The sequence below is a fragment of the Paraburkholderia sp. J8-2 genome, from assembly GCF_905220195.1.
GTDB lineage: Bacteria > Pseudomonadota > Gammaproteobacteria > Burkholderiales > Burkholderiaceae > Paraburkholderia.
In genome coordinates, this window is sequence record NZ_CAJMZA010000002.1 from 285614 (window position 1) to 400956 (window position 115343).

At 65.1% G+C, this 115343-nt stretch carries 102 protein-coding genes and 1 tRNA gene (1 of these 103 cut by a window edge); 35 read left to right on the forward strand and 68 right to left on the reverse strand.

The features are described from left to right. The 15 genes from U5A52_RS06550 to U5A52_RS06620 all read right to left on the reverse strand — a co-directional run. Positions 1–870, reverse strand: the 5' portion of a protein-coding gene (locus U5A52_RS06550; protein ID WP_321934296.1) for an OmpA family protein. 60 nt of this gene lie to the left of the window's left edge; the window shows 870 of its 930 coding nt (coding positions 1–870); it begins with the start codon at positions 868–870; its stop codon lies beyond the left edge, outside the window. A gap of 53 nt (positions 871–923) precedes the next feature. Next, the gene (locus U5A52_RS06555; protein ID WP_321934297.1) at positions 924–1949 is read right to left on the reverse strand and encodes a YadA family autotransporter adhesin; all 1026 of its coding nucleotides are present in this window, start codon (positions 1947–1949) and stop codon (positions 924–926) included. Then, positions 1904–2434 carry an ESPR domain-containing protein gene (locus tag U5A52_RS43275; RefSeq protein ID WP_415773592.1) on the reverse strand — a complete coding sequence of 177 codons (531 nt, stop codon included), beginning with the start codon at positions 2432–2434 and terminating at the stop codon, positions 1904–1906. The genes U5A52_RS06555 and U5A52_RS43275 overlap by 46 nt, the downstream gene beginning before the upstream one ends. A gap of 815 nt (positions 2435–3249) precedes the next feature. Continuing rightward, positions 3250–3678, reverse strand: coding sequence for a nuclear transport factor 2 family protein (locus U5A52_RS06565; protein WP_321934299.1), 429 nt, complete (start codon positions 3676–3678; stop codon positions 3250–3252). 183 nt (positions 3679–3861) lie between these two features. After that, the gene (pyrF, locus tag U5A52_RS06570) at positions 3862–4677 is read right to left on the reverse strand and encodes an orotidine-5'-phosphate decarboxylase (RefSeq protein ID WP_321934300.1); all 816 of its coding nucleotides are present in this window, start codon (positions 4675–4677) and stop codon (positions 3862–3864) included. A 140-nt stretch (positions 4678–4817) separates the two neighbouring features. After that, on the reverse strand, positions 4818–5984 hold the full coding sequence (locus U5A52_RS06575) for an aldose 1-epimerase (RefSeq protein WP_321907776.1): 1167 nt from the start codon (positions 5982–5984) through the stop codon (positions 4818–4820). Between the two features lie 319 nt (positions 5985–6303). Then, positions 6304–7218, reverse strand: a complete 915-nt coding sequence (locus U5A52_RS06580; RefSeq protein WP_321934301.1) for an SMP-30/gluconolactonase/LRE family protein — start codon at positions 7216–7218, stop codon at positions 6304–6306. Next, complete coding sequence (locus U5A52_RS06585; protein WP_321934302.1) at positions 7215–8015, reverse strand: SDR family oxidoreductase; 801 nt, start codon at positions 8013–8015, stop codon at positions 7215–7217. Before U5A52_RS06585 ends, U5A52_RS06580 begins: the two co-directional genes overlap by 4 nt. 49 nt (positions 8016–8064) lie before the next feature. Next, positions 8065–9081 carry an L-arabinose ABC transporter permease AraH gene (araH, locus tag U5A52_RS06590; protein WP_321907770.1) on the reverse strand — a complete coding sequence of 339 codons (1017 nt, stop codon included), beginning with the start codon at positions 9079–9081 and terminating at the stop codon, positions 8065–8067. Positions 9082–9102: 21 nt separating this feature from the next. Next, on the reverse strand, positions 9103–10614 hold the full coding sequence (gene araG / locus U5A52_RS06595) for an L-arabinose ABC transporter ATP-binding protein AraG (protein ID WP_321934303.1): 1512 nt from the start codon (positions 10612–10614) through the stop codon (positions 9103–9105). Positions 10615–10691: 77 nt separating this feature from the next. Then, positions 10692–11699, reverse strand: a complete 1008-nt coding sequence (locus U5A52_RS06600; protein ID WP_321934304.1) for an arabinose ABC transporter substrate-binding protein — start codon at positions 11697–11699, stop codon at positions 10692–10694. Between the two features lie 144 nt (positions 11700–11843). Then, positions 11844–12623 (reverse strand): SDR family oxidoreductase, encoded by a 780-nt coding sequence (locus U5A52_RS06605; protein WP_321934305.1) that lies wholly within the window; start codon positions 12621–12623, stop codon positions 11844–11846. Continuing rightward, complete coding sequence (locus tag U5A52_RS06610; RefSeq protein ID WP_321934306.1) at positions 12620–13309, reverse strand: 2-dehydro-3-deoxy-6-phosphogalactonate aldolase; 690 nt, start codon at positions 13307–13309, stop codon at positions 12620–12622. Before U5A52_RS06610 ends, U5A52_RS06605 begins: the two co-directional genes overlap by 4 nt. A 66-nt stretch (positions 13310–13375) precedes the next feature. Continuing rightward, on the reverse strand, positions 13376–14401 hold the full coding sequence (locus tag U5A52_RS06615; RefSeq protein WP_321907760.1) for a 2-dehydro-3-deoxygalactonokinase: 1026 nt from the start codon (positions 14399–14401) through the stop codon (positions 13376–13378). Then, positions 14398–15357 carry an IclR family transcriptional regulator gene (locus U5A52_RS06620; RefSeq protein ID WP_415773596.1) on the reverse strand — a complete coding sequence of 320 codons (960 nt, stop codon included), beginning with the start codon at positions 15355–15357 and terminating at the stop codon, positions 14398–14400. Before U5A52_RS06620 ends, U5A52_RS06615 begins: the two co-directional genes overlap by 4 nt. Before the next feature lie 472 nt (positions 15358–15829). On the opposite strand from U5A52_RS06620, the gene U5A52_RS06625 reads away from it, so the two are divergent. Then, positions 15830–16204, forward strand: coding sequence for a type II toxin-antitoxin system RelE/ParE family toxin (locus U5A52_RS06625; protein WP_321934308.1), 375 nt, complete (start codon positions 15830–15832; stop codon positions 16202–16204). Continuing rightward, complete coding sequence (locus U5A52_RS06630; RefSeq protein ID WP_321934309.1) at positions 16201–16545, forward strand: helix-turn-helix domain-containing protein; 345 nt, start codon at positions 16201–16203, stop codon at positions 16543–16545. Before U5A52_RS06625 ends, U5A52_RS06630 begins: the two co-directional genes overlap by 4 nt. A gap of 46 nt (positions 16546–16591) precedes the next feature. Here U5A52_RS06630 and U5A52_RS06635 read toward each other — a convergent pair whose 3' ends face one another. From U5A52_RS06635 to U5A52_RS06645, 3 genes are all read right to left on the reverse strand, one after another. Then, positions 16592–16981 carry a RidA family protein gene (locus tag U5A52_RS06635; RefSeq protein ID WP_028201897.1) on the reverse strand — a complete coding sequence of 130 codons (390 nt, stop codon included), beginning with the start codon at positions 16979–16981 and terminating at the stop codon, positions 16592–16594. Positions 16982–17065: 84 nt separating this feature from the next. Then, a complete protein-coding gene (locus U5A52_RS06640) occupies positions 17066–18547 on the reverse strand; it encodes a D-aminoacylase (RefSeq protein WP_321934310.1) in 1482 nt (493 codons plus the stop codon). A 34-nt stretch (positions 18548–18581) separates the two neighbouring features. Further along, a complete protein-coding gene (locus tag U5A52_RS06645; RefSeq protein ID WP_321907750.1) occupies positions 18582–19508 on the reverse strand; it encodes a MurR/RpiR family transcriptional regulator in 927 nt (308 codons plus the stop codon). A 127-nt stretch (positions 19509–19635) separates the two neighbouring features. On the opposite strand from U5A52_RS06645, the gene U5A52_RS06650 reads away from it, so the two are divergent. Beyond that, complete coding sequence (locus U5A52_RS06650; protein ID WP_321934311.1) at positions 19636–20916, forward strand: amino acid deaminase; 1281 nt, start codon at positions 19636–19638, stop codon at positions 20914–20916. Positions 20917–20951: 35 nt separating this feature from the next. On the opposite strand, the gene U5A52_RS06655 is transcribed toward U5A52_RS06650, so the two are convergent. Together U5A52_RS06655 and U5A52_RS06660 are read right to left on the reverse strand one after the other, a co-directional pair. Beyond that, on the reverse strand, positions 20952–21428 hold the full coding sequence (locus U5A52_RS06655) for a MarR family transcriptional regulator (protein WP_321907746.1): 477 nt from the start codon (positions 21426–21428) through the stop codon (positions 20952–20954). Positions 21429–21513: 85 nt separating this feature from the next. Next, positions 21514–23109 (reverse strand): MDR family MFS transporter, encoded by a 1596-nt coding sequence (locus U5A52_RS06660; RefSeq protein ID WP_321934312.1) that lies wholly within the window; start codon positions 23107–23109, stop codon positions 21514–21516. A gap of 122 nt (positions 23110–23231) precedes the next feature. Here U5A52_RS06660 and U5A52_RS06665 point away from each other — a divergent pair, with 122 nt between their 5' ends. Then, the gene (locus U5A52_RS06665; protein ID WP_321934313.1) at positions 23232–24119 is read left to right on the forward strand and encodes an EcsC family protein; all 888 of its coding nucleotides are present in this window, start codon (positions 23232–23234) and stop codon (positions 24117–24119) included. Here the strand turns inward: U5A52_RS06665 and U5A52_RS06670 are convergent. The 3 genes from U5A52_RS06670 to U5A52_RS06680 all read right to left on the reverse strand — a co-directional run bounded on the left by U5A52_RS06670 (position 24089) and on the right by U5A52_RS06680 (position 27025). Then, the gene (locus U5A52_RS06670; RefSeq protein ID WP_321934314.1) at positions 24089–25057 is read right to left on the reverse strand and encodes an alpha/beta hydrolase; all 969 of its coding nucleotides are present in this window, start codon (positions 25055–25057) and stop codon (positions 24089–24091) included. The two genes, U5A52_RS06665 and U5A52_RS06670, sit on opposite strands and share 31 nt — an antisense overlap. 155 nt (positions 25058–25212) lie before the next feature. After that, the gene (locus U5A52_RS06675; protein ID WP_321934315.1) at positions 25213–25647 is read right to left on the reverse strand and encodes a CHRD domain-containing protein; all 435 of its coding nucleotides are present in this window, start codon (positions 25645–25647) and stop codon (positions 25213–25215) included. A 247-nt stretch (positions 25648–25894) separates the two neighbouring features. Next, positions 25895–27025: a porin gene (locus tag U5A52_RS06680; protein ID WP_321934316.1), complete on the reverse strand. Its 1131-nt coding sequence runs from the start codon at positions 27023–27025 to the stop codon at positions 25895–25897. A gap of 454 nt (positions 27026–27479) precedes the next feature. Between U5A52_RS06680 and U5A52_RS06685 the strand changes: the two genes are divergently transcribed. Beyond that, entirely contained in the window at positions 27480–28424 is a 945-nt protein-coding gene (locus tag U5A52_RS06685; RefSeq protein WP_321934317.1) for a LysR family transcriptional regulator, read from the forward strand. A 190-nt stretch (positions 28425–28614) separates the two neighbouring features. Here the strand turns inward: U5A52_RS06685 and U5A52_RS06690 are convergent, their stop codons facing one another. The 6 genes from U5A52_RS06690 to U5A52_RS06715 all read right to left on the reverse strand — a co-directional run bounded on the left by U5A52_RS06690 (position 28615) and on the right by U5A52_RS06715 (position 37899). After that, the gene (locus tag U5A52_RS06690; protein ID WP_321934318.1) at positions 28615–33099 is read right to left on the reverse strand and encodes an ATP-binding protein; all 4485 of its coding nucleotides are present in this window, start codon (positions 33097–33099) and stop codon (positions 28615–28617) included. Between the two features lie 132 nt (positions 33100–33231). Next, a complete protein-coding gene (locus U5A52_RS06695; RefSeq protein ID WP_321907736.1) occupies positions 33232–33960 on the reverse strand; it encodes an aquaporin in 729 nt (242 codons plus the stop codon). A gap of 237 nt (positions 33961–34197) precedes the next feature. Continuing rightward, a complete protein-coding gene (locus U5A52_RS06700) occupies positions 34198–34881 on the reverse strand; it encodes a response regulator transcription factor (protein WP_321934319.1) in 684 nt (227 codons plus the stop codon). 26 nt (positions 34882–34907) lie between these two features. Next, positions 34908–35696, reverse strand: a complete 789-nt coding sequence (locus tag U5A52_RS06705; protein WP_321934320.1) for a response regulator transcription factor — start codon at positions 35694–35696, stop codon at positions 34908–34910. Continuing rightward, positions 35693–36334, reverse strand: a complete 642-nt coding sequence (locus tag U5A52_RS06710) for a response regulator transcription factor (protein WP_321934321.1) — start codon at positions 36332–36334, stop codon at positions 35693–35695. The genes U5A52_RS06705 and U5A52_RS06710 overlap by 4 nt, the downstream gene beginning before the upstream one ends. 245 nt (positions 36335–36579) lie before the next feature. Further along, complete coding sequence (locus U5A52_RS06715) at positions 36580–37899, reverse strand: MFS transporter (protein ID WP_321934322.1); 1320 nt, start codon at positions 37897–37899, stop codon at positions 36580–36582. 136 nt (positions 37900–38035) lie between these two features. Between U5A52_RS06715 and U5A52_RS06720 the strand changes: the two genes are divergently transcribed. Then, positions 38036–38911 carry a LysR family transcriptional regulator gene (locus U5A52_RS06720; protein WP_321907728.1) on the forward strand — a complete coding sequence of 292 codons (876 nt, stop codon included), beginning with the start codon at positions 38036–38038 and terminating at the stop codon, positions 38909–38911. A gap of 34 nt (positions 38912–38945) precedes the next feature. Here U5A52_RS06720 and U5A52_RS06725 read toward each other — a convergent pair whose 3' ends face one another. From U5A52_RS06725 to U5A52_RS06750, 6 genes are all read right to left on the reverse strand, one after another. After that, positions 38946–39917, reverse strand: a complete 972-nt coding sequence (locus U5A52_RS06725) for a threo-3-hydroxy-L-aspartate ammonia-lyase (protein WP_321907726.1) — start codon at positions 39915–39917, stop codon at positions 38946–38948. Next, positions 39914–40582: a transcriptional regulator gene (locus U5A52_RS06730; protein WP_321907724.1), complete on the reverse strand. Its 669-nt coding sequence runs from the start codon at positions 40580–40582 to the stop codon at positions 39914–39916. The genes U5A52_RS06725 and U5A52_RS06730 overlap by 4 nt, the downstream gene beginning before the upstream one ends. Before the next feature lie 154 nt (positions 40583–40736). Continuing rightward, a complete protein-coding gene (locus U5A52_RS06735; RefSeq protein WP_321907722.1) occupies positions 40737–41759 on the reverse strand; it encodes a 2Fe-2S iron-sulfur cluster binding domain-containing protein in 1023 nt (340 codons plus the stop codon). 17 nt (positions 41760–41776) lie between these two features. Next, a complete protein-coding gene (gene hcp / locus U5A52_RS06740) occupies positions 41777–43444 on the reverse strand; it encodes a hydroxylamine reductase (RefSeq protein ID WP_321934323.1) in 1668 nt (555 codons plus the stop codon). A 258-nt stretch (positions 43445–43702) separates the two neighbouring features. After that, complete coding sequence (locus U5A52_RS06745) at positions 43703–44245, reverse strand: single-stranded DNA-binding protein (RefSeq protein WP_321934324.1); 543 nt, start codon at positions 44243–44245, stop codon at positions 43703–43705. A gap of 152 nt (positions 44246–44397) precedes the next feature. Next, on the reverse strand, positions 44398–45606 hold the full coding sequence (locus U5A52_RS06750) for an MFS transporter (protein ID WP_415765044.1): 1209 nt from the start codon (positions 45604–45606) through the stop codon (positions 44398–44400). Positions 45607–45793: 187 nt separating this feature from the next. On the opposite strand from U5A52_RS06750, the gene uvrA reads away from it, so the two are divergent. Both uvrA and U5A52_RS06760 read left to right on the forward strand, forming a co-directional pair. Then, entirely contained in the window at positions 45794–48685 is a 2892-nt protein-coding gene (gene uvrA / locus U5A52_RS06755) for an excinuclease ABC subunit UvrA (protein WP_321934325.1), read from the forward strand. Positions 48686–48785: 100 nt separating this feature from the next. Then, positions 48786–49871 carry an AI-2E family transporter gene (locus tag U5A52_RS06760; RefSeq protein WP_158756884.1) on the forward strand — a complete coding sequence of 362 codons (1086 nt, stop codon included), beginning with the start codon at positions 48786–48788 and terminating at the stop codon, positions 49869–49871. Between the two features lie 30 nt (positions 49872–49901). Here U5A52_RS06760 and U5A52_RS06765 read toward each other — a convergent pair whose 3' ends face one another. From U5A52_RS06765 to U5A52_RS06825, 13 genes are all read right to left on the reverse strand, one after another. Further along, positions 49902–50606 carry a response regulator transcription factor gene (locus tag U5A52_RS06765; RefSeq protein WP_321934326.1) on the reverse strand — a complete coding sequence of 235 codons (705 nt, stop codon included), beginning with the start codon at positions 50604–50606 and terminating at the stop codon, positions 49902–49904. Between the two features lie 36 nt (positions 50607–50642). Continuing rightward, positions 50643–52652: a type IV pili methyl-accepting chemotaxis transducer N-terminal domain-containing protein gene (locus tag U5A52_RS06770; RefSeq protein ID WP_321934327.1), complete on the reverse strand. Its 2010-nt coding sequence runs from the start codon at positions 52650–52652 to the stop codon at positions 50643–50645. A gap of 286 nt (positions 52653–52938) precedes the next feature. Next, the gene (gene narI, locus U5A52_RS06775) at positions 52939–53622 is read right to left on the reverse strand and encodes a respiratory nitrate reductase subunit gamma (RefSeq protein ID WP_321934328.1); all 684 of its coding nucleotides are present in this window, start codon (positions 53620–53622) and stop codon (positions 52939–52941) included. Beyond that, entirely contained in the window at positions 53619–54344 is a 726-nt protein-coding gene (narJ, locus tag U5A52_RS06780; protein WP_321934329.1) for a nitrate reductase molybdenum cofactor assembly chaperone, read from the reverse strand. The genes narI and narJ overlap by 4 nt, the downstream gene beginning before the upstream one ends. Before the next feature lie 16 nt (positions 54345–54360). Then, positions 54361–55914 (reverse strand): nitrate reductase subunit beta, encoded by a 1554-nt coding sequence (narH, locus tag U5A52_RS06785; RefSeq protein ID WP_321934330.1) that lies wholly within the window; start codon positions 55912–55914, stop codon positions 54361–54363. Next, the gene (locus tag U5A52_RS06790; RefSeq protein ID WP_321934331.1) at positions 55911–59645 is read right to left on the reverse strand and encodes a nitrate reductase subunit alpha; all 3735 of its coding nucleotides are present in this window, start codon (positions 59643–59645) and stop codon (positions 55911–55913) included. Before U5A52_RS06790 ends, narH begins: the two co-directional genes overlap by 4 nt. Before the next feature lie 208 nt (positions 59646–59853). Beyond that, the gene (locus U5A52_RS06795) at positions 59854–61248 is read right to left on the reverse strand and encodes a NarK family nitrate/nitrite MFS transporter (protein ID WP_321934332.1); all 1395 of its coding nucleotides are present in this window, start codon (positions 61246–61248) and stop codon (positions 59854–59856) included. 45 nt (positions 61249–61293) lie between these two features. Then, positions 61294–62619, reverse strand: coding sequence for a nitrate/nitrite transporter (locus U5A52_RS06800; RefSeq protein ID WP_321934333.1), 1326 nt, complete (start codon positions 62617–62619; stop codon positions 61294–61296). Between the two features lie 248 nt (positions 62620–62867). Continuing rightward, the gene (gene purU, locus U5A52_RS06805; protein WP_321907700.1) at positions 62868–63737 is read right to left on the reverse strand and encodes a formyltetrahydrofolate deformylase; all 870 of its coding nucleotides are present in this window, start codon (positions 63735–63737) and stop codon (positions 62868–62870) included. 71 nt (positions 63738–63808) lie between these two features. Then, on the reverse strand, positions 63809–64678 hold the full coding sequence (locus U5A52_RS06810; RefSeq protein ID WP_321934334.1) for an NUDIX hydrolase: 870 nt from the start codon (positions 64676–64678) through the stop codon (positions 63809–63811). Between the two features lie 18 nt (positions 64679–64696). Next, positions 64697–65311 carry a LysE family translocator gene (locus U5A52_RS06815; RefSeq protein WP_321934335.1) on the reverse strand — a complete coding sequence of 205 codons (615 nt, stop codon included), beginning with the start codon at positions 65309–65311 and terminating at the stop codon, positions 64697–64699. 32 nt (positions 65312–65343) lie between these two features. Then, complete coding sequence (locus U5A52_RS06820) at positions 65344–65910, reverse strand: adenine phosphoribosyltransferase (RefSeq protein WP_321907697.1); 567 nt, start codon at positions 65908–65910, stop codon at positions 65344–65346. 111 nt (positions 65911–66021) lie between these two features. Beyond that, positions 66022–68037, reverse strand: coding sequence for a cation:proton antiporter (locus U5A52_RS06825; RefSeq protein WP_321934336.1), 2016 nt, complete (start codon positions 68035–68037; stop codon positions 66022–66024). Positions 68038–68245: 208 nt separating this feature from the next. Between U5A52_RS06825 and kdsD the strand changes: the two genes are divergently transcribed. From kdsD to U5A52_RS06880, 11 genes are all read left to right on the forward strand, one after another. Beyond that, complete coding sequence (gene kdsD / locus U5A52_RS06830) at positions 68246–69232, forward strand: arabinose 5-phosphate isomerase KdsD (protein WP_321934337.1); 987 nt, start codon at positions 68246–68248, stop codon at positions 69230–69232. Next, the gene (locus U5A52_RS06835) at positions 69232–69786 is read left to right on the forward strand and encodes an HAD family hydrolase (protein ID WP_321907691.1); all 555 of its coding nucleotides are present in this window, start codon (positions 69232–69234) and stop codon (positions 69784–69786) included. The genes kdsD and U5A52_RS06835 overlap by 1 nt, the downstream gene beginning before the upstream one ends. Next, entirely contained in the window at positions 69783–70382 is a 600-nt protein-coding gene (gene lptC / locus U5A52_RS06840) for an LPS export ABC transporter periplasmic protein LptC (RefSeq protein ID WP_321934338.1), read from the forward strand. The genes U5A52_RS06835 and lptC overlap by 4 nt, the downstream gene beginning before the upstream one ends. A gap of 31 nt (positions 70383–70413) precedes the next feature. Further along, positions 70414–71103 carry a lipopolysaccharide transport periplasmic protein LptA gene (gene lptA, locus U5A52_RS06845; protein WP_321907687.1) on the forward strand — a complete coding sequence of 230 codons (690 nt, stop codon included), beginning with the start codon at positions 70414–70416 and terminating at the stop codon, positions 71101–71103. Further along, entirely contained in the window at positions 71100–71891 is a 792-nt protein-coding gene (lptB, locus tag U5A52_RS06850; protein WP_321907686.1) for an LPS export ABC transporter ATP-binding protein, read from the forward strand. Before lptA ends, lptB begins: the two co-directional genes overlap by 4 nt. Positions 71892–72169: 278 nt before the next feature. Then, positions 72170–73687, forward strand: coding sequence for an RNA polymerase factor sigma-54 (locus U5A52_RS06855; protein WP_321934339.1), 1518 nt, complete (start codon positions 72170–72172; stop codon positions 73685–73687). Positions 73688–73860: 173 nt separating this feature from the next. Next, positions 73861–74217, forward strand: coding sequence for a ribosome hibernation-promoting factor, HPF/YfiA family (gene hpf / locus U5A52_RS06860; RefSeq protein WP_028201861.1), 357 nt, complete (start codon positions 73861–73863; stop codon positions 74215–74217). A 363-nt stretch (positions 74218–74580) separates the two neighbouring features. After that, entirely contained in the window at positions 74581–75036 is a 456-nt protein-coding gene (ptsN, locus tag U5A52_RS06865; RefSeq protein WP_028201860.1) for a PTS IIA-like nitrogen regulatory protein PtsN, read from the forward strand. A gap of 171 nt (positions 75037–75207) precedes the next feature. Further along, positions 75208–76176 carry an HPr(Ser) kinase/phosphatase gene (gene hprK, locus U5A52_RS06870; protein ID WP_028201859.1) on the forward strand — a complete coding sequence of 323 codons (969 nt, stop codon included), beginning with the start codon at positions 75208–75210 and terminating at the stop codon, positions 76174–76176. Positions 76177–76326: 150 nt separating this feature from the next. Continuing rightward, the gene (gene rapZ / locus U5A52_RS06875) at positions 76327–77220 is read left to right on the forward strand and encodes an RNase adapter RapZ (protein WP_321907682.1); all 894 of its coding nucleotides are present in this window, start codon (positions 76327–76329) and stop codon (positions 77218–77220) included. A gap of 42 nt (positions 77221–77262) precedes the next feature. Continuing rightward, positions 77263–77898 (forward strand): LON peptidase substrate-binding domain-containing protein, encoded by a 636-nt coding sequence (locus U5A52_RS06880; protein ID WP_321907680.1) that lies wholly within the window; start codon positions 77263–77265, stop codon positions 77896–77898. 29 nt (positions 77899–77927) lie between these two features. Here the strand turns inward: U5A52_RS06880 and mutY are convergent, their stop codons facing one another. Continuing rightward, the gene (mutY, locus tag U5A52_RS06885; RefSeq protein WP_321934340.1) at positions 77928–79061 is read right to left on the reverse strand and encodes an A/G-specific adenine glycosylase; all 1134 of its coding nucleotides are present in this window, start codon (positions 79059–79061) and stop codon (positions 77928–77930) included. 15 nt (positions 79062–79076) lie between these two features. Further along, positions 79077–79907, reverse strand: coding sequence for a bifunctional DNA-formamidopyrimidine glycosylase/DNA-(apurinic or apyrimidinic site) lyase (gene mutM / locus U5A52_RS06890; RefSeq protein ID WP_321907677.1), 831 nt, complete (start codon positions 79905–79907; stop codon positions 79077–79079). Between the two features lie 122 nt (positions 79908–80029). Here mutM and U5A52_RS06895 point away from each other — a divergent pair, with 122 nt between their 5' ends. The 8 genes from U5A52_RS06895 to hisC all read left to right on the forward strand — a co-directional run bounded on the left by U5A52_RS06895 (position 80030) and on the right by hisC (position 87300). Beyond that, on the forward strand, positions 80030–81865 hold the full coding sequence (locus tag U5A52_RS06895; protein WP_321907675.1) for a tetratricopeptide repeat protein: 1836 nt from the start codon (positions 80030–80032) through the stop codon (positions 81863–81865). Next, on the forward strand, positions 81865–82527 hold the full coding sequence (gene lolB / locus U5A52_RS06900) for a lipoprotein insertase outer membrane protein LolB (protein WP_321907673.1): 663 nt from the start codon (positions 81865–81867) through the stop codon (positions 82525–82527). The genes U5A52_RS06895 and lolB overlap by 1 nt, the downstream gene beginning before the upstream one ends. A gap of 87 nt (positions 82528–82614) precedes the next feature. Next, the gene (gene ispE / locus U5A52_RS06905; protein WP_321934341.1) at positions 82615–83517 is read left to right on the forward strand and encodes a 4-(cytidine 5'-diphospho)-2-C-methyl-D-erythritol kinase; all 903 of its coding nucleotides are present in this window, start codon (positions 82615–82617) and stop codon (positions 83515–83517) included. A gap of 50 nt (positions 83518–83567) precedes the next feature. Continuing rightward, positions 83568–83644 (forward strand) — tRNA-Gln (locus U5A52_RS06910). 89 nt (positions 83645–83733) lie between these two features. Next, a complete protein-coding gene (locus U5A52_RS06915) occupies positions 83734–84690 on the forward strand; it encodes a ribose-phosphate pyrophosphokinase (RefSeq protein ID WP_321907823.1) in 957 nt (318 codons plus the stop codon). Between the two features lie 166 nt (positions 84691–84856). Further along, positions 84857–85465 (forward strand): 50S ribosomal protein L25/general stress protein Ctc, encoded by a 609-nt coding sequence (locus tag U5A52_RS06920; protein WP_321907671.1) that lies wholly within the window; start codon positions 84857–84859, stop codon positions 85463–85465. 149 nt (positions 85466–85614) lie between these two features. Continuing rightward, positions 85615–86217 carry an aminoacyl-tRNA hydrolase gene (gene pth / locus U5A52_RS06925; protein WP_321934342.1) on the forward strand — a complete coding sequence of 201 codons (603 nt, stop codon included), beginning with the start codon at positions 85615–85617 and terminating at the stop codon, positions 86215–86217. Between the two features lie 15 nt (positions 86218–86232). After that, positions 86233–87300 carry a histidinol-phosphate transaminase gene (gene hisC / locus U5A52_RS06930; protein ID WP_321934343.1) on the forward strand — a complete coding sequence of 356 codons (1068 nt, stop codon included), beginning with the start codon at positions 86233–86235 and terminating at the stop codon, positions 87298–87300. Between the two features lie 70 nt (positions 87301–87370). Here hisC and U5A52_RS06935 read toward each other — a convergent pair whose 3' ends face one another. The 3 genes from U5A52_RS06935 to rsmD all read right to left on the reverse strand — a co-directional run bounded on the left by U5A52_RS06935 (position 87371) and on the right by rsmD (position 88965). After that, positions 87371–87631 (reverse strand): YfhL family 4Fe-4S dicluster ferredoxin, encoded by a 261-nt coding sequence (locus U5A52_RS06935; protein WP_321907664.1) that lies wholly within the window; start codon positions 87629–87631, stop codon positions 87371–87373. Positions 87632–87711: 80 nt separating this feature from the next. Beyond that, entirely contained in the window at positions 87712–88215 is a 504-nt protein-coding gene (gene coaD / locus U5A52_RS06940; RefSeq protein ID WP_321907661.1) for a pantetheine-phosphate adenylyltransferase, read from the reverse strand. A 108-nt stretch (positions 88216–88323) separates the two neighbouring features. Next, complete coding sequence (gene rsmD, locus U5A52_RS06945) at positions 88324–88965, reverse strand: 16S rRNA (guanine(966)-N(2))-methyltransferase RsmD (RefSeq protein ID WP_321934344.1); 642 nt, start codon at positions 88963–88965, stop codon at positions 88324–88326. 290 nt (positions 88966–89255) lie between these two features. Between rsmD and ftsY the strand changes: the two genes are divergently transcribed. Next, a complete protein-coding gene (gene ftsY / locus U5A52_RS06950; protein WP_321934345.1) occupies positions 89256–90425 on the forward strand; it encodes a signal recognition particle-docking protein FtsY in 1170 nt (389 codons plus the stop codon). Between the two features lie 97 nt (positions 90426–90522). Here the strand turns inward: ftsY and maiA are convergent, their stop codons facing one another. Together maiA and U5A52_RS06960 are read right to left on the reverse strand one after the other, a co-directional pair. Next, positions 90523–91170, reverse strand: a complete 648-nt coding sequence (gene maiA / locus U5A52_RS06955) for a maleylacetoacetate isomerase (RefSeq protein WP_321907656.1) — start codon at positions 91168–91170, stop codon at positions 90523–90525. Positions 91171–91214: 44 nt separating this feature from the next. After that, on the reverse strand, positions 91215–91913 hold the full coding sequence (locus U5A52_RS06960) for a fumarylacetoacetate hydrolase family protein (protein WP_321934346.1): 699 nt from the start codon (positions 91911–91913) through the stop codon (positions 91215–91217). Between the two features lie 288 nt (positions 91914–92201). On the opposite strand from U5A52_RS06960, the gene ybiB reads away from it, so the two are divergent. Both ybiB and leuA read left to right on the forward strand, forming a co-directional pair. After that, a complete protein-coding gene (gene ybiB / locus U5A52_RS06965; protein WP_321934347.1) occupies positions 92202–93164 on the forward strand; it encodes a DNA-binding protein YbiB in 963 nt (320 codons plus the stop codon). Between the two features lie 583 nt (positions 93165–93747). Then, a complete protein-coding gene (gene leuA, locus U5A52_RS06970) occupies positions 93748–95394 on the forward strand; it encodes a 2-isopropylmalate synthase (RefSeq protein WP_321934348.1) in 1647 nt (548 codons plus the stop codon). Positions 95395–95534: 140 nt separating this feature from the next. Here the strand turns inward: leuA and U5A52_RS06975 are convergent, their stop codons facing one another. Then, positions 95535–95918: a nuclear transport factor 2 family protein gene (locus tag U5A52_RS06975; protein ID WP_233879491.1), complete on the reverse strand. Its 384-nt coding sequence runs from the start codon at positions 95916–95918 to the stop codon at positions 95535–95537. A 578-nt stretch (positions 95919–96496) separates the two neighbouring features. Here U5A52_RS06975 and rpoH point away from each other — a divergent pair. The 4 genes from rpoH to cydB all read left to right on the forward strand — a co-directional run bounded on the left by rpoH (position 96497) and on the right by cydB (position 100670). Further along, the gene (gene rpoH, locus U5A52_RS06980) at positions 96497–97432 is read left to right on the forward strand and encodes an RNA polymerase sigma factor RpoH (protein WP_321907645.1); all 936 of its coding nucleotides are present in this window, start codon (positions 96497–96499) and stop codon (positions 97430–97432) included. A gap of 188 nt (positions 97433–97620) precedes the next feature. After that, positions 97621–97923, forward strand: a complete 303-nt coding sequence (gene cydP / locus U5A52_RS06985; protein WP_321907643.1) for a cytochrome oxidase putative small subunit CydP — start codon at positions 97621–97623, stop codon at positions 97921–97923. Beyond that, positions 97910–99496, forward strand: coding sequence for a cytochrome ubiquinol oxidase subunit I (locus U5A52_RS06990; protein ID WP_321934349.1), 1587 nt, complete (start codon positions 97910–97912; stop codon positions 99494–99496). The genes cydP and U5A52_RS06990 overlap by 14 nt, the downstream gene beginning before the upstream one ends. Before the next feature lie 37 nt (positions 99497–99533). Beyond that, entirely contained in the window at positions 99534–100670 is a 1137-nt protein-coding gene (cydB, locus tag U5A52_RS06995; RefSeq protein WP_321934350.1) for a cytochrome d ubiquinol oxidase subunit II, read from the forward strand. 83 nt (positions 100671–100753) lie between these two features. Here the strand turns inward: cydB and nagE are convergent, their stop codons facing one another. The 11 genes from nagE to U5A52_RS07050 all read right to left on the reverse strand — a co-directional run bounded on the left by nagE (position 100754) and on the right by U5A52_RS07050 (position 113970). Continuing rightward, positions 100754–102514, reverse strand: coding sequence for an N-acetylglucosamine-specific PTS transporter subunit IIBC (gene nagE / locus U5A52_RS07000; RefSeq protein WP_321934351.1), 1761 nt, complete (start codon positions 102512–102514; stop codon positions 100754–100756). 120 nt (positions 102515–102634) lie between these two features. Continuing rightward, on the reverse strand, positions 102635–105226 hold the full coding sequence (ptsP, locus tag U5A52_RS07005) for a phosphoenolpyruvate--protein phosphotransferase (protein ID WP_321934352.1): 2592 nt from the start codon (positions 105224–105226) through the stop codon (positions 102635–102637). Positions 105227–105238: 12 nt separating this feature from the next. Then, positions 105239–106246: an SIS domain-containing protein gene (locus U5A52_RS07010; RefSeq protein ID WP_321934512.1), complete on the reverse strand. Its 1008-nt coding sequence runs from the start codon at positions 106244–106246 to the stop codon at positions 105239–105241. After that, a complete protein-coding gene (gene nagA / locus U5A52_RS07015; RefSeq protein WP_321907631.1) occupies positions 106239–107342 on the reverse strand; it encodes an N-acetylglucosamine-6-phosphate deacetylase in 1104 nt (367 codons plus the stop codon). Before nagA ends, U5A52_RS07010 begins: the two co-directional genes overlap by 8 nt. Before the next feature lie 94 nt (positions 107343–107436). Beyond that, the gene (locus tag U5A52_RS07020; protein ID WP_321934353.1) at positions 107437–108171 is read right to left on the reverse strand and encodes a GntR family transcriptional regulator; all 735 of its coding nucleotides are present in this window, start codon (positions 108169–108171) and stop codon (positions 107437–107439) included. Between the two features lie 524 nt (positions 108172–108695). After that, positions 108696–109508 (reverse strand): MetQ/NlpA family ABC transporter substrate-binding protein, encoded by an 813-nt coding sequence (locus tag U5A52_RS07025; RefSeq protein ID WP_321907627.1) that lies wholly within the window; start codon positions 109506–109508, stop codon positions 108696–108698. 185 nt (positions 109509–109693) lie between these two features. Then, positions 109694–110335 carry an SCO family protein gene (locus U5A52_RS07030; protein ID WP_321934354.1) on the reverse strand — a complete coding sequence of 214 codons (642 nt, stop codon included), beginning with the start codon at positions 110333–110335 and terminating at the stop codon, positions 109694–109696. Between the two features lie 4 nt (positions 110336–110339). Then, positions 110340–111245 (reverse strand): heme o synthase, encoded by a 906-nt coding sequence (cyoE, locus tag U5A52_RS07035; protein ID WP_321907624.1) that lies wholly within the window; start codon positions 111243–111245, stop codon positions 110340–110342. Between the two features lie 9 nt (positions 111246–111254). Next, positions 111255–112364: a COX15/CtaA family protein gene (locus U5A52_RS07040; protein WP_321907623.1), complete on the reverse strand. Its 1110-nt coding sequence runs from the start codon at positions 112362–112364 to the stop codon at positions 111255–111257. A gap of 38 nt (positions 112365–112402) precedes the next feature. Continuing rightward, entirely contained in the window at positions 112403–113059 is a 657-nt protein-coding gene (locus U5A52_RS07045; RefSeq protein WP_321934355.1) for a cytochrome C oxidase subunit I, read from the reverse strand. A 104-nt stretch (positions 113060–113163) separates the two neighbouring features. Continuing rightward, positions 113164–113970 (reverse strand): SURF1 family protein, encoded by an 807-nt coding sequence (locus U5A52_RS07050; RefSeq protein WP_321934356.1) that lies wholly within the window; start codon positions 113968–113970, stop codon positions 113164–113166. Positions 113971–114075: 105 nt separating this feature from the next. On the opposite strand from U5A52_RS07050, the gene U5A52_RS07055 reads away from it, so the two are divergent. Next, complete coding sequence (locus tag U5A52_RS07055; RefSeq protein ID WP_028201826.1) at positions 114076–114285, forward strand: twin transmembrane helix small protein; 210 nt, start codon at positions 114076–114078, stop codon at positions 114283–114285. A gap of 143 nt (positions 114286–114428) precedes the next feature. Here U5A52_RS07055 and U5A52_RS07060 read toward each other — a convergent pair whose 3' ends face one another. Then, positions 114429–115286 (reverse strand): cytochrome c oxidase subunit 3, encoded by an 858-nt coding sequence (locus U5A52_RS07060; RefSeq protein WP_321907617.1) that lies wholly within the window; start codon positions 115284–115286, stop codon positions 114429–114431. Positions 115287–115343: the final 57 nt, after the last annotated feature.

The following is a 115343-nucleotide window of genomic DNA, read 5'->3' on the forward strand; positions in this document are numbered from 1 at the left end:
CGCCTTCTTGCCCGGGCAGGAATTCACCGGGTCGGCTGCGCCGCGGCCATTCACTTCGAAGCGCTCCGCCATCACGCCTCGGGCCTGGAGCGCGCTCATCACCGCTTGCGCCCGTTGCAGCGACAACTTCTCGTTATGCGCCGCCGAACCGAACCGGTCGGTGTAGCCATCGATCCTCAGCAAGCGAAGCTTCACGTGCGAATCGCGAACGCGCTGCGCGAGCTCGTCGACCATCTGCTTGCCTTCCGGCTTCAGCACGGCGCTGTCGAAGTCGAACAGCGCGTCAGCCGATAGCGAAACCGGCTTCGCCAGCTCGGGCGGCGGAGGAGGAGGCGCTGGCGGCACGCACTTGTCGAGCTCGCCGTTCACCTGCTGCGCGAGCTTCTGCGCGCGCTCGATCGAGTCCCAACCGTGCACCCAGCGCGTGCCGTGCGTTTCGTCCTGCTCTTTCCAGGCTTCGTCGGTCAGGGCAGACAAACGCCCCGCATCCTCGCCGCGGCATGGCGACTGCGACGCGCGCTCGTTCGTGCGCTCGATTTCCTGCAGCGCATTCACCCATTTCTCGCGCGTTTCGACCGGCGGCCAGTTCTTCTGGCCGTAGATCTGCTGGAACGGCACACTGCCGTCGATAAAGTGACGGCCGTTGTTCAGCGCACCCGCCGCGGCGTCGTTGTACACCTTCGAAACGAGCACGTGGCTGTCCTGGCGCTGCGCAATTTCGAGCCATCCTTCGGCCAACCCGCGCTGATACGGGTCGGTGATTTTCTGCGCGGCGGGCATCAGCGCCTCGGCATCGCTGCCCACGCTGGCGAACGCTTGCGCGCTCATCAGCGCGGCCAGCAGTGCGCCGCATATCAAAGTTTTCTTCATGGAATTCTCCGTGCCCGCCACGGTTTCCCGTGGCGGGCCTGGGTCACGGTCGATCAGAACCCGAACGTCGCGCCAACCGAGGCGCCGACGCTACCGCCGCCCGTCGACTTCGACACGTGCGCGTTCAGGAGCAGGCGATCGGACACGTACCAGTTCGCACCGAGTGCCAGCGCGGTTTCGCCACCGTACGTACCCGCCGCCGCCGCCATCTGGAAGTTGCCTTCCGCCCGTGCGTTCGGGATCAGCGACGAAGCCGCCATCGCTGCTGCGCCCAGCGAGTTCATCTGCTTGCGCACGACGCTGATCTGCTGGTTCGTGTAGGCGTTGGACTGCTGCGTGGCCTGCTGAACCGCGTTGCCCGTTGCGTTGTTGACCGCGTCGTTCAACTGGTTCACGTTGACCGCATCCGTGCCCGCCGTGCCAGCCGCGACGTTGGTGATCTGGCGTTCGTTGCCCGCCGAACCCACCGACACCGTGTTGTCACGATCGGCCACCGAACCGGCGCCCAGTGCGACCGCGTTGTTCGCACTGGCAGTCGAGCCCGCGCCAAGCGCCGTGGACTGGTTGCCGCTCGCCAACGCGTTCGCGCCAGCCGCCGTAGCATGCGTACCGCTAGCGGTCGCTGCTTCGGTATTGCGGTCCCCTTGCGCCGTGAACATCGGGTCGGACGCGTTCGCTGCCGCGTTGTTCACCACGCTCATCAACTGTGCGTAGTTCACCGCGTCATCGTCCGACGTACCGGCCGCCACGTTGTGGATCTGAACAGCGGTGGTCGAACCCGCGCCGCCCAGTGTGATCGAGTCGTGCGCCGACGAGTCGTACGTCACCGCGTTCGCGACCTGGCCTGCAATGCTCGTGACGCTCTGCTGCACCGCGTACAGTTGCGAACCGTTCACCGCATCCACGCTCGAGGCGTTCACTGCACCGTTCGATACACCCGTCAGCACACGTGTACCCGCCGTGCCCGTGAAGTCCACGGTCGTACCACCGGTCACATCACCCGAGAGCGTCGAGATGTTGCCCTGGATGGTCGTCACGTCACCGGCGAGGTTCGTGACGTTGCCCGCGAGGTTCGACACGTTCGTGTTGGTCGCGTACCCACAGCCGCGCTCGTGGTCGCTCCGTTGCCCAGTGCAACGGAGTTCGCAACCGAAGCGTTCGCAGCATTGCCAATCGCGATCGCGTTGGCCGCCGAGGCCGCCGCCTGCGGACCGATTGCCGTGCTGTTCGTGCCCGTTGCGTTAATACCCATTGCAATGGAATTGCCGCCCGAGGCAACCGTGTGGTAGGTATTGCTGCCGGCACCTATTGAGATATCGCCGCTAGAAGTCGCACTGCTTCCAGTACCGATGGAAAGTGCAGCACTAGTGCCGTTACCGCCAATGTTGCCGCCATCGAGGGCAGACGCGGCCGCGCTCAGCGACACAGCGGCAAGCCCGACAGCCGCAGAGCATCTCAACACCAACGCAGACGACGCCTTCTTCTTGCGGCCGGTGGCCAATTCCGAAGCGGCGACCCACGTCCCTGTCGCTTCATTCCAAACTGAACGATATGTCCTGTTCATTTAGCAATCCCAATTAATCTATAAAGATATTCAAAAAAGATTTGTGTGTCCGTTCCCAGCTGAAGCCTCGTTCAGACCGGCTCGAATTGCTTCGCTTCGCGACGAATCCCGGCGAAGCGCGAATCATTGATTTGTTTATGCAGTTCAGTCTGACGTGCCGCTCGACTCCATGTACGTAGTTTCTGCTCCGACAGCATCGGAACCAATCGGAGGAATTCGATTACGCGAAATGCAGCGCCACATGCAGCGGGCGGATAAAGACGAATCACGGACGGCGCTGCCAGACGGCGAATGCCACGTCGCCGTCGCAACTGAACATTCCCGTCTATCGGGTGCTCCCCAATGGGCGGCGAGCAGGCGTGCGATCCATGTCGGATGTGCGCACACTCTTCCCGCTATGAAGCATGCGATGTTACGGAGGAGAAGAGGCGAGACGTATCAGAGAACTCTTAATTTCTCTGCATCGCACCGGGGAATAGAGCTAATGCAAAACGAAATATTAAGAATGTTTTAAATGCACGATGTCGCAATGCGCGGCGCTGCGCCGGTCAATGCTGTCCGTGAAGCAAGTCCAAGGTGAACGACTGCCGGAAAACCGTTCGCCGCACCAACCGCGACGTGCAGTGGAGAACGAACCATCGCAACGGCGCGGCCGGCCGGCGCAAGCACCGCAAGGGGGAAGTTGACTGGTGAAGCTAGTGGAAGGACACGTCGAGAGACGTGCCTGACAGAGATAGATGCGAGCGCCGCCGCGACGAGTGGCGCACGAATGCAAGAATTGGCCGAGCTGGCAAGGACTCGCCTTGCCGTCTGGTTTAGTAGCGGGACGACTGCGAAGCGATAGCTCGCCACGTACCATCGTGCCGGACGAATACGTCGGTGAAGGTGTAGTTCTGCGGCTCATCGGTCGCAACGTGGCGGTACTGATTGACCCCCGTCACCACGGCCGTATCGCCATTGAATCGCACCTCGACGTCGGCCAGAGTTTGCGACGAACCAGGTGCGGGCGGCGGGGCGACCAACACATCCGACTTCGAACGGCGTTGACCATTGGCAGTCGTTTCGACGTACGAATTGTCGAGCAGACGGTCCAATACCGCCTTGTCGCCCTTCGCGGTGGCGCGCACCCAGGTTTGCTCCACCTGCTGAATCGCCGCTTCATCTGTCACCGGCTCCCTGGATTGGGCACCCGCACTGGCAAGCACGAGCCCCGCTGCAGCAGCCAGGAGTAGGCGTTTCATCATCTTGGATTCCTCTCTCTACATGACCATTCGGATCGCGAGCCTAACAAACGCAAGCGAGCGCAACCAGTTACGCAGCCCGAACTGTGTTCGAATCGGCTAACAAGATTGATCTTAGTTAAGCGGTTCGTCCGATCACATAGGAGGAATTCGAAAGGCAAATCGGTTCTCGATCTGCCTTTCGATTCAGCGAAACGCGTTGATGCGGTCCCGCGTGTCCCTGGCAGCCGTTGCAGCTGCCTGCGCGTAGTCTTCGCCCTTGCTCGCATAAATGATCGCGCGCGACGAGTTGATGAGCATGCCCGTGCCGTTTGCAGTGCGGCCCGCCTTCACGGTCGACTCGACATCGCCGCCTTGCGCGCCGATGCCCGGAATCAGCAGCGGCATGTCGCCTACGATCGCACGCACGGTCTCGATCTCCTTCGGGAACGTCGCGCCCACCACGAGGCCAAGCTCGCCGCTGGCGTTCCACTTTTGCGCCGCGAGCGAGGCCACGACCTGATAAAGCGGCTTGCCGTCAACCGTCAGGAACTGCAGATCGGAACCGCCAGGGTTCGACGTGCGGCACAGCACGATCACGCCCTTGCCCTTATGCGCGAGCCACGGCTCGATCGAGTCGAAGCCCATATACGGATTGACCGTCACCGCGTCCGCTTTGAAGCGTTCGAACGCTTCGCGCGCGTACTGCTCGGCGGTGCTGCCGATGTCGCCGCGCTTGGCGTCGAGAATGACGGGCAGGCCCGGATGCTTTTCGTGGATGTGCGCAATCAGCGCTTCGAGCTGATCTTCGGCGCGGTGCGCGGCGAAGTACGCGATCTGCGGCTTGAACGAGCTCGCATAAGGCGCCGTGGCGTCGACGATATCGCGGCAGAACTCGAAAATCGCGTCGCTGCGGCCGGCCAGCGCGGCCGGGAATTTCGTCGGCTCGGGGTCGAGGCCCACGCACAGCAGAGAGCCAGTGCGCTGCCAGGCGGCGCCGAGGGTCTGGGTGAAGGAGGTCATGATAGAAAGCTCGCAGCGAGCCGAATAAGGAAAACGGCGCGTATTTTACCCGGCTGAGGATCTCCGGCCGCGCCACGCCACCTCCGGCGCGGCCGCGAGACGAATCATCGGACGAAATGGGCGCGTAGCGCCGCCATGCGTCAGGCTCGCGAGCGTGCGCCCTTGCCGCCGCGCGTCCCCGCCCGGCCGCGCGCTCCGGCGCGATGCGGGCTCGCCGCCGCGCGCATGTCCATGCGCTCGACAGTGAACGAAAAACGCCGCACGAGCCGCTCCCCATGCGCGAGCACGGTCATGCCGTTCGCGTCGCCACCGCCGCGCAGATTCATCGCATTGATCGGATGATCGACGGGCTCGAAGCAGAAGAAGTCCGCGCCGGGCGGCGTATAGAGCACGTAATAGTCGGTGTTGGCGCAGATCGAAAGCGAGAGCCGGCGGCGCTCCCACACCACGGCGGCACGTCCGCTCCAGCCGCTGAACGCATGGTTCACGAGCTGCGCCGGCAGCGGATAGGCAATACCGAATTGCCAGGCAGGCGGCGCGGGCACGTGGCGCACCGGCAGCCAGTCCTGGCCCGAGAGCCACAGGCCGCTTGCGGGTGCGGAGAGTTCGGTGCTGGCGTCACGCGCGAGGAAAGGATGCACGCCGAGGCCGAACGGCAGCGCGTCGCGGCCCGTGTTCTCCACTTCAAGGGCGATCGTGAGCGTGGCGCCGTCGAGCGCGTAGGTGAGCGCCGAGCGGTACGAATAAGGTTCGCCGTCGCTGCGGTCGAGCACGAGCCGCACATTTTCTCGATCAGCGCTTTCGACGCTCCACGGTGCGAGCCAGCCGTCACCGTGAATCGGCAGCGGTTCGCTCGCGCGATTGCGCGGCACTTCGATATCGCGTCCGCCAAAGTGAAAGCGCCCCTCGCCAATGCGATTCGAATACGGCAGCAACGGATAGCATGCAAGCTCGTTCGGGTCCATGCGCGCGCTCACGCGCTCGCAGCGGCGAAACACGGGTTCGAGCGCACCTTCGCTGCGCCAGTCGAAGCGTGTGATTCCGCCGCCCAGTTGGGGCGCGACGTCGAGCCTCAGATACGCGTTCGCGAGCGTCACGCAGGCCACGTCGCTCGAGCCGGCCGCGCCGATGGCCACCGCCGAAGTGCTTGGCCCCGGCATGACAGGATGGGTGGCGGCTTCGAGCCGCGCGCGGCGCGCGGCGGCGGCAGGCGAGACAACGGGCGCGGAAGACGGTGCGCTTGCGGCAGCGCCTGCGTGAGTGGTGGAACGGGGGGATCGACGCACAGCGGAATTCGCGACGCTCATAAGATGCTCCTCGAGAGGCATGTTTGATTGCCGCCGCAAAAGGCGGCTCACTGGTGGCCTTCCGGCGCCGTGCGCTTGCTCGTCTGCTCGCATTTGCACAGGCCTGCGGCCGCTTCTTGTGTTCGCCCTTCTAGTGGTACTGGCAAAGCCAACTGCACACTATCGATCGACTGCATCTGTTGCTGAACTGCAACGGCTATCCGTCTATTTGGGCTGCTCGCTACGCGCGGCGGTTCGCGCACTCACCCGCGGTCAGTGCGCACCTATCGTCAGACATAAGCGCGCGCATGCATTGCGGGTGACACGCGATACAACGAATTCAAACGCGCCGACGCCCTTGAAACCGCGGTTCTTCAAGGCCCTGGCGGCCAATCCGGACCGCGAACACGCCGCCTGCATGCGGCTCGCGCGCGAGGGCCTCCTCGTCCATTTCCTCGCGCGCGCTCGTGACATAAAGCGTGTCCAGAAGCGCACCGCCGAGCGTAACGCAGCTTGGCTGCGCTGTGGGAATCTTTACTCGCTCGGTTTCCACGCCATCGGCGCCGTAACGCACCACGCGCTCGCCGCCCCACTGCGCGTTCCAGAGGCCGCCTTCGGCGTCGACGGTCGAGCCGTCGGGCACACCGGTGTCATCGGTGAGCGCGACAAACGTGCGCGGGTTTGCAATCGTTCCATCGGCGCCGTAGTCGCACGCGCGAATCTCGCGCGAGAGCGTGTCGCAGTAGTACATCGTCGCGCCGTCCGGGCTGAACGCGATGCTGTTCGAGATCGCCGGAGCGGGCAGCGACAGGCGTTCGAGCGTGAGGTCGCGATTGAGCCGGTAAAAGCCGCCAATGGCTTGCCTCGGCGTGCCCTCGTACTTTGTGCCGAACACGAAGCGGCCCTGGCGGTCGCAGCGCCCGTCGTTCAGGCGCGTGGGCACGCCGGGCTCCACCTCGACGATGGTCTCGATCGCGCCCGTTTCCAGGTCGAAGAACGCGAGGCGCGACTCAAGACCCAGCAACAGCGTGCGTTCGTCCTCGCAAAGCGCGAAACACGCCAGGCGCTCGGGCATCGCCCAGGTCAGGTGCTTGCCATCGCGCGGGTCGTAACGCGCGAGATGCTTGCCGGTGATGTCGACCCAGTAGAGCCGGCCGCGGCGTGCGCACCAGGTCGCGCCCTCGCCCAGTTCGCACTTCGCGTGCACGAGCAGTTCGGCCACCGCTTCGCTCGAAGCGCCATCGCTTGCGCTCATGCCCAGCCTCCGTCCACGATGATGTCCTGCGACGTGATCATGCGGCTGTCGTCGGCGGCGAGAAAGAGCGCCATGCGCGCGAGGTCTTCGGGCAGCAGTTCGGCGTCGATGCACTGGCCGCGCTTGATGTCCTCACGCCCCTCGTCGGTGAGCCAGAGGCGGCGTTGCTTCTCCGTCATCACCCAGCCCGGCACGAGCGAATTCACGCGGATGCCATAGCGTCCGAGATCCTTCGCGAGCCCGCGTGTGAGCCCCTGCACCGCCGACTTGCTCAGCGTGTACACGGGCATGCCCCACTGCTTGAGCATCCAGCTGATCGAGCCCAGGTTGATGATCGAGCCCGCACGTGCGGCTTTCATGTCCTCCGCCACCGCCTGAGCGGCAAACAGCTGGTGCCGCACGTTCACAGCGACGCACTCGTCGAAGGATTCCGGCGTGACTTCGGCCAGCGTATGGCGGCGGTCGTTGGCGGCATTGTTCACCAGCACCTGAATCGGCCCGAGCGCCGCCTTCACGTCGGCAATGGCGGCGCGCAGCGCGTCGATGTCGGTGAGGTCGCAGGCCGCGAAAAGCGGCTTGTGGCGCGAGTCACCAAGTTCGTCGGCAAGCGCCTGGCCTGCGCTCGCGTCGATATCGAAGAACGCGACGCGCGCGCCCTGCGCCGCGAAGTGTTCGACGAACGACGCACCGATGCCGGTCGCGCCGCCCGTGATCAGCACCACGCGGTCGGCCAGGCTCGGATAGCGCGCGTAGTGTTCATGCGCGTGGCGCGCGAGCGCGTTAGCGGGAGACGACATCGTGTTGGGCTCCTGATGAATGGCTCAGTCCGGGGTTTAATCGCCGGATTTAATCTCGTGTTCCACGGTTCTTCAACTGATCGAGCAGCACTGCCGCGAGCAGGATCGCGCCGCGCACGAGGTACTGGTAGAACGCGTCGATGTTAAGCAAATTCATGACGTTTTCGACGGTGCCCATAATCAGCACGCCGATCACCACACCCGAGATCGTTGCGCGGCCGCCCAGCAGCGAGACGCCGCCCAGCACGCACGCCGAGATCACGTTCAGCTCGAAGCCTTCGGCCGCGTTCGGCTGGCCCGACGTGATACGCGAGGCGAGAATCACGCCCGCGAGCGCGGTGACTGCGCCCTGAATCAGGAAGATCCACACGCGCGTGCGCTCGACCTTGATGCCGGCGAGGCGCGACGCCTCCGGATTGCCGCCGATGGCGAGCGTATTGCGCCCGTACACGGTTTGATTGAGCATCACGCCGAACACGATGAAGCAGACGAGCGTGACCCAGATCGGCAGTTGCACGCCGAAGAGCGAGGCCGTGCCCATGGCGATGAACGTATCCGACGACACGCCCACGGCCTGGCCGTGCGAGGCGATGAAGCCGAGGCCGCGCACGATTTCCATCGTGGCGAGCGTGGTGATCAGCGCGTTGATGCGCAGATACGCGATCACCGCGCCGTTCACGAAGCCAATCGCGGCGCCCGCCGCCACCGCCGCAACGATGGCGATGAACGTGTTGTTCGTGGCGTTGAGCACCATCGCGCAAAGCACGCCCGCGAACGCGACCGTCGAACCCACGGAAAGGTCGAAGTCGCGCGAGGCGAGACAGAACATCATCGTGCAGGCCACCATGCCGATCTGCGAGACCGACAGCGCGAGGCCGAGCATGTTCTCGATCGAGAAGAAGTGATCGACAGTCAGCGACATCACGATGAACATGACCGCGAAAATCACGATCAGGCTGTACTCGGTGATCTGCTGCCACCACTTCTGCTTGTCGGTGGGACTCGGAATCAGCGCGTCGGCGACGCTCTTGGCGGTTTCAGCCGCCAGGTTTTCTCTTGCTTGCATTTCAGTTTCCTCCCCGTCCACTCATGCAGCCTTGGCCTGCACGCGCTTGGGCAGCGCGAGGTCAAGCACCGCGTGTTCGCTCGCCGCGCTGCGCGGCAACTCGCCCGAAATACGGCCTTCGCGCATCACCACGATGCGATCCGACACGCCGAGCACTTCCGGCAATTCCGACGACACCATCACGATCGCGCAGCCGCGCGCGGCAAGCTGGTAGATCACGTTGTAGATTTCATGCTTCGCGCCGACGTCGATACCGCGCGTCGGTTCGTCCAGAATCACGACTTTCAGGTCCGGTTCGGCGAGCCAGCGCGAAAGAATCGCTTTCTGCTGGTTGCCGCCCGAGAGAAAGCGGATTTTCTGGCGGCGGCTCGGCGTCTTGATCTTCAGCAGCTTGATGAAGCGATCCGCCGTTTCCGCTTCCTTCTTGCGGTCGAGGAACATGCCCGCGCGCAGGAAATGCCGGCGGCAGCTGATGTTGATGTTCTCCGAGACCGTTGCCATCGCAACGATGCCCTGCTCCTTGCGGTCTTCCGGGCACAGCACGATGCCATGGCGAATCGCGTCGCTCGCGCTTTTCACGCGAATGGTCTTGCCATCGAGTTCGATTTCGCCCGCGCGCCGCTTGTGCGTGCCGTAGATGAGCTGCATCAGTTCGCTGCGCCCCGCACCGACGAGCCCGAAGAACCCGACGATCTCGCCCGCCTTCACCTCGAAGCTGGCCGCTTCGTTCAGCGGATGGCCTTCAATGCCGCGCACGGCGAAGCGCACATTGCCATGCTCGCGCGGCGTGTAGTTGTAGATGTCGCTGATCTCGCGGCCCACCATTTCGTGCACGAGCGTTTCGCGCTTCACCTCTTCGAGCTTCTCGTGCGAGGCGACCTTGCGGCCGTCGCGGAAGATCGTGCACGCATTGCACAGCTCGTAGATCTCGTCCATGCGGTGCGAGATGTAGATAAGCGCGCGATTGTCGGCGCGCAGTTCGCGCACGAGCTTGAACAGCACCTCAGTCTCGCGGTGCGAGAGCGAGCTGGTGGGCTCGTCGAGCGCGATCACGCGCGCATTGCGCAAGAGCGCCTTGCAGATTTCCACCATCTGGCGTTGCGCGATGGAAAGCTTGCGCAGCTTGGCAGCCGGATCGAGATCCACGCCCATGGCGGCGAGGCGCTCACGCACGAACTTGCGCGCCTCGCCACGCTTCACCCAGCCAAGCGCATTGGGCAACGCGCCGAGCAGCAGGTTTTCCGCCACGGTGAGGTCGGGCACGTACTGCAGCTCCTGGTGAATCACCGCGATGCCCGCGCCGATCGAAGCCGCCGCATCGGAAAAGTGCACCTCGTTGCCATCCATCAGGATGCGGCCGGAATCGGGCTGATACTCGCCGCCGAGGATCTTCAGGAGCGTGGACTTGCCCGCCCCGTTCTCGCCCATGAGGCCATGCACTTCGCCTGCGTTCACCTCGAACGACACGCCGTCGAGCGCGCGCACGCCTGGGAACACCTTGCCGATATTGTCAAAACGCAGTGTCGCTGACACTTCGGTTTCCTCTCATTCGATGCGTTGCGGGGCATGCGCCCCGCAACGGGAAACACCTCAAACCACGTCTCTCAAACTTACTTCGAAGCGAGACCCATCTGCTGACGCACGCTTTCCACGTTGTCGCGCGTGGCCAGCATGCCGCTCGTCAGCGTGAGCAGCGGCGGCTCCTTGCCTTGCGTGATCCACGTGTACATCAGGTCCGAGGTTTCCTCGCCATGGCGCTTCGGGCTGATGATGACGGTGCCGTAGAAGCCCGTCGGCTGCGGCTTCTTGAACTCGTTCAACGCCGAGTCCGAACCGCCGATGCCGATGCCGATCATGTTGTCGGCCTTGAAGCCGCGGCCTTCCGCTGCGCGCACGGCGCCGAGCACGCCTTCGTCGTTCAGCGCGTAAGCGACCCAGTGCTTGTACTGCGGGTTCTTCGTGAGCGCGATGTTGGCGGCGTTGAAGGCGTTTTCCGTGTCGGTCTTCGCTTGCGGCGCCATCACGATGTTCGCCTTCGGGAAGCCTGCGGCCACGAGTGCATCGGTCGCGCCCGTCGTGCGGTCATGCGCCGTCGGCAGCTGCTCGTAAGTCACGTCGATCGCGCCGACGTCCTTCATGTCCCAGCCGCGCTTCTTGATTTCAGCGGCAATGCCATCACCCACTTGCTTGCCGATGTTGTACGCCGAGATGCCCATGTGCGGCACCGACTCGATCGGCTTGCCCGCGCCGTCCACGAGACGGTCGTCCACCGTCATCATCTTGAGGTTGTCGGCCTTGGCCTTGGCAACGATGCCCGGTCCGAGCTTCACGTCAGGCGTGCAGATGATGAAGCCCTGCGCCTTTTGCGCGGCCAGGTTGTCGATCGCGCTCATCACCTTCTCGCCCGAGGGCGCGCCGATCTTCACCAGCGTGAAGCCCTTTTCCTTCGCGGCCATTTCCGCGAACTTCCATTCGTCCTGGAACCACGGCTCTTCGGGCTGCTTCACGAGAAAGCCGATCTTCACCTGGTCGGCGGCCTGTGCAATGGGCGCTTGCGCGAGCGTCACGCTTGCGGTGACCGCGGCGGCTATCAGCGTCAGAAAGATGCGTCGTTGCATGTTGTCAGTCTCCTTGTCTTCTTCAGTCACGGGAAGGGTATCGGCCGCCTCTTCTTTTACCCACCGAAAACGCGCGGCCAGCGCTTCGGCGGATTGCTGCGTGTTCGTTATTCCTTCGTGCTGCGAATTACTTGTTCACATCTTTCATTCGTGATGCAGTGCCGTGCGGCCGCCATCGATCGTGATGCAGCTCGCGTTGATGAACGGCGCTTCGTCCGAAGCGAGAAACACCGCCGTCATCGCGACTTCCTCCGGGCGGCCAATGCGCTTCATCGGCGGCAGCTCCAGCGTGGCCTTGCGCGCGGCTTGCGGGTCGGGCTGCGCGTTCCACCAGTCGTGCGTGAGCTGCGTTTCGATGTAGCCCGGCGCGATCGCGTTCACGCGCACGTTCTTCGGCGCGTACTCGATACCGAGCGCACGCGTGAGCCCGATCACACCGTGCTTCGCCACTGGGTACGGGAAGCAGCCCGGAATGATCTGGAACGCGTGCGTCGAGGCGATATTGATGATGCTGCCCGCGCGCCGCTCGACCATGCCCGGCAACACCGCGCGGCAGCCGTTCCACACGCCGTCCAGATCGACGGCGAAGCAGCGGCGCCAGTCGTCGTCGGTCATCGTGAGCGGGTCGGCGAACACGTTGATGCCGGCGTTGTTCACGAGCACGTCGACCGGGCCGAACGCGCGTTGCGCTTCTTCCACGGCGGCGCGCACCGAAGCGCTCTGCGTCACGTCGGTTTTGACCGCGAGCGTTCGCGCGCCTTCGCAGGCGTTTGCAATCTCGCGCGCTGTGGCTGCGGCCGTCGCGCCATCGAGTTCCGCGAGCACGACGGCGGCGCCCTCGGCCGCGAACGCCCGCGCGATCGCCGCACCGATGCCGCGTCCGGCGCCCGTCACGAGTGCGACCTTGCCCGTGAGGCGATTCACTTTTGCGCTCCGTGCGCGCCCAGTTGCGTCACCCGCCAGCCTTCGATGAAAGCCAGCGCGTTCGCGCGCGTAGCCGCCGGGTCCTGGCCCGGCTTGTAGAGCGCCGAACCCAGGCCGAAACCGCTCGCGCCTGCCGCCAGCTGCGGCCCCATGTTGTCGGGCTTCACGCCACCCACGGGGAGCAGCGGCACCACCGGCGGAATCACGGCGCGCCACGCCTTCGTCACGGCCGGCCCGAGTTGCTCGGCGGGGAACATCTTGAGCGCGTCGGCGCCATGCTTGAGCGCCGCGAACGCTTCGGTCGGCGTGGCGACGCCGGGCACGCACGCGAGGCCCTGGAGCTTCGCGGCGAGAATCACATCGGTATCGGCGTGCGGCATCACGATCAGCTCGCCGCCCGCTTCGCGCACGTCGCGCACGCGCTCGGTCGTGAGCACGGTGCCCGCGCCGATCATCGCGTCCTCGGGCAGCGCCTCGCGCAATGCCGCGATGCTGTCGAGCGGCTGCGGCGAATTGAGCGGCACCTCGATGATCCGGAAGCCCGCTTCGTAAAGCGCGCGGCCATGCTCGGCGGCTTCGGCGGGCTTGATGCCGCGCACGATCGCGACCATGCCGCACGCGCCGAACGCAGCGACGAAGCCGGCGTGTGGCGTGTACGGGGCGGGCAGATTCAGTTCGGGTTCCATGTCGGCTTCCTGTTGCTTGGCTTCGTGTCTGGTTCGATTCCGCAGGCTCGATTCGTCGGTGCGCGTTTAGCGCGGCGCGACGAGTCCGGCCTGTACCGCAATGCGCCAGAGTCCGTGTTCGGTCGCATGACGCACGAGATGCGCGCCGCTGCATCCGAATGCGGCAAGCGCCATGCGGTAGCGCTCGCACAGCGACTCGGCGCCGATGAGCTGCGGCGCGCAACCGGCAAGCGCCACGTCGCGCCGCGCCAGCGCCGCTTCGAGGCCTGCCAGTTCGTGCCCGATCACGAGCCCCGAGAGATAGTCGGGCTGCTCGTCGGCGGCGAGCTGGGCCGTGAGGCCGAGCGTGCGGGTGCTGAACGCCGTGGCAAGCAGGCCCACGCAGCCCTGCTCGCGCGCCACGCTCACGCCGCGCAGGAACGCGGCCGTATCGGGCTCGACGGGATGCTTCATCGTGCGACCCAGGATCGTATGCGCGCATAGCGCCGCGTAGACCTCGCCCGTCATGAAGGTGTAGAAGCGCGCAATGCGCTCGCCCTCCACGACCACCCATTTCGCGTGCGTGCCGGGCAGGCCGACGAGCGACGGTTGCGCCGCATTCTCGTCGCTTGATCCGCTCAACGCGCCGAAAATCTGCGTTTCCTCGCCGCGCATCACGTTGGGCAGCGCCCCCGGCTCCAGGACGCCCGGCACCACGGCGACTTCGGCGCCGCACGCAGCGCGCACGCGCACAATGCCGGCCACCAACGCCTGGGCGCTCGCCGGCGTCTCGACATAAGGCGCCTGCACCCAGCCCTGGGCGCTGCCGACCATGCCCGCCGCCAGCACCGGCAGCGCGGGCGCTTGCGCGAGCCACACGCCGCACGCTTCGTCGAAGGCGGCGTCGAAGCCGCCTTCTTCGGCTGGCACAGGCAGATTCATGATCCCCGCCGTCGAAACGCGCGTGGCGATCACCTTGCCTGCCGCATCGAACAAATACGCACGCAGCGAGGTCGTGCCCCAGTCGAGCGCGATGAGCGCGGCTTCGCGGGCGAGCGCGTCGTCGCTAGCTTCGGTCGCCGCGCCGCTTGCAGGCTTCTCACGCGCTTTCATCGGCGAATCCTGCGCGTGGTGGGCTGCGGCGCGCGCCAGCCCAGTTCCTGCGAAATCGCGCGCGCTTCGCGCTGCACGACCGCAATCAGTTCGTCCATACGTTCGAGCGGCATATAGGGAATCGTGCTCGCCACCGAAAGCGCCGCCACGATCGCGCCAGACGCGTCGCGCACCGGCGCCGCCACGCAGCGGATCGAAATTTCGTTCTCCTCCAGATCGAACGTGTACCCGCCCGCCGAGTAAGTGGCCATGCGCTTGAGGAAGGTTTCCGGTTCGAGACTGTGATCGGGGCGGAAGCTCACGCCCGCGAGCGTGCGGCGCGACGCGTCGAACAGGTCGCGCCACGTTTGCGGCGTGAGGTCGAGCATCATCGCCTTGCCGATGCCCGTGGACGCGAGCGGCATGCGGTGCCCCACGCGCGAGCGCATCTCGAGCCCACGCTGGCCGGGAATCTTGTCGATGTACAGCACGTCGTCGCCGTCTCGCACGCCGAGGTGGATCGTGTCGAGCGTTTCGTCGGCGAGCGCCTGCAGATGCGGGCGGGCAACGGCCGTGAGCGGCATCTGCTCGAGCGCGATGGTGCCGAGTTCGATGAGCTTCGGCCCGAGCAGATAGCCGCCCTGCACCTGGCGCAGGTAGCGCGCTTGCACGAGGCTCGAAACCAGGCGGTGCGTGGTGCTGCGCGTCGTGCCGAGCACTGCGCCGAACGAGCGCAGGTCGCGCACGCCGGCCGCGGCGGCTTCGAGAATGGCGAGGCCGCGCAGGAGCGTCTGGGTGCCGGCCTGCTGCATCGAGCCGTCGAGCAGCGCGCTCGCGACGCCGATTTCATCGGCGGCGGGGCGGGCTTTTGGCTGCGCTGCGGATTGCACTGCGGCGGCGCTGGGCGCGGCGTTTTGCACGGGCGCGGCCTCTTCGGGGAGGTTCGCGGCGAGTGTGGAAGACATCGCTTTGTTCATGGCGAGGGCGATGAAGGCTGACGGTCGAAAAGGCGCGCGCCGTCAGGCGGCGCGCGAACCCTGCTTCGGGAGACGGCGCGGCGCATGGGCGGCCGGGGCACATCGGGCATGTAGCGGCGGGCGGCGCGTGGCCGCGCAAAGCGCTGGCTGAAGCATGGCGGACGTCTCCTTTGCTGTCCGGTTCGCTGCGCGCCTTGCGCGTGCGCCGGATTTATCTGGGTCTGCCGACGGTGTTTGCCGCGCACGAGGTCATCGCGGCATGTCGGATGGCTGGATTGTAGGCAGGTTTTTTCGAGTTCTCCAATATGTGATTGGGTCGCTCATATATTGGGAAATCAACAAAACGACGGCCCTCAGCCGAACGGCTAACGCGGGACGGAAACCGCGGGATCGTTGACGCAAGCGAGGGCGCGCCCGTGCAAGCCTGCAGAGACTTGAGCGAAGTCATACCCGGTGCATACCGGGCCGCTCAATGCACTGGAATCTATATAAAATTTTGTATAATCCTGCTCATGCCAAGCCATTGGAGTTTTGCGGCAGCGCGCTCGCGGATCTGCGGAAGTTTCCGGAACAGGTACGTCAGGAAGCCGGGCGGCAATTGCGGCGCGTGCAACGCGGCCTCGACCCAAACGACTGGAAGCCCGTGAATCCGGTAGGCCGCGGTGCGCGTGAAATACGCATTCGCGATTCGAACGGCGCGTTTCGCGTGATTTACGTCGCGCACATCCGCGATGCCATTCATGTGCTGCATTGTTTTCAGAAGAAGTCCGAGAAAACGGCCTTCGTCGATCTTTCGCTTGCCGCGCGCCGCTATCGCGACGCCTTAAACAAGGAGTCCAAACCATGAGCCGCCAGAGTCACGGGAACCACGAACGCCAACGCTTCGACAGCGTCTGGGACGCGCTCGAAAACACGCCCGAAGCCGCGCAGAACATGACGCTGCGCAGCGACCTCATGATCACCCTCGAAGAGCACATCAAGCGCAACAAGCTGACCCAAACGCAGGCCGCCGCGCTCTTCGGGGTGACGCAGCCGCGCGTGTCCGACCTCATGCGCGGCAAGATCGATCAGTTCTCGCTCGATTCGCTCATCAACATGGCCGTAGCCGCGGGCATGAAGGTCGAAATGCGCATCACCGTGCCCTCCCCGCGCGACGGCGACACGCAAGAAAAAACGGCTGCCGGATAACTCCGGCAGCCGCTTCCTGTCACGCTACGCGCAATGCGCTGCGCCCTTACTTCCCGGCCGGTGCCTTGTAAGCCACGCAGTCCACTTCGACCTTGCAGTCCACCACCATGCTCGACTGCACGCAAGCGCGTGCCGGCGGATGCTCGCCGAAGTACTCGCGGAACACCTTGTTGAACGACGTGAAGTCGCGCGCGTCGTCGAGCCACACACCGCAGCGCACGACGTGCTCCGCGCCGTAGCCCGCTTCCTTGAGGATGGCGAAAAGATTCTGGATGGCCTTGTGCGACTGCTCGACGATACCGCCGTTGATCACCTCGCCGCCTTCCATCGGCGTCTGGCCCGAGACATACAGCCAGCCGTCGGCTTCCACGGCGCGCGCGAACGGCAGATGTTGTCCGCCCTGGCCCTTGCCGCCTTCCGCTCCAATTCGTTTCATCGTTTGCTCCTTTGAGATCGTGCGGCGCGCGCGGCTTTTTGGGCCACGCGCGCCGAGGGTCGAAATTCGATAGATAAAGCTTGCTTAAAAGGCGTTCGCCTCTGCCTGTTCATCGCGCTTGCCACGCGCGACGAAGTGGCCCGCGCGCTCGCCCGTGGGCTGGCCATCGCGGTACGAGAGCACGCCATTGACCCACACCGCGTCGATGCCTTCCGCCACCTGCTGCGGCTGCTCGAAGGTCGCCGCGTCGCGCACGCGGGCGGGGTCGAACAGCACGAGGTCGGCGTGCCAGCCCACATGCACCTCGCCGCGTTGCGAAAGGCCGAAGCGCCGCGCAGAAAGACCCGTCATTTTGCGCACCGCTTCTTCGAGCGGCAGCAAGGCCGCGTCGCGCGCGTAGTGACCGAGCACGCGCGGAAACGCACCCCACAGGCGCGGGTGCGGCAACGGGTCGTTCGGCAAGCCGTCCGAGCCGACCATCGTGGCCGGATGAGAAAGAATGCGGCGCACGTCGTCTTCGGACATGTTGTGGTACACCGCGCCCGCCGGCTGCAGGCGCTTGCCCGCTTCCTGCTGCGACACGCCCCACTCGGCCGCAATGTCCTTGATCAGCTTGCCGGCCTGCTCGGGGTGCGGCGTGGACCACGTGATCGTGATGTCGATGTCGCCTGTCACCTGCTTGAGGTCCAGCGTGGAAGAACTGCGGCTATACGGATAACAGTCGCACCCCACCGGCTGATACTTGCGCGCGCTTTCGAGCGACGCGAGCACCTCCGTGCTGCGCCCCCAGTTGGAAGGGCCCGCGCACTTCAGATGCGAGATCACAACCGGTACGCGCGCATGCTTGCCGATGTGGTACGCCTCGTTCATCGCCTCGAGAATCGCGTCGAACTCGGTGCGCATGTGCGTCGTGTAGACCGCGCCGGCGAACGCGAGCGGCTCCGCCAGCGAGGCAACCTCTTCGGTCGACGCCTCGAACGCGGAACCATACGCGAGGCCCGTGGAAAGGCCGAGCGCGCCGTGCGTGAGCGCGTCTTCGAGCTGCGCGCGCATGGCCGCGATCTCGTCGCCGGTGGCGGCGCGCTGCAGATCGTTCATGTGATTGTTGCGCAGCGCCGTATGGCCGATCAGCGCGCCCACGTTCACGGCGGGCCGCGCCGCGTTCACCGCATCGACGTAAGCGGAGAACGTCGGATAGGCGAACGCATCGCGCTCGCCGAGCAGGTTCATCGGATCGGGCGGATCACCCTTGAGCGTGACCGGCGACGCGCTGATGCCGCAGTTGCCCACCACCACCGTCGTCACGCCCTGGCTGATCTTGGGCAGCATTTGCGGCGAGCGGATCACATGCGTGTCGTCGTGCGTATGGACGTCGATGAAACCCGGCGCGAGCGCGCGCCCATTGGCCTCGATCACCTCTTCCGCGAGCCAGTTGGACAGGTTGCCGATCGCGACGATGCGTCCGTCGCGCAGCGCCACGTCGCGCTCGACGGGCGGTGCGCCGGTGCCGTCGTAAAGCATGGCGCCGACGATCAACGTGTCGGCGGCTTCGGGGTGCGAATGCATACGCGTCTCCTCAGGATGGCTCTCAGTTCGACGCTCAGTCACCGAGCGGCTGGCGTTCGCCGCCGCCGCGATGCGCGTCCAGCGTGTGTTTCATACGGCGCAGCAGCTCGCGGCTGGCCTCCGGTTGCGCAAGCGCCAGTTCGGTCACGAGCACGTCGAGTGCCATCATCATCGCGTAACGTGACGACGACGGCTTGTAGATGAAATCGGTCTCGCTCGCGACGATCGGCACGAGCCAGTCAGCGAGCGCGGCGAGCGGCGAAGCCGGGGCGGTGAGCGCGACGAGCTTCGCGCCGTAGTCGCGCGCGATCCGGCACGCATCGACGAGTTCGGGCACGCGCCCTGTTACGGAAAGCGCGACGACCACGTCTTCGGACGAAAGCGTGCTCGCCACCATGCGCTGCAGCAAGCTGTCCTGGTACGACGCCACAGGACGGCCCAGGCGCACGAGGCGAAAGCGCATTTCGTCGGCGAGCGCGCTCGAGCCGCCGCCCATGCCGAACACGTAGATCATGCGGGCGCGCGCCAGCGCTGCGGCGGCCTGCGCAAACGGCGCCTGGCGCAGCAGTTCGTGATTGCGCGCAAGCGCCGTGTGAATTTCGTCGTAAACACGGGTGGCGAGCGGTTCGGCTTCAGCATCGGCGGCGCGCGGCTTGTCCGCGCCTGCGGAGTCGCCAGCGTGGCCGCCGCGCAGGAAGCGGTCGCCCACGGCGGCCGCCTGCGCGAGCCGCAGCTTGAGTTCGCGCACGTCGTGGCAGCCCACCGCCTTCGCAAAGCGCGTGACCGAGGCAATGCTCACGCCCGCGCGCTGCGCCAGTTCGCCGATGCTCGCGCGCGCGGCGCTGGCAAGATCGTCGAGGATCAGCGCGGCCACGTCGCGCTCGGCCGGACGCAGTTCGGGCACGCATTGCGCAATACGCGCGACGATGTCGAAGCGAGCCGGATCGGCAGCGGTGTTCATTGCAGGGAGTCTGTTAATAAATAACAATTCACGAAGCGATGTTACTTTGTGTACTATCTCCGAGTCAACGCCGGTCCATGAGACGCCGGTGTAGATAAGACGCATGGAGCATATGGAGCGAAGGCAAATGAAAGTTACAAACTATCAGAGTGCAGCAATCGACCCGAACAGCAAGGGCCTTGGCAACGTACCGGGCGCAAGCGTGCCGCTCGGGGACGCGGGGCGCCTCGAATGGAATCTACTCGAAGAGGACGTGAGCCTGCCGGCAGCTGTGCTCTATGCCGACCGCGTCGAGCACAACCTCAAGTGGATGCAGGACTTTGTCACGCGTTATGGCGTGAAGCTCGCCCCGCACGGCAAAACGACGATGGCGCCGCAGCTCTTTCGCCGTCAGATCGACACGGGTGCGTGGGGCATCACGCTCGCCACGGCGCACCAGACGCGCGCCGCCTACCGCGGCGGTATCTCTCGCGTCCTGATGGCGAACCAGCTTGTGGGCCGTCACAACATGGCGATCATCGCCGAGCTGCTGAGCGACGCGAGCTTCGAATTCTTTTGCCTCGTCGATTCGGTCGAGGGCGTGGAGCACCTGGGCGAGTTCTTCCGCGCAACGGGCCGCACGCTGCAGGTGCTGCTCGAACTGGGCGTGCCGCGCGGCCGCACGGGCGTGCGCGACACCGACACGCGCAACGCCGTGCTCGCCGCCATCGCGCGCTATCCCGACTCGCTCAAGCTGGCAGGCGTGGAAATCTACGAGGGCATCCTCAAGGAAGAAAGCGAAGTGCGCACCTTCCTGCGCGACGCGCTAAATGTCACCCAGGAACTGGCCGCCGCCGGCCGCTTCGCGCGCGCGCCCGCGCTGCTCTCGGGCGCGGGCTCGGCCTGGTACGACATCGTCGCGGAAGAATTTGCGCCGGCCACGCAAGCCGGCACGATCGACGTGGTGCTGCGTCCGGGCTGCTACGTCACGCACGATGTGGGCGTCTACAAGCAGGCTCAATCGCAAATCCTCACGCGCAACCCCGTGGCGCGCGAGATGGGCGTGGCGCTCCTGCCCGCGTTGCAGCTTTGGGCCTACGTGCAGTCGATTCCGGAGCCGGGCCGCGCCATCATCGGCTTCGGCAAGCGCGACGCCGCGTTCGACGCCGGCTTTCCGGAACCGTCGCGTCACTATCGCCCGGCGAGTGGCGGCGCACCGCGCGAAGTGGCGACAAGCGAAGGCTGGGAAGTGTTCCAGATGATGGATCAGCACGCCTACCTGAAGATTCCGGCGGGCGCGGACCTGAAGGTCGGCGACATGATTGCGTTCGACATCTCGCACCCCTGCCTCACGTTCGACAAGTGGCGCCAGGTGCTGATGGTCGATGCGAAATATCGCGTGACGGAAGTGATCGAAACGTTCTTCTGAGTGCGCCATGCCTCGTTGAAAACTGGGAGGCCGGCTCAGCGCGCGTCGGAGCCGGCCTCACGAGCCTGCGCGAGCGCGGCCGCCGCCGTGGCCGCCTCGCCGATGCGCGCCTCCATCATCCCCAGCGCGCCCGACAGCGCCGCGAGCGCATCGTCGGGCAGCGACATCGTTACGTTCAGGAACGCGTTGCGGCGCGGCAGGCCCTCTTCGATCACGGCACGGCCCGCGTCGGTCAGCGTGACGTTGGTGATGCGGTTGTCGCGCTCGTCGGCGCGGCGCGCGATCCAGCCGAGCGACTCCAGCGCCTTCAACTGCCGCGTGAGCGCGCCCGGGTCCACGCGCAGCCGCTCGACGAGCCGCTTTTGCGACGACACGCCGTCCTGATCGTAAAGCGCGAGCAAAATGCGCCAGCGCGGCAGCGGATGCCCGACCTGCGCCTCGAACGCCGACATGAACGCGCGGTAGGTCCGTCCAAACTGCTGCACGATGGCGATGCGATCCTGAATTTCCATGCTTTGTTTTCCTGCCGGCTTTCTTGCCGGCTTCTGCCGGTACCCGCTGCTGGCCCAGTGCGGGCCGGCTGCGGGCCGAGGCAATTCAATCCGCGTGAATGACGGGCTCCACCTTGCGCTGCAGTTTGACCGGCGGCACGCGCCGGGTTTGCCAGATCGACACCACTGCGATCACCGCCGCCAAGGCAATGCCCAGGTGAATCGCGCCCACGAGCGCTTCGCGCGCGGCTTCGAGCAGCGGCGCGCCATTATGCCCGGCGTGCGTGAGATCGGCGATCAGCGTTGCCTGCGCGTCGCGGTTGATGAGGATCTGCGGGTCGGCGAGCTGCGGCAGCCAGTGCGTGGCGTGATCGGCATCCAGCGCGCGCTGCACACCGCGCGAATAGAGCTGCGTGACCATCGTGCCGGTGAGCGCCGTGCCGATCATGCCGCCGATCATCCGCAGCGACTGCAGCAGCGCCGTGGCGATGCCCAGATGCTCGCGCCCGGCGGTCTGCTGCGCGAACACGGTGAGGTTCGGCATGACGAAGCCAAGGCCGACGCCCGCCATGATCATGAACGCCATGAGCAGGCCGCGCGGCGTGCCGCGCGTGGCGAGCGCCACCGCGAAGCAAGCCGCCGCAATCATCGTGAAGCCGATGTAGAGCATCAGGTTCGGATTGCGGATGCGCGAGACAACGCGCCCGTTCGCGATACTGCCGATCGTGATGAACACCACGAGCGGCGTGATGACGACGCCCGCTTCCTTCGGCGTCATGCCAAAGCCGCCCTGGAACAGGAGCGGGGCATAGAACAGCAGCGAAAACATCGTGAAGCCGCCCAGCACGGCCAGCGTAAAGAGCGCATTCAGGCTCGCGTTGCGGAACATGTCGACGGGCAGAATGGCCTGCGGGCAACGGCGCTCCCATTGCCAGAGCGCCCAGCCGGCCGCCAGCGCGAGGGCGAGCAGGCCGATGGCCGAAGCGCTGAGACCGTGCCCCGGCAGACGCTCCACGAAAAGCTGCAGGCTGCCGAGTGCGATCGCAATGAGAAGCGCACCCGGCCAGTCGAGGCGCATTCGCGCCTCGTGCGCGACATGACGCAGATGCGGCAGATACTTCCACACGAAAAACAGCGAAAGCAGGCCCACGGGCAGATTCACGTAGAACACGGAACGCCAGCCGTAGTACTGCGTGAGAAAGCCGCCGAGCGACGGCCCGACCGCGTTGGCGATACCGAACGCAGAGCTCATGAGCACCTGCCAGCGCAGGCGCACGACGGAATCGGGAAAGAGATCGGGAATGCAGGCGAACGCGGTGCCGACCAGCATGCCGCCGCCGATGCCTTGCAACCCGCGCGCGATCACGAGGAACAGCATGCTGTTGGCGGCGCCGCACAGCACCGAAGCGGCGGTGAAGACGACGATCGACGCGATCACGAACGGCTTGCGCCCGTAATAGTCGCCGAGGCGCCCAAAAATGGGGACGGTGATAACCGAAGTGAGCAGATAGGACGTCGCGACCCACGCGTAAAGCTCGAAGCCGCGCAGTTCGGAGACGATGGTCGGCAGCGCGGTGCCCACGACGGTCTGGTCGAGCGCGACGAGCATCGTCACGAACGAGACGCCGAGCATCGCGAGCAGCGACTCCCGGAACGGCAGAACCTGCCCGCTCGAATGGTGGGCAGCAGTATGAACGGCCATTTTTTGATCCAGCAACGGTTGACGCGTCAAAGGTTGTTCATCATAGCATGGCGCGATCCACTACACTGGGGCGTCGAACGGTGGCGATGCCCCGCCGTCGTCGCTGAAAATCCGGGAGCGCAATGGAACCCATAATCGAACCCACGAGCGAACCCACCGCCGCCGAAGCGGCCCGCGCGGGTGCTGCCGCGGCCTTCACCGCGTTCGATCTCGACGCGCTGCGGCGCGCCAAACATCAGCTCGAAACGCCGCCGCTCGGCATGAAGCTCGCGGCCATCGTGGGTGCGCCGGTGGAAAAGTTGCTGGCGCGGCTGCCCGGCGTCGCGAACGACAAGGTGGCCGACGCGACGCAAGCCGCGCTGCGCAAGTGTCTGCAACTCGCACTGAAAACGCTCGGCAAACAAAGCGCCCTCTCCACCGCCGAACCTCGCACGAGCACAAAGCGGAGCAACCTGCTGCACAAGTTCGCCGTAGCGACCACGGGCGCGGCGGGCGGCGCATTCGGCCTTTTCGCGCTGCCGGTCGAGTTGCCCGTCACGACCACGCTGATGTTTCGGTCGATTTGCGACATCGCGCGCAGCGAAGGCGAAGATCTGGCCAGCACCGAGACGCAGCTGCAGTGCCTGACCGTGTTCGGCATGGGCGGCCGCTCGCCTGCCGACGACGAAGCCGACTTCGGCTATTTCATCGTGCGCGGCGCGCTTGCGAAGGCGGTATCGGCGGCATCGTCGGAAATGGCCACGAAGGGCTTTGCCGCGCACGGTTCGACCGCGCTCCTCAAGCTCATGCAGACCGTGGCGGCGCGTTTCTCCGTGCAGGTGAGCGAGCAGGTCGCGGCGAAATCGATACCGGCCATCGGCGCGGTGCTCGGCGCCATGGTCAATACCGTGTTCATCGACCATTTCCAGCAGGTGGCGCATGGTCACTTCACCGTGCGCCGGCTCGAGCGCCGCTACGGCGAAGCCGCCGTGCACGCGGCCTATGACGCGATCGACGTCTCGCTCGATTGAGGCGGCTGCGGCTTCTCGTCGCCTCGCGCCGGCGCACCGGTCACGCGGCGCACGAAGCTCGCGGCAACGTCGAGCGTGCGGCGCGCCTCAGGCATGAACGGCGCATAGATCGGCCAGATATGCGGCATGCCGCTGGCAATCTCGCACTCCACCGGCACGCCGGCGGCGCGCGCGCGTTCGACGACGCGGCGCGTGTCGTCGAGCAGCGTTTCGGAGCTTCCCACGAAGAGGCTTAGCGGCGGCAAGCCGCGAAAGTCCGCATAGAGCGGCGATGCGTAGGGATCGGTCGCACTTGCCGAGCCGAGGTAGAACGGCGCAATGCGCGCGAATACCTCACCGCTGAACATGGGATCGCGCCCGTCGTTCTCGCGTATCGAAGCGCCCGTGGCCGCGAGATCGGTCCAGGGGGAAAAGAGCACGGCGCCAGCGGGGAGCGGATCGCCCGCGTCGCGCAAGGCAACGAGTGCGGCTAGCGCAAGCCCGCCGCCCGCCGAATCGCCGCTAATCACAATCGAACCCGGCCGCGTTCCGTTTGCCAGCAAATGGCGATACGCGGCCAATGCGTCCTCGAGCGCTGCCGGAAACGGATGCTCGGGCGCAAGACGATAGTCGAGCGAGAAAACGTCGGCGTCAGCGCGCTTGCCGAGACCAAACGAAATCGCGCGCTGCGAGCGCGGCGAGCAGAAGTAGTACCCACCGCCATGCAGATAAAGGAGTGTGCGCTGCGCGGGCGAGCGCTCGCGGATGAGCCACTCGCCGCGCAACGGGACATCGGAGGCGTCGTACTGTTCGCGCAAGCGCCAGCCGTTCGGCACGCCTGGCGTCCAGATGCGTCTCGCCGTCAGCATGCGCACACGTGCGACGTTGATCGACTTGCGTGTTTGCGGCAGAAAGCTGCGGCGCAAGAACCTGCAGATCAGCCTGCTTTGCCAGCTCATCGGTTCAGCCCTCCGCGGCATTCAAACTGGGCTCAACCTGCACTCGGTGGCGGTTAATGTCGACGGGCAATTGACAGAGTCCCGCAATCAGACTTCGATTGCGGGAACCAGCGGCGCGCGCAATGCGGTGAGTGAGGCGAACGATCGCGCGCCGATCAATTGGCGGGCAGCACCTGGCCGCGAATCTCGCCTGACGGGTTCTGCGCGGTATGAACGTTGAAATACCACTGGCCACCCATTAGCTGGGTCACCTGCTGCTCGTTGAGCGTGGCGGAGCCCTTGATCGGGCTTGCCGTTTCGCCCTTCGGAATCGGGACCTGCACCCCGGCGTTCTGTCCAACCGGCGCGGGACCGTGGAAGTGCGCAGCCGTCGCCGGGCCGGAGAGGCCTTCGTAGGTGACCGTCCAGTTCAGCGATTTCGTGGACGTGTCGAACGTGGCGTTGACCATGCCGTGGCCCTGGCTCACACGCGGCGGCACTTCGCTGGACGGTTCGAGATCGGCTTTCAGCGCGACGGTGTCGGCGTACGCGGCACTGGAAGCGAGGACACATAGAGCGAGAGCGAACTGCAGCGGACGAAGCAAATTCATGGAATTTCTCCTGTTTTTGTGGCGCGCTGCACCAGAAGGCGCAAACCGCGCTCCCACATGCTAGAGCATATCCGCCGGGCGCGTTCGCTGCGCCGATGTCGGCCCTGCGTAAGCCGCGTGCAATAAAAAAAGGCGCCGCAAGCGGCGCCTTTCAACCCAAGTACTACCTTCTTGCCATCCGGCGCTACGCGCTCCCTTCTGCGATGCTTGCAACAACCCCAACCGGGAACGCGACGCCTCCGAATGCTTAGAAGCGGTGACGGATACCCGTCGTGATGATCCCCTGGTTCTTCGACGACGAGAAGTTGTCGTTGCCCTGGAAGCCCACTTGCGTGATACCCACTGCGTTCTGGCCAGCACCCCACATGCCGACGCCTTCGAGGTACACGTCGGTGCGCTTCGAGAGCGAGTAGTCGGCTTGCAGAGCGAACTGGTGCCAGTGCGCCGAGTTGCTGCCGTTCGCGTCGAGCACCGAGCCGTTCGCGTTCGTGTACGTGTACATCGCGCCGATGCCGAGAGCCGGCGTCAGGTTGTAGCGTGCGTTGGCTTCGATGTTGTTGAAGCGCAGCGAATTGCCCAGCGTGTCGTTGACGCGCGACTGCGTGAACACGACGCCGCCGACCATCGGACCGTAGGTGTAGCTTGCGCCTGCACCCCAGTTGCGCTGGCGCTCATTCCCGCCGAGCGCGCTCAGTGCGCCGAGCGTGTTCGCCATCGGCGAACCCTGGACCGCCCCGCCACCGTTGGCATTCACGCCATTGATCTGCGTGTAGGCCGCGCCAAGACGCAGGCCTTGGTATGCATAGCTCATACCGGCGCTGTATGCGCGGTTGACCGCGAAGCCGCCAGCCTGGTTCGAGAACGCGTAGAGGCCGCCGAACTGGAAGCCCGAGAAGTTCGGGCTGGCGTACTTGATCGAGTTGTTGAGCGAGAACGTGCCGTTCAGGTCATCGTTGTCGATGAGGTGCGCCGTGTAGTTGCCGCCCCAGGTGCCCACAGCGGTGAGCGGGCTCACGTAGTCGATCATCGAGTCGAACTGGCGACCGAACGTGACCGTGCCGTACTGGTCTTGCGTCAGACCGACGTACGCCTGACGATTGAACAGGCCGCCGTTCTGCTGGCCGTTCGCAATGTTGAAGCCGCTTTCGAGGGTGAAGATCGTCTTCAGGCCACCACCAAGATCCTCAACGCCGCGCAGGCCCCAGCGGCTCGCCGAGAGGTTACCGCTCGTCAGGGCGAAATTCCGGTTGCCATCGACATTGGTCGTGTAGGTAATGCCGGCATCGACAATACCGTAGAGCGTGACGCTGCTTTGCGCGTACGACGCCGATGCAAAAGTCGCAGCGACTGCCGCCGCGATAGCCAGTTTCTTTTTCATATGCTTCCTTCGATGCAAGGCCTTTCGGCAAAAATGGATGCCGTCGCCGACCTCACGCCGGCATAGCGATTCCGTATTGCGGTTCATGCAGCACCGCGTTGATTTGCATGGCGAAGTTTATGGGCGTCGCATTTCGACGGACCACCCGATATCTCGGCAAAAGCCTTTTCGAATTAATTGAATCCTGCTGCGGTAAACCCTCAAACGCTTGTGACTCAATGCTCACGACTTATCTTGTTTTTCTCTCTCGCGGCCATTTCATTCGGTATCCCGATAAAGCGTTGCAGTCCGACAACACTGGCAATTCGGGATAAAGCGTCGATTCGGACGAATCCCATTCCGCTCGCCCAACGCGCATCGGTACTATCGCTCTCGGCGAACACCCACGCGCGCCCTCCGACTTCATTTCTTCATCGCAGCCCCCATCCACCTCGTGTCCACGCCCCCCAAAAACATGAATCAGCTTCAGGCCATGCGCGTGTTCGTCAGCGTTGCCGAGCACGGCTCGTTCGGCCGCGCGGCGACGAGTCTGAACATATCGAACGCGGTGGTCACCCGCTATGTAGCGTTGCTCGAAGCCCATCTGGAAACGCGGCTCATCAACCGCAACACGCGCAGCGCATCGCTCACCGAGGCAGGGGCCGCCTATGCGCAGGGCTGCCGCCAGGTGCTTGACGATCTGGCGCGCATAGAAACGCATATCGCGCATGGCGTATCGGTGCCGTCCGGCACGTTGCGCGTCGTTACCCACGCATCGTTTTCGCTGCACGACCTCACGCCGATGCTCAAGCGTTACCTCGACGCGTTCCCGAAAGTCCGCCTCTCGCTCACGTTGCTGCACCGTCCGGTCGACCTGATCGAGGAGGGGTTCGACGCGGGCATTGTGGCGCCGCGCCAGGTGAGCGGCGGCACGCTGATCCGCCGTCCGCTTTTGAGCGTCGCGCCGGTTGCCGTCGCATCGCCCGCCTACCTCGCAAGCCATGCTGCGCCGCAATGCCCCGCCGATCTCGCCCGACACACGCTGCTTGCGCCTTCCGCCGATATTCACGGCAACGAATGGCATTTCGAGGGCCCGGGCGGCGTGCGCAAACCCGTGCTGATCGAGCCGGCGTACGCTGTGAACAATTCCGTGATGCTGCGTCAGGCCGCGATCGCGGGTATGGGCATCACGATCCTGCCGGCAAACCACGTGGACACCGATCTCGCATCCGGCCAGCTCGTGCGCGTGCTTGCCGGATGGGACATTCGCGACGCAGACAAGGAACTCTCGCTCGTCTACCCCGGCCGCCGGAACGTTCCGGCAAAAACACGTTCGTTCGTTGACTTCACAGTCGAATGGTTTCGCCGGCACGACACCGCAGCGGCAAGCGCGATTACCAGCATTCCCTGTAATAGTTAATTGATCGAAATTGTCTCGATTTCTTTCCGCCTGCCGACTAAGCTAGGAACTGCGAGAAGTGACTCTTCATCGAAGGGTCTCCAAGCTTGAACGCGGCTTCGGCCGCGTTTTTTTTCGCCTGCGCGAAACACCGCTTTTGCCGCTTTTTGCTCTATTCGCTCGCGCCGGTCCATTTCCTCATTCGCATCATTCACGCGAGCAGAGCGGCCTGTTGCTCGATTCCGCCAAGCATCGCCTGGCACGTGCGGATGAGCGCATAGCCTTCCTCACGCAATTGCCCGGCAGTGTGACTGTTCATGTGACGGCGAAACGTCTCAAGCTCGGCAAGCAGCGCAGGGTATTGCAGCACGCCCACCGCACCGGCGAGCCGGTGATGCCATTCGCGCAAGCGTGCGACATCGGCTTGCTCAAGAAGCGGCGGCAACGCGTCAAGATCGTCGCGCATTGCCGAAACGAACGAGCTGAGCAACGTCTTCACGGTCGCCTCCCCGCCCCAGACCTGGATCATGTGCGCGAGATCCAGCGGCTCGAACGTCCGTGCGTGAGCGGGTTTTTCCGCGAGCGTTCCATCAGCACCGCCGCCCCAAGCGACAGGCGACTCCGAGATCCCCGGGGCATTCGGAGCCCTTGAAGCCCGCGACGCTGCCTGCCCCGCTGTTGTCCTCTGTCCGCCTGCCTCGCGCGTGGCTTCGGCCTGCACGGTGCGCCGCATGCTCTCCACGCCGAACCAGCGCGCGAGATGCTCGCGCAACGTGGCCACACGGGTCGGCTTGATGAGGCAATCGTCCATGCCCGCTTCGCTGCACCGGCTCATATTCTCGGGCGCCGTATTGGCCGTGATGCCGAGTATCGGCAAGCGCCGCCTGCCGTGCGCCTTCTGCTCCATTTGGCGCACGCGCCGCGCGAGGTCGTAGCCCGATACGTTCGGCATATGACAGTCGGTTATCAGGCAGCCGTATTCACATTCCGCCAGCGCTTCGAGCGCCTTCGCACCGTCGTCGACGACATCGCATGCGAACCCGATCAGTGCCAGTTGATGGCGGATCAACTCCTGATTGACGGGATGGTCTTCCGCCACGAGGATGAGGCGCCCGCCAGCGCGTTCCTGCTCGCGATCGGGCGCTGGGAGCGTCGTCTCGACATCGGTGGCCGGACGTGGCGGGCTGGCCGCCTTGACCGGCAGCCCCGCCAGCGCCATCGCGCAAGCGGCGCTCAAGCCACGCCACGACAACGGGTTGACGCTCACGCGCACGCCGCTCTCGGCCACGCGGTATCCGCTCGGCTTAGGGTTCTCCGTCAGGCAAAGCACAGGTGCACCGAACTTGCCCAACCGGTCGACCAGCGCTTCCGAGACGAACAGGAGATCGGCATTGTCCGCGCCCGCGGCGCGGGCGAGGTCCGCCGGCGCGACGCGGCGCATTTGCATGCCGAGCGCCGCGCCGAAATGCATCAATGCGGCCTCGACGCTCACGTCCTCGCAGGTCACGAGCGCGCGCTTGCCGCGCAGCCCGGCCGCCGAGCCGCTTCGAGCCTCCACGGGCAATTCGATGCGCAGTGTGAGGCACGTCCCGCGATCCACTTCGCTCTCTAGCTCGAGCGCGCCGCCCATCAGCGCAGCGAGCTTGCGGCAAATCGTGAGGCCGAGCCCCGTGCCGCCGAAGCGTCGCGTAGTCGAGGTCTCGGCCTGCACGAACGGCTCGAAGAGCTGCGCCTGCGCTGCGGGCGCAATGCCGATTCCCGTGTCGCTCACCGAGATCGATAGCCGCTGATGAGAGCGGAGCGCGCCGACATCGCGTGCGCGAACATGCACGCTCACCTCGCCCGCCAGCGTGAACTTGATCGCATTACTGAGCAGATTGAAGAGGATCTGCCGTAGGCGCACGCTGTCGCCGCGCAAGAGCGCCGCGACCTCCGGCTCCACATCCACGCGCACCTTCAGTCCCTTCTCGTGTGCACGCGCGGCCAGCAGTCCGACGGCGTTGTCGACAAGCTCGCGCATGTCGAACGGCTGCGAATCGATCACGAGGTGGCCGGCCTGGATCTTCGAGTAGTCGAGCAGATCGTCGAGTATCTGCAGCAGCGCCCCCGCCGACTCGTGCACCATGCCGACCATTTGCGCTTGATCCGGGTTAAGCGGCGTGCGCTCGAGCACCTCGACAAGACCGAGCACGCCGTTCATCGGCGTGCGGATCTCGTGGCTCATCATGGCGAGAAAGTCGTCCTTCGCGCGAGAGGCCGCCTCTGCAGTGTCGCGCGCCTGCTCGAGTTCGTCTGCGCGAGCGTGCTCGTCGTTCGCATCCAGCGCATAGCCGCTCCAGACGATCGCGCCGTCTTCTGCGCGGCGCGGCGCGAACTCCGCACGCACCCACACGAACCCGGCCGCGCCTTGAAAGCGGAACTCGGCGTGCACGGGAATGAACCGGCGCGCTGAGCGTTCGAGCTGCGAGGCGAGGCGCGCGCGATCGTGACGCCCCACCCGCGAGAGATCGACCGAATCCGCGCGGCGCAGAGCGTCGACGGTGTTGCCGAGGAGCCGCTGCGTGTCGCCGCCAATGTACGGAAACGAGTAGCGGCCATCGGGCGCGCGGCGCAACTGGAACACGATCGCGGGCAGCGAACCCGTCACCTCCGCGAGGAGCCGCTCCGATTCGCGTTCGCGCAGCTCGGCGCGCCGAATGTCGGTGACATCGATCATCGTGCCAAGTACGCAGAACGGCGCGCCCTGCGGGTCGCGGCACAGGCGCGTCCAGAAAATGCCATGACGTGCCTCCCCAAGCGTGTTCTCGAAGATCAGCTCGACACGCTGGCTCTCCCCTTCGACGATCGTGAGCCGGTAGAGATCGTCCATGCGGCGGCTGTTCTCGGGTCCCCATGCCATCACGGCCGAACCCGCGCGCCCGAGGACGCGGGCGCGCGTGAGGCCGGTCGATTCCTCGTAGGCGCGATTGACCGCGAGATAGCGGTTTTCGAGGTCCCGTGCCCCGAGGGGATACGGGATCATCTCCATCATCGTGTCTTGCAGTTCCACCTGCCGCGCGAGCACCTGCTCCGCGCGCCGCCGCCTGTGCATCTCGCGCTGAAGCAGCACGTAGGCGCGCAGCGTGACGAGAAGCAGCACGCCGAAGACGATCAGGAGCGGCAGGAGCCGCAGCGCGTTCACGCTCCAGCCGCCGGCCCGGGTGGAAACGACTGCGGTCCAGCGATTGCGGATCCGCTGCTGTTCGGCGGGCGACATCGCACCGAGCGCGCGATTGATGAGGCCCGCGAGCGGGGCGAGGTCGCAGCGCACGGCAAACGCGGTCGAATCATCGACACCTACCGCGCCCAGCACTTTCAGCGTCTCGAGATACGTGCCGCTGAGCGGCCCGTCGAGCGCGGCCGTGTTGCCGACCAGCACATCGGCCTCGTGGCGATCGACCATCGCGAGCCCGGCCGCGAGGCTTGCGACGCGCTCGACCTGCGTACCTGGCAGCACCGGCATTTCCGGTACATGCGGCGCCAGCACGATCCGCCGGCCCGCAAAGTCGCCAAGCGAGCGCGCCATCGGCTCGTCGCGACGCCCCACCATGACGAGCGGATAGTGCTCGAACGCGTCCGTGTAGGCCACGCCGGAGTCGAACACGCCGTCCCTCACAGCGGTCGCGGCGAGCGCGATCTCGCCACGTTGCAACGCGCCCCCCGCGCTCGTCCAGGGGGAAACAGGCACGCGCTCGAAGGTAATGCCGAGGGTGCGCCCCAGATAGTCGAGATAGTCGTTGGCCATGCCCGACGGCTCGCCGGCCTTGTTCGTGAAGCTGAACGGCAGCCAGCTGCTGTCGTAGCCCACTTTCAGCGGCGGCAAGGCGCGCAGCCACGCGCGCTCGTCGGCGCTCAGGCTGAACGCGGACGGCCGCACCTCTCCCGGCGCGCCGCCGTCGAACCAGCGCGCGCGCACGGCCGCTGCCGCGGCAGGCCGCACACCGCCCAGAAGAAGATCGAGCCGGTCGCGCAGTACCGACCTGGAGACCGGTACGCCATAACGCAACTCGCGCATGCGGTCGCGCTCCTCGAAGGCGACACGCAGATCGGCGAATTCTTCGAGCGTAAGCTGATAGCGCGCCACAGGCGAAAAGCCCGCATACACGTCGGCCTTACCCTGCGCGACGGCGCGCAGCGCGGCCTGTGTAGTCGCGAACGTTTCGATGCGCGCCTGCGCGAAGCGCTCGCGCAATGCGGATTCGAGTGCGTAGCCGCGCTCGACGGCGAAGGTCGCGCGCGCGAGGCGCGCTGGCTGGGTCGCGAGCGCGGTATTCCCGGCACGCGTGACGAATGCCGTGGTGCCGGTCAGGTACGGCACCGTGAAAGCAAGACAGCGCTCGCGCGACGGCGTGCGCGCGAGGCTCATTACGATGTCGATATCGCCCGCGCAGGCCGCCGCGAGCAACGCTGGCATGTCCGCAAAGGCGCGTGGCTGAAGCTTGACGCCAGCGCCGGCAAGAAGGCGCAGGTAGTCGGCGCTGAAACCGGTGAGCGTGGCGCCGTCGAGCACTTCGAGCGGCGCCCAGCCCCCCGCTACCACACCGACGACGAGCTGCGGCGGCAACGACGTGGCGACCGGCCGCGTGCGCGCGATGCCCTCGCCGGTTGGCTCACACGGCGTAGCGGCACTCGCCGCCGCCACGGAAAATACGAGCATCCATGCCGCGGCGAGCGCGCTAAGGCAGGCAAATCCGCACGCGTGCCCGCCCCCCCGCCTCGATGCAGCCGGGAGCGCACGAAGACGGAAGATGCGGAGAATCGACCTCATCGGCACGCGCCATACCGGATTTCAAACGCCGTCACGAGAAGGCGTGGGGACACTGCGCGGGCGGCGCATGAGGCGGTACGTCACGCCAGCAGCGGCTCCCCCCAGCAACGGGGCCGCCCAGAAGAGCCAGAGCTGATCGAGCGCCCACTCGCCGACGAACAGCGCGGGACCGGTCGAGCGCGCCGGATTCGCGCCGCCGTTGCTCACGGGGATCGCGACGAGATAGATGGCGGCAAGGCATGCGCCAATGGCGAGCGCCGCAGTCTTGCGGCGCGCGAGCGTGCTCGACATCAGGAGATGGAAGAAGACGAACACGAACGAGACCGACAGTTCCAGCAGGAACACGGCGCAGAGGGCGTATTCGCTCGGCGAATGCTCGTCGTAGCCGTTGCTGCCGAGGTCGGACACCGCGACGGAAAAACCCGGGCGCCCGCTTGCCACGCGTACGAGCAACGCCGCGCCGAAAATGGCTCCGATGGTCTGCGCAGCGAGGTAGGGCCCGGTATCGCGCACGGGAAAGCGCCCGGAGACCGCGTAGCCGATCGTGACTGCGGGATTGAAGTGGGCGCTCGCCGCGCGGGCGGCGGCATAGTTCGCCACGGTGAGCGCGAACCCGAAGGTCGCGGCGATCTCGAGAACGTTGAAGCCCTGGGAGGGCGGGCTCGCATTGAGCGCCGTGGCTGCGCAACCGGCGAACACGAGCCACGCGGTTCCCGCGCCCTCGACCGCCAAACGCCTACCGAGCTTCATTGTTTCGTCTCCGTTTCCGGACTGCTTCCCGGCCCTGTTCCGACTAGGCCGTCGTTTGATCGCATTGCCGGAACGGCAATATCTGACGAGCCACGCATTGAGCTTGGGATTATGGGGAGACGAGCCCCGCATTCAGATAGGAGAACTCTTAAAACGCTGTGCGCAATGCGCGATACACGGCGAGAGAAATTCCTACAGACGCTGGAATGAATCTGGGACGCGTCGCGCCGGGCTGAATCAGGTCAACCCCGCGTGCGTCGCGAAGTCGCTCAGATCGCGCTCCGTGACGAGCCCGAGCTTGCGCATGGTGCTGCGTTTTTGCGCGCTGATGGTTTTGCGGCTGCGCTGAAACCGCTGTGCAATCTGACCGACCGACATACCCTGCGTGTAAAGCTGAAAGACCTCCCATTCGCGAGCGCTCGGCATGCCCGAGCAGGGCGCACACGTGGCGTCGGCCCGCGCAAGCGTTTCGCGTGCGCGGCGCGAGAGAAACGGCATGCGGGCGCGAGCGGCGGCAACGGCAACGAGGAGATCGTGCGCGACGTCGCGCTTGTCGACAATGACGTTCAGGCCCTGATGCACCAGCCCCGTCAGAACCTGCGGCGTCGACACCATGCTCAGGACGACGATCGCAGGCGCGCATCGCGTTTGCGCGAGGCGCCGTAGCAGCGTAAGGGAGCCATATCCGCCGTCAAGGCCCGGCATGCAGAGATCGGAAATGACGACGTCACAAGCGGTCATATCGAGCTGCAGGGCGAGCGCATGCGTGTTGCTGGCTTCGCCAACGACGAGGGCTCGCGCCGTTGCATGCAGCAGGTTCGCTACGCCCAGCCGGATGCACGCGTGGTCATCGGCCACGATCGCGCGCAGCGGCTCGCCCAGGCGAAGCGCGTCTTCTCGAGCGGCCCGGGTAGTCTGCATCGGGGGCCTTGCGTGCACAGGATCGATCAGGTTGGGTCGCCCTGCGACACGCCGCATTCGACCGCGAAGCGATAGAGCTCGATATCGTTGCCGAGCGCGAGCTTCTTCATCGCCGCGCACTTTTGCGCGCTGATCGTCTTGACGCTGCGCCCGAGCAGACCAGCGATTTCCGTGACGCCGAGCCCCTTTGCATAATGCGTGATGACCTCGAATTCGCGCCGCGTGAGAAGACGAGACACTTCTTCGCGCCGCTCGGCGCGTGCTGCTTCCGTCAGCAGGTCACGCACGACTGGCCCGACATAGTGTTCGCGCGCCATCGCGGACATGATCGCAACCGGGATCAGGTCGATGCGGTCGCGCTTGCTCAGTACGGCGTTCACCTCGAGATCGATCGCCTTGCGCAGCACCGAGGCCTCGCTTTCCATGGTGAGCACGACCACCGCCTTTTGCGGGAAACCGGCGCGAAAGGCGCGGATAGCCTCGGGTCCGTCCAGCTCGCCGGGCAACGCCATGTACAGGTCCATCAGAACGAGATCAAAGGCGTGCTGCTCCGCCACGTCGAACAGTTCGGGCACGCTGCGCGCACGCGCGACGATCTGCACGTTGGGATAGTTGACGAGCATGCTTTCCAGCGCATACACCACGAGCGGATGATCGTCGGCGATGATGACGCGCACCGGTGCCGCGAGGTCGGCGGTATCGGTCATGTTGCGCGCCGCGAGGGCCGCGTGCCGATTGTCGCGCTCACGCACGGTGCGGCGGGTAGCGGCAGCCACGTCGGCATCGTCCGCCAGCGGCAAGGAAAGCAGGTTCATAAGAGTCCGTGAGCCCTGACAAAAGCGAAGAGTCCCGCGTCGTTGCTCACGCCGAGCTTCGCCATGGCGTCCCGCTTCTGGCTGCTCACCGTGCGCACGTCGCGGCCGAGGGCGCGCGCAATTTCCGTGATCGAACTGCCGCTTGCGAATTTGCGGATCACCTCCGATTCGCGCGGCGTCAAACGCGGCACACACATGTCGGGCAGGCAGGCGGCCGCCGCGAGTTCGCGCTCGACGGCCGGGCTGAGATAGGCAAGCCCCTGTGCGGCTGCGCGCACGATGGCGGCGAGTTCGTCCATGGGTTCGGTCTTACGCAACATGGCGATCACGCCCGCGTGCGCCACGGCGCGCAGGATGCCGGCGTTCGCAACGCTGGTCAGCACGACCACGGGCACATGAGGCCAGTCGCGGCGCAAACGCCGCACGAGGCGCAGGCCGTCTTCGGCTTCGCCGGAAGCAGGCGGCATGTTGAGGTCGGTGACGACGACGTCGCACGGGACGGTTTCGAGCGTCTGCAACAACTCTGGCGCGCCGCACGCTTCACCCACCACCTCGATATCGTCTCCGGCGAGGAGCGCGGAGCGAACGCCAAGCAGAACGAATGGATGATCGTCGGCGAGGACGACACGTAGCTTCACACTGAATCTCCTTCGAGGTGGATTTGTGTGGGTGCGGTGCGCCGCGTGGGCGCACCGGCAGCCAACAACATCGGCAAGGTCGTTCATCTGACCATTGAAATCCTGCCGTCGAAATCGGAGATTTCCGAAACGTTAAATGATCCTTAATTCGAGCTTCGTCATGCGTTATGCCTAACAGATGCGATTTTGTAGAATTATTTGTCGCATCGGTCGATATCCCGAGACAAATCCTACACACGGCATCATCAAGCCGTGGCACGCTCACGAGCGCGTTGTCGACTTTCGCCATTGCGCCCGGCGCCGCGCTCGCGCGGTGCGGCGAATGCAGGCCATGCCAGCGCGGCGCAAAGCGCAGCCGCCACCCAGACCGCGGGCCACCCAAACGACGACAACAGCAACGGGATGGCTGAAGGCGCGACGAAGAACGCGAGGAATGCGCCAGTGTTGCCCATGGCGAGCGCGGTTCCCACACGGCCGCTGCCTGCGAGCGTCGCGAGCTCGGTGAAAGCAACGCCGTGCCAAGCAGAAGCGGCTATGCCGCCCAACACGATCACTGCGGCAAGCAGCACGACGAACGCGCCGTTTGCGCGATGCGTATGCGACGCGAAGGCCGTCAGTGCGGCCAGCACAACGAAAAGCGCGACGGTGAGTGCGGCGCTGCCGCGCAACCAGGTCCGCCGCTCGCCGTGCCGATCGGTCCAGCGCCCGCCGTACACACGCATGAACGCCGCGCCGCCCTGCACCGCCGCAAGCGTCGCACTGACTGCCGCTGTGCCGGCATGGCCGACGTCGTGCAGAAAAATGCTCGCGAACGAGAGCACGGCCACCTGCGGAATGCACAGCACCCCAATGCCGGTCACCATGCGCCACACGGTTGCGCTGCGCAGCGGCGAGACCGACCGTTGCACGGACGCAGCCGGCGCGTGTGAGGCGAGCGGCGCATTCGCGCGGTCCTGCGTATGCGCGGGCTCGTGCAGCCAGGCGATCGTGAGTACGGCGGATACCGCACACAGGAGGGCGAGCGCGCCATACACCGCCGCGAATCCCACATGCTCGGCGAGCGCTGGCAGCATGAGCGCGCCAAGCCCGCCGCCGGCTGGCACAGCGGTTTGCCGGATGCTCATCGCAAGGCCGCGCTCGTGGGTGGCGAACCACGCCATCACCGCGCGCCCGCTCGAACCGTTCACGCTGCCGCCGAGCAGACCGAGTGCGAGCAGGCCCAGCGCGAGCGCCGTCGCGCTGGGCGCATGTGCGCCCACCGGTGCGCCCCAGAGCGCCATCGCAACGAGTGCGAGCGCGGTGGCGGTCAGCCCCGTGAGCAGTACGCGCCGATCGCCCCAGCGATCCGTCAGGAGTCCCCAGGGAAGTTCGCTCAGCACGATGCCAAGGCCCAGCATGCCAAGCACGACACCCAGTTCGCCCGTGCCGATGTGATAACCCGAGCGGATCAATACGCCCGTTGCGGGAATGCCGCCGAGCGCTGCCGCAAAACTGGCGTTCGCCGCCACGCCCACCGCGAGCACTTTCCAGCGGTGTGCCGCGCCCCGCGTTGTACTTCGTTCCATGATGACCTCGAGAAAACGGTTGACCGAGGGCATCGTAGAGGCGCAACATTCATCGGAAAAGCGGGAATTTCCAATCTATAAATTCGGAATTTCCGAATCGTGAATTGGCAAAAAGCACACTGGATCAAGCTGAACCATGAACGCACGCGGTTTCGACCTCGCGCAGTTGCGCACATTCATCGCGGTGACCGAGGCGGGCAGCGTTTCCGCCGGGGCGGAGCGGGTGTTCCTGTCGCAGTCGTCGGTGAGCGAGCAGCTCAAGAAGCTCGAGGAGCGCGTAGGCCAGCCGCTTTTCGTGCGCAGCAAGCAGGGCATGTCCGCCACGCCCGCGGGCGCGAAGCTGCTCGACCACGCGCGCCGCATCGTCGCGCTGTGCGACGCCGCCTTCGACGACATGCTCGGCCGCACGCTCGACGGCGAGGTGCGCATTGCGATCACGGACTATTACCGGCCGCACGACATCGCCGAGATCCTGCGGCGCTTCGCCAGCCAGCATCCGCGCCTGCGCCTGCATGTGACCGTGCAGCCGAGCGCCGTGATCGACAGCACCGCCGACGAGAACGCCTACGACATCGGGCTGTCGCTGCGGCTCGTGGAGGAAGGCCGCGGCACGCACAAGAGCACGTCGATACGGCGCGAGAAACTGGTGTGGGTGGGCGCGGCGCAAGCGCTGCGCGAGCGGCCCGCGCTTACGCCGCCCTGGCCGCTCGTGCTGCTGCCGGCAACCTGCCAGCTGCAGCGCCGCGTCGTGAGATTGCTCGACGAAGCGCGCATGCCCTACCTGATTTCGCATTCGGCTTCGGGCGTGGCCGGGCTGCAGCTCGCGCTCAAGGCGGGGCTGGGAATCTCGTGTCTGAACGAGTCGGCGATCGGCGAAGGACTGATGGCGTGCCCGGCTTCATTCGGCTTGCCCGCACTGCCTGCGGCCGAATTTCATCTGTTGCCGGGCCGCCCCGGCGAGTCCGCGCACGTGACGAACGCACGCGCGGCGCTCGCGCAATTGCTCGGCTGAGGCGCCCCGTGCTAAAGGCGCCGCGGCAGGGCGCTTAGCCGGCTGCCTGTACCAGCTCCGCAAAACGCAGCAGATCGACGTTGCCGCCGGAGATCAGCACACCCACGCGCTTGCCGCGCACGTCCACCTTGCCGTGCAGCACCGCTGCCGCCGCGAGGCAACCCGTGGGTTCGACCACGAGCTTCATGCGGCTAGCGAAGAACTTCATCGTATCGACGAGTTCCGCGTCGCTCACCGTGACGATCTCGCTCACGCGCTCGCGAATCACCGCGAAAGTCAGGTTGCCGAGGTGCTGGGTTTGCGCGCCGTCGGCGAGCGTCTTCGGCGTGTCGATGTGAACGATTTCCCCCGTCTGCAAGCTGCGCTGACCGTCGTTGCCCGCCTCAGGCTCGACGCCGATCACCGTGCACGCAGGCGAGAGCGCATGCGCCGCGGTCGCACAGCCCGATAGCAGTCCGCCGCCGCCAAGCGGCGTGATCAGCAGATCGAGTTCGCCCGTTTCCTCGAAGAGTTCCTTCGCGGCCGTGCCCTGCCCGGCCATCACGTGCGCGTGGTCGTAGGGCGGAATCAGCGTGAGGCCGCGCTCGGCGGCGAGCCGTTTGCCGAGCGCCTCGCGGTCCTCGGTATAGCGGTCGTAGAACACCACCTCGCCGCCGTAGCCGCGCGTGGCCTCCACCTTCACGGCGGGCGCGTCGTGCGGCATCACGATCACGGCCTTCACGCCGAGCAGACGCGCCGACAGTGCGATCGCCTGCGCATGGTTGCCCGAAGAGAACGTGATCACGCCGCCCGCCTTCTGCTCCGGCGTGAACTGCGCGATCGCGTTATACGCGCCGCGAAACTTGAACGCGCCCATGCGCTGCAAGTTCTCGCATTTGAAGAAAAGCTGCGCGCCCGTGCGTTCGTTCGCGGTGCGCGAAGTCAGAACCGGCGTGCGATGCGCGACGCCACGCAGGCGTTCGTGGGCGGCGGCGACGTCTTCGAAGGTAATAGGCAGAGTGCTCATGGTCGGTCTTCGGCTGGCAGGTAGGTGTAGACGGTCGAGCGCGCTACGCCGAGCGTGGTGGCCACGTCGGCGAGCGCATGACGCAGGTTCAGAAGTCCGTTCGCCGCGAGTTCGCGCACGGCCTCGCGGCGCTGCGCGAGCGTCATGCCGATGGGCGTGGTGTTGCGCGTGGCGGCGAAGCGTTCGAGCGCCTCGCGCACGCTGCCCGCGGCGCGCGGCGCGAGTGTTTCGGCCACGGGCGCGGCCGTGCCGGTCTGGATCAGCTGGCCGAGGCCCGCCGTCACCGCGCCGATCAGCGACACATCCATGTTCAGGCAGAGCGCCGCGACATATTCGCCCGCGCTGTTCTTCAGGCCGATGGACGTGCTTTTGGCCGGACGCCCGTCGGGAAAGCGGTTCGGATAGTTGGCCACAACTTCGGGAAAGCCGGAGTCGGTGATGCGCGCGAGACCCATTTCGGTGGCGGCGTCGCCGACCTGTCGTCCTGACAGATTGTTCGCGATCGCCACGACGGAATGCTCGGGCCGCGTGAGGTCGTGCAACACCACTTCGACGAGCGGCGCGAGCGTCTGACCGAGCGCGGCGACAATCTTCCCGCCTTCGCGCAGGAGCAGCGCGTTTTCGTCAGTGGAAGGGCCGGAACAGGGTTTGCGGGTTGGCATCATGATGTTGGACATTTTGACAGTTAATGACTGAATGTCAATTATTTGAATGGATCGCTGGCGTGGCTGCGCGTGGCCCTCCGACGCGCGAAAAAAAACCCCGCCCGAAGGCGAGGTCAAAACAGACACGGAGATAAACCCCACACGGCATTGCCACTCAGGCCGTGAAGCGCTCGCTGACGAACTGTGCAGACGGCACGCGCGAGCGCGCCGCGACCGCCTGTGCGGCGCTCACCATTGCAGGCGGACCGCAAACATAGAGATCGGGCGCCGCGCTGGCGCCTGCGAGCGCGGCGGCGAGCGCGTCGACGGGCGTGCTGTGCGCGCCATGCCTGCCATCGGCCGCTTCGCGCACGCAAAGCTCAACGTGCAGTTGCGGCAGCGCCGCCCGAAGCGCGTCGAACTCGTCGAGCATGAAAAGCTCGCTCTCGCGATTCACGCCGAAAAAGAGGCGCGCGTCGTTCATCTCGCCGTATTCGGCCATGCGGCGCAGCATCGAGAGCACGGGAGCGAGGCCCGTGCCGCCCGCCACGAACCAGCGCGGACGCAAACTATCGGCGATCAAACCGAAACCGCCTTGCGGGCCGTGCACGGTGAGCACATCGCCGGGCTGCGCCCGATCGCGCAGATACGCCGAAAACTCGCCTTGCGGCCGCAGCCGGATCAGAAACTCGAGGCGCCCTTCCCAGTTGCTCGTGTTGGCAAGCGAGAACGGACGTTTCACGCTTCCACCGGGCAACGCCAGCTCCGCGAACTGGCCCGCCTCGAACTCGGCGGCGCTGCCGCTGGTGTCGTCGGGTTCGAGAACCAGTTCGAGACGGCGCGTGTCGTCGGCAATCGTTTCCAGCGCGGCGATGCGCGCCGTACGCGTGGCGACCGGCTGCAGCAACACCTTCGTGTGATCGTACGGCGCGGCGACGCGCAAGTCGGCCGAAGGCTTCGTGCGGCACAGCAAAACCGCGTTCGGGTTGGCCGAAGCAAGTGCGTCCGCACTGTGATCGCCGAGCGTGTACGCGCCTTCGGTCACGGTCGCATGGCACGCGCCGCAGCTGCCGCGCCGGCATTGCGACGGCAGCGTGATGTCTGCCGCCGCCGCCGCGCTCAGCACGTCCTGCCCCGGCTCGCACGCGAAGCCGAACGCCTGGCCGTCGCGCGTGGTGAGCTCGATTTGATAACTCATGACGTTTTCACCCGCGCTCAAGCGGCCTTGCGCGCGAGCGCCGCGTTCAGGTCGGCTTGCGCGTCGCCGATCGGCGAGATGCCGAACTGCTTGACGAGAATGTCGAGAACGTTCGGCGTGAGGAAGGCGGGCAGCGTCGGTCCGAGATGGATGTTGCGCAGGCCGAGCGCGAGCAGCGTGAGCAGCACCGCGGCCGCCTTCTGCTCGAACCACGACACCACGAGCGTGAGCGGCAGATCGTTCACGCCGCAGTCGAAGGCCTTCGAGAGCGCGATGGCGATCTGGATCGCCGAGTAGCTGTCGTTGCACTGGCCCAGATCGAGCAGGCGCGGAATGCCGCCAATGTCGCCGAACTCGTGACGGTTGAAGCGGTACTTGTTGCAGCCGAGCGTCATGACGACGGTGTCGCTCGGCGCACCCTGCGCGAACTCCGTGTAGTAGTTGCGGCCAGGCGCGGCGCCGTCGCAGCCGCCGATCAGGAAGAAGTGGCGGATCTGGCCGGCCTTCACGGCGTCGATCACCTTGTCGGCCACGCCGAGCACCGTGTTGCGCGCAAAGCCGATGGTGATGGTTTCCTGCGGCGCCGTTTCGCGGAAGCCCGGCAGCGCGAGCGCGGCCTGCACGACCGGCGCGAACGCGTGGTGCTCGAGATGGCGCACTCCAGCCCAGCCCACCGGGCCCGTCGTGAAGATGCGCTGACGGTACTGCGGCAGCGGCTCGATCAGACAGTTGGACGTCATCAGGATCGGGCCGGGGAAGTTCGCGAAGTCGGCTTGCTGATCCTGCCAGGCGCCGCCGTAATTACCTGCGAGATGCGCATACGCCTTGAGCCTCGGGTAAGCGTGCGCGGGCAGCATTTCGCCGTGCGTGTAGATCTGCACACCGGTGCCCTGCGTCGCTTCGAGCAGCGCCTCCAGATCGCCGAGATCGTGGCCCGAAACCAGGATGGCTTTGCCCGCGGCCGGCGTCACGCGCACGGCGGTGGGTTCTGGCATGCCGAAGCGGCCCGTGTTCGCCGCGTCGAGCAGTTCCATCACCTTCAGGTTCAGGTTGCCGAGCGCGAGCGCGTGTTCGAGCAGGTCGCCGGCCTGCGTCGGTTCGCTCGCGAGAAACACGAGCGCGGCTTCGACGCCTGCGTAGACTTCCTCGCTTTCGTAACCGAGCACGCGCGCATGGTGAGCGTAGGCACACACGCCCTTGAGGCCGTAGAGCACGAGCGCGCGCAAGCCCACGACATCCTCGCCCGCCTTCGGGAGCCCGGCCTTGATGCCGACGAGCGCAGCCTGTGCCTGCAGTTCGGCAAGATCGTTGCCCGGTTGCCAGAGCGCTGCGCCGCCCGGCTGCGCAACGGCAACGCCTTGTGCGAGCGCGTGCGCCTCGTAGGTCGACTTCACACGATCGCGGTGTTGCGCGGCTTCGCGCAGCATCGCCACGAAACGGCTGGCGTTGAAGTTGACGTTGGTGAGCGTCGTGAACAGCGCGTAGAGCATAAAGCGGTCGGCTTCGCGATCGGGGCTGCCGAGGCCGCGCGCGAGCGCTCCATACTGGGCGATGCCCTTGGCTGCGTAGATCAGCAGGTCCTGCAGATCCGCAGTCGTAGCGTCCTTGCCGCAGTTGCCCTTGGCCGAGGCGCACCCCGGGGTGGCCTGGGTGCGGTCGGTCTGTTCACATTGATAGCAAAACACGGCTTTCTCCTTTTCCTTGTGGGGTGACGGCGCGAGCAGTCTTGTAAGATGCAAATTTCATGCATCTTTTAAATGGTGACGCGCCGGCGGGAGTTCTGCCGTGACAAAAATCAGAAAACGTGTCGCTTCAGGCGAGGAAGTGGCTGCGTGTGCGAAAACGTCGCAGGTCGGCGCCCGGTTCGTACAAGCCAATGAAAAGCCCCGGCCGACCTTGCGGTCGAGCCGGGGCTTCAGGCCCAGCAGATACGCCTGGACGCTTTAGAACGGAATATCGTCGTCCATTTCGTCGAAGCCGCCGCCAGCCGGCGCGCTCGAACGGCCACCGCCTGCGCCGCCGCCCGCACCACCACCGCTCGAACGCGGCGCGCCGCCGCCACCGCCCGACGCACGGCCACCGCCGCGCGGAGCCGACTGCTGGCTGTAGCCGCCGTCGTCGCCCATGTCACTGCCCGCCGAGGCGCCGCCGCTGCGGCCGCCCAGCATCTGCATCTGGTCGGCGACGATTTCCGTCGAGTAACGGTCGGTGCCGTCCTGCGCTTGCCACTTGCGCGTGCGGATACGGCCTTCGATATACACCGACGAGCCCTTCTTCAGGTACTCCGATACGATCTCGGCCAGACGCCCGAAGAACGACACGCGGTGCCATTCGGTCATTTCCTTGAACTCGCCGGACGCCTTGTCCTTGTAGCGGTCGGTGGTCGCGAGGCGGATGTTCGCCACGGCGTCGCCGCTAGGCAGATAGCGCACTTCCGGTTCGGCGCCGAGGTTGCCGACGAGGATCACCTTGTTCACGGATGCCATGAATTTCTCCTGTTTGATTCCGTTGCGAGGAGCGGCCGCGCGGTTCGCGCCGGCGAGCGCCCGATGTGTTTCGAGCGCCTACCCCGGTCGCGGACCGCCTCCGCGAATTGCGTTGCTGTGAACCGTTGGTTCTAACTCAGGCCCGCCTGGCTTTAAGCGCGTTTGGCTTCAGCCCGCCTGGGCGGCGCCTTCATATTGGCCGCGATTATAAGCCAGCACAAGACGAGCCCCGAGCACGCGTAGAACACGGCGCTCGCGCCGTCGTGCTTGAGGAGCCATCCGCCCGCCACGCCGCCGAGCGCGAGCCCGATCGACTGCGTGGTGTTGTACACGCCCGTGGCCGCGCCCTTGCGGTTGCCCGGCGCCAGCTTCGAGACGAGCGAAGGCTGCGAAGCCTCCAGAATGTTGAAACCGAGGAAGTACACGAACAGCACGGCCGACACGATGACAAGTGTATGCGCAAGCGAGCCGAGCAGAAGCTGGCCGATCAGGATAAGACCGATCGCAGAAACGAGCACGGCCTTCATCTTGCCCCGCTTCTCCGCGACGATGATGGCCGGCACCATCAAGACGAACGCGAGGCCCATGACCGGCAGATAGATCTTCCAGTGCGACGCGACCGGCAGGCCCGCGTCGACGAGCAGGCGCGGCACGACGAGAAAAAGCGCCGTTTGCGTGGCGTGCAGCACCAGCACGCCGAAGTTCAGGCGCAGCAGTTCCACGTTGTGCAGCACCTCGGCAAACGGCGCGCGCACGTGCACGGGCTTGCTGGGCGCGTCGGGCACGACCCAGATCACCACGCCCACCGCCAGAATCGAGAACACGCCAACCAGCGCGAACAGGCCGCTCATGCCGACCCAGTGAAACACGATCGGCGCGCCCACGATCGCCACGGCGAACGACATGCCGATCGAGCCACCCACCATCGCCATGGCCTTGGTGCGGTGCTCCTCGGCGGTCAGGTCGGCGATGAACGCCAGCACCGCCGAAGAAACGGCGCCCATGCCCTGAATCACGCGGCCGACGATAATCCACACCATGTCGTGCGCGCCCGCCGCGACGAAGCTGCCGATCGCGAAAATGACGAGGCCGGCGGCGATGACGGGCTTTCTGCCCACCATGTCCGACACCCAGCCGTAGAAAATATAGAGAAGCGACTGCGTGACGCCGTACGCGCCGAGCGCGATGCCGACCAGCAGAAGGTTGTCGCCGCCGGGAACGGTTTTCGCGTAGACGGAAAACACCGGCATGATCATGAAAAGACCGAGCATGCGCAGCGCGAAAATCGCCGCGAGCGATACGGTCGCGCGCAACTCGGGCGCGCTCATGCGTGAGGATGTAGCGGGTGAATTGGAGGACATCGGAGCGTTATGTGTTTGGACCGCAAGTGCCCGCACGTTTGTTGACCGGGACGCTCCCTGACGCGCCTCTTTCGAGGCCCTTGCACTTGCCGCTCCGGGCCCTTTCGAAGACCGTCAGCAAGCCGTAACGGCGGTCTGGAAAAGTCGTTATAGTAGCAGGTTTGGTTTCCCTTTCTCCCGCAGGTTCATGGAACAGATCCGTATCCGTGGGGCCCGAACCCACAACCTGAAGAACGTCAATCTGGACCTGCCGCGCCACAAGCTCGTGGTGATCACCGGGCTGTCGGGCTCGGGCAAGTCCTCACTGGCCTTCGACACGCTCTACGCGGAAGGCCAGCGCCGCTACGTGGAAAGCCTTTCGGCCTACGCACGCCAGTTCCTGCAGCTCATGGAAAAGCCCGACGTCGACCTGATCGAGGGTCTGTCACCGGCTATCTCCATCGAGCAGAAGGCGACGTCGCACAATCCGCGCTCCACGGTCGGCACCGTCACCGAGATCCACGACTATCTGCGGCTGCTGTACGCCCGCATCGGCACGCCCTACTGCCCGGACCACGAGATTCCGCTGGAGTCGCAAAGCGTCTCGCAGATGGTGGACGCCGCGCTCGCCCTGCCCGAAGAAACGAAGCTGATGATCCTCGCGCCCGTGATCGTGGACCGCAAGGGTGAGCATGCCGAGCTCTTCGACGACATGCAGGCGCAAGGTTTTGTGCGCTTTCGGGTGCGCTCGGGCGGCGGCACGGCCAACGAAGGGGAAGCGAAGATCTACGAGGTGGAGTCGCTGCCCAAGCTCAAGAAGAGCGAGCGTCACACAATCGACGTCGTGGTGGACCGCCTGAAGGTGCGCCCCGACATGAAGCAGCGCCTCGCGGAGTCGTTCGAAACCGCGCTGCGCTTAGCCGACGGCCGCGCCATCGCGCTCGAAATGGACACGAACAAGGAGCACCTGTTCAGCTCGAAGTTCGCCTGCCCGATCTGCTCGTATTCGCTGCCGGAGCTGGAGCCGCGCCTTTTCTCGTTCAACAACCCGATGGGCGCGTGCCCCGAGTGCGACGGCCTGGGCCAGATCACGTTCTTCGATCCGAAGCGCGTGGTGGCGCACCCGTCCCTTTCGCTCGCGGCGGGCGCGGTGAAGGGCTGGGACCGGCGCAACCAGTTCTACTTCCAGATGCTGCAGAGTCTCGCCGCGTTCTACGACTTCGACATCGACACCGCGTTCGAGGAGCTGCCGGAGAAAGTGCGCAAGATCCTGCTCTACGGCTCGGGCAAGCAGGAGATTCCGTTCTCGTACATCAACGAGCGCGGCCGCACGTCGGTGCGCGAGCACGTATTCGAAGGGATCATCCCGAACCTCGAGCGCCGCTACCGCGAGACCGACTCGGCCGCCGTGCGCGAGGAGCTGTCGAAGTACCAGAACAACCAGGCCTGCCCGCACTGCGAAGGCACACGCCTGCGCCGTGAAGCGCGCTTCGTGCGCATCGGCTCGGGTGATGAGGCACGCGCCATTTACGAAGTGAGCGGCTGGCCGCTGCGCGACACGCTCGGCTACTTCCAGACGCTGCGCCTCGAAGGCGCCAAGCGCGAGATCGCCGACAAGGTGGTCAAGGAAATCGTCGCGCGCCTCATGTTCCTGAACAACGTCGGGCTCGACTATCTCTCGCTCGAACGCAGCGCCGAGACGCTTTCGGGCGGCGAGGCGCAGCGCATCCGCCTCGCCTCGCAAATCGGCTCGGGCCTGACGGGCGTAATGTACGTGCTCGACGAGCCGTCCATCGGCCTGCATCAGCGCGACAACGACCGCCTGATCTCCACGCTCAAGCATCTGCGCGATCTCGGCAATTCCGTGATCGTGGTCGAGCACGACGAGGACATGATCCGCATGGCCGACTACGTGGTCGACATGGGCCCGGGCGCGGGCGAGCACGGCGGCATGGTGATTTCGCAAGGCACGCCCGGCGAAGTCGAGCACGATCCGGCCTCGATGACGGGCCAGTACCTCTCGGGCGCGCGCCGCATCGACTATCCCGACGAGCGCATCGAGCCCGGCGAGCGCCAGTTGCGCATCGTCGAGGCCTACGGCAACAACCTCAAGCACGTCACGCTCGACCTGCCGGTCGGCCTGCTCACCTGCGTGACGGGCGTTTCGGGCTCGGGCAAGTCCACGCTCATCAACGACACGCTTTATCACGCCGTCTCGCAGCATCTGTATGGATCGTCGGCGGAGCCGGCGCCGTTCGAGGCGATCGAGGGCATGGAGCACTTCGACAAGGTCATCAACGTCGACCAATCGCCGATCGGCCGCACGCCGCGCTCGAACCCGGCCACCTACACGGGCCTCTTCACGCCCATCCGCGAGTTGTTCGCGGGCGTGCCGGCCGCCAAGGAACGCGGCTACGAGTCGGGCCGCTTCTCGTTCAACGTGAAGGGCGGACGCTGCGAAAGCTGCCAGGGCGACGGCGTGCTGAAGGTGGAAATGCACTTCCTGCCCGACGTGTACGTGCCCTGCGACGTCTGCCACGGCAAGCGCTACAACCGCGAAACGCTGGAGATTCAATACAAGGGCCGGAACATCAGCGAAGTGCTCGACATGACGGTCGAAGCCGCCTACGAGTTCTTCAAGGCGGTCCCGGTGGTGGCGCGCAAGCTCAAGACGCTGCTGGACGTGGGCCTGGGCTATATCCGCCTTGGCCAGTCGGCCACCACGCTTTCGGGCGGCGAGGCGCAGCGCGTGAAGCTCTCGCTCGAACTTTCCAAGCGGGACACGGGCCGCACGCTGTATATACTCGACGAGCCGACCACCGGCCTGCACTTCCACGACATCGCGCTTTTGCTCGAAGTGATTCATCGGCTTCGCGATCAGGGCAACACGGTGGTCATCATCGAGCATAATCTCGATGTAATCAAAACCGCCGACTGGGTCGTGGACATGGGACCGGAAGGCGGCGCGGGCGGTGGGCAGATCGTGGCCCAGGGGACGCCCGAACAGGTGGCGAAATCGAAGGCAAGCTTCACGGGCCGCTATCTCGCGCCGCTGCTCAAGCGCCAGATTGCCGCGCTGGACACGGCGTCGGGGCAATGACCCGCTAAGCGGACCGGAAATTTAGCAGTAGAAATAGCTGCAGCAACAACGGGTCGGGGGCGCGTGCGCCCCCGAAGTTTGGAGACGGAATACACCCAACATGGTCAAGCGCAACGAAGCGACAGAAGATAAACAGGTGCGCGACCTGCGGCCAAGGCCGGTCAGGCTCACGAGCGACATGAGCCTGCCGAAACTTTCGGCAGTGGAGATCGGCAGCTATGTGGCCGCGCTCGCCGGCATGCTGGCGGTGCTGCACCTGAACCTGCTCGGCGCGCTGCTAGCGGGCATGCTCGTCTTCCAGCTCGTCCATACCATTTCGCCGCTCATCGAGCGGCGCATGTCGAGCAGCCGCGCACGCTGGCTCTCGGTGGTGCTGGTTTCCATCGTGATCGTCGGCATCCTCACGGGGCTCACCGTGGGCGTGATCGAGCAGTTCGAAAGCGACGTGCCGAGCGTGCAGAAGGTCATGGCGCAGATGATGACGTTCGTCGACCAGGCGCGCGGACGCATTCCCGAATCCATTGCCGCCTATCTGCCCGTGGACGTCGCGCAGATGAAGCTCAAGGCCCTTGCGCTCATGCACGAGCACGCCACCCAGCTCGGCCAGGGCGGCAAGAATGCCGCGCGTATCTTCGGGCATATCGTGATCGGCATGATCATCGGCGCGATCATCGCCATTGGCGCGCAAAAGAACGCCACGCGGCTGCCGCTTTCCACGGCGTTCGTTACACGCGTGGCGCGTTTCGCCGACGCCTTCCGCCGCATCGTGTTCGCGCAGGTGAAAATTTCGGCCATCAACACGGTGTTCACCGGCCTTTTCCTCCTGCTCGCGCTGCCGGTGTTTCACGCGCCGCTGCCGCTCGCGAAGATGCTGGTCGTGGTGACCTTCGTGGTCGGCCTCCTGCCCGTAATCGGCAACCTGATCTCGAACACGCTGATCGTCGCCATCGCGCTCACCGTGAGCCTGCCCGCGGCGGTCACGGCGCTCGTGTTCCTCATCCTGATCCACAAGCTCGAGTACTTCCTGAATGCGCGCATCGTGGGCGGCCAGATCGAGGCGCGCACGTGGGAACTGCTCGTCGCGATGCTCGTGATGGAAGCCGCGTTCGGCATTCAGGGCGTGATTGCCGCGCCTATTTTTTACGCGTATATCAAGCGCGAACTCATCTATCTGCGGCTCGTCTGAGCCGCCTTGTCCCAAGCCCGCGCGCGGCCTTCAGCGCCCGCGCGGCTCGGCGGGCACGTCGGTCATGCCGTCGTGCTCGATTGCGTAGATCGCCACTTGCACGCGGCTCGTGAGACCCAGCTTGCGCAGAATGTTGCGCACGTGAATCTTCACCGTGCTCTCCGCCAGGTCGAGCGTGCGCGCAATCTCCTTGTTGCTCGCCCCGCGCGCCAGCTCGCGCACGATGTCGCGCTCGCGCGCCGTGAGTGTCTCCGCACTTGCGCGCGCGCCGCCGGGTGAACCCTGTGCGCCAGTCGCGCCGGCCGATTGTGCCGGCTTGCGCATCTGCTCCACGAGCTTCGCCGTCATGTGCTCGGTAATGACCGGCTGGCCGCTCGCGGCCTTGCGGATCGCCGCCACCAGTGCGTCGGCGTCGATGCTCTTGAGCAGGAAGCCGCGCGCGCCCGCGCGCATCGCCGCCGTGAGTTCGTCGGCTTCCTCGGAGACGGTGAGCATGACGACCGCCGTGTCCGGCAGGTCTTCCACGAGCAGTTGCAGCGTTTCGAGCCCCGAGAGGCCCGGCATGTTCAGGTCGAGCAGGACGACGTCGGGCAAGTGCTGCTTCGCGCGCTTGACGCCCTCCACGCCGTCCGACGCCTCGCCCACCACTTCCAGGTCCGGCTGGCGCTGCAGGAGCGCGCTCACGCCCGAGCGAAAGAGCGTGTGATCGTCGATGAGCAGGATACGTATGGTCATGGGTTCGTTGTCGTGTCGCGATGTCTTCGGCCACCTTCACGCGGCCATGCGGCTTGCGGCGGGCAGGACCAGTTCGACGCGCGTGCCGCGCCCCGGCGCGCTTTCCAGCGCGAGCACGGCGGCAAGACGCCTCGCGCGCTCACGCATGATGTGAAAGCCCACGTGCGATTCGCCGCGCGAGGCGATTTCGGCGGGATCATAGCCCACACCGTCGTCCTCGATCGTGAGGCGGAAGTCGCGAGCGTTCACGACGCTCACCTGCACGTGCAGCGCCTCTGAGTGCTTGCGCGCATTCGAGAGCGCCTCCTGCAGCACGAACAGCACCTGCAATTGCTGGTCGGGCGGCAGCGGCGGGCCGTCTTCGTCGCGATAGTCGAGCGTCAGTTCGGCGTCCGACTGGCGGCGAAAGCGCGCTACGGTGTCCTCCACCGCGAGGCGCAGCTTGCCTGGCGCGAGTTTCGTGCGGAAATTCAGCAGCAACTCGCGCACGTCGTCGTAGCTTTCTTCCACGCCGCCCGCAAGCAGCGGCACGATCTCGCGAATCTCGCCGAGGTCGCCCCGCTGCGCCGCGCCGTCGAGCAGATGCACCTGCATCTTCAGGAAGCTCAGGCCTTGCGCGATGCTGTCGTGCAGCCCTTGGGCGACGAGATTGCGCTCCTCGGATACGGCGAGCTGACGCCCGAGCGCCACGAGCCGCCGGTTCATGAGCGCGACGCCGAGGTGACGGCCGAGCGTCTGAAGCAACTGGACGCCCGACGGCGGAATCTCCCGCTCGCGCCGGAAGTGCAGCGAGAACGTGCCGAGCGTCTCGTTCTGCGCGACGATGGCCGACACCGCGACGCTCACGAAGCCCGCCTTCAGGCAGCGCTGCGTGAAGGCGCTGCTTGCGCCGCTCTCGCCGCTTTCTTTGCTGCCCGCCGGCGCGCCAGGCTGCCCCATCAGGCCGAATACGACCGGCACCTCGGCCGTCGCGCCGCCGCACGTGCAGTCCGCCGCCGGCATGCACTGCTCCGCACGTGTAATCGATTCGGGCATGCCCTCCGAAACAAGCAGATGCAGATTGCCGTCGTCAGGCGAAACGACGCGCACCGTGCCGCCGTCGGCGTCGAATTCGCGCATCACGCGCGTAAGGAAATCGTGGCATACGCTTTCCGCCGCGCCCGGCGTGTTGAGGAACGCCGCCATCTCGTAGAGCGTGGCCAGTTCGCGGTTTTGCGCCGCCAGTTGCGCGGTCTTGGCGTCCACGCGCGCGGCAAGGTCCCGGTACAGCGCTTGCAGCTCCGCAACCATGCGGTTGAAGCCTTGCGCGAGATGGCCGAACTCGTCGTACGTTTCGACCGGCAACCGTGTGTCGAACTCGCGCGCCTCGATGCGCGCGAGCCCGTCCTGCAAGCGCTGCACGGGCGCCACGAACCACTGGTAGAGCAGATAGACGATCGCCAGCGTGCCCACGCAAGAAAGCGCCGCGAGCACGACCTGCGAAATGCGCAGCCACGCGGTCTTGCGCGCGTTCTCGCGCTCGATCAGGCTGACGAGCCGGTTCGCCTCGTCGACGAAGCCGGGCAGCAGGCCGATGTACGTCGAGGGCTCGCCTCCGCTGGCCGAGAGCTCGCGCAGCGCAGCGGGTTTGAGCGCCTCGTCCCACGCTGTCGCGACGCGTTCGAACTGCGCGTGGATGCCCGCATCCGCGGGAAGAAAGAGCGGCCGCGCCGGATCGCCGTCGCGCAGTTCACGCAGCGTCTCGTCGAGCTGATGCAACTGGGCGTCGACTTGCGCAGGCTTGCCCGTGCGGGCTTCCCACAGCGCGATCGCCACGGCGTTCGCGCGCATGCGCAGGCTGCCCGCATCGTTGATGGCCGCGCCGCCGCCTTCGAGCTGCCAGGACAGCCAGAGCGTGCCGCTGATCATCGCGAGCACGAGCGCGAGCGCAACCGTGGAAAGCACGACGATGCGCGTCGAGAGCCGCTTCGGGAACGGCGCGGCCTGCGGACCGGAAAAGCTGGCAGACGAGACGGAAGCGGTGGCGGAATCGGAAGACGGAGTCATGGCCGGTACCGGGGATCGGCCGCGCCGAAACGGCGGTGCCTATACCCTGCATTATCTGACGGAGCGAGGCCGATCTTGCGCTAAGTCGCGGTCCAGGCGGGCAACTGCGACACTATGCGTCAGATCGTCGGCCTTCCCGGGCGAGTCCCGGCCTCGCGAGATGCGCCGTCCCCGGGCCTGCCCGTATCGGGAAAAAAGCGGGGAATGCGAGTGTGGCTCGCTCCCCGCGAAGAACGACCGATCCCCACGGCCGTCCAGAGGCAAACGCCGGCCGCTAGCGTCGGCGCTAGCGGCTGCGCACGAGTTGCCACGCGCGCGAGAGATAGGTGATGGAGGCGAAGCCGCTCCACACGTGCACGAGCCGCGTGAACGGAAAGATCACGAACAGCGTCATGCCCATGAACAGGTGCAGGCGGAAGATGAGCGGCGCGCTGGCTATGTAGCTCGCGGCGTCGCCGCGGAATGTGACGATGTGCTGCGCCCAGGTCATGAGCCGCACCATCATCGCGCCGTCCATATGACTCGCCGATTCGCCGATGGTGGAGAGCCCGAGCAGCAGCGTGACGAGCAGCCACAACAGCAGCACCTTGTCGCCCACGCGAGTGACGGCCGAAACGCGCGCGTTCGAAAGCCGCCTGTGCAGCAGGATCGAGAGGCCCACCAGACACATCGAGCCCATCACGCCGCCCGCGACCATCGCCACGAGCTGCTTGACTGCATGCGGCACGCCGAGCCAGTCCCACACCGCAACAGGCGTGAGCAGACCGAACAGATGCCCGAAGAAGAGCCCAAGCACGCCGACGTGAAAGAGAATGTTGCCGAGGCGCAGATGCCCGCGATAGAGCATTTGCGAGCTGTCCGCCTTCCACGTGTACTGCTCGCGCTCGAAGCGCGCGAGGCTGCCGAACAGGAAGATGGCGGCGGCAATATACGGATAGATGCCGAACAAAAACTGATTGAACGTGTTCATGGCGATTCCTTTGCGCAGTCAGGCGCGCAAGCCGCCGCGCAGTCAGTCGAAGTGCTCGCGGTGGCCGCTGCGTACTCCGCTCGCGGGTGGAATTGAACGACCTGCGGCGAATGGCTCGCGCCGAACGCGTGCATCAGCGGCTCGACGCCGTCCGCGCCGGTGCCGAAGCGTTCGAGCGCCTCGTCCATGTCGCGCACGGGCGCGCCCACGAGCGGCAGCGGCTCGACATCGCTCAGCTCGCACAGCACCGCAAAAATGCCCGCATAGGGGCTTGCGCGCGTTTCGAGCTGATTGCCGAGCGCCGCGAGCACATGGATCGCCTCGCCAAGCAGCGCGCTCGCCTCGTCCTCGTCGATCAGGCCGAGCACTTCGAGAAAGAGCGGCACGTAGTCGGGCAGTTCGTTCGTCGCGACGTCCAGGCCGTGGCTACGGTATTCGTCGAGCAGATCGACCATCGCCTGGCCGCGCGCGCGGCTCTCGCCGTGCACGTGCTCGAACAGATGCAGCGAGTGGCGAGGATTGCGATCGAACGTGGCCACGTACGCTTCCTGCGACTCGACCAGCGAGCGCTCACGCAGCGCCGCAATGAGCGGCGCGAGTTCGTGCGTCGCGCAGCCGCCCTTCGGCACGGCCTCGAGTGCGGCCTCGATCTCGTCGAGTGCGTCGATCAAGGGCTGCTCGGGATAATCGAGCAGCGCGGAGAGAACCGGATAAATCGACATGACAATGTCCTCCCGCTCAAGCTTGCGAAGGCGTCTTGCGACGCGACTTCGGCATATCGACGTACACCACGCTGCCTTCGACCTTCGAGCCGAACAGCGAGCCCTCCGAAACGCCGCCCGAGCACCCATTGCCGAACGAGAAGCCGCAACTGCCCTTCTCGTTGAACGAGTCCTCGACCATTTCCTTGTGCGACGACGGCACGACGAAGCGGTCCTCGTAGTTCGCAATCGCCATGGTGCGATACATGTCCTCGACCTGCACGGGCGTGAGGCCCGTGCGCTCGAGGACCGCGTTGTCGTTCACGCCGTCCACGGTCTGTGTGCGCTTGTACGCGCGCATCGCCAGCATGCGCTCGAGCGCTGAAATCACGGGCTTCTCGTCGCCGGCGGTGAGCAGGTTGGCGAGATAGCGCACGGGAATGCGCAGGCTCGCCACGTCGGGAATCACGCCGTCCATGCCGATATGGCCCGCGTCCGCAGCAGACTGGATCGGCGAGAGTGGCGGCACGTACCAGACCATCGGCAGCGTGCGGTACTCGGGATGCAGCGGAAACGCGATCTTCCACTCGAGCGCCATGCGGTACACGGGCGAGCGCACAGCCGCGTCGAGCCAGCTTTGCGGCACGCCCTGGCGGCGCGCCTCGGCCTGGATGGCGGGATCGTGCGGATCGAGGAACACATCGAGCTGCGCCTGATACAGATCCTGTGTCGATTGAACCGATGCTGCATCGCTGATGCGGTCCGCGTCGTAGAGCATTACGCCCAGATAACGGATGCGGCCCACGCACGTTTCCGAGCACACCGTAGGCTGCCCCGCCTCGATGCGCGGATAGCAGAAGATGCACTTCTCGGCCTTGCCGCTCTTCCAGTTGAAGTACATCTTCTTGTACGGGCAACCCGAGATGCACATGCGCCAGCCGCGGCACTTGTCCTGATCGACCAGCACGATGCCATCGTCTTCGCGCTTGTACACCGATCCCGAGGGGCACGACGCCACGCACGCCGGGTTCAGGCAGTGCTCGCACAAGCGCGGCAGATACATCATGAAGGTGTTCTCAAAGCTCGAGTACATCTCCTTCTGCACGTTCTCGAACAGCTTGTCGCGACTGCGCGACGAGAACTCGCCGCCCAGATCGTCTTCCCAGTTAGGACCCCAATGGATCTTGTCCATCTTCTTGCCGGTAATGACCGACACGGGGCGTGCGGTGGGCGGCGTTTGCGAGAGACGCGCCTTCTGCAGATGTTCGTAGTCGTACGTGAACGGCTCGTAATAGTCGTCGATGCCGGGCAGGTTCGGGTTCGCGAACAGGTTCGCCAGCACCTTGAGCTTCGGGCCCTGGCGCGGTTCGATCTTGCCGCTCGCGTGGCGCACCCAGCCGCCGTTCCACTTCTCCTGGTTCTCCCACTCCTTCGGATAGCCGATGCCGGGCTTCGTCTCGACGTTGTTGAACCACGCGTACTCGACGCCGTCGCGCGAGGTCCACACGTTCTTGCACGTGACGGAGCACGTATGGCAGCCAATGCACTTGTCGAGGTTCAGGACCATCGCCACCTGGGCGCGGATTTTCATGATGCTGCTCCTTCCTTCATCGGGCCTTCCAGCCACTCGACCTTCTTCATCTTGCGCACGATCACGTACTCGTCGCGATTGCTGCCAACGGTGCCGTAGTAGTTGAAGCCGTACGCAAGCTGCGAGTAGCCGCCGATCATGTGCGTGGGCTTGAGCACCGTACGCGTGACCGAGTTGTGAATGCCGCCGCGCATGCCGCTCGTTTCCGCGCCCGGAACGTTGATGATCTTTTCCTGCGCGTGATACATGAGGCACATGCCGCGCGGCACGCGCTGGCTCACCACGACGCGCGCCGTGAGCGTGCCGTTCACGTTGAACACTTCGACCCAGTCGTTGTCGACGAGACCCGCCTCCTTCGCCTCGGCCTCCGAGACCCACACGTGCGGCCCGCCGCGCGACAGCGTGAGCATGCGCAGGTTGTCCGAGTAGGTCGAGTGGATGCCCCACTTCTGGTGCGGCGTGATCCAGTTCAGCACGAGTTCGTGCTCGCCGTTGGGCTTCGCGCCGAGCATCGGCGCGGTCGTCTTCGTGTCGATGGCCGGCTTGTAGTTGCACAGGCCCTCGCCGAAGTCGAGCATCCAGCGGTGATCCTGATAGAACTGCTGACGGCCCGTGAGCGTGCGCCATGGAATCAGCTCGTGCACGTTCGTATAGCCGGCGTTGTAGCTCACCTCTTCCGATTCGAGCCCCGACCACGTCGGCGCGGAAATGATCTTGCGCGGCTGTGCCTGCACGTCGCGAAAGCGGATCTTGTCGTGCTCGCGGCCTTCGGCCAGGTGCGTGTGATCGCGGCCAGTGATCTTCGAGAGCGCGTCCCACGCCTTCACCGCCACATGGCCGTTGGTTTCTGGCGCGAAGGTGAGGATCATCTCGGCAGCGTCGATGGCCGTTTCCAGACGCGGGCGTCCCTCGGCCGCGCCAGTGTTGTGCTGAATGCCCGTGAGCTGCGCGAACTCGCCTACCTCGTGCACCGTATTCCAGTTGATGCCCTTGCCGCCATTGCCGAGCTTTTCGAGCAGCGGCCCGACCGAGGTGAACTTGTTGTAGATCTCGCGATAGTCGCGCTCCACGAGCGTCATCGAAGGCGCGGTCTTGCCCGGGATCAGATCGCATTCGCCAAGACGCCAGTCTTTCGGCTCGAACGCCTGGCCAAGCTCGCCCGGCGTGTCGTGCATGAGCGGCGTGCACACGAGGTCCGTGCGCTTGCCCAGATGTTCGCCGCCGATCTCCGAAAATTTCTTCGCGATAGCCTTGTAGATTTCCCAGTCGGTCTTGCTCTCCCACAGCGGCTGCACCGCCTCCGAAAGCGGATGGATGAACGGGTGCATGTCCGACGTGTTGAGATCGTCCTTCTCGTACCACGTAGCCGAGGGCAGCACGATATCGCCGTAAAGGCACGTCGTGCTCATGCGGAAGTCGAGCACGGTGAGCAGGTCGAGTTTGCCTTCGGCCGCTTCGCGCACGTTCACTTCGGAGGGCTTGATCGCGTCGGCCTCGTCGCCGAACAGCGCGTTCTGCGTGCCGAGCAGGTACTTGAGAAAGTACTCGTGGCCCTTGCCCGAACTGCCCATGATGTTCGAGCGCCAGACGAACATGTTGCGCGGGAAGTTCGCGGGGTTGTCGGGGTCGTCGCAGGCGAAGTTCAACGCGCCGGACTTCAACTGGTCCACCGTGTACTGCACCGGCGGCACGCCCGCGCGCTGCGCGGCGTCCACCACGTCGAGCGGATTCGCGCCAAGCTGCGGCGCTGAAGGCAGCCACCCCATGCGCTCGGACTTCGCGTTGAGGTCGAGCATCGAGAGATTCTTGTAGCGCGCGCGGTCGGCGCCCGGGCCGAGGATCTCGTCGACGCTCACCTTCTCGTGACGCCATTGGCTCGTGTGGTTGTAGAAGAACGAGGTGCCGTTCATCTGGCGCGGCGGGCGCGACCAGTCGAGCGCGAACGCGAGCGGCGCCCAGCCGAATTGCGGACGCAGCTTTTCCTGGCCCACGTAATGCGCCCAGCCGCCGCCGCTCTGGCCGATACAGCCGCACATCATCAGCAGGTTGATGATGCCGCGGTAGATCATGTCGTTGTGATACCAGTGATTGAGCGCCGCGCCCACGATCACCATGCTCTTGCCGCGCGTGCGGTTGGCGTTGTCGGCGAACTCGCGCGCCACCTGGATCACGAGCTTGCGCGGCACCGTGGTGTGCTTCTCCTGCCACGCGGGCGTGCAAGGCACGTCGTCGTCATAGGAGGCCGCGACGTTCGGGCCGCCCAGACCCTGATCGACGCCGTAGTTGGCCATCTGCAGGTCGTAGACGGTGGCCACGAGCACGTTCGTGCCGTCGGCGAGCGTCACGCGCTTCACGGGCACGCGCCGCGCGAGCAACGCGGCGCCTTGGTTCTCCTCGCCGCCGAAGTACGGGAAACCTACCTCGACCACTTCGTCATGCTGATCGATGAGCGAGAGGCGTGGATCGATCTCGCGGCCGCTGCCGCCGTCCTTCATTTCGAGGTTCCAGCGGCCCACCTTCTTGCCGCCATCGTGCTCGCCTTCGCCCCAGCGAAATCCGATCGAGCCATTCGGCGCGACGATGTCGCCCGTCGCCGCATCGATGGCAAGCGTCTTCCATTGCGGGTTGTTCGCTTCGTCGAGATTCGCGGCGAGTTGCGACGCCCGCAGAAACTGGTCCGGCACGAGCGCGCCGTCGCGTCGGCTAAGCGTGACGAGCATCGGCATGTCGGTGTACTGCTTCACGTAATCGCGGAAGTACGCGGACTTACCCGTGGCGTGAAACTCCTTGAGCACCACATGGCCCATCGCGAGCGCCAGCGCCGCGTCGGTGCCCTGCTTCGGCGCGAGCCAGATGTCGCCGAACTTCACCATCTCGCCGAAGTCGGACGACACGGCCACCGTCTTCGTACCCTTGTAGCGGACCTCGGTGTAGAAGTGCGCGTCGGGCGTGCGCGTTTGCGGCACGTTCGAGCCCCACACCATGAGATACGTGGAGTTGTACCAGTCGGCCGATTCCGGCACGTCGGTCTGCTCGCCCCACACCTGCGGCGAGGAAGGCGGCAAGTCGCAATACCAGTCGTAGAACGAGAGGCACGCCCCGCCGATCAGGCTCAGGTAACGCGCACCCGCTGCGTACGAGACCATCGACATGGCCGGAATGGGCGAGAAGCCGATCACGCGATCGGGACCGTACTTGCCGATGGTGTAGGCGTTGGCCGCCGCGATCATCTCGGTGGCCGTGTCCCAGCCCGCACGCACGAAACCGCCCTGGCCGCGCGCACGCTTGTAGTGCGCGGCCTTCTTCGGGTCCTCGACGATCGAGGCCCACGCCTGAACCGGCCCGAGCGTCTTGCGCGCCTCGCGCCACATCTCGACCAGGCGGCCGCGAATCATCGGGTACTTCACGCGCTGCGCCGAGTACACGTACCAGCTATACGATGCGCCACGCGGGCAGCCGCGCGGCTCGTGGTTGGGCAGGTCCGCGCGCGTGCGCGGATAGTCGGTCTGCTGCGTTTCCCATGTGATCAGGCCGTTCTTCACGTAGACCTTCCACGAGCACGAGCCCGTGCAGTTCACGCCGTGGGTCGAGCGCACGATCTTGTCGTGCTGCCAGCGGCTGCGATAGCCGTCTTCCCATTTGCGGTCCTCGTTCACCACCGCGCCGTGGCCCTTCGAAAACGTCGACTTCACGCGCGACATGAACTTCAACCGGTCCAGAAAATAACTCATCAGGTTCTCCGACTGCTGCTGGAATCGATCGATCGCCTGTCGCCGTTCGCGTGCGTCGCACGCGTGGCGCCTCGCGCTCGTATCGTTTCCGAGTATGGCGAGCAGGCGCTGGCCTGCCCATTCATCAAGGGGAGAGTGCGCGCAGCGCTTTGGGATGAGTCCCCGTGCGCCGCGCTACTCCCAAAGGACTAGTCCGAACCAGTCCGGATCAGCAAGGCATGGACGCGTTGCGGCGTGCGTAGAACAACCACGTCACCGCCGCGCACACCACATAGAAGCCGATGAAGCAAACGAGCGCGCCAACGGGTGAGCCAGTCATGTCGAGCGAGGTGCCGAAGCTCTTCGGAATGAAGAAGCCGCCGTATGCGCCCATCGCACCCGCGAAGCCGAGCACCGCCGCCGACTCCTTGCCCGCTTCGGCGAGCGCGCCGTGCTGCGCCGCATCGCCCTTGCCCTTCGCGGCGCGTTGATGCTGCGTCAGGAAGATCACGGGAATCATGCGGAAGGTCGAGCCGTTGCCAATGCCGGTGAGCGCGAACAGCACGACGAACATCGCGAGAAAGCCCCAGAAGCTGCCCTGTGCGCCGCCCAGCGCGCCGCCCGGCAGGAACACGATCACGCCGATGACCGCGACGATCATCGCGAGGAAGCTCCAGAGCGTGACGCGCGCGCCGCCGAGCTTGTCCGAGATCCAGCCGCCGACGGGGCGCGTGAGCGCGCCGGCGAGCGGCCCGAGGAAGGCCCATGCGGTTGGGTTGATGGCGGGAAACTCCGCCTTCGTGAGCAGCGCGAGGCCGGCCGAGAAGCCGATGAACGAGCCGAATGTGCCGACATACAGGAAGCACATGATCCAGTTGTGCGCGCGGCGGAAGATCACGGCCTGCTCGCTGAACGAGGCCTTCGCATCGGCGATGTCGTTCATGCCGAACCATGCTGCAATCGAGGAGACGACGATGAGCGGAATCCACACGAAGCCCGCGTTCTGCAACCAGATGCTGTGCTCGACGCCATCCTTCATCCAGGTCTGGCCGCCGCCGAGCAGGCCCGCGAACACAGCCGTCGAGATCACGATCGGCGTGACGAACTGCACGAGGGAGACGCCCAGGTTGCCGATACCGGCATTGAGCCCGGTGGCGAAACCTTTACGCGCCTTCGGAAAGAAGAAGCTGATGTTCGCCATCGACGAGCTGAAGTTCGCACCGCCAAGACCGCACAGCAGGGCGAGCACGAGCAGCGTCGAATACGAGGTGGACGGATCGCGCAGCGCGAAGCCCATGCCGACGGCGGGGATCAGGAGGCTCGCCGTGGAGATCGCCGTGAAGCGGCGGCCGCCGAAAATCGGCACGAGAAACGAATAGAAGATGCGCAGCGTGGCGCCCGAGAGCGCGGGCAGCGCCGTGAGCCAGAAGAGTTCGTTCTTCGTGAAGTGGAAGCCGCCCTTGTCGAGATTGACGACCGTGACGCTCCACAGCGACCACACCACGAACGCCAGCATCAGCGCCGGAATCGAAATCCAGAGGTTACGGGTGGCGATCTGCTCGCCGGAAGCCTGCCAGAACCGGGTGTTCTCGGGTTCCCATTGGGTCAGGAGATATTTGGACATGATTGTGCTCGTACAGTAGGCGCCGCACGCGCGGCGCAAGTGGAATCATTCGGAGTACGTGGTTTCCTTGAACGCAGGCGTTGCAGTCCGAACCTTGCGCGCGAGCTTCGCGCTGCCATGCGCGAGCGCTTCGGGGCGAAACGAGAAATGCATGAACAGCAGGCTCACCACGGTCGCGCCGAACATCAGCATGAAGCAGGTGGTGCGCACGCCCGTCAGGTCGACGAGCAGGCCGAACAGGATCGGCAGCACGAAGCCCGCGAGACCGCCCGCCAGCCCCACGACGCCGGACACGGCGCCGATGTTCTCGGAGTACTCGTCGCCGATGAACTTGAAGACCGAGGCCTTGCCCACCGCCATCGCAATGCCGACGACGAACATCAGCACCGTGTAGAACACCGGGCCCGTGCTGATATGCAGACCGATCGGACCATGCGCGCCGTGGATCGTGAAATCGGTCGGCGGGTAGCTGAGCAAAAAGAAGCACGCGAGCGCGACCCACATCACGGCCCACGTCGTGCGATAGGCGCCGTAGCGGTCGGAGAGCCAGCCGCCGAGCGCGCGCAGCACGCCGCCGGGCAGCGAGAAACAGGCGGCAAGAAACGCGGCCTGCTCGATGCCGAAGCCGTACTGGTTCACGTAGTACTGCGGCATCCACAGCGACAGGCCGACATAGCCGCCGAACACGACCGAGTAGTACTGCGCGTAGCGCAGCACGCGCGCATCGGCGAGCACGCGCATCTGGCTCGCCACGGTGGCCGTGCCGGACACGCGATGCGCCGGGTTGCTCGCGGAGAACATCCAGAACAGCAGCGCGGTCAGGAGCATCGCGACGGCGTACACCTTCGGCACGATGGTCCACGTGCCGGCCGCGACGATCAGCACCGGCGCCACGAACTTGTTGAGCGCGGCGCCCGAGTTGCCCGCGCCGAAAATGCCCATGGCAAGCCCCTGGCGCGACTTCGGGAACCAGCGTGCGACATAAGGCGTGCCGACCGAAAACGACGCGCCGGCGAACCCCACGAACAGGCCGAGCACGAGGAATTGCCACAACTGCGTCGCGTACGAGACGAGCCAGATCGGCACGATCGTCGCGAGCATGGTGATGAAGAAGACCATGCGCCCGCCCACGCGATCGGTCCAGATGCCAAGCGGCACGCGAGCAAGCGAACCGGTGAGCACGGGCATCGCGGCAATCAGGCCGAATTCAGTGTCGGTGAGGTGAAGCTGCTTCTTGAGCGGGATGCCGAGGATCGCGAACATCATCCAGACGGCAAAACAGATCGTGAAAGCGAACGTGCTCGAACCGAGCACGCGCCAGGCGCGGCTATCGGCTACGGGTTCCGCCTGCGGAGATAGGGCGGCTCTCATGTTTTTCCCTCTTGTCGTTTAGTTGACGTGACAAGCGTAGGAAAGACGAAAGGCGCGGCCTATTCTCCGCAGGGAGTGCGCGACGATGCGCCGCTAGATCTTAAGGAGTAGTACCGGGGGGAATAAGTTGGCGCGGAAGGAAAATCGCATGCGTGCGAATGCGCCGGTGAGCAACAAGAATAATTCGAAAAGCCGTAGCGCGTCATAAAACACGCTACGGCATGATGTCGCGCTTAATCGGCGAAAGATCAGCGGAACACGACCGTCTTGTGCCCGTTCAGCACGATGCGATGCTCGACGTGCCACTTCACCGCGCGCGCGAGCGTCACGCACTCCACGTCGCGGCCAATCGCGGTGAGCTGGTCCGGCGTCATGTTGTGGTCCACGCGCTCCACTTCCTGCTCGATGATCGGACCTTCGTCGAGATCGGACGTCACATAGTGCGCCGTCGCGCCGATGAGCTTCACGCCGCGGTCGAACGCCTGGTAGTACGGCTTCGCGCCCTTGAAGCTCGGCAGGAACGAATGGTGGATGTTGATCGCACGGCCTTCGAGCGCCCGGCAAAGCTGCGGCGAGAGGATCTGCATGTAACGCGCGAGCACCACGAGATCGACGCTTTCGCGGTTCACCACCTCGAGCACGCGCGCTTCCTGCGCAGCCTTGTCGGCTTCCGTGCCGCCGAGCAGCGGGAAGTGGTGGAACGGAATGTTGTAGCTCGCGGCGAGCTGGTAGAAGTCCTTGTGATTCGAAATGATCGCCGGAATTTCGATAGGCAGCTGGCCGGTGCGATAGCGGAACAGCAGGTCGTTCAGGCAATGGCCGATCTTCGAGACCATGATGACGACGCGCGGCTTCACGTTCGCGTCATGCAGTTCCCAACGCATGCCGAACTCTTGCGCGAGCGGCTCGAACGCGCTGCGCAGGCCGTCGAGGCCCGGGTCGCCGCCCACCTGCTGGAAGTGCACGCGCATGAAGAACTCGCCCGTGTGGCTGTCGCCGAACTGGGCCGAGTCGAGAATATTGCTGCCGCGATCGAACAAAAAGCCCGACACGGCATGCACGATGCCCGGCCGGTCGGCGCACGACAGTTTGAGAATGAAGCTGTGATCGGTCGACATGACCTGGGTAACTCCCGTCAATACTTTGGTGTTGCTAAAAGGGCTTTGGGCTTAAAAGAACCGGCGCCCTTTCACAGCGTCGGCGGTTCGAAGATCGCGGCAATGCCCTCGCACGCGTCTTCGTCTATCCATTGGCGGCGCAGCAGGCAGTCGAGCGTTGCAAGGCTCGCGTCCACCGTCATCGCACCTTCTTCGATCCAGCGCGCGGCTTCGTCGATACGCGCGAGGCGATGCTCGCCTACCTCGCCGTCCTGGTTGTGCGGCACGAAGTCGGCCGGGAGCACGAGATCGTAGATGAAGATCTGCTCGGCCTGCGTGCCTTCCGGCAGCGACTGCAGCACGTGCACGGTGCGTCCCGCGCGCGCCTCGCGCGCGAGGTCTTCGGCGATGCCCGCTTCTTCCCAGCACTCCTTCACGAGCGTGGCCTCGATGCCGAAGCCCCAGCCGATGCCGCCCGCCACGACGTTGTCCAGCATGCCGGGATCGGTCGCCTTGGTGTCGCTGCGCCGCGCGATCCACAATTGCGGCGCGCCGGGCGACACGGCATCTGCGTATTCTACGATGCCGTTCAGATGCACCGCGTACGTCATCGTGCCGAAAAAGCGCGAGGCCGCGCGTTCGATAAAGGCGAGCGGCGGCGCGTCGAAGGCGTTGCGGATCGCGTAGGTTTCGTTGCGCCAGCCCGGAATGTGCCCTTGCCCCGCGAGTGCGCCGATCACCGAGGCAAGCGCTGCGCTGCGTGCATCGACGCTATCGAAGTGCGGGGCGAGCGTCACGCGCGCGCTGCCCGCATCGCCGTCGATCTCGAACACGTCGGGCCAGCGTGCGAGCAGCGCCACGTCGTTCTGGCGTATCCAGCCCACGCGCTCGTCACCGATATGAAACGGCAGATGCGTGCCGGCGTCGAAACGACGCGCGTCGAGAATGCAAGGCAAGGTCATCGATCAGGACTCCGTAGATCAGTCGCGCAGGGCGATGCGAATGCCGATGGCGATGAAGGTGAGGCCAGCGAGACGATCGAGCCACACGCCCGCGCGCGGGCGGCGCTTGAGCCAGCCGCCGATCGTGCCCGCGCACAGCCCGAAGAGCGAGAACACCACGACCGTTTGCGCCATGAACACGAGGCCGAGTTCGAGCATCTGCAGCGTGACGCTTTGCGCGCCATGCGAGTCGACGAACTGCGGCAGGAACACGACGAAGAACAGCGTCACTTTCGGATTCATCATGTTGCCGATCACGCTCTGCCGAAAGATCGCGGCAAGCGGCTGGCGCGGCCGGTCGCCGGCGGCGGCGAGGCCCTGGCTGCGCAGCGCCTTCACGCCGATCCACACGAGATAGGCGGCGCCCGCGAGCTTGAGGATCTGGAACGCGAGCGGCGACGAGCGCAGCACGGCGGCCACGCCGAGCGCGGCGAGCGTAATGTGGAACGTCACACCCGTGGCGAAGCCGAGCGCGGCCACGAGACCGGCGGCGCGGCCCTGCGAAATGCCGCGCGCGAGCACCTGAAGGTTGTCGGGGCCCGGCGCGAACGTGATGGCGATGGACGTGGCGAGAAAGAGCGCGAAATTCGGCATGAGATCGACTCGTGGCGTGATGCGTTCGGGTTTCAGTGGCCGCCGAAGGCGGTCACGGTGAAGAGCGACAGGCCGGCATCGGTGAGCAGCTTCGAGCCGCCCAGATCCGGCAGGTCGATGATCGCGGCGCCCTCCACCACGCTCGCGCCGAGGCGTTCGAGTAGCAGCTTGCCGGCCATCATGGTGCCGCCGGTGGCGATCAGGTCGTCGACGATCACGACGCGGTCGTCCTTGCCGCAGGCGTCCTCGTGAATTTCGACCGTCGCTTCGCCGTATTCGAGCTGGTAGGTTTCGGAGACGGTCTTGTACGGCAGCTTGCCGATCTTGCGGATCGGAATGAAACCGACGTTCAGCTCGTAAGCGACGATCGGCCCGATGATGAAGCCGCGCGCATCGAGCCCCGCCACGTAGTCGAGCTTCGCGTCGACATAGCGCTCGACGAACAGGTCGATCAACACGCGCAGGCCCTTCGGATGGCCGATGAGCGGCGTGATGTCGCGGAACTGCACTCCCGGCTGAGGCCAGTCGGGCACCGTGCGGATCAGGCTCTTCACGAACTGGGCGGCTTCGGCGCTCGGGTTCGCAGGTGCGTTGGACATGATTTCTCCGGGTAATGACTAGTAAAGAACAGCGGTTGGACGGTTTAAACGGGGCAGGACCCCGAAGGCGCGATGTCGAGACGGGACGGCGATCGTAGCAGCGGCGGCGTATCAGGCCGCCGCCGCGCCCGCGCCGGCCGCGCCCGGCTTGCGATGGCGCGAAAGCCGCTCCTCGGCCTGCGCGAGCTGCTCGGGCAAACCGCGCAGCACGACGATGTCGGCCTCGCGCAACCTGGTCGACGGGTCCGGCTCCACGCCGCGAATGCCGTGGCGGCGAATCGCCGTCACCTCGACGCCGAGTTCGTACAGGCCCAGTTCCGCGAGCGTACGGCCCACGGCATCGGCGCGCTCGTCGACCGGTACGGATTGTAGCCGCACCTGCTCGTGACCGTCCTCGCCCACATCGTCGGTACCGTGGAAGTAGCCGCGCAGGAGGCTGTAGCGCTCGTCGCGCAGTTCCTCCACGCGGCGCACCACGCGCCGCATCGGCACGCCCATCAGCACCAGCATGTGCGAGGCGAGCATGAGGCTCCCCTCCACGATCTCCGGGATCACCTCGGTCGCGCCCGCGGCGAGCAGGCGTTCGAGATCGGCGTCGTCCACCGTGCGCACGATCACGGGCAAGGTGGGCTCCAGTTCGTGGATGTGATGGAGTACGCGAAACGCCGATTGCGTGTTCGCATACGTGATCGCCACGGCTGCCGCACGATGGATGCCCGCCGCGACGAGCGACTCGCGGCGCGCCGCGTCGCCGAACACCACCGACTCGCCCGCGGCCGCGGCAGCCGCCACGCGGTCCGGGTCGAGGTCGAGCGCCACGTACGAGAGGCCTTCGTATTCGAGCATGCGCGCGAGGTTCTGCCCCGCGCGGCCATAGCCGCACACGATCACGTGGCCGCTTTGCTTGATGCTTTGCGTGGCGATGCGCGTCATCATCAGCGACTGCTGCATCCATTCCGTCGAGGAGAGGCGCAGCACGATGCGGTCCGCGTTCTGGATCAGGAACGGCGCGGCGAGCATCGACAGCAGCATGGCCGCGAGGATCGCCTGGAGCAGCGTGGCATCGACGAGATGCTTGTCGAGAATGAGGTTCAGCAGCACGAAGCCGAATTCGCCGGCCTGCGCGAGGCCGAGGCCCGTGCGCATGGCCACGCCCGGCGAAGCGCCGAAAATCCGCGTGAGAGCGGTGATGAGCACGGCCTTGAGCACGAGCGGCCCAAGGAAGAATGCCGCCACCATGATGGGGTGCTGCCAGATCACGTGCGGGTTGAGCAGCATGCCCGTGGTCACGAAGAAGAGGCCGAGCAGCACGTCGCGAAACGGCTTGATGTCCTCTTCCACCTGGTGCTTGTACGGCGTTTCCGCGATCAGCATGCCCGCGATGAAGGCGCCGAGCGCGAGCGAGAGGCCGAACTTGTCGGTGATGAACGCCGCGCCCAGCGTGACGAGCAGCACGTTGAGCACGAACAGCTCCTGCGAGCGGCGCCGCGCGACCACGTTGAACCAGCGCGTCATGAACTTCTGCCCGACGATGAGCAGAATGCCGAGCGCGAGCACGATCTTCACGGCCGCCGTGCCGAGCGACTCGACGAGCGAAGCCGACGAGCCACCGAACGCCGCAATCACGATGAGCAGCGGCACCACAGCCAGATCCTGGAACAGCAGCACGCCCAGAATGTTGCGGCCGTGTTCCGATTCGATTTCGAGCCGCTCGGAAAGCATCTTGCTGACAATGGCCGTGGACGACATGGCGAGCGCGCCGCCCAGCGCCACGCACGCCTGCCACGTGATATGGACCCACGGCTCCAGCACGAGCCCGAGCACGAGCGCCACCACGATCGTGCCGAGCACCTGCGAGAGCCCGAGGCCGAACACGGCGTGGCGCATGGCACGCAGCTTCGAGAGCGAGAACTCGAGGCCGATGGAGAACATCAGGAACACGACGCCGAACTCGGCCAGGTTCTGCGCGCCGTGCGTGTCCGGCACGATGCCGAGCGAGCGCGGGCCCACGAGAATGCCGACCGTGAGATAGCCGAGCATCGGCGGCAGATTCAGATAACGAAAGAGCACGACGCCAACCACCGAGGCGAGCAGCAGGAACAGCGTCATTTCCAGCGGGGAGATCATCGTGTGAAGCGTCCTCGTTCGTCGGCCGCGGTTTGCGTGAGCGGCAATGCAAATTCTGCCCGGCGCCGGGTCAATGATCGACGCAAAGGCGGCTACATGGGAAGGGCTCAGAGAAACTGCTTGCTGGATAAGCCAGGCGGCTCGCGCACGGGGTTTGGGCGCTGGGGGCGCTGGCGCGGCGCGCAGACGCCTTTGCTATACTCCGCGGATGATAGCGAAAATCAATGGCGACCGGGCACTGAAGCTCGCTCGCGACGTGCTCGACATCGAAGCGGACGCCGTGCGCGGGCTTCGCGACCGGCTCGACGACAACTTCGTCGGCGCGGTCGACCTCATCCTCAGCTGCCGCGGACGCGTGGTCGTTTCCGGCATCGGCAAATCGGGTCACATTGCCCGCAAGCTCGCGGCCACGCTGGCCTCCACGGGCACTCCGGCGTTCTTCGTGCATCCGGCGGAAGCGAGCCACGGCGACCTCGGCATGGTCACCGCGGACGACGTCTTCATCGGCCTGTCGAATTCCGGCGAATCCGAAGAACTCGTGGCGATCCTGCCGCTCGTCAAGCGCATCGGCGCGAAGCTCATCGGCATGACGGGCAATCGCCCGCAGTCGACGCTCGGCCAGCTCTCCGACGTCCATCTGGACGCCGGCGTGGAGAAGGAAGCCTGCCCGCTGAACCTCGCGCCCACGGCCAGCACGACAGCGGCGCTCGCGCTCTCGGACGCGCTTGCGGTGGCGGTGCTCGACGCGCGCGGCTTCGGCGCCGACGACTTCGCGCGCTCGCATCCGGGCGGCGCGCTCGGCCGGCGCCTCCTGACCTACGTGCGCGACGTGATGCGCACCGGCGACGAAATCCCGAAGGTGGGCGACGACGTATCCGTGCGCGACGCCCTCTTCCAGCTCACGGCCAAGCGCATGGGCATGACGGCGGTCGTCAACGCCGACGGCCACGTAGCTGGCATTTTCACCGACGGCGACCTGCGCCGCGTGCTCGAACGCGTGGGCGATTTCCGCGACCTGCCGATCGCGCAGGTCATGACGAAAGGCCCGCGCACCATCGGGCCGGATCAACTTGCTGTCGAAGCCGTGGAACTGATGGAGCGCCATCGCATCAATCAGATGCTGGTCGTCGATGCCGAGGGCACGCTGATCGGCGCGCTCAACATGCACGACCTGTTTTCCAAGAAGGTGATCTGATGGCTACCCCACTCGACGCAACCGCGCGCGCCGCGCGTGTGCGCCTCATGATTTTCGACATCGACGGCGTACTGACCGACGGCGGCCTGCTCTTCACCGGCGCCGGCGACACGATGAAGGCGTTCAACTCGCTCGACGGCCACGGCGCGAAACTCCTGCGCGAAGCCGGCATCGACACGGCCATCATCACCGGGCGCCGCTCGGAAATCGTCGCCGTGCGCGCGAAGGAGCTGAAGATCACGCACCTGTGGCAGGGCGTGGAAGACAAGCGCGTGGCATTCGCCGAACTGCTCTCGCAAACGGGCATTGCCCCCGAAGCGTGCGGCTACATGGGCGACGACTGGCCCGACCTCGGCGTGATGCTCCAGTGCGGCTTCGCCGCCGCCCCCGCCAACGCCCATCCGGACGTGCTGTCGCGCGCCCACTGGGTGTCCGACAAGGTAGGCGGCCACGGCGCCGTGCGCGAAGTCACCGACCTGATCCTGCGCGCGCAGAACCATTACGACGCGTTGCTCGCCGAGGCCTGCGCGCCGCTGGCCGGGATGCCGCGATGAACCAGAAGTTCCGCCTCACCTCGCTCGTGCCGCTCGTGTGCGTCGCCGCGCTCGCCGGTTTCACATGGTGGCTGCTGCAGGCCGTCCAGCCGCGCGAAAAAGAGGCGGCGCCGCGTGCGCTCACGCATACGCCCGACTATTTCGCCGACAACTTCTCGGTGTCCGAACTCGACCAGTCGGGCTCCACGCAGTACCGGCTCACCGCCACGCACATGGTTCATTACGAGGACGACGAGAACAGCGACCTCACGAACCCGGCCGTGCGCGCATTCCAGCCCGGCAAGCCGATCGTCACGGCCACCGGGCTGCGCGGCACGGTCAACGCCGACGCCTCGATCGTCAATCTGTACGACGACGCGCGCATTTTGCGCGCCGCGGGCGCGGGCGACCCGGAAATGCGGGCTGATTCCGAGCATTTCAAAGTGCTCGTGAACGACGATGTGATCCTGACCGAAAAGCCGGTTAAACTTCGACGCGGCCAGTCGGTCATGACGGCCACCAGCGGCATGAACTACAACAATGTCACCCGGGTCATCCAGCTCTTCGGCAACGTCCGTGGAGCCATCGCCCCGGCTGACTCCGGCGGCTCGTCCTGAACGCCGGGCCGTCCACGCAAGGCACGATTGCATGAACGATTCGCTTCCCCGTCCACTGAACGGCCGTTCGCCTGACGCGCGCCGCGCACGCTTCGCTGCGCTGATGGCGCTCGCCAGCGCGCTGCTGTTCGCCGGCTTCGCGCCCGCGGCCCACGCCGAGCGCGCCGACAAGGACAAGCCGCTCAATATCGAAGCGGACAACATGACGTACGACGATCTGAAGCAGCAGACCGTCTTCACCGGCCACGTGGTCGCCACCAAGGGCACGATCCTCATCAAGGCCGACAAGCTCGTCGTGACGCAGGACCCGCAGGGCTACCAGTACGCAACCGGCACCGTCGCGCCGGGCACGCCCGCCGAAAAGCTCGCCTACTTCCGCCAGAAGCGCGAAGGCCTCGACGAATACGTCGACGGCACGGCTGAGCGCATCGACTACGACGGCAGGCAGGACCTGACCACGCTCACGACGCGCGCCACCGTGCGCCGCCTGCAGGGCCTCTCCACCGTGATGGATCAGGTCCACGGCAGCGTCGTCACGTACGACGGCCAGAACGACTTCTACACGGCGAAGTCGGGCAAGGACGTCGCAGGTCCCGGCAACCCGGGCGGCCGCGTTCGCGCCATGCTCTCGCCGCGCAACACCACCGGCGCACAGCCGACCGCCGGCGCCCCGGCAGCGCTCACGCCGTCCACCAAGCTGCAGGAAGCGCCGCCACAGTGAATACCGTCACCGCCCCCCAAAGCTACGGCCGCCAGCTGGCCGGCAAGACGAGCACGCTCGTCGTGCGCAACCTGAAGAAGCGCTACGGCTCGCGCACCGTCGTCAAGGACGTTTCGCTCGACGTGAAAAGCGGCGAAGTGGTCGGTCTGCTCGGCCCCAACGGCGCCGGCAAGACCACGTCGTTCTACATGATCGTGGGCCTCGTGCCGCTCGACGCCGGCGAGATCGACCTCGACGGCCAGTCCATCAGCCTGTTGCCCATTCACAAGCGCGCGGCGCTCGGTCTTTCGTATCTGCCGCAGGAAGCTTCGGTGTTCCGCAAGCTCACCGTCGAGGAGAACATCCGCGCGGTGCTCGAACTGCAGGTGGACGGCAACGGCAAACGTCTGTCGAAAGACGTCATCACCGAGCGTGCCGAAGCGCTGCTCGACGAACTGCAGATCGCGCATCTGCGCGAGAACGCAGCGCTGTCGCTCTCGGGCGGCGAACGCCGGCGCGTTGAAATTGCGCGCGCGCTCGCAACCGATCCGAGCTTCATCCTGCTCGACGAGCCGTTCGCGGGCGTGGACCCGATCGCCGTGCTGGAAATCCAGAAGATCGTGAAGTTCCTCAAGCAGCGCAACATCGGCGTGCTGATCACGGACCACAACGTGCGCGAGACGCTTGGCATCTGCGACCACGCGTACATCATCAGCGACGGCACCGTGCTCGCGGCCGGCGCGCCCGGCGAGATCATCGAGAACGAAAGCGTGCGCCGCGTTTATCTCGGCGAACACTTCCGCATGTAAGCTCCAGGGCGCGCCTCGCGCGCCCACTCACCGCAGTACCGCAGCGCCCGCTCGCGCGCGCGATCCGCATTCGCGTTTTTCCGGCCTTATCTTTCGCGTTTCCCCGTGTAACTCCGCTGTATCGACCTTGCCCCCAAAACGGTGCACGGCAGGGCGAGCGGCGACCCTGTTTGCGCACCAAATTCCGGGCACACGGCAGCGCGGCACACGCTCGTTTTTGCGAATGTCCCGTGGTTTCGTCCGCGTGGCAAACTCTTTACAATGGTTCGCACACCGCCATGAAAGCCAGCCTCCAACTCCGCCTCTCGCAGCATCTTGCGCTCACGCCACAACTGCAACAGTCCATCCGGCTGCTGCAGCTGTCGACGCTCGAACTGCAGCAGGAGGTCGCAACGGCGATCGCGCAGAACCCGCTGCTCGAGAACGAGGACGACTGGATCGCGAGCCCGCTGCGCGTGGCCGCAGACGGCTCGGTCATCGCGCAGCCGCCCACGCCTTCGGGCGCGGAGCCGATGCAGGGCGCGACCGGGTCGACCACGGCATCCAACGGCAGCGGCGAAAACAGCGAGAGCGAGCCGCGCGGCGTGGATGAGTATGACGGCCTCGGCGGCGACTCGAACGGCGAAGCGAGCCAGTGGAACCTGGACGACTACGGCCGCTCCGGCAACGCCTCCGACGACGACGACCTGCCGCCGCTGCAAATCCACGAATCGACCACCACGCTGCGCGACCATCTAATGGCGCAGCTGCGCGAAACGAACGCGAGCCAGCGCGACCGCGCGCTCATCACGTTCCTCATCGAATCGCTCGACGAAGACGGCTACCTCAGCGCGACTTGTGAGGAAATTCTTGCCGACATCCCTGAAGAGCTCGAAGTCGACGTCGATGAATTCAATGCGGCGCTAGCGCTGCTGCATAGCTTCGACCCCGCGGGCGTGGGTGCGCGCTCGGCCTCCGAGTGCCTCAAGTTGCAGTTGCTGCGCGTCAATTCGTCGCCCACGCGCACGCTCGCGCTCGAGATCGTGTCGAACCATCTGGAACTGCTCGCCGCGCGCGATTTCACGCGGTTGCGCAAGCAACTGAAGACGGGCGACGACGAGCTGCGCGATGCGCATGCGATGATCCGCTCGCTCGAGCCGTTCCCGGGCGCGTCGTATGGCAAGGCCGAAGCCGATTACGTGGTGCCGGACATCATCGTGAAGAAGGCCGGCCAGAACTGGCATGCCGAACTGAACCCGGAGGTGGTGCCGAAGCTGCGCATCAACCATCTGTACGCGAATATTCTGCGCAATAACCGCGGCGACCCGGGCAGCGGTTCGCTGCGCCAACAGCTGCAGGAAGCGCGCTGGCTGATCAAGAATATCCAGCAGCGCTTTGAGACAATCCTGCGTGTCGCGCAGGCTATCGTCGAGCGTCAGAAGAACTTTTTCGTGCACGGCGAAATCGCCATGCGCCCCTTGGTTTTGAGGGAGATTGCTGATACGCTGGGCCTACACGAATCAACTGTCTCGCGTGTGACAACCGGTAAATACATGCTGACTCCATTCGGGACACTTGAATTTAAGTACTTCTTCGGATCGCATGTTTCAACGGACACCGGAGGCGCTGCATCGTCCACCGCCATCCGCGCCCTCATCAAGCAACTCATAGGAGCCGAGAACACCAAATCCCCTCTTTCAGACAGCCGCATCGCCGAACTGCTGGCGGAACAGGGCTTCGTGGTCGCGCGACGCACAGTCGCGAAGTATCGTGAGGCGTTGAAGATTCCAGCGGTCAATCTGCGCAAGTCTCTTTAGCTTGTTCCGGCTTTCACGGAGCAAGCGTTTTCCGGTCGCTACGCCCGTTGGCGGACATGGCCGGCCGAGTTAGCCCGCCGTCGCAGGCCTTTCGGGGAGCCGCGCACTGGCAGACAGTCGACCGGCATTGCCGCACTTCACGCGTCACGCGGCCATTAGCCTGGAGAAGCACTATGAATCTGAAGATCAGTGGACACCATCTCGAAGTAACGCCAGCGTTGCGAGAATACGTGATCACCAAACTGGACAGGGTGCTAAGACATTTCGATCAGGTAATCGATGGCAATGTGGTCCTCTCGGTCGACAACCATAAGGAAAAGGATAAGAGACAGAAGGTAGAAGTGAACCTTCATCTGAAAGGCAAGGACATATTTGTGGAGAGCGCGAACGGCGACATGTACGCCGCCATCGATCTCGTGGTCGACAAGCTCGATCGCCAGGTCGTACGTCACAAAGACCGCGTGCAGGGACATCAACATGAGGCGATCAAGCACCAGCCTGCGCCCATCATCGAAATCCCGCCGCAGTGATCCCACAGTGTTCCTTGTGGCAATCTGCGCCATGAACCGGGGCTGGAGTCGATAGTTGATCCTCCGCCCCACGAAGCCAAGCCGCCCGAACCGGGCGGCTTTTTCGTGAGTGGGTGCAGTGCAGGGTTTTACCGCTGGGTGCAACCGGAGCACGAGGGTTGCGCTCATGCGTGGCGCATCGCACCATCGGCGTGAGCGCTTGTTCTATAATGATCCAGTCGTATTACGGGGTCTAACGGGGCAATTCGCACCAACAGGTCCCCACGGTCCCGGCACCGGGCTTCGTCGCCAGATCCAAAGCTGCCGCCAAAGCGTGCAGCGGTCGGGGTGTGGAGCATTCAGGCCACGTTTTCGCCTGCCAACATGAATCGTTTAGCCAAAATACTTCCCATCGAGAACGTCGTCGTCGGCCTGTCCGTTACCAGCAAGAAACGCGTCTTCGAACAGGCTGGCCTGATCTTCGAAAACCAGAACGGCATCGCCCGCAGCACGGTTACCGACAATCTTTTCGCACGCGAGCGACTCGGCTCCACGGGCCTCGGCGAAGGCGTCGCGATCCCGCACGGCCGCATCAAGGGCCTGAAGCAGCCGCAGGCCGCCTTCGTGCGCCTCGCCGAGCCGATCGCCTTCGAAGCGCCAGACGGTCAGCCCGTCTCGCTCCTCATCTTCCTGCTCGTGCCGGAACAGGCCACGCAGCAGCACCTTGAAATCCTGTCCGAGATCGCACAACTGTTGTCGGATCGCGAAACCCGTGAGCGGCTCCATACGGAAGAAGACCGCGAAACGTTGCATCGCCTGCTCACCCAGTGGCAACCTTGATGTAATGCGCGGCGGCGTCTCGCGGGGCGCGCGAGCGGGTACGCGCGGCCGAAGAGCGCGCGCGCGAAGCTCGTTGCAGGGGTGCAGCGCAAGGCGCAAGCAGCCGCGAGCCAACCGGGTCACACAATCTAGTCAGCCGTTAAGCGAGTCATCTCGCGGAGTCACCGACTCATGGACACTTCCAGCATCAACGCCCAAAGCATCTTCGACGACAACGCCACCACGCTGAAACTCAGCTGGCTGACGGGGCACGAAGGCTGGGAACGCGGCTTTTCGACCGAAACGGTGGCCACGGCCACGGCGAGCGCGGACCTCGTCGGCCACTTGAACCTCATCCACCCGAACCGCATCCAGGTGCTCGGCGACGCCGAAATCCATTACTACCAGCGCCAAACCGACGAAGACCGCTCGCGTCACATGGCCGAGCTGATCGCACTCGAGCCGCCGTTCCTCGTGGTCGCCGACGGCATGACCGCGCCGCCCGAGCTGGTGCTGCGTTGTACGCGTTCGTCCACGCCGCTCTTCACCACGCCGATGTCGGCGGCCACCGTCATCGACAGCCTGCGCCTTTACATGTCGCGCATCCTCGCGCCGCGCGCGACGCTGCACGGCGTGTTTCTCGACATTCTGGGCATGGGCGTGCTGCTCACGGGCGACTCCGGTCTCGGCAAGAGCGAACTGGGTCTGGAACTGATCAGCCGCGGCCATGGCCTCGTGGCCGATGACGCAGTGGATTTCGTGCGCCTCGGCCCCGATTTCGTCGAAGGCCGCTGTCCGCCGCTCTTGCAGAATCTGCTCGAAGTGCGCGGCCTGGGTCTGCTCGACATCAAGACGATCTTCGGTGAAACGGCCGTGCGCCGGAAGATGAAGCTCAAGCTCATCGTGCAACTCGTGCGCCGCCCGGACGGCGAGTTCCAGCGTCTGCCGCTGGAAAGCCAGACCGTGGACGTCCTTGGCCTGCCGATCAGCAAGGTCACGATCCAGGTGGCCGCGGGCCGCAACCTCGCCGTGCTGGTCGAGGCCGCCGTGCGCAACACGATCCTGCAATTGCGCGGCATCGACACGCTGCGCGACTTCATGGACCGCCAGCGTCTTGCCATGCAGGACCCCGACAGCCAGTTTCCCGGCAAGCTGATCTGACGCACGAAGACGCGTGGCCGGCGAGGTGCGGCCGGCGAGGCGCGCGATTCACGCCGCGCGCCCTCGAAACAAGCCTCTGCGGCCCGGAGAGCCAATACAGGCGCGCGGATCGGATGCTATGATGACCCAATCGGGTTCATCGACTCTCCCATGCGTATCATCCTGATCACCGGCATTTCGGGTTCCGGCAAGTCAGTGGCGCTCAATGCGCTCGAAGACGTCGGCTATTACTGCGTCGACAATCTGCCGCCGCGCTTTCTTCCGCAACTCGCGCAATATCTCAGCGACGACGGCTACGAACGCCTCGCCGTTGCTATCGATGCGCGCTCGAGTTCGTCGTTCGACGACATGCCGGAGATGATCCGCGACCTGGCGCTTCGCCACGACGTGCGCGTGCTGTTCCTCAATGCGAGCACGCAGTCGCTCATCCAGCGCTTCTCGGAAACACGTCGCCGCCACCCGCTTTCAGGCTCCGCCGCACACGATGCGAACGTGGGCATGCTCAAGTCGCTCGAAGAAGCCATCGAGCACGAGCGCGAACTCGTCTCGAACCTTGCCGAATTCGGCCATCAGGTCGACACGAGCAACTTGAGTTCCAACGCGCTGCGCCAGTGGGTGAAGGTGTTCGTCGAAGGCGAGCGCGGCTCGCTCATGCTGACGTTCGAATCGTTCGGCTTCAAGCGCGGTGTGCCGCTCGACGCGGATCTCGTGTTCGATGTTCGCACGCTGCCGAACCCGCATTACGACGCTCGTCTGCGGCCGCTCACCGGGCTCGATCAGCCCGTGATCGACTTTCTGAATGCGCAGCCGGCCGTCCACGAAATGATCGACGATGTTTATGCGTTCGTCGCGAAGTGGCTGCCGCATTTTCGCGCCGACAACCGCAGCTATCTCACCGTTGCGATTGGCTGCACGGGCGGACAGCATCGTTCGGTGTTCATCGCCCAGACGCTCGCCACGCGCTTTGCCGGCGAGTCGAACGTTATCGTGCGTCACCGCGACGCGCCTCTCGATGTCGGAGAGTCGTCACGGCTGATCGCCTAACCGGCTGCGCATCGCGCGGCCCTTAACCGAAAGCGTTGCGCCATGTCCTCGTCTCCTGCCGTGCTTGCCGATTTGCCGCTGTTCCCGCTGCATACGGTGCTCTTCCCTGGCGGCCTGCTGCCGCTCAAGATCTTCGAAGCGCGATACCTGGACATGGCAAGCGAGTGCCTGCGCGAGCGCACGCCGTTCGGCGTGTGTCTGCTCAAAAGCGGCGCCGAAGTCGCACAGCCCGACGAGACCGCCGTGCCGGAGTCCGTTGGCTGCCTCGCGCTCATCGAGCAATGCGATGTCGAAACCGTCGGCATGCTGCACATCAAGGCACATGGCACGCAGCGCTTTCATCTGCTCTCGCATCGCGTGGAAGCCGACGGCCTGCTAGTCGGCATGGCCGAACTGATTCCCGAAGACATACCGCTAGAAGGCGGCAAGCAGCTCGCGCAGTTCGGCGCGTGCGCGGAAGTGCTCGAACGCATCATCGCGACGATTCGCGAGCGCGATCCCGCGAGCCTGCCGTTTGCTGAGCCGTTTCGCTTCGGAGATCCCTCGTGGGTATCGAACCGTCTCGCCGAGGTGCTGCCAATCGCACTGCGCGCGCGTCAGAAGCTCATGGAGCTGAACGACGCGGGCGCGCGTATCGAAATCGTGCATCACTACATGCAGCAGCATCAGCTGCTTTGATGCGACGTTGACGCTGCTTTCTCGCTGACTCAGATCAGCGGTCCACGCAATCCGTCGAGCAGCTTGCGCACAGGCGCAGGCACCCCATACGCGTCGATATTGGAAAGCGACACCCATGTGCTCTGTCCATCGTTCACTTCGAGCGGCCCGACGTTGCGCTTCAGTTCGATCACGCGCGGCTCGATGTCGAGCTTGAAGTGCGTGAACGTGTGCGTAAGCGGCGCGAGCGTGGAGCTTGAGGCCGCACGCTCAGGCGTCACGCCGAACTCACGCGCGCGCTCGGCGAGCGCGGGTTCGTCGGCCGCTTCGGGCAGGCTCCACAAACCGCCCCAGATACCCGATGGGGGGCGCTTCTCCAGCATCACCGCGTCGCCGTCGAGCAGCACGAGCATCCACGTGCGCCGCGTGGGCACGGTCTTCTTCGGGCGCGCGGCGGGTAGTTCGCGCTGACGCCCCGTCGTATTCGCCACGCAGTCGTCGGCAAACGGGCAACGCGCACAGTCGGGCTTGCCACGCCCACACAGCGTCGCGCCGAGATCCATCAAGCCTTGCGTGTACGCGCTTACATCGGCGTCGCTCGCTTTGGGACCCGGCACGAGCGTTTCGGCGAGCGTCCACATCGCGTTCTCTACGCGCTTTTCGCCAGGAAAGCCTTCCACGCCGAACACGCGAGCAAGCACGCGCTTCACGTTGCCGTCGAGAATCGTCTCGCGCGCGCCGAACGCGAACGATGCGATCGCCGCCGCCGTCGAGCGGCCAATGCCGGGCAGTTCTGCGAGTGCCTCGACCGTCGACGGAAATTTGCCGCCGTGGGTTTGCGCGACCACCTGCGCGCAGCGGTGCAGATTGCGCGCGCGCGAGTAGTAGCCAAGGCCGGCCCAGAGCACCATCACGTCGTCGTCGGGCGCGGCGGCGAGCGATTCGACCGTGGGAAAGCGCTCGAGAAAACGCGCGTAGTACGGAATCACGGTCGAGACCTGGGTCTGCTGCAGCATGATTTCCGAAAGCCAGATGCGATACGGGTCGCGCGTGTTCTGCCACGGCAGATCGTGACGGCCGTGCTCGCGCTGCCAGGCAATCAGGCGCGGCGCAAAGCCGGTGAGCAGTTCAGCGGGATAGGCGCCAGCCGGCAGCGGCGCGGAGGTGGACGAAGTTCGGTACATGTCAAAGCTTGGTGCTTACCGCTGGCAGCGCGGACAGAAATAAGTGGAACGCTGGCCCTGCACGATCTGCTTGATCGGCGTGCCGCACACGCGGCAGGGTTGGCCCGCGCGGTCATAAACGAAGTATTCGAGCTGGAAATAGCCGCTTTGGCCGTTGCTGCCGACGAAGTCGCGCAGCGTGCTGCCGCCCTTCTCGATGGCCGAGGCGAGCACGGCGCGCACGGCGTCCGCGAGCAGTTCGTAGCGCGCGAGCGAAACGCGGCCGGCTGGGGTCGTCGGCCGGATACCGGCGCGGAACAGACTCTCCGACGCATAGATATTTCCAACGCCCACCACAATGTCGCCCGCGAGGAGCGCCTGCTTGACGGCGACCTTGCGCCCGCGTGTCTCGCGAAAGAGCAGCGCGCCGTCAAAGGCCGGCGTGAACGGCTCGATGCCGAGCCCCGCCAGCAGCGGATGCCCGAGCACGTCGCCCGCTTCGCGCGGGTGCCAGAGCACGGCGCCGAAACGGCGCGGGTCGCGAAAGCGCAGCGTGAAATCGTCGAAGAACCAGTCGACGTGGTCGTGCTTCTCAGCGGCCGGAGGCTTGGGCAGATTGCGCAGCACGCGCAGTGTGCCGGTCATGCCCAGGTGCACGATGAACCAGCCTTCGTCGACCTCGAACAGCAAATATTTGCCGCGCCGGCCAACGGAACGGATCGTGCGGCCGCGCAGCGTACGGGCGAGCGTGGCCGGCACAGGCCAGCGCAATGAGGGGTTGCGCACCTCCACACGCTCAACGCGGCGGCCCGCGACCCACGGTTCGATCCCCCTTCGGGTAACCTCAACTTCTGGCAACTCTGGCATGTCTGGCGGCCTGATTCCGATGCTGGTCCGGGTTGGTCTGCAACTTGCGTAAACGTGTGTGCGCGTTGTGCGCGTATTGTAGCCAGCGCGTTACAATCGACCGAAACATTCGACGGAATTCCATGGAACTGTCTTTCGTTAAGCTGTTCGCGAAGCGTCCCACGACGCCCAGCATGCCTGCCGCCTTCGCGCGTCGCCTCGTAGGGGCCGCTGTTCTCGCGGCCTGGGCGTTGACCACGTCGAGCGCGTATGCGCAGGATCCGTCCCCCGACACGGACGACACTTCCGTCACCATGCCGGACGCTTTCGGTCCCGCCTCGCCCGACGAGAAGAAGGATCTGCCGAGCGTACCGCTGTCGAGCCAGATCGTCTTCCAGGTGCTCGCCGCGGAAATCGCATTGCAACGCGACCAGCCTGCGCCCGCCTTTCAAACGTATCTCGCGCTCGCGCGCGACACGCACGACCCGCGCATGGCGCAGCGCGCGACCGAAATCGCGCTCGCGGCGCAAAGCCCTTCTGACGCACTGACCGCGGTCCAGCTTTGGCAGCAGTACGCGCCCGACTCCGAGCGCGCCGCGCAACTCGACGCCTCGCTGCTCGTGCTCGCCGGCAAGCCCGACGACGCCCAGCCGCTGCTCGCGCGCGAACTGGCGAAAGTCCCGGCTGACAGCCGCGGCCAGGCCATCCTCTCGTTGCAGCTTCTGCTGTCGCGCGGCCCGAATCGCGTGGGCGGCCTGAATGTGCTCAAGACGCTGCTCAAGGACGACTTGAACCGCCCCGAGGCGCAGCTCGCGATCGGCCGCCAGCAACTGCTCGCCGACGACGTGCCCGGCGCGCGCAAGTCGTTCGAGCAGGCGCTCGCGCTCAAGCCCGACTATCTTCCCGCCGCGCTGATGCTCGCGCAGATGGGGCCGGAGGAGCGTGCCGAAGGCATTGCGTCGATCGAGAAGTACGTCCAGCAGAACCCGAAGTCGCGCGAAGGCCGTCTTGCACTCGCGCAAACGTATCTCGCCGCCGACAGACTCGACGACGCACAAAAGCAGTTCGAGATCCTGCACAAGGAGAACGCGAACGACCTGATGCCGCTCATGGCGCTTGCGCTCATCAGCGTGCAGCAGAAGAAGTTCGACGCTGCGCAGAAGTATCTGACGCAATACGCACAACTGGCCGAGAAGAATCCGGCCGCGGACCCCGGTCAGGCCTATATCTACCTCGCGCAACTCTCGGTCGAGCAGAAGGACGATGCCGGTGCGCAGAAGTGGCTCGACAAGATCCAGCCGAGCAGCCAGCAGTACGTGCCGGCCCAGATCACGCGTGCGCAAATCCTGGACAAGGAAGGCAAGACCGACGACGCGCGCCGACAGCTCGCGAGCATTCAAGCCGAAGATCCGCGCGACCAGGCGCTGATCGCGCGAACCGACGCCGCGATCCTGTTCGACGCGAAGCGCTACCCGGAAGCCGAGGCACGCCTCGCGAAGGCGACCGCCGACTTCCCGGACGACCCGGACCTCACCTATGACTACGCGATGGCCGCGGAAAAGAACGGCCATTACGACATCATGGAAGCGCAACTGCGCAAGCTGATCAAGACGCAGCCTGACAATCCGCAGGCCTACAACGCGCTCGGCTACTCACTCGCGGACCGCAACCAGCGCCTGCAGGAAGCCGACAAGCTGGTTGAAAGAGCCTCGGCGCTCGCCCCGGACGACGCGTTCATCATGGACAGCGTGGGCTGGGTGAAATACCGCCTGGGCGACAATGCCGACGCGATCAAGCTCTTGCGCAAGGCCTACAGTCTCCAGCCGAACGCGGAAATTGGCGCGCACCTCGGCGAAGTGCTCTGGAAGAACGGCGACCAGGACGGCGCACGCGCAGCGTGGCGCGAGGCCCGCAAGCTCGAACCCGACAACGACACGCTCCTGAAGACGCTCAAGCGCCTCCAGGTCAACGATCTCTGATGGCAGATTTTTTCACTTCGGTTTCCTCAAAGGCACTATCCGCTGCGCGCGCCGCCCGCTTTGTGCGGCGCGCGTCGCTTGGCGCAGCAGCGGCAGCGCTCCTTGTACTCGCGGGCTGCGCCACGCAACAGCCGCCGCGCCAGCCGTCCACCTCGAACGCCACGACCTCGCTGACTACACAAACGAGCCGCGCCTATCATGGCCGTTTCGCTGTGCAGTACGTCGACCAGAACGGCCAGCAGCGCAACGCGTACGGCAACTTCGACTGGCGCGAGACCGACTCCACGGTGACGCTGCAACTGCTCAATCCGCTCGGCCAAACGCTCGCGCTCGTCACGTCCGCGCCGTCGCAAGCCACGCTGGAACTGCCCAACCGTCAGCCGCTAACGGCCGACAACGTGAGCACGCTCATGCAGCAGGCGCTCGGCTTCGCACTGCCCGTGGAAGGGCTGCGCTACTGGCTGCAGCCATCGGTTGCGCCCTCGTCGCACGCGCGCACCACGCCCGATCCGCAGAATCCGCAGCGGCTTTCGCAGATCGAGCAGGACGGCTGGACCATCGATTACGTCGCCTATGCAGACACGCCGGGCACGGGCGTGAAGCGCGTCAATCTCACGCGCGAAGATCCGCCGCTCCAGATCAAGCTCGTGCTCGACCAGTAAGCGCGCCGGTTACTGTCAGTTACTGTCTCTCTTCAGCAATATCTGGCCGGCATGCGCCGGCCAGGATTCAGGCATCCGTAAAGCATCATGATCGAAACCCAGGACTCGCTGCGCGACTGCCTAGCGCCCGCGAAACTCAATCTCTTCCTGCACATCACGGGTCGCCGCCCCAATGGCTATCACGATCTGCAGACCGTGTTCCAGTTGCTCGACTGGGGCGACACGCTGCATTTCACGCGTCGCCAGGACGGCCGCATCACGCGCACCGTAGAAGTGGAAGGCGTGCCGGCCGAGCATGACCTCACCGTGCGCGCAGCCACGTTGCTCAAGCAACACACGGGCACGAGCGAAGGCGTCGAGATCGATATCGAAAAGCGGCTGCCAATGGGCGCCGGTCTTGGCGGCGGCAGCTCGGACGCGGCCACGACGCTGCTCGCGCTCAACCGCCTCTGGAAACTCAACTTGCCGCGCGAAGAACTGCAGGCACTCGCACTCAAGCTGGGCGCGGACGTACCCTTCTTCGTGTTCGGGAAAAATGCATTCGCGGAGGGTGTTGGAGAAGCATTGGAGGCTGTACAATTGCCCCCGCGTCATTTTTTGGTTGTGACGCCGCGGGTTCATGTTCCTACTGCCGAGATTTTTTCAGAAAAATCGTTGACAAGGGACACAAAGGCCTGCACAATAGCAGTCTTTCTTGCACAGCAAGCAACGCAAAACGGATGGCCAGAAAGCTTCGGCCATAACGACATGCAAGCGGTTGTCGCAGGAAAATACGCGGAAGTAGCGCAGGTGCTTCGATGGTTTGAGAGTGTCTCGAATAGCATCGCACCAGCGCGGATGACCGGATCGGGTGCCAGCGTTTTTGCAGCATTCGCCAGTCGGTCCGAAGCAGAATCGGCACAAGCCAAACTGCTTGCGGAACAACCGGACTGGAGAAGCGCGGTAGCCTCGAGTCTGAATACACATCCACTCTTCGCTTTCGCGACATAGTTTTGCGTGGTTGATCGACCTACCGGTCAGCCAGGCTCGAAGTTGAGTGTAGGGGAGTCGCCAAGTTGGTTAAGGCACCGGATTTTGATTCCGGCATGCGAGGGTTCGAGTCCTTCCTCCCCTGCCAAAAATTCCAGGCAGTTCGCTCTGTGGGTTACCCAGGGCAGTTCGCCTAAGTAGTTCCTCTCCGCCCCCCAAGTCCGCAGCAGGTGCATGATGAGCAGCCATGACGGCCTGATGGTTTTTACTGGCAACGCGAATCCCGCGCTTGCCCAGGAAGTCGTCAAGATCCTCGGTATTCCCCTCGGTAAGGCTATGGTTAGCCGTTTTTCCGACGGTGAAATCCAGGTCGAAATCCAGGAAAACGTGCGTGGCAAGGACGTCTTCGTCCTTCAGTCGACTTGCGCACCGACCAACGACAACCTGATGGAACTGATGATCATGGTCGATGCGCTCAAGCGCGCATCCGCAGGCCGGATCACAGCCGCTATCCCCTACTTCGGCTATGCCCGTCAAGACCGCCGCCCCCGTTCGGCGCGCGTCGCCATCTCGGCGAAGGTCGTGGCGAACATGCTGGAAATCGCCGGCGTCGAGCGGATCATCACGATGGATCTGCACGCCGACCAGATTCAGGGCTTCTTCGATATTCCCGTCGACAACATCTACGCAACGCCCGTGCTGCTCGGCGATCTGCGCAAGCAGAATCACGAGAACCTGCTGGTCGTTTCGCCGGACGTCGGCGGCGTGGTGCGCGCCCGTGCGCTCGCCAAGCAACTCGGCTGCGATCTCGCGATCATCGACAAGCGTCGTCCGAAGGCGAACGTCGCCGAAGTGATGAACATCATCGGTGAAGTCGAAGGCCGCACCTGCGTGATCATGGACGACATGGTCGACACCGCCGGCACGCTCTGCAAGGCAGCGCAAGTGCTGAAGGAACGCGGCGCGAAGCAGGTCTTCGCTTACGCCACGCACCCGGTTCTCTCGGGTGGCGCAGGCGAGCGTATCGCTGCTTCGGCACTCGACGAACTGGTTGTGACCGACACGATTCCGCTGGGCGCCGAAGCGCGTTCGTGCGCGAAGATCCGCGCGCTCACGAGCGCAGGACTTCTTGCCGAAACGTTCTCGCGTATCCGTCGCGGCGACTCGGTGATGTCGCTCTTCGCGGAAAGCTGATCAGAATTGACGCGCAAGGCGCGGTGTTCGCAAGAGCGCCGCGCTTTTGCACGTAATCGGCGCGAACGGACGAAGGTTCGCGCTGCATCGCTGGGGGCCTCACAAGGCAATGGCTGGAAAGGCCCCGTTTTACTGCCTGGTCGCGGGCAGTGCATTGGAGAATCAAATGAAAGTCATCGCTTTCGAGCGTAACCTGCAAGGTACGGGTGCGAGCCGCCGCCTGCGCAATGCTGGCAAGACCCCTGGCATCGTGTACGGTGTTGGTTCGGAGCCGCAACTGGTCGAACTCGACCACAACGCGCTTTGGCACGCCCTGAAGAAGGAAGCCTTCCACTCGTCGATCCTCGACCTCGAAGTGGCCGGCAAGTCGCAACAAGTTCTGCTGCGCGACGTGCAATACCACCCGTTCCGTCAGCTCGTGCTGCACGTGGATTTCCAACGCGTGGATCCGAACAAGAAAATCCACACGAAGGTGCCGCTGCACTTCATGAACCAGGAAACGAACCCGGCTGTGAAGCTGGGTGGCGCGATCATCTCGCACGTTCTGGCTGAAATCGAAATCCAGTGTCTGCCGGGCCAACTGCCGGAATTCCTCGAAGTCGACCTCGCCAAGATCGAAGCCGGCCAATCGCTGCACGCCAAGGACATCACCCTGCCCGCAGGCGTGACGCTGGTCCCGCACGTTGAGAGCGAAAACCCGGTCGTCGCGTCGGCACCCGTGCCGGCTGGCGCCCAGGCGGCTGCTGAAGGCGAAGAAGCGCCGGCTGCTGAGTAAGCGCAGCGGCTTCAACGAGCCGATCCTCTCGATCCGTTTCCCTGAAACGGACGACGTGACCCGCCGCGGTTCGCCCCGGCGGGTTTTTTTTCGCACTTTTTCGTACACTTGCGGGTCGACTGACTGATTTCCGCAGGCGGAACACCACAATGATCAGGTTGATCGTCGGGCTCGGCAATCCGGGCGCCGAATACACGGCGACGCGCCACAACGCGGGCTTCTGGCTCGTGGACCAGCTCGCGCGCGAAGCCGGCACGACGCTGCGCGACGAGCGGCGCTTCCACGGCCACTATGCGAAGGCGCGCCTCTACGGCGAGGAAGTGCATCTGCTCGAGCCGCAGACCTATATGAACCGCTCGGGGCAGTCGGTCGTCGCGCTCGCGAACTTCTTCAAGATCCTGCCCAACGAGATCCTCGTCGCGCACGACGAGCTCGATCTGTCGCCCGGCACCGTCAAGCTCAAGCTCGGCGGCGGCAGCGGCGGCCACAACGGCTTGAAGGACATTTCCGCGCATCTGTCGACGCAGCAGTACTGGCGTTTGCGCATCGGCATCGGCCATCCGCGCGATCTGATTCCCGAGGGCGCGCGCGCAGGCGCCAAGCCCGATGTCGCGAACTTCGTGCTCAAGCCGCCGCGCCGCGAAGAGCAGGATGTGATCGACGCCTCGATCGAGCGCGCGCTCGCCGTGATGCCGACGTTCGTGAAGGGCGAGGCCGAACGCGCGGTGATGCAGTTGCATCGCAATGGTTGAAACAAGGAGAGCGTCTTGAGTCGTTACTGGAGTGACATCGTCAACCGGCTCGTGCCTTACGTGCCGGGCGAACAGCCCGCGCTCGCGAAGCCGGTCAAGCTGAACACCAACGAGAACCCCTACGCGCCCTCCCCGCGCGTGCTCGAGGCGATCCGCCACGAGCTCGGCGAAACGGGCGAGTCGCTGCGCCGCTATCCCGATCCCGTCGCGAAGCGCCTGCGCGCCGCTGTGGCCGCGCATCACGGCATCCGCGCGGACCAGGTGTTCGTCGGCAACGGCTCGGACGAGGTGCTGGCCCACGCGTTCCAGGCGCTGCTCAAGCACGACAAGCCGATCCTCTTTCCGGACATCACATACAGCTTCTACCCGACCTACGCGCGGCTCTACGAGGTCGAGTACCGCACCGTGCCGCTCACCGCGCAGTTCACGATCAACGTCGACGATTACCTGCAGCCCAATGGCGGCGTGATCTTCCCGAATCCGAATGCGCCCACGGGTCACGCGCTGCCGCTCGCGGAAATTGAGCGTCTTGTCGCGGCGAGTGCGGAATCGGTGGTGGTCATCGACGAAGCCTATGTGGATTTCGGCGCCGAATCGGCCATCGCGTTGATCGACCGCTATCCCAACTTGCTGGTCGTGCACACGACTTCGAAGTCGCGCTCGCTCGCGGGTATGCGCGTGGGCTTCGCGTTCGGTCATCCCGATCTCATCGACGCGCTCAACCGCGTGAAGGACAGCTTCAACTCGTACCCGCTCGACCGTCTGGCGCAAGCCGCCGCGACGGCCGCTTACGAAGACGCCGAATGGCTCAAGACGACAAGCGCGCGCGTGATCGCAAGCCGCGAGCGCCTGGCGGCCGCGCTCGCGGCACTCGGCTTCGAAGTCGTACCTTCGGCGGCAAACTTCGTGTTCGCGAAGCATCCTGCGCACGACGCGGCGGCAATTGCCGCCAAACTGCGCGAAAAAGAGATCTTCGTGCGCCATTTCAACGCGCCGCGCGTGAACCAGCATCTGCGCATTTCGATCGGCACCGATGCCGAATGCGACACGCTCGTCGATGCCTTGAAGGCCATCGTCGCGTAAGAAGACGGCAAGATGAAATAAAAAACGCGCCTGTTGGCGCGTTTTTTATTCCCGAAGGATTCTGCGAGATTCAGGCGGCGTTCTTCGCCGCGATCAGCGCGTGGTACTTCTGCATCAATTGCTCCGGCGACTCGACATGCTCCGGATTCTTGGGGATGCACTCGACCGGGCACACTTGAATGCACTGCGGCTCATCGAAATGGCCGACACACTCGGTGCACTTGCCCGGGTCGATCACATAGATTTCCGGGCCCATCGAGATCGCGTCGTTCGGGCACTCGGGCTCGCACACGTCGCAATTGATACACTCGTCGGTAATCATCAGGGCCATGCTTATCTCACTTCCTGCCAGCACGAAGGCCGGCTCACACGTTGCTTAGCCCTATAGTTTACGCTGCTTTCGCCGCGCGTTCACGCCTTCGTAACCGGGCCGCCCATTGAGGCCACCTTGTCCTGCAGGCGCTTTTCCACTGAAGGAAACACGAACTTGCTGACATCTCCACCCAACTGGGCGATTTCGCGCACGATCGTGCCCGAAATGAACTGATACTGGTCAGAAGGCGTCATGAACATCGTTTCGACGTCGGGCAGCAGATAACGGTTCATGCCCGCCATCTGAAATTCATACTCGAAGTCCGACACCGCGCGCAGCCCGCGCACGATCACGCGTGCGTTGTTGGTGCGCACGAAGTCCTTCAGAAGCCCCTTGAAGCTCATGACCTGGACATTCGGATAATGGCCGAGCACCTCGTGGGCAATCTCGAGCCGCTCGTCGAGCGAGAAGAAAGGCTTCTTGTTGCGGCTGTCCGCAACGCCGACTACCAGCGTGTCGAAAATGCTCGACGCGCGCCGCACGAGATCTTCGTGGCCGCGCGTAAGCGGGTCGAAGGTGCCGGGGTACACGGCGACTACCATGAGGCTTCTCCTCTCAACAGAAATGGGGTGCAATGCACTGCCGTGGCGACGCTTGCACATATGCGTGCGTGACGGCCAGGCCGCCCGCCGCTTCTTATCGAACGCGCATTATTCCTCATTTTCGCGCTGCAGCAAATGATAGTGAACCGCACCCGCCCGGCCCTCGCGCACCACGCTCCAGCCCGCCAGCGCGGGCCGCGCCGCCGGATCGACCGGCTCGCCGGACTCCACGTAGAGCCATCCGCCCGGGGCGACAAGCGGCGCGGCCAGTTCGAGCGAACGCTCGAGCAGCGCGGTGTCGCCGAACGGCGGATCGAGGAACACCACATCGAACGAGCCTGGCGCGAGATTGGCCGCGAGGCGCAGCGCGTCGGCTTCCGCGACTTCGATCATGCGCGCGCCAAGGCGCGCCTGGTTCGCGCGCAACTGCGCCGCGGCGCGCGCGCTGCGCTCCACCATCACGACTCGCGCGGCACCGCGCGAAGCCGCCTCGAAGCCAAGGCCGCCGCTGCCCGCGAACAGGTCGAGGCAGCGCAGGCCGTCGAGGCGCTGGCCGAGCCAGTTGAAGAGCGTTTCGCGCACGCGGTCGGGGGTCGGGCGTAGTCCATCGAGATCGAGCACCGGCAGCGGCGTGCGCTTCCAGTCGCCGCCGATGATGCGGACCGTGTGTGTTCCGCCGCCGCCACGCGCGCGCGGATCGGACTGATGGGAACGGCCGCCTTGGCCACGTGAGGATGAGGAGCGGGTCATGCGTTGGGTCGTACGGCTGCGTTCATTTGACCGCTGGCAGTCAATCTGCCTGCGGAACTCGGCTGCTGGGTTCGGGCACGACGCTTCCACATCGCACCCTCCAATGCGCGCACGTTACCACAGGGGCGCGCACGTGCCGCGCGCACGCCGCAAGGACCCTGCGGCGACGCCGCCGCGACTCCAGGTAATGTGCCTGATAAAATGCCATGTTTTCCGCGCGTTACCTCTTCCCATGCCGTCGCTGACCGCCCCTCGGTCCGACCCGCAGCGCGCCTGACCCACCCCAGACCATGTTCAGTTTCTTCAAACGATTCCGCGGCTCGAAGGACGCCGAGAACGCGCCGGCCGAGAACGCGCAAGACGAAGCCACGCTCGAGGCGCCGGACGAGGCCGTTGAAGCGCCCGCCGGCACGGCGAGCGAAACGTCGCCTGCACCATCTGTAGTTGCGGCCGAGGCCGCGCCGGTCGAGCCTGCCCCGGCGCAGGAAGCGAGCGCCGCCAGCGATGACGAACCGGAAACCATCGAGATCGTCCCGCCGCCCGCGCTCGAGGCTGCCGCCAAGCAATCCTGGCTCAAGCGCCTGAAGTCGGGGCTCTCGAAAACGGGCTCGAACATCCAGAGCATCTTCGTCAACGCGAAGATCGACGACGACCTATACGAGGAGCTCGAAACCGCGCTGCTGATGTCGGATGCGGGCGTCGACGCCACCGAATATCTGCTCGAAACGCTGCGCCAGAAAGTGCGCGCCGAGCGGCTGACCGAAGCGCAACAGGTGAAGGACGCCCTGCGCGAGCTGCTGATCGACTTGCTCAAGCCGCTCGAAAAGTCGCTCATGCTCGGTCGCGCCCAGCCGCTCGTGATGATGATCGCGGGCGTGAATGGCGCGGGCAAGACCACCAGCATCGGCAAGCTGGCGAAGCATCTGCAGAGCTTCGACCAAAGCGTGCTGCTCGCCGCGGGCGACACCTTCCGCGCCGCCGCACGCGAACAGCTCGCCATCTGGGGCCAGCGTAACAACGTGACGGTCGTGCAGCAGGAAAGCGGCGATCCGGCCGCGGTGATCTTCGACGCCGTGAGCGCCGCGCGCGCGCGCCGCATCGACGTGGTGATGGCCGACACCGCGGGCCGCCTGCCGACGCAATTGCATCTGATGGACGAGCTGAAGAAGGTCAAGCGCGTGATCGGCAAGGCGTTCGACGGTGCGCCGCACGAGGTGCTGCTCGTGATCGACGCGAACACGGGCCAGAACGCGCTCGCGCAGGTCAAGGCGTTCGACGACGCGCTCGGCCTCACCGGCCTCATCGTGACGAAGCTCGACGGCACCGCCAAGGGCGGCATTCTCGCTGCGATCGCGCGGCAACGCCCGATTCCCGTGTATTTCATCGGCGTGGGCGAGAAGGTCGAAGACCTGCAGCCGTTCGTGGCCGAGGAATTCGCCGACGCGCTGCTTGGCAGCTAAAAGCGCGCGTTTAAGTGGATTTAGATACACAAAGGGCGTCGTTCTCACGAACGACGCCCTTTTTCATTGGCGCAACCGACGTACGCCGGTCAGACGCTCACTCCGAATCCGGCTGCACGCCCGGCGCGGCGCGTGCGAACGCGTCGAGCGTGAGCGCGTAGTCGTTGATGCGCTGAATGGTCGGGTAGCGCGTCGTGTCGATCTTGAACCGGTTCGCGTTGTAGACCTGCGGCACGATGCAAAGATCGGCAACGGTGGGCGTGTCGCCAAACGAGAGCTTGCCGGTGCGCGGATCGCTGGCGAGCCGCTGTTCCAACGTCTCGAAGCCCGCCTCGATCCAGTGGCGGTACCACGCGTCTTTCGTCGCGTCGTCCGCGCCAACGGTGTGCTTGAGGTACTTCAGCACGCGCAGGTTGTCCACCGGGTGAATCTCGCACGCCACCTGCAGCGCAAGCGAGCGAACGTGCGCACGATCGGCGGGCAACTTCGGCAGCAGCGGCGGCTCGGGATGCGTCTCCTCCAGATACTCGATGATCGCGAGCGACTGCTGCAGCGTGTGCCCTTCGTCGTCGACGAACGCCGGCACGATCGCGTCGGGATTGACCTGGCGATAGGCGGGCTTGAGCTGCTCGCCGCCATCGCGCACGAGATGGACCGGCACGTACTCGTACGACAGGTTCTTCAGATTCAGCGCAATACGCACTCGATATGATGCCGAACTGCGGAAATAGCTGTAAAGCTTCATGCTCCTCTCTTGCTCCTCTTGAATCCTGATGCGGACGGCGCCGCTCAGACGGCCCGCACGGCGAATTCGCCGATGCCTGCCACACCGCCCGTCATCAGGTCGCCCTTCACGACGGCGCCCACGCCCTCGGGCGTACCCGTATAGATCAGGTCACCGGCCTTCAGCTCGAACAGCGTCGAAAGGAACGCGATCGTGTCGGCAACCGGCCAGATCATCTGCGAGATGTCCGAGCGCTGCTTTTCCTCGCCGTTGACCGCGAGCCAGATTTCTCCCTTCTCGAGCTGGCCGATCTTCGAAACCGGATGAATCGGGCCGATGGGCGCCGAATGATCGAAGCCCTTGGCCGTATCCCACGGACGACCGAGCTTCTTCGCTTCAGCCTGCAAGTCGCGGCGCGTCATGTCGAGCCCGAGCGCGTAGCCGTAGACATGGTCGAGCGCGCTGGCGACCGGAATATCCTTGCCGCCCTTGCCGATCGCCGCGACCAGTTCCATCTCGAAGTGCACGTTCTTCGATTGCGCGGGATACGGAAACTCGGCGGTCGAACCGGGCGCGACGTAGAGCACGGCGTCGGCGGGTTTGGAGAAGAAGAACGGCGGTTCACGGTTCGGATCGTGGCCCATCTCGCGCGCATGCGCTTCGTAGTTGCGGCCAACGCAGTAGATGCGCCGCACGGGGAAACGCGAGTCGCTGCCGGCCACCGGCACCGAGGCGAGCGCCGCCGGTTCGATTACGTACGTCATGAAGTTCTCCGTCTTTGTGATGGAGCGTGCGCGAGGCACGCGGGCCTGTAGATCTTTAGGGCGTGTAAGGCGTGAGGCGCGGCTTGCACGCCAGAGCAATCGCGAGTGTAACGCGCGACGGTGAGCACGCGCGGCGAAGCCTTCAAGCAGCCTTCGCGGAGGGGGCTGACCAGAAGCGGGCGCTGGCATGGCCGGCGAGGCATGGGGTGCTCGTGCGATACTTCTCGCATCCCCCATTTCAATACGACGGCGGCGCGCCGCACGCCGTCGAACGAACCACGCTTGCCCATGACCACCGCCGACTCCACCGACATCTTCCCGTGCGCCCGCTTCATCAAGGAGATCGGCCGCGGACCAAACGGCGCTCGCTCGCTCTCGTCCGAAGACACGCACGCGCTCTACGCCGCGATGCTCGACGGACGCGTGCCCGAGTTGGAGCTAGGCGCCGTGCTGCTCGCCTACCGTCTCAAGGGCGAAACCGCCGATGAACTGTCTGCCATGCTGCGCGCCGCACACGCCTCGTTCGCACCGCTCGCGGTGCCGGCAGGCGACTATCGGCCCGTGTCGATCCCAAGCTACAACGGCGCGCGCAAACAACCGAACCTCGTGCCGCTGCTCGCCCTGCTGCTCGCGCGCGAAGGCGTGCCAACGCTCGTGCACGGCGTCACCACGGACCCTGGCCGCGTGACGAGCGCGGAAATCTTCGCGGCGCTGAACCGGCCCGAGACCCACGATCACGCCGACATCGAAGCGCAACTGGCGTCGAGCCGCGTGGCGTTTTCATCGATCGAAACGCTCGCGCCCAAACTCGCGCGGCTGCTCTCGCTGCGCCGGCGCATGGGCGTGCGCAATTCCACGCATACGCTCGTGAAGCTGCTGCAACCGTTCGCCGAGCCGGGCCTGCGCCTCGTGAACTACACGCACCCGCCGTACCGCGAAAGCCTGAGCGCCCTCTTTGCGGCGCATCCGGAAGCCGCCGTGGGCGGTGCGCTGCTCGCGCGCGGCACCGAGGGCGAAGCCGTGGCGGACACGCGCCGCCAGGTGCAGGTCGACTGGTTGCACGACGGCATCTGCGAGACGCTGATCGAGCCGGAGCGTTCATCGCCTGGCGCGCCCGAAATCGATCTTCCGGAAGGTCGCGACGCGCCCACTACGGCGGCATGGATCGAAGCGGTGCTGCGTGGCGAAGCACCGGTGCCCGACGCCATCGCGCGCCAGATCGAGACGATCAAGCGCATCGCGAAGCGCTAACGTTCGAACCCAAAGCACATCGCCCAATCCGCTGAAAGCCGTGCGGAGCGGGCGATCCGCGCAACGAGCAAAAGCGCATCGGCGCGCTTCGTCGGCCATCTTCACGCATCGTCGCGCGCTCAATCTGCAAATTCGTTGTTGACACACTCGTCGGCCCTGTTTTACATTGGACGAATGCGTTCCTACCCGAACACCCTCCGAATTACCCTCGGCCGACTATCGGCCCTATCGCTACGCCTAGCCTAAAGCTGGTGTAGCGCCGCAACGACCCCCTCTCCGGTCACCGCGGTCCTCCCAAAGCAGTTCTCGCAGTACCCCAAATCCGCTGTATCTCTACAACCTGTCGTCTGCATTCGTCCGCTTACCGTCCGGACGAGTCGCGAGGTCAAAATGCACGTTGCATGGGCATCGTTTACGTCCGCTGTCGCCGCGCCGGCTACCGCCGTCACCGTGGCCGTCTTCTTCGCGTCCGCGGTTGCCGCCCGTACGCATGAAGTTTCGCGCATCGTGCTCCGTCGCCAGCCCGCCAGCCGCCCGCTGCCGACCGCCATCGCATACGACAACACGAAGAACGAGGCTCGTCATGTTGCGTAATCCCGCCGAGAAGTACCGCCCCTTCCCCGCCATCCGCTTGAACGGCCGTAAATGGCCGACGCGCACCGTCGAACGCGCGCCGATCTGGATGAGTACCGACCTGCGCGACGGCAACCAGTCGCTGATCGAGCCGATGAGCATCGAGCAGAAGACCGAGTTCTTCGAGATGCTCGTCGCGATCGGCTTCAAGGAAATCGAAGTCGGCTTTCCGTCGGCCTCGCAGACCGACTTCGATTTCGTGCGCAAGCTGATCGAGGAAAAGCGCATTCCCGAGGACGTGACGATCGAAGTGCTCGTGCAGTCGCGCGAAGAATTGATCGCCCGCACGTTCGAAGCGCTCGAAGGCGTGCCGCGCGCGATCGTCCACCTTTACAACGCGATCTGCCCGTCGTTTCGCAAGATCGTGTTCGGCCAGTCGAAGGAAGAAGTCAAGGCGCTCGCGGTCGAAGGCACGCGCATTATCCGCGAACACGCCGACAAGAACCCGCAAACGCACTGGATTTACCAGTATTCGCCCGAAACGTTCAGCATGACCGAGCTGACCTTCGCGCGCGAAGTGTGCGATGCGGTGGCCCAGACGTGGCGCCCCACGCGCGATCACAAGATGATCGTGAATCTCCCGGCGACCGTCGAAGCGGCGATGCCCAACGTCTACGCCGACCAGATCGAGTGGATGGACCGCAACCTCGCGTACCGCGACAGCATCGTTCTCTCGGTACATCCGCATAACGACCGCGGCACGGCGGTGGCCGCCGCCGAAATGGCGCTGCTCGCGGGCGCGGATCGCATCGAAGGCTGCCTGTTCGGCAATGGCGAACGCACCGGCAACGTCGATCTCGTCACGCTCGCGATGAACCTCTACACCCAGGGCATCGACCCGGGCCTCGACTTCTCCGATGTCGACGCCGTGCGCCGCGTGGTCGAGCGCTGCAACCAGCTGCCCGTGCACCCGCGCCATCCGTATGCAGGCGACCTCGTGTTCACGGCGTTCTCGGGCTCGCACCAGGACGCGATCCGCAAGGGCTTCGCGCAGCAACGGCCCGACGCGGTCTGGGAAGTGCCCTATCTCCCGATCGATCCCGCCGATCTCGGCCGCAGCTATGACGCGGTGATCCGCGTGAACAGCCAGTCGGGCAAGGGCGGCGCGACATATCTGCTCGAGCGCGGCATGGGCTTCACACCGCCGCGCCGCGTGCAGATCGAGTTCAGCCACGCCGTGCAGACCGTCGCCGATACGTCGGGCGAGGAAATCACGGGCGATGCCGTCTGCGCGCTGTTCGCGCGTGAGTACTTCGAAACGCGCGGGCCGGCCGCCAACGTGGGTTCAGGCCGTGTGCGCTGGGAAGGCCGCGACGTGGCCATGCCGGCTGCCGTGAGCGCCGATGAGGCGCATGCGCAAGCCGTGGCCGCCGCAATCGCGGCAATGGCGGGCGAGCGTATCGAAATCACCTCGTTCGAGAGCGAGCGCACGGCGCAGGGTGGCACCGCCGTATTCGTCGGTGCGCGTGTGGGTGGCCAGCCGCTGCGCCACGGCGTGGGCGTGGGCGACGACGCTGTTCATGCGAGCGTGGCGGCAGTGGTCAGCGCAGTGAATCGTGCGGCCTGGACGCCGGTAGACCAGCGCGTGGCGGCCTGACGCCCACCGCGCGCGGCAACACAAGCAGTTTGAAGTCAAGCAGGGAAATCGGCGGCATGTTGAGCGCCGGCGGCAAAACGGGCCGCCGGCGTGCGCCTGAAGCGCCTAAGCGGCGTTCAAGCGAGTGGACTTACCGGTCGTCACTCGATCGCGCAACGCGTCGCCTGCCATGCGAGCAGACGCCAGTGACCACCCTCCTGTGTCTGGATCGCCGTGTAGGCAATCGGAAAGAGCAGCGCACCGTTGTTCGCTTCCATCTCGATCAGCACGCGGCCGGAGACCACGCAGGCCTCGTTTCCGGCTTGAAGCACGTCCTGCGACTGGATCTCGATCTGGCGGTAGCGGCGGCGGCCCGCCGTGATCGCATCGATGAACTGCTGCTTGGTCTCGCGTTTGCCGTTGGTGTGGACGAAGGTCGCGTGATCGGACAGCAACTGGTCCAGCGACGTGCCGTCGCCATCAACCATCGCGCGAAAGCGCTCGCGCTCAAGTCCGCGAATCGCATCGATTAGTTTTGCCGCCATCGCTCAAGCCCCTTGCGCGCCGGCCCGCGCCTGAGCGCAGCCCCACGCCGAAGATTTTCCGCATATGTCTGGCTGAAATTTATACCAGGATTTCACGCAAGGATACTTGCGATCAAAGACAACGCCCCCATGTATGGCGCATAAGCCACGCGTCCGGTGAAAACCGCGCATGGCGGCAGCCGCGTCCCCGCAGCCGCGCCCTGATGTCGCAGCGCAGCACTTTCAGCTTCGTCCGATGTCTATTCATCAGATTCTGTGGCAAAGTCCGAGCGCTGCGCGGCTCCGTCGAGAGCCCCTTGATTCAACCCTTTATCTCCCGCGCCTCCGCGCCGGACTGCTGTCCCGTTCTAGAGTGTTCCTTCGGCCTGCCCTTTGCGCTGGCCTGCGCCGGGCGCGAGGCCCCGCCCCGCTTGATCGCCGGCGTTTAGTGTAATCTATCGATACAACCATTTCGATAGGAATCAAGGAACCTTGAAGCCCCTACAGACTCCAAGTATTAGCACTCGGTGATTCAGAGTGCTAACATCCACCGTGGAGTCGGTGTCTGACTTTTGCAAGATTCCTGAGGAGTTCGCTACGTGAGCAACGCAATGACCATGACCCTTCCGAGTACGCTGAGCCCGTCGTCGGCCAAGGCCGGGGGCTCATTGGCGCTCGCGAATGCTTCCCTGTTGCCCGGCCAGCTGGGCAACATCGACGCCTATATTCAAGCCGTGAACCGGATCCCGATGCTGACGCCCCAGGAAGAGCGTCAGTTCGCGACCGAGTTTCGCGAGCAAAACAATCTTGAAGGTGCGCGCCGCCTGGTGCTGTCGCACCTGCGCCTCGTCGTGTCGATTGCGCGTAATTATCTCGGCTACGGCCTGCCGCACGCCGACCTGATCCAGGAAGGCAACATCGGTCTGATGAAGGCCGTGAAGCGCTTCGACCCCGAGCAGAACGTGCGGCTCGTGTCGTACGCGATGCACTGGATCAAGGCTGAGATCCACGAATACATCCTGCGCAACTGGCGCATGGTGAAGGTCGCCACGACCAAGGCGCAGCGCAAGTTGTTCTTCAACCTGCGCAGCCACAAGCAGGGCCTGCAGTCGTTCACGCCGGAGGAAATCGACGGCCTCGCGCAGGAACTGAACGTGAAGCGCGAAGAAGTCGTGGAGATGGAAACGCGTCTGTCGGGTGCCGACATTGCGCTAGAAGGCCAGACCGAGGACGGCGAGGAGTCGTACGCCCCGATCGCCTGGCTCGCCGACTCGCATAACGAGCCGAGCGCCGTGCTGGCCGCACGTTCGCGCGACCGCCTGCAGTCCGACGGCATTGCGAGCGCGCTGGAAGCGCTCGACGCGCGCAGCCGCCGCATCATCGAGGCGCGCTGGCTCAACGTCGACGACGACGGTTCGGGCGGCTCGACGCTGCACGAACTGGCCGACGAGTTCGGCGTTTCGGCCGAGCGCATTCGCCAGATCGAAGCAAGCGCCATGAAGAAGATGCGCACCGCGCTCGCCGACTACGCGTAAGCCGCAGCAGGTCTAAAAGCCAAACCGAAAACCCCGTTCCCGCGAACGGGGTTTTTCTTTTGCGCGCTCCGAAAGCTGCGCACCTTCGCACCGGCCGCGCTGATTCCACCCTAAGATGATTTCGAGGTGGTGAGCCAGAGGCCGCGCCGCGGTCTGGCCTCGTAACGCGTTCGAGGGCACCCGTCGTCATGATCCCGGCATCCGGTCAACGCCAGCGCGCACCGTCGTTGCTGCGCACGCGCATCTTCCAGTGGATGCGCGGCCCCACCTTTGCGCGCGATATTGCCCTCGTTCTCGTCATCAAGCTTGTCCTGCTGATGGCGCTCAAATACGCATTCTTCAGTCACCCGCAGGCAGAAGACATGAACATGCCGCCTGCCGCTGTCGCGCAGGCCATCCTGGCCGTGCCCACGGCATCAAGGCCCCAGCCGTCCGTGTCCCAACCTCCGGCCATGCCGCCACAACGAGGAGACCGTCATGCCCGCGATTGAATCGGTGGAACTCTCGCGTCTTCAGTTCGCCATCACCGCGCTCTACCACTTCCTCTTCGTGCCGCTCACGCTCGGCCTCTCGTGGCTGCTCGTCATCATGGAGTCTGTGTACGTGATGACCGGCAAGGTGATCTACAAGGACATGACGCAGTTTTGGGGCAAGCTCTTCGCCATCAACTTCGCGATGGGCGTCACCACCGGCCTCACGATGGAGTTCCAGTTCGGCACCAACTGGTCGTACTACTCGCACTACGTGGGCGACATTTTCGGCGTGCCGCTCGCCGTGGAAGGGCTCGCGGCGTTCTTCCTCGAATCGACCTTTGTCGGGTTGTTCTTTTTCGGCTGGAATCGCCTGTCGAAAGGCGCGCATCTGTTCACCACGTTTCTCGTCGCGCTCGGCTCGAATCTTTCGGCGCTATGGATTCTGATCGCCAACGGCTGGATGCAGAACCCCGTGGGCGCGGCGTTCAACTACGAAACCATGCGCATGGAACTCACCAGCCTGTTCCATGTGATTTTCAACCCCGTCGCGCAGGTGAAGTTCGTGCACACGGTTTCCGCCGGCTACGTGACGGCGTCGATGTTCGTGCTCGGCATTTCGTCGTGGTACCTGCTGCGCCGGCGCGATGTGGAGTTCGCACTGCGCTCGTACGCGATCGCCGCGGGCTTTGGCCTTGCGTCCACGCTGTGCGTGCTGATCCTCGGCGACGAATCGGGCTACACCGACGGCGTCGTGCAGCAAGTCAAGCTCGCCGCCATCGAATCCGAATGGGAGACCGCGCCCGCCCCGGCGCCGTTCACGCTGTTCGGCCTGCCCAACCAGAAGGAAGAGCGCACCGACTACGCGATCCGCATTCCCTGGCTCATGGGCATCATCGCCACGCGCTCGATCGACACACCCGTGATCGGCCTGAAAGACCTGATGGGCCGCGCCGAAGTGCGCATCCGCAACGGCATGCTCGCGTACGCCGCGCTGCAGAAGATGAAAGAAGGCACCGCCGACACCGAAACGCGCGACGTGTTCGAAGCGCACAAGGCCGACCTCGGCTACGGCCTGCTCCTGAAGCAGTTCACGCCGAACGTCGTCGATGCGACCTCCGAGCAGGTCAGGGCCGCGTCCAGAACCGCGATCCCGCCCGTTGCCCCCGTGTTCTGGTCGTTCCGCGTGATGGTCGGCCTTGGCATCCTTTTTCTCGTGACCTTCGTGCTCGCCTTCTGGTTCTGCGCGCAGCGCTCGCTGCTCAAGGAAAACCGCCGCTGGTTCCTCCGCTGGGCGCTGGTGGCGATCCCGCTGCCGTGGCTCGCCGCCGAGTTCGGCTGGGTCGTCGCGGAAACGGGGCGCCAGCCATGGACCATCGCGGAGGTGCTGCCCACGCGCCTTTCGGCTTCGAGCCTCGCGCCCGGCGACGTGATGCTGAGCATCGCGGGCTTCGTAATCTTCTACACGGTGCTCTTCATCATCGAGATCACGTTGATGTTCAAGTACGCGCGCCTCGGGCCGTCGTCGCTGCATACCGGTCGTTACTTCCACGAGCAGACGGCGACGCTTGCGACCGACGGCAAGGTCACGTGATCGGCGCTAGACAACGAAAACCGCGAGGGAACACGCCATGGATTACGCAACGCTCAAGTTGATCTGGTGGGTGCTGATCGGTGTGCTGCTGATCGGCTTCGCGCTTACCGACGGCTTCGATATGGGCGCGGCCGTGCTACTGCCCTTCGTCGGCAAGACCGACGAGGAACGCCGCATCGTCATCAACACGGTGGGCGCGACCTGGGAAGGCAACCAGGTCTGGTTCATCACCGCGGGCGGCGCGATGTTCGCCGCCTGGCCGCTCGCTTATGCGGCGTCGTTCTCGGGCTTCTACTTCGCCATGCTGCTCGTGCTCTTCGCGCTGTTTTTCCGGCCCGTGGGCTTCGACTATCGCGGCAAGCGCGTGGACGTGAGATGGCGTCAGGGCTGGGACTACGGCCTCTTTATCGGCGGCTTCGTGCCCGCGCTCGTGTTCGGAGTGGCGTTCGGCAATCTGCTCCAGGGCGTGCCGTTCGCCTATGACACGGACCTGCGCGTGACGTATCACGGCAGCTTCTTTGCCCTCCTCAATCCGTTCGCACTGGTCTGCGGGCTGGTGAGTCTTTGCATGCTCACCGCGCACGGCGCGGCGTTCCTGAAGCTCAAGAGCGATGGCGTCGTCGCGATGCGCGCCTCGAAGGCGCTGCGCCTGTTCGCGGGGCTCACGATCGTGTTGTTCCTCGTGGCGGGCGCGCTCGTGGCGACGCTCATCGGCGGCTATACGATCACGTCGCCCGCGCCTCTCGACACGGTGGCCAATCCGCTCCTCAAGAGCGTCGATTCCGGGCCGGGGCTCTGGCTCGCGAACTACGGGCTCTATCCGTGGATGGCGCTCGCCCCTGTCCTGGGCGTGCTTGGCGGCTTGCTCGCGTTCACACTCGCGGGTTCACGCTTCGAACGGCTTGCGTTCCTGAGCACGGGGCTGCAGATCGTCGGCGTGATTCTCACCGCGGGCTTCTCGATGTTTCCGTTCATCATGCCCTCGTCGCTCGACCCGCGTTCGAGCCTGACGGTCTGGGACGCGACTTCGAGCAAGATGACGCTCGAGATCATGCTCGTTGCCGTCATCATCTTCCTGCCGATCGTGCTCGGTTATACGGCATGGGTCTATCGCGTCATGCGCGGCAAGATTACCGCTGACGTCATACGCGACAATCAGCATACGTTGTACTAAGCGTCGATGCCGTTTAGAGACACCGAAAACAAAAACGCCGCAGCATACGCTGCGGCGTTTTTCATCGGCATACCGCGAATCGATTACGCAGGCTGAAGCGCCAGTTCACGTGCATAACGCGGCGCGGCGTCGCCGACCACGATGTGCAGCGTATCCGCCGAAATCCACGCCACGTCGAGCGTGGCGAGCTTCTCGCGATCCACGGCAGCCGGATCGCGCACGATCACGCGCAAGCGTGTGGCCGCTACCGCGTCGAGCGAAACGATGTTGGCGACGCCGCCGAATACCGCGAGCCAGCGCGACGGATTCGGATCGAGCGGGCCCTGCGCGACAGCAGCGCTCGCTTCGGCCTGAACAGCATGAGCAGCCGGAACCGCTTGCGCTGCAGCAGCCGGCTTGCTGGCCGCGGCACCGCCACGCGCGATCTCGCCGCGAATTTCATCGGCGATGATATCCGCCTCCGGCCCGATGATGACCTGCACGCTTTCGCCGCCGCGCTTGAGCACGCCGCGCGCACCGATTGCCTTCAACGCCGGCTCCGAAACATGGGCCGGATCGACCACCGAGAGACGCAGACGCGTCGTGCACGCGTCGACCACCTTGAGGTTGGCCGCGCCGCCGAGCGCATCGATGTAGCGCGCAGCACGCGAGAGCGACGCCGCCGTTGCCGCGCCGCCAGCCGCGACCGCAACGCCCGACATCGTCGAGGCGATGGCCGTATCGCCCGCCGAGGCTTCGCGGCCCGGTGTGGGCAGGTTGAAGCGGCGGATGAAGAAGCGGAACAGCCCGTAGTACACGACCGCATAGACCACACCGAGCGGAATCGCATACCAGCCATGCGTGGAGAGCCCGTAGTTCAGCACGTAGTCGATCGCGCCCGCCGAGAACGTGAAGCCGAGCTTGATGCCAAGCAGCGAGCAGATCGCCAGCGACAGCCCCGTGAGCACCGCATGGATCGCGTAGAGCACGGGCGCGAGGAACATGAACGTGAACTCGATCGGCTCGGTCACGCCCGTGAGGAACGAGGTGAGCGCCATCGAGAACAGCAGGCCGCCCACCATCGCGCGCTTGTCCTTCGGCGCTTCGTGCAGCATGGCGAGGCACGCTGCCGGCAGGCCGAACATCATCACCGGGAAGAAGCCGGCCATGAAGCTGCCCGCCGTGGGGTCGCCCGCGAAGAAGCGGTGCAGGTCGCCCGTGACGGCAGCGCCGCCGGCTGCCGGCGTGAACGAGCCGAACACGAACCACACGAGCGAGTTGAGGATGTGGTGCAGACCCGTGACAAGCAACAGGCGGTTGAGCAAGCCGTACACGAAGGTGCCGATCGCGCCCGCCGTGGTGAGCCAGTGGCCGGCGGTGTCGATCACGCCCTGCACCGGTCCCCACACAAAGCCGAACACGATGCCGAGCACGAGACACGTGAGCCCGGTGACGATCGGCACGAAGCGTTTGCCGCCGAAGAACGCGAGGAACTCGGGCAGCTTGATGTCCTTGAAGCGGTTGTACAGCATGCCCGCGACGACACCGGCCACCACGCCCGACAGCACGCCCATGTTGAGCTTGTCGTTGATGTCCTTCATCACGGCGGTCTGAACCAGATAGCCCAGCGCGCCCGCGAGGCCGGCTACGCCGTTGTTGTCCTTCGCGAAGCCCACGGCGATGCCGATCGCAAACAGCAACGGCAGGTTATCGAAGATCGCGCCGCCCGCGTCGGCGATGATCTTGATGTTGAGCATGTCGGCCTGGCCGAAGCGAAGCAGGATGCCGGCGACCGGCAGCACTGCGATGGGAAGCATCAGCGCGCGGCCGAGGCTTTGTATCTTGAGAAACGGATTGCCATCCATTGAACTGCCTCCAGTCTCTATCTCTTGCTTGACGTGTGTGGGTGAGAGAGGCCGGCGCGCGATCGCTGCGCACACCGGCGTGTTTTTAAGGATTGCTTAGGGTGGGTGAAACAGAAACCATCAATCGAGCGGCCAGATTTCGCGGCTTGCCGCACGCACGGCTTGCGCCGATTCGAGCGCGAGCGCATTTTTAGCGCGCTCGCGACAATCGTTGTAGTCGAGCTTGCGCACGCGCGCCTTGATCGAGGGCACGGAAACCGGATCGACGGAGAGTTCCGTCACACCGAGGCCGATGAGCAGCGGCACCGCGAGCGGATCGCCCGCCAGCGCACCGCATACGCCCACCCACTTGCCGTGCTTGTTCGCGCCCTCGACCGCCGCTGCCACGAGACGCAGCACGGCCGGATGCAGCCCGTCGGCCTGCGCCGCGAGATCGGGCTGGCAGCGGTCCATCGCGAGCGTGTACTGCGTGAGATCGTTGGTGCCGATCGAGAGGAAATCCGCATGGCGCGCAAGCTGATCCGCGAGCAGTGCAGCCGAGGGCACCTCGATCATCACGCCCACTTCGATTGGCTCGGTGCGGCCCGCTTCGCGTGCGAACGTATCGATACGTTCGCGCAGGCGTACAAGCTCGCCCACGTCGGTCACCATCGGCAACAGGATGCGCACCTTGCCAACCGGCTTCACGGCAAGGAGGCCGCGCAGCTGGTCGTCCAGCAGATCGGGCCGCACCTGCGCAAGGCGAATGCCGCGCAGACCCAGCGCCGGGTTCGGCTCGGGCGGCAGCGTCAGATAGTCGACTTCCTTGTCGGCGCCCACGTCGAGCGTACGGATGATCGCCGTGCGGCCCGCGAGTGCGTCCGTGATGGCCTGGTAGCTCTGAAGATGCTCCTCCACCGTCGGCGCAGCCTGGCGATGGATGAACAGCAGTTCCGTGCGCAGCAGACCCACGGCGTCCGCACCGTTCTCCACCGCCGTGTTGGCATCTTCCAGCGTCGCGATGTTCGCGGCGACTTCCACTGCATGGCCGTCGCGCGTGGCAGCGGCCTCGTGCGACGTGCGGCGGTTCGCTTCGCGCACGCCGGCCTGGCGCTGCTTCTCGCTGCGTGCACGTTCGATGTCGAGCGCACTCGGCGTGTAGGCAAAGCGGCCTGCGAGCGCATCGATGACGACTTCCGTGCCCTCAGGCACCGAGTGAAGCGCGTCGCCGAGCGCGACGAGCGCCGGAATGCCGGCCTGGCGCGCGATGATCGCCGCGTGCGAGGTCGCGCCGCCGCGCGCCATCACGAGCGCCATCACGCGCTTGCGGTCCAGCGTTGCGAGATCGGAAGGCGTGAATTCGTCGGCGGCGAGTACGGCTTCTTCGGGCAGCGTGCGCGCGGCCGTGTTCGAGAGACCGAGCGCGCGCAGCACACGCTTTTCGAGGTCGCGCAGATCGGCGGCACGCTCCGCGAGCAGCGGGTCGTCCACCTTGCCAAGCACCACGATCTGCGCGCGAATCGCTTCACGCCACGCGTAGCCCGCGCTCTTGCCAAGGCTGATCGCGTCGCGCGCGGCGTCGACGAGCGTCGGGTCTTCGAGCAGCACGCGGTGCATCGTGAAAATGCCCGCCTCGCCAATCGCGCCACGCTGCGAAGCCGTGCGCACGCTCTGGTTCAGTTCGGCGTCCACAGCGGCGATCGCCTGGTCGAGCAGACGGCTCTCCGCGGCCGATGAGCCGCTCGCGAGTTCGGGCGGCGTGAGTTCGGCTTCGTCCCAGCGCACCAGCTTGCCCACCGCGACGCCCGGCGCCGCGCACACGCCCGCGAGCACGCCCGGCTCGGCGGTGGATGCCGCGGCGGCGGTTTCCTGCATCACGGGCGCGGGCGACTGCTGCCGCGCCGGCGCTTCGCCGCCCTCACCGGGCGCTTCGCGCAGGAGCTCGTTTGCCACGGCGTCCACGGCGCGCTGCGCCTCCCGGCCGATGCCGACGAGTTCAATGGTCGCGCCCTCGCCCGCACCGAGGCCCAGCAAGCCCACGACGCTTTCGATGGCGGACTTGCGTTCGCCAAAGCGGACCTCGACGCGCGCGTCGATGCCGCGCACCGCTTCGCGCGCCCGTGCCGCCGGTCGCGCATGAAGGCCGCCCGCATGCGTGAGCGTCACGCTGCGGCGCACTTCGTTCGCAACCAGTTCGTGGGCCGTGTTGATCTCTGCGCCGTCACGCACGCGCAGCACGAGCAGCGCGGACTTGCCCGCTTCGACGTGGCCCGCGCCCGCGCGCTCGACCACTTCGAATGCATCCGAATTGGCGATCGCGACCACCGAGACGAGGCTCGGGGCATTGCACGCCACCACGTCGAGATCGAACTCGATCAACGTGTCGCCGCGGCGCACCTGCGCGCCCTGCGCGACTTTTGTCGTGAAACCCTTGCCGTTCAGCTCGACGGTGTCGATGCCGACGTGCACGAGCACCTGTGCGCCTTCGGCCGTTTGCAGCGTCACCGCGTGGCCGGTTCGCGCGAGATGCGCGACGATGCCGTCGCACGGCGCGACGACACGGCCGATGAGCGGGTCGACGCCAATGCCGTCGCCGAACAAGCCTTCCGAGAACACCGGGTCGGGCACCGACGCGAGCGGCACGACCGGCCCGGTGAGCGGCGAAACCAGGACGATGTGCCCCTCGACGCGAGTATGCGGATCCATCAGGCGAGACTCCTCGATGCGTTCCATTCGCTTTCCAATCTAGTGGGTTTCGGTGACTTTGTTCAGGTAACGCGGCTCGTCGGGATTGCGCCCGCGCGCGGCCGCCAGGCCCGCCGCCATTACGTAGAACGACAGAATGGCCGCGATGGGATCGAGCGCCGCATCGGCAGCCGTTTCGAGCGGCAACGCTGCGCCGTGTACGTCGGCGGGCGCCGCGAGCAGCACGCGCGCACCGCGCTTTTCCATGTCGCGTGCAAACTCGATCAGACCCGCCTGCTCCGGCCCGCGCGGTGCGAACACGAGCAGCGGGTAATCGCGGTCGATCAACTCCATCGGGCCGTGCCGCACTTCGGCGCTCGAAAACGCCTCGGCCTGAATGCCCGACGTTTCCTTGAGCTTGAGCGCCGCTTCCTGCGCAATCGCGAGACCCGGACCACGGCCGATAACAATCATCTGTTTGACGTCGCGCAACTCTTCCACGGCCTTCGACCAGTCGAGCGTGCCCGCGCGACCGAGCGCGTCGGGGAGCGCGCGCACGGCGTCGAGGAACGCGGCGTCGCGCTGCCAGAAACCGACGAGCTGCGCCGACATCGCGAGCATCGCGATATAACTCTTGGTGGCCGCCACGCTCAGCTCGGGGCCGGCGAGCAGCGGCAGTTCCGTGCCGGCGGCCTCGGCGAGCGGCGAGCCCGCGACGTTGACCATTGCCGCCGTCAGCGCACCGGCTTCGCGCAGCGCCTTGATCGTCGCGACGAGATCAGGACTCCTACCCGATTGGGAGAAAGCGAGGGCAAACTGGCCGCGCACACGTAAGGGCGCCTGCTGGAGCGTGGCGATCGACATCGGCAGCGTGGCCACCGGCACACCGATGCGGCTCATGGTGAGTGCTGCGAAGTAGCTCGCCGCGTGGTCCGAGCTGCCGCGCGCGACGGTGAGCGCAACGTGGCGCGGCTCGGCCTCGAGCGCGCGGGCGAGCGCTTCGACGCGCGAAGTGTCCGCGAGCTGCGCGGCGACGACGCCGGCCGAGGCCAGCGCTTCTTTAAGCATATTCGACAATCGATTCTCCTTCGACGTAGGTCGCGGTGAGCGCCAGCTCGCGATCGAACACGTTGACATCGCCCCATGCGCCGCGCACGAGGCGGCCACGGTCTTCGATGCCGAGGTAGTCGGCGGCATAGCGCGACAGGCGCGCGGACACGTCCGCGATCGGCAGGCCGATCGAGACGAGGTTGCGCAGCGCCTGGTCCATGGTGAGGGTGCTGCCCGCGAGCGTGCCGTCTGCAAGACGCACGCCGCCGAGGCATTTCGTCACGTGCTGGCTGCCGAGGCGGTATTCGCCGTCGGGCATGCCGGTGGCCGAGGTGCTGTCGGTCACCACATAAAGGCGCGGAATGGCGCGCAGCGCGGCGCGGATCGCACCGGGATGCACGTGCAGCAAATCGGGAATGATCTCCGCGTACTCGGCGTGCGCAAGCGCCGCGCCGACCACGCCCGGATTGCGATGATGCAGCGGCGACATCGCGTTGAAGAGGTGCGTGAAGCCGCAGGCGCCGTGCTTGAGCGCGGCCACGGCGTCGTCGTAGGTCGCGAGCGAGTGGCCGATCTGCACGCGCACGCCGCGCGCCGCCATCTCGCCGATGATCTCGATATGGCCCGCGATCTCGGGCGCCACCGTCACGACGCGAATCGGCGCGATCGAGAGGTACTTGAGCACTTCGTCGAGCACGGCCGAAACGGCGGCGTCGGGCTGCGCGCCGAGCTTGCCGGGGTTGATGTACGGGCCTTCGAGGTGCACGCCCAGCACGCGCGCGCCGCCCGCCGTGCGATTGCGCGTGACGTTGCCGAGGCCCGCGACCACGTTCATCAGTTCGTCGCGCGGCGCGGTCATGGTGGTGGCGAGCAAGCTCGTGGTGCCGTAGCGGGCGTGCGTGCGCGCGATGGTTTCGATCGCGTCGCCGGCTTCCATGACGTCGGCGCCGCCGCCGCCGTGCACGTGCAGGTCGATGAAGCCTGGCAGGATATAGGGCTCGTCGTTCTTCGCCGGATCGGTGGCCTCGCCCGTGATCGCGGTGATGCGTCCGTTCTCGAACGACAGCGTGCCGTGGATCCAGCCTTCAGGGGTGAGTATGTTTCCGCTCAGCATGAGAGTTTTCCGATGAGGCGCATCAAAGCGCGATAGGACGTTTCGGTGACGTGCATGAGAGAGTGTGCGGCGGCGTTCCGTTCCCGCGGGGCGCTCATTGGCGCAACTCCGCAACGAAGTCGTAATAGCCGTCGCGGCAATAAGTGTCGGTCAGCTCGATGGCGCGCTGATCGGCGGAAAAGCCCACGCGTGTGATGACGAGCAGCGCCGCGCGCGGCTCGACGCCCATCAGCGTGGCGATCTCGCCCGTCGCGTTGACCGCGCGAAAGTGTTGCAGGGCGCGCACCACGGGCACGCGGCGCTGCTCCAGATACGAATACAGCGAGCCCTCGATTGCTTCCGGGTCCGGCACGATCGAGACGGGCAGCGCCGAATGCTCGACGGCCATCACGGTGCCGTCGGCGCGGCGCAGCCGGCGCAGGCTCGTGACCGAGGCGCCCGGCGAAAGGCCGAGCTGCACGATCTCCTCGCGGTGCGCGGGCCGTACCTCGCGCGCGAGCCATACCGAGTCGGGCGTGAAGCCACGCTGCTCCATTTTCTTCGTGAAGCCCGTGAGGCGCGAAAGCGGATCTTCCACGCGCGGCGTGATGAAGCTGCCCGCGCCGCGTGCGCGCCGGATCAGTCCCTGCTCCACGAGCAGCTCGATCGCCTTGCGCGCGGTGATGCGCGACACGCCGATGGCGTCCGACAGCGTGCGCTCCGAGGGCAGAGCCTCGCCGGCAGACCACACGCCGCAGTGAATAGCCGTAGCAAGGTTGCGCGCCAGCTGCAGATAGAGCGGCGTCACATTGCGCGCATCGGGCATCAGGGCAGACCAACGGGTTTCCATGGACTTGGCGCCAGCGGTTGGACGATCGTGGGGGGCCGGACGGGCATGTTACCTGGCAATGCCGATTGGTCCGGTGCGAAAGCGAGCCCATTATATAACCACAATAAGACCAATCAACAGATGCAAGGCCGTCGCAATGCATCGAAAAATATCATTTTAAATCAATGTGTTGCACGAACGCATAAGGCTCCAGCCGGTGATAGCCAAGCATCGGGATTTACCCTGGAAAGCAATCGTGGGCTCCGCAATGGGACCAAAGTGGCATCAACACGTTATCTGACATAGCCCACCGTAGTACCGCCGTAGGACCAGCGTGTGACTTCGGCAGGAAAGATAGCGCGCACTCGAGCGATTCCCTAGCGTCTCAATTGAGTCACATCAAACCCGCGCGGTGCGATCCTCAATTTCAAACAATCCCGATACGGCACGCGCAATAAAAAACGCCGTGACTTTCGCCACGGCGTTCGGGTCCTGCTGGGCTCCCGCCTCGGGTGAGACGCAGGCAGCCGCTTCTCGAATGTGCCTTAGAACGACGGAACCATCGAGCCCTTGAACTCGTTCTTGATGAACTGGCGCACGTCTTCCGACTGGTAGGCGGCAACCAGTTTCTTCACCCACGGCTTGTCCTTGTCCTGGGTGCGAACGGCGATCAGGTTCGCGTACGGGCTGTGGATGTCCTCGATGGCGATGGCATCCTTGGTCGGCTGCAGGCCGGCGGCCAGCGCATAGTTCGTGTTGATCACAGCGGCGTCCACGTCGCCGAGCGCGCGCGGCAGTTGCGCGGCGTCCAGTTCGACGAGCTTGATCTTCTTCGGGTTCTCTGCGACGTCGAGCGGCGTGGCGTTGTTGCCGTTCGTGCCCGCGCCAGCGCGCAGTTTGATCAAGCCCTTGTTCTGCAGAAGCAGCAGCGCGCGGTTTTCGTTCGACGGGTCATTCGGCACGGCGACCTTCGCGCCTTGCGGCAGATCGTTCAGCGACTTGAGCTTCTTCGAGTACACGCCGATCGGCGAAATGTACGTGAGGCCCGCGTTCGCGAGCTTGTAGCCGCGCTGCTTGATCTGGCTGTCGAGGTACGGGCCGGTCTGGAAGCTGTTGGCGTCGAGGTCGCCGGCGTCGAGCGCGGCGTTCGGCTGCACATAGTCGTTGAATTCGATGACCTTGACGTTCAGACCTTCGCGCTTGGCAACCTTCTGGACGACGGCCCAGACCTGTGCGTCCGGACCCGAAACGGTGCCGACCCGGATAACCTGGTCGTCGGCGTGGGCGCCGAAGCTGACTGCGAGAGTGGTGGCGGCGACGCCGGCGAGGAGTGCTTTAATCAGATTTCTGCGCTGCATGGAGGTGATGTTCCTGCGTGGTTTTGTTGTTGCTCCGGTCACGCGGCGTTATGCGCCGTCTGCCGGACGATATAAATCGTCTCATATGGCGCCGGTTGCTGGAAATAATGAATTCGCATACTGGTATGCCAGCGCGACTCTGAGGCGCGCGTTCGCCCTTTCGCGGCGAACGCGCAAGGTGTCCCTTAGTCGGGATTCGAGCCGAGGAGGATCTTCAGATCGTGCAGCCAGGACGTGACGCCCTGCCCGTCGCGCGCGAACAGGCGCAGTTTGCCGGTCGTGTCGAACACGTAGCTCGCGGCCGTATGGTCCATCGTGTAGCCGTCAGGCGTGTTGCCGGGCACTTTCGCGTAGTACACGCGGAAGTCCTTCGCCACCTGCTTGAGCTGGTCCTCGCTCGCCGGGCGCAGCCCAATGAAGGTCGGGTTGAACGCAGCCGCGTACTGGCCCAGGATCTGCGCGGTGTCGCGATCGGGATCGACGGTGACGAACAGCACCTGCACGCGCTTCGCCGCATCGGGCCCCAGTTGCTGGAGCGCCTGCGAGAGCTCGGCCATGGTGGTCGGGCAAACGTCCGGACAGTGCGTGTAGCCGAAGAACAGCACGACCACCTTGTCCTTGAAGTCGGCGAGCGTGCGTGTCTTGCCGTTCGTGTCGGGCAGCGCGAAGTCCTTGCCGAACTGCGTGTTGCCGGTAATGTCGAGGTTCGTGAACGAGGGAGGCTGCTGGCCGCAGCCCTCCAGAACCAGCGTGCCGCCAAGTGCGCCTGCGGCGGCAAGCGTCACAACCGTGGCGCGCACGAAGCGCGCAAGCGTGCGGTGGGCCATATCGTTACGCAGCGATGAGCGCATGCACGTAATGGTCGACGAGCAGCGCCATGAACAGTAACGAGAGGTAGACGATCGAATAGCGGAAAGTCTTGCGCGCCAGTGCATCGGAATACTCGACATAGATCTTCCACGCGTAGGCGAGGAACACCGCGCCGAGCAGCACGGCCGAAGCCAGATACACCACGCCGCTCATGCCGGAGATGTACGGCATCAGCGTGACCGCGAACAGGATCACGGTGTAGAGCAGGATATGCAGACGCGTGTACTTCTCGCCGTGCGTGTTGGGCAGCATCGGCAGGCCGGCGTTTTCGTAGTCCTTGCGGCGGTAGAGCGCGAGCGCCCAGAAGTGCGGCGGGGTCCACACGAAAATGATCAGCACGAGAATCCAGGCGTCTCCGGGCACGTGGCCCGTGACAGCGGCCCAGCCGAGCGCCGGCGGCATGGCGCCCGAGGCGCCGCCGATCACGATGTTCTGCGGCGTGGCCGGCTTGAGCAGCAGCGTGTAGATGATCGCGTAGCCGATGAAGGTCGCCACCGTGAGCCACATGGTCAGGGGATTGGCGAACGTGTACAGCACCCACATGCCGATGCCACCGATCACCGCCGAGAAGATCAGGATCTGCGTGCTCGTGATCTCACCGCGTGCCGAAGGACGCCAGGCAGTGCGACGCATGCGCGCATCCACCTTTTGCTCGACCAGACAGTTGATCGCGAAGGCCGCGCCGGCCGTGAGCCAGATACCGACGGTGCCGCCGATCAGCTGTTTCCAGGGCACCATGCCCGGCACGGCGAGAAACATGCCGATGACGGCGCAAAACACGGCCAGTTGCGTGACGCGCGGCTTGGTGAGCGCGAGATATTGGGAAATCCGGCTACCGGGCGTCTGGGATAGGGTTGTACTTTCCATAGGGCGGGGTCACACCGCAGCGGTGTCGCGCGCAGGGAGAACGGCGCGGCCGGGGCGGCTACAAGCAATTCGAAAGTTTAGCACGACGACCAAAAGCAGCAGGATCGCCGCGCCACCGTTGTGCGCCACTGCCACGGGCAGCGGCCACTGCAGCACGATGTTAGAAAGCCCTGTCAGAAATTGGATGAGGATCACGATCATGATCCAATTTGCCGGGCGTCGCAGCGAGGCATAGCGTCGCAACTTGAGGGCGAACCATACCAGATAAGCGATTACGACGAACGCGAACGTACGATGCGTCCAGTGGATCGCAACGAGCGCGTCCTGGGTGATCACGTCGCCGTTGCCGTCCATGCCGAGCGCGCGCCAGAGATGGAAGCCGTGATGGAAATCCATCGGCGGAATCCATGCGCCGTTGCAGGTCGGGAAGTCGGTGCAGGCGAGCACCGCGTAGTTCGTGCTCACCCAGCCGCCCAGCGCGATCTGCGCGACGAGCAGCACGAGCGCCGCCAGCGCGGCCACGCGCCAGCGCGCGGCGTCGGGTTCGTACGCGGGCAGCGGCGTCATGCGCGCGCCAAGCCACGCGAGCGAGCCGAGCAGCGTGAGGCCAAGCAGGAGGTGCGTCGTGACGATGATGGGCTGCAGCTTCATCGTCACCGTCCACGCGCCGAACACGCCCTGCACGAGAATCAGCCCGAGCAGCGCGGTGGGCCACCACGGCGACACGTGCAGCGGCAGGCGCTTGATGCGCGCGCGCCAGGCAATCGCCATCTGCGCAATGATCAGGACCCCGATCGCCATGGCGAAATAACGGTGGATCATCTCGATCCACGCCTTCGACATGCTCACGGGGCCGCTCGGCATGGCGAGATGCGCTGCGGCAATTTGCGCATGCGCGATAAACGGCGACGACGTGCCATAGCAACCCGGCCAGTCGGGACAACCGAGACCCGAGTCGGTCAGGCGCGTGAAGCCGCCGAACATCACAAGGTCGAGCGTCATGAACGTCGTAAGCCACACGAGCTTGCGAAACTTGTTGTCGTCGGCCTTCACCCAGACCCACGAGAGCGGCAGCAACGCGATGCACAGGCCAATCAGGCCCAGCTCCAGGATAAACATCTCTATTACTCTTCTCTGTCAGACTCGCGCTGCGCACCTTAACCGATGCGGGACCACTTGAGCAGTTTAGTGACGTCTTGTTTGATTTTCGACGGATCGGCATTCGCCGGGAATCGCATCATGAGATTGCCGTTCGGATCGACCAGATAGATATGGTCGGTGTCTTTCGACGTTTGCGTGGCGGGCAGCCACGCAGCGACCGCAACCGGATCGGTGCGCAGCATGCGCGTGTCGGCGTAGGCGCCCTTCACTTTCGCGGGAACGCTTGCGTCGTCGGTGCGCAGCCAGACCGTGACGACGCGCTCGCGCTCCGCGCCCTGCGTCGCGCGCACCTGGCGCATGAAGTAGAGCTTCGTGGCGCACGCTTCGTCGCAGTCGCCGCCGTTCACCGAGATCATCAGCCAGCGGCCCTTGAGCGAGGCGAGCGGCACTTCGTGACCGTCGTCGCCCGTCACCATGAGCGCGTCGGGAATGGGCCGCTGCGGCTCGATGAGCGCGCCATAGCTCGTTGTACCGCCCTTCGGTTTGATCACGTAGTACGTGAAGTACGAAATTGCGATAGGCGCGCCGCAGATCAGCGCGATGGCGAGCAGCGTCCAGCGGCCACGCCGCTTTGCGTCCTTGTGCGCGTCTTTCTGCGCGGGCGTGGCGGCCGGCTGTGCGACCTGGGCGGAACGGGGGGATTGCGTCGACACTCTCGTGGAACCTCGCTTCTGTCGCTTTCAGTTGTCCATGTGCTGCACGTGCAGCGCCATTGTCCGGATCGTGTCGGAACGGAATTGATTCGTCCGACCAATCATCAGGCGTCCTTCGCGCTGCCAGCGTTTTGCCTTCCGGGCGCTTCGGCGTCCTGCCTGACCTCGCCTTCGGTGCGCTCTTTTGTCGCAGCGGCTTTGCCTGCGCCTTTCCCTGCTTTACGAGCCGCAAAAAGACCGAACCCGAGGGCCGCGAGCGCCATGCCCCACCACTGGAGCATATAGCCGTAGTTGCGCTCGACGTCGGTATTCGGCACCGGCCAGTCGCGCACGAGCCCATCCTGGAAGGCCGGCACGAAGCCGGTTTGCTGGATCACGAACGGTTGCAGCGGCAACCCGGTTTCCGCTGCGTAGGAAGCGACGCCGAGATTCTGCCGTATCTTCTGATGCGCTGCAGAGCCGCCCGCACCCAGTTCGAACGCACGCGAGGCATCCGCGCGCGCAATGCCTTCCACGACGACCGGCCCTGCCGGCGTGACATAGGGCGCGATTGTGGCGCGGTCTGCTATGTTGCGCGGCAACCAGCCGCGATTCACCAGCACGTAGCCACCGCCTTCGAGTTTAAGCGGCATCACGACATAAAAGCCCGGCTGATCGTTATAGGGACGATTGTCGAGATACACCACGCGCTCGGGCAGGAATGTGCCTGTCGCACGCACGCGATGAAACTCAATGGCCTTCAGCGCGAGCGGTGTGGCACCTACCGGTTGCGGCGTAGACGATTCGTACTGCGTGATTTGCGCCTGCAGCGCCTCCTTCTGATGCGCGCGGTCGCGCTGCCAGAAGCCGAGCCGGATCGTCACGGCCATCACGATCAGGATGAGCAATGCGGGGACGAGCCTGAATTTCATTGGGCACGTCCGATGCGAAACATACAAGTGATCGAACCCCGCGCCGTGTGGCACGGTGCGATAATGAGACAGGCGTTTTCAGGCATGCCAAATTCCGTGAACTTCATGCACATACTCGTCCCCGTTGCGTTCGCGTTGATCATCGCGAGCATGATCTCCGCGCTCTACTTCATGATGCACGACCGGGGCCGCACCAAGCGGATGGTCTGGTCGCTCGCCACGCGCGTGGGTCTGTCGATCTCGCTCTTTCTGTTCATTCTGTTCGCGCACTGGATGGGCTGGATTCAGTCCACCGGGATTCCTTACGGCCGCTGAGCGAAGCTGGCCGTCACCGGACACCGCAGCGCAAATCCACTGCTCAAAACACAAGGCGCCGCGCCGACGAGGTCGGGCGGCGCCTTGTTTCATTCTCATCCCTTCTCTGTGCAAGCGCCGCGGCCTGCGCGGCGCAACACGCGTCACAGCCAGTACACGACGACGTAGAGGCCGAGCCACACCACGTCAACGAAGTGCCAGTACCATGCCGCGCCTTCAAAGGCGAAATGATGTTCCGCCGTGAAGTGACCGCGAATGAGCCGGATCATCACGACCGTCAGCATCGTGCCGCCCAGGAACACGTGAAAGCCGTGGAAGCCCGTGAGCAGGAAGAACGTCGAACCGTAGATGCCCGAAGCGAGCGTGAGGTTCAGTTCGCCGTACGCGTGGATGTACTCGAACGCTTGCAGGAACAGGAAGCACACGCCCAGCACGATCGTCGCGGCGAGCCACGCGATGGCCTTCGAGCGATGGTTGTCGCGCAGCGCGTGGTGCGAAACGGTGAGCGTCGCGCCCGAGGAAAGCAGCAGCGCCGTGTTGATGGTCGGCACGGGCCACGGCGTCATCGAGCGGAAGTGCGAGACCAGTGCCGCAGGACCGGTGTTCGGCCAGACCGCCGAGAAGTCCGGCCAGATTAGCTTGTAATCGAGGCTGCCGAGTTGATGCAGGGCGATCGCACGGGCGTAGAAGAGCGCACCGAAGAACGCGCCGAAGAACATCACTTCCGAGAAGATGAACCAGCTCATGCTCCAGCGGTACGACACGTCGACGCGCTTGCCGTACATGCCGCCTTCGGATTCGGCGATGGCGTCGCCGAACCAGTGCCACAGCGTGAAGAGCAGCCACAGCAGGCCGGCGAGCACGCCAATCGGTCCCCACGACTCGCCGTTGATCCACGATGCGAGCGAGGAGAGCATGACCAGAAGCCCAATGGACGCGCTGATCGGATGCCGCGACGGGTGCGGTACGAAGTAGTACGGGCTATCGTTTTGGCCGCTCATGCCTGTTTCTCCAATTTCCAGTTGCACCGGACATCGCCGGCTGCTTGTACCCGAGTG

Excerpts from the sequence above, each read along its gene's own strand:
- purU (WP_321907700.1), bottom strand. The coding sequence starts at position 63,737 with ATGTCGACCGATCACAGCTTCATTCTCAAACTGTCGTGCGCCGACCGG.
- mutY (WP_321934340.1), bottom strand. The coding sequence starts at position 79,061 with ATGTACCGAACTTCGTCCACCTCCGCGCCGCTGCCGGCTGGCGCCTAT.
- U5A52_RS06670 (WP_321934314.1), bottom strand. The coding sequence starts at position 25,057 with ATGAGCTGGCAAAGCAGGCTGATCTGCAGGTTCTTGCGCCGCAGCTTT.
- ybiB (WP_321934347.1), top strand. The coding sequence starts at position 92,202 with ATGACCACCGCCGACTCCACCGACATCTTCCCGTGCGCCCGCTTCATC.
- mutM (WP_321907677.1), bottom strand. The coding sequence starts at position 79,907 with ATGCCAGAGTTGCCAGAAGTTGAGGTTACCCGAAGGGGGATCGAACCG.
- U5A52_RS06675 (WP_321934315.1), bottom strand. The coding sequence starts at position 25,647 with ATGAATTTGCTTCGTCCGCTGCAGTTCGCTCTCGCTCTATGTGTCCTC.
- U5A52_RS06685 (WP_321934317.1), top strand. The coding sequence starts at position 27,480 with ATGAATCAGCTTCAGGCCATGCGCGTGTTCGTCAGCGTTGCCGAGCAC.
- U5A52_RS07020 (WP_321934353.1), bottom strand. The coding sequence starts at position 108,171 with ATGGAAACCCGTTGGTCTGCCCTGATGCCCGATGCGCGCAATGTGACG.
- U5A52_RS06600 (WP_321934304.1), bottom strand. The coding sequence starts at position 11,699 with ATGCAACGACGCATCTTTCTGACGCTGATAGCCGCCGCGGTCACCGCA.
- U5A52_RS06680 (WP_321934316.1), bottom strand. The coding sequence starts at position 27,025 with ATGAAAAAGAAACTGGCTATCGCGGCGGCAGTCGCTGCGACTTTTGCA.
- U5A52_RS06620 (WP_415773596.1), bottom strand. The coding sequence starts at position 15,357 with ATGAACAAAGCGATGTCTTCCACACTCGCCGCGAACCTCCCCGAAGAG.
- pyrF (WP_321934300.1), bottom strand. The coding sequence starts at position 4,677 with ATGACCTCCTTCACCCAGACCCTCGGCGCCGCCTGGCAGCGCACTGGC.
- ftsY (WP_321934345.1), top strand. The coding sequence starts at position 89,256 with ATGTTCAGTTTCTTCAAACGATTCCGCGGCTCGAAGGACGCCGAGAAC.
- narH (WP_321934330.1), bottom strand. The coding sequence starts at position 55,914 with ATGAAAATCCGCGCCCAGGTGGCGATGGTCCTGAACCTCGACAAGTGC.
- nagE (WP_321934351.1), bottom strand. The coding sequence starts at position 102,514 with ATGGATGGCAATCCGTTTCTCAAGATACAAAGCCTCGGCCGCGCGCTG.
- U5A52_RS06625 (WP_321934308.1), top strand. The coding sequence starts at position 15,830 with ATGCACTGGAATCTATATAAAATTTTGTATAATCCTGCTCATGCCAAG.
- U5A52_RS06760 (WP_158756884.1), top strand. The coding sequence starts at position 48,786 with ATGGTCAAGCGCAACGAAGCGACAGAAGATAAACAGGTGCGCGACCTG.
- U5A52_RS06610 (WP_321934306.1), bottom strand. The coding sequence starts at position 13,309 with ATGGAACCCGAACTGAATCTGCCCGCCCCGTACACGCCACACGCCGGC.
- U5A52_RS06915 (WP_321907823.1), top strand. The coding sequence starts at position 83,734 with ATGAGCAGCCATGACGGCCTGATGGTTTTTACTGGCAACGCGAATCCC.
- U5A52_RS07040 (WP_321907623.1), bottom strand. The coding sequence starts at position 112,364 with ATGTTTATCCTGGAGCTGGGCCTGATTGGCCTGTGCATCGCGTTGCTG.
- U5A52_RS07010 (WP_321934512.1), bottom strand. The coding sequence starts at position 106,246 with ATGCTTAAAGAAGCGCTGGCCTCGGCCGGCGTCGTCGCCGCGCAGCTC.
- U5A52_RS06715 (WP_321934322.1), bottom strand. The coding sequence starts at position 37,899 with ATGGAACGAAGTACAACGCGGGGCGCGGCACACCGCTGGAAAGTGCTC.
- U5A52_RS06795 (WP_321934332.1), bottom strand. The coding sequence starts at position 61,248 with ATGTCCAAATATCTCCTGACCCAATGGGAACCCGAGAACACCCGGTTC.
- U5A52_RS06665 (WP_321934313.1), top strand. The coding sequence starts at position 23,232 with ATGGAACCCATAATCGAACCCACGAGCGAACCCACCGCCGCCGAAGCG.
- U5A52_RS06720 (WP_321907728.1), top strand. The coding sequence starts at position 38,036 with ATGAACGCACGCGGTTTCGACCTCGCGCAGTTGCGCACATTCATCGCG.
- U5A52_RS07030 (WP_321934354.1), bottom strand. The coding sequence starts at position 110,335 with ATGGCCCACCGCACGCTTGCGCGCTTCGTGCGCGCCACGGTTGTGACG.
- rsmD (WP_321934344.1), bottom strand. The coding sequence starts at position 88,965 with ATGACCCGCTCCTCATCCTCACGTGGCCAAGGCGGCCGTTCCCATCAG.
- U5A52_RS06695 (WP_321907736.1), bottom strand. The coding sequence starts at position 33,960 with ATGAAGCTCGGTAGGCGTTTGGCGGTCGAGGGCGCGGGAACCGCGTGG.
- nagA (WP_321907631.1), bottom strand. The coding sequence starts at position 107,342 with ATGCTGAGCGGAAACATACTCACCCCTGAAGGCTGGATCCACGGCACG.
- U5A52_RS06650 (WP_321934311.1), top strand. The coding sequence starts at position 19,636 with ATGAAAGTTACAAACTATCAGAGTGCAGCAATCGACCCGAACAGCAAG.
- U5A52_RS06990 (WP_321934349.1), top strand. The coding sequence starts at position 97,910 with ATGCCCGCGATTGAATCGGTGGAACTCTCGCGTCTTCAGTTCGCCATC.
- U5A52_RS06975 (WP_233879491.1), bottom strand. The coding sequence starts at position 95,918 with ATGGCGGCAAAACTAATCGATGCGATTCGCGGACTTGAGCGCGAGCGC.
- U5A52_RS06645 (WP_321907750.1), bottom strand. The coding sequence starts at position 19,508 with ATGAACACCGCTGCCGATCCGGCTCGCTTCGACATCGTCGCGCGTATT.
- U5A52_RS06935 (WP_321907664.1), bottom strand. The coding sequence starts at position 87,631 with ATGGCCCTGATGATTACCGACGAGTGTATCAATTGCGACGTGTGCGAG.
- U5A52_RS06635 (WP_028201897.1), bottom strand. The coding sequence starts at position 16,981 with ATGAAACGAATTGGAGCGGAAGGCGGCAAGGGCCAGGGCGGACAACAT.
- leuA (WP_321934348.1), top strand. The coding sequence starts at position 93,748 with ATGTTGCGTAATCCCGCCGAGAAGTACCGCCCCTTCCCCGCCATCCGC.
- U5A52_RS06700 (WP_321934319.1), bottom strand. The coding sequence starts at position 34,881 with ATGCAGACTACCCGGGCCGCTCGAGAAGACGCGCTTCGCCTGGGCGAG.
- U5A52_RS06895 (WP_321907675.1), top strand. The coding sequence starts at position 80,030 with ATGGAACTGTCTTTCGTTAAGCTGTTCGCGAAGCGTCCCACGACGCCC.
- kdsD (WP_321934337.1), top strand. The coding sequence starts at position 68,246 with ATGATAGCGAAAATCAATGGCGACCGGGCACTGAAGCTCGCTCGCGAC.
- U5A52_RS43275 (WP_415773592.1), bottom strand. The coding sequence starts at position 2,434 with ATGAACAGGACATATCGTTCAGTTTGGAATGAAGCGACAGGGACGTGG.
- U5A52_RS06750 (WP_415765044.1), bottom strand. The coding sequence starts at position 45,606 with ATGTCCTCCAATTCACCCGCTACATCCTCACGCATGAGCGCGCCCGAG.
- U5A52_RS06565 (WP_321934299.1), bottom strand. The coding sequence starts at position 3,678 with ATGATGAAACGCCTACTCCTGGCTGCTGCAGCGGGGCTCGTGCTTGCC.
- lptA (WP_321907687.1), top strand. The coding sequence starts at position 70,414 with ATGAACGATTCGCTTCCCCGTCCACTGAACGGCCGTTCGCCTGACGCG.
- U5A52_RS07060 (WP_321907617.1), bottom strand. The coding sequence starts at position 115,286 with ATGAGCGGCCAAAACGATAGCCCGTACTACTTCGTACCGCACCCGTCG.
- narJ (WP_321934329.1), bottom strand. The coding sequence starts at position 54,344 with ATGTCGATTTATCCGGTTCTCTCCGCGCTGCTCGATTATCCCGAGCAG.
- cydP (WP_321907643.1), top strand. The coding sequence starts at position 97,621 with ATGATCCCGGCATCCGGTCAACGCCAGCGCGCACCGTCGTTGCTGCGC.
- U5A52_RS06585 (WP_321934302.1), bottom strand. The coding sequence starts at position 8,015 with ATGTCGTCTCCCGCTAACGCGCTCGCGCGCCACGCGCATGAACACTAC.
- U5A52_RS06810 (WP_321934334.1), bottom strand. The coding sequence starts at position 64,678 with ATGACCTTGCCTTGCATTCTCGACGCGCGTCGTTTCGACGCCGGCACG.
- U5A52_RS07055 (WP_028201826.1), top strand. The coding sequence starts at position 114,076 with ATGCACATACTCGTCCCCGTTGCGTTCGCGTTGATCATCGCGAGCATG.
- U5A52_RS06855 (WP_321934339.1), top strand. The coding sequence starts at position 72,170 with ATGAAAGCCAGCCTCCAACTCCGCCTCTCGCAGCATCTTGCGCTCACG.
- uvrA (WP_321934325.1), top strand. The coding sequence starts at position 45,794 with ATGGAACAGATCCGTATCCGTGGGGCCCGAACCCACAACCTGAAGAAC.
- hprK (WP_028201859.1), top strand. The coding sequence starts at position 75,208 with ATGGACACTTCCAGCATCAACGCCCAAAGCATCTTCGACGACAACGCC.
- U5A52_RS06735 (WP_321907722.1), bottom strand. The coding sequence starts at position 41,759 with ATGAGTTATCAAATCGAGCTCACCACGCGCGACGGCCAGGCGTTCGGC.
- U5A52_RS06815 (WP_321934335.1), bottom strand. The coding sequence starts at position 65,311 with ATGCCGAATTTCGCGCTCTTTCTCGCCACGTCCATCGCCATCACGTTC.
- ispE (WP_321934341.1), top strand. The coding sequence starts at position 82,615 with ATGATCGAAACCCAGGACTCGCTGCGCGACTGCCTAGCGCCCGCGAAA.
- U5A52_RS06745 (WP_321934324.1), bottom strand. The coding sequence starts at position 44,245 with ATGGCATCCGTGAACAAGGTGATCCTCGTCGGCAACCTCGGCGCCGAA.
- U5A52_RS06820 (WP_321907697.1), bottom strand. The coding sequence starts at position 65,910 with ATGTCCAACGCACCTGCGAACCCGAGCGCCGAAGCCGCCCAGTTCGTG.
- U5A52_RS06790 (WP_321934331.1), bottom strand. The coding sequence starts at position 59,645 with ATGAGTTATTTTCTGGACCGGTTGAAGTTCATGTCGCGCGTGAAGTCG.
- U5A52_RS06655 (WP_321907746.1), bottom strand. The coding sequence starts at position 21,428 with ATGGAAATTCAGGATCGCATCGCCATCGTGCAGCAGTTTGGACGGACC.
- U5A52_RS06880 (WP_321907680.1), top strand. The coding sequence starts at position 77,263 with ATGTCCTCGTCTCCTGCCGTGCTTGCCGATTTGCCGCTGTTCCCGCTG.
- rapZ (WP_321907682.1), top strand. The coding sequence starts at position 76,327 with ATGCGTATCATCCTGATCACCGGCATTTCGGGTTCCGGCAAGTCAGTG.
- coaD (WP_321907661.1), bottom strand. The coding sequence starts at position 88,215 with ATGGTAGTCGCCGTGTACCCCGGCACCTTCGACCCGCTTACGCGCGGC.
- U5A52_RS06725 (WP_321907726.1), bottom strand. The coding sequence starts at position 39,917 with ATGAGCACTCTGCCTATTACCTTCGAAGACGTCGCCGCCGCCCACGAA.
- lolB (WP_321907673.1), top strand. The coding sequence starts at position 81,865 with ATGGCAGATTTTTTCACTTCGGTTTCCTCAAAGGCACTATCCGCTGCG.
- U5A52_RS06920 (WP_321907671.1), top strand. The coding sequence starts at position 84,857 with ATGAAAGTCATCGCTTTCGAGCGTAACCTGCAAGGTACGGGTGCGAGC.
- U5A52_RS06800 (WP_321934333.1), bottom strand. The coding sequence starts at position 62,619 with ATGAGAGCCGCCCTATCTCCGCAGGCGGAACCCGTAGCCGATAGCCGC.
- ptsP (WP_321934352.1), bottom strand. The coding sequence starts at position 105,226 with ATGGAACGCATCGAGGAGTCTCGCCTGATGGATCCGCATACTCGCGTC.
- ptsN (WP_028201860.1), top strand. The coding sequence starts at position 74,581 with ATGAATCGTTTAGCCAAAATACTTCCCATCGAGAACGTCGTCGTCGGC.
- cyoE (WP_321907624.1), bottom strand. The coding sequence starts at position 111,245 with ATGGAAAGTACAACCCTATCCCAGACGCCCGGTAGCCGGATTTCCCAA.
- U5A52_RS07025 (WP_321907627.1), bottom strand. The coding sequence starts at position 109,508 with ATGCAGCGCAGAAATCTGATTAAAGCACTCCTCGCCGGCGTCGCCGCC.
- hpf (WP_028201861.1), top strand. The coding sequence starts at position 73,861 with ATGAATCTGAAGATCAGTGGACACCATCTCGAAGTAACGCCAGCGTTG.
- U5A52_RS07050 (WP_321934356.1), bottom strand. The coding sequence starts at position 113,970 with ATGAAATTCAGGCTCGTCCCCGCATTGCTCATCCTGATCGTGATGGCC.
- pth (WP_321934342.1), top strand. The coding sequence starts at position 85,615 with ATGATCAGGTTGATCGTCGGGCTCGGCAATCCGGGCGCCGAATACACG.
- U5A52_RS06770 (WP_321934327.1), bottom strand. The coding sequence starts at position 52,652 with ATGACTCCGTCTTCCGATTCCGCCACCGCTTCCGTCTCGTCTGCCAGC.
- narI (WP_321934328.1), bottom strand. The coding sequence starts at position 53,622 with ATGAACACGTTCAATCAGTTTTTGTTCGGCATCTATCCGTATATTGCC.
- U5A52_RS06825 (WP_321934336.1), bottom strand. The coding sequence starts at position 68,037 with ATGATCTCCCCGCTGGAAATGACGCTGTTCCTGCTGCTCGCCTCGGTG.
- U5A52_RS06615 (WP_321907760.1), bottom strand. The coding sequence starts at position 14,401 with ATGAAAGCGCGTGAGAAGCCTGCAAGCGGCGCGGCGACCGAAGCTAGC.
- lptC (WP_321934338.1), top strand. The coding sequence starts at position 69,783 with ATGAACCAGAAGTTCCGCCTCACCTCGCTCGTGCCGCTCGTGTGCGTC.
- U5A52_RS06690 (WP_321934318.1), bottom strand. The coding sequence starts at position 33,099 with ATGCTCGTATTTTCCGTGGCGGCGGCGAGTGCCGCTACGCCGTGTGAG.
- U5A52_RS06730 (WP_321907724.1), bottom strand. The coding sequence starts at position 40,582 with ATGATGCCAACCCGCAAACCCTGTTCCGGCCCTTCCACTGACGAAAAC.
- araH (WP_321907770.1), bottom strand. The coding sequence starts at position 9,081 with ATGCAAGCAAGAGAAAACCTGGCGGCTGAAACCGCCAAGAGCGTCGCC.
- U5A52_RS06575 (WP_321907776.1), bottom strand. The coding sequence starts at position 5,984 with ATGAGCGTCGCGAATTCCGCTGTGCGTCGATCCCCCCGTTCCACCACT.
- U5A52_RS06960 (WP_321934346.1), bottom strand. The coding sequence starts at position 91,913 with ATGACGTACGTAATCGAACCGGCGGCGCTCGCCTCGGTGCCGGTGGCC.
- U5A52_RS06835 (WP_321907691.1), top strand. The coding sequence starts at position 69,232 with ATGGCTACCCCACTCGACGCAACCGCGCGCGCCGCGCGTGTGCGCCTC.
- maiA (WP_321907656.1), bottom strand. The coding sequence starts at position 91,170 with ATGAAGCTTTACAGCTATTTCCGCAGTTCGGCATCATATCGAGTGCGT.
- cydB (WP_321934350.1), top strand. The coding sequence starts at position 99,534 with ATGGATTACGCAACGCTCAAGTTGATCTGGTGGGTGCTGATCGGTGTG.
- U5A52_RS06580 (WP_321934301.1), bottom strand. The coding sequence starts at position 7,218 with ATGAGCGCAAGCGATGGCGCTTCGAGCGAAGCGGTGGCCGAACTGCTC.
- U5A52_RS06660 (WP_321934312.1), bottom strand. The coding sequence starts at position 23,109 with ATGGCCGTTCATACTGCTGCCCACCATTCGAGCGGGCAGGTTCTGCCG.
- U5A52_RS06705 (WP_321934320.1), bottom strand. The coding sequence starts at position 35,696 with ATGAACCTGCTTTCCTTGCCGCTGGCGGACGATGCCGACGTGGCTGCC.
- U5A52_RS06765 (WP_321934326.1), bottom strand. The coding sequence starts at position 50,606 with ATGACCATACGTATCCTGCTCATCGACGATCACACGCTCTTTCGCTCG.
- U5A52_RS06630 (WP_321934309.1), top strand. The coding sequence starts at position 16,201 with ATGAGCCGCCAGAGTCACGGGAACCACGAACGCCAACGCTTCGACAGC.
- U5A52_RS06640 (WP_321934310.1), bottom strand. The coding sequence starts at position 18,547 with ATGCATTCGCACCCCGAAGCCGCCGACACGTTGATCGTCGGCGCCATG.